The sequence below is a fragment of the Mesorhizobium yinganensis genome (genome assembly GCF_040081985.1).
In the GTDB taxonomy this organism is placed as follows: Bacteria; Pseudomonadota; Alphaproteobacteria; order Rhizobiales; family Rhizobiaceae; genus Kumtagia; species Kumtagia yinganensis.
The window spans coordinates 111489-221907 of record NZ_JBEBMH010000010.1; the positions used below are offsets into that span (position 1 = coordinate 111489).

Below are 110419 nucleotides of genomic sequence, written 5' to 3' on the forward strand. Positions count from 1 at the left end.
CACACGCATGGTCGGGTCGAGCACCATCCAGAAGCGGCGGATTGCCACCTGGCCGGAAACGCTGTCGACCGGAAGGCTGCCATAACGCTGGCCGATCTGCCCGTCGAAATCGAAAAAATGACGAACACCCGGCAGCGATTCCTTGATGCGGCCCTGAGCCTCGTCGTTGCGGTCATGGCTGACGCCGAAGAAGGCCAGTTTCCCGTCGTCGAAAAGCGAACGGCGCTCATCGACGATCTTGAGCATCGAGCGCCCCATCTCATCGGCAGCCGTGCCGAAGAAGCACAGCACGATGTAGCGGCCCGCGGCCGTGTCGAAATGGAACTTCTCGTTGGATGTCGACCGCTGCGTGAACCACGGGGCTGGGTCCCCCGTTTCGAGAATACGGTATTCCGGCATGATGTCTCCGAAGCCCTCCCAAGACAGAACAAGCAGCAGGCCCGCGCCTGCCGCTCGATGAACCCCAATCCCAGGAAACTACAGGAGAAAAACCGCCATGCAAACAGAAGCAGCGTTTTGAGGTGAACGCCTATCCATCCTGCATGCTGGTCTCGATGATGGCGGCAATCTTGTCGTATCCCTTGGAGCGCGCATGCTGGAGCGGCGTGACGCCGTCACGGTCCGGAACCTGCCTGGCCCCGGCGCCGATCAGTTGCCGCGCTATCTCCTGGTAGATGGGGCCGCCATTTCCAAGGATGACGGTCTCCATCAGCGCGGTCCAGCCGAGGCCGTTGACGTGGTTCACGTCGATTCCGGTTTCCAGCAGGATACGGACAGTCTCGGGATGGCCATGATGGGCGGCAGGGATCAGTGCGACCCCGCCATACCGGTTGGTGTCCTTGAGATTGGCCTTGCCGGTTGCAAGGATTAGCCGAAGAATCTCGTTTCGTCCCTCCGCGCCGGCATAGAGGAACGGCGTATCCTGGATCGCATCCTTGGCATTGACGTCCGCGCCCGCCTCGATGAGCAGGCGCGCCACCTCGACATGATTGGCGTGGGTGGCGAGCAGTAACGGCGTCCGCCGCGCCGAATCGAGCATGTCGACCTTCGCCCCGCTCTCCAGGAGGCGTTTCACCTGGCGGACGTCACCCGCCGCGGCTGCCTCGTAGAGCAACGATTCGTCTCCACCTTCGGCCGGCGCCAGCGAAGCCGCCGACACCAGCGCAACCAGAACCATGGTAACGACGCGCGTCAAGATCAACATCGGCCCGACTCCCGATTCCCACGGACACCACTCCAGCCCGTCCGGCACCGAAGCGGGCGTTGGTGTCCCAGCAAATTGCGACACCAATGGGACGGGGAGGAACGATCCAACGCGGCATTGACGACAAGCGCCGATCCTGCTGTTCAAAATGCCGTGCGGTCGATGTCTGACTGCTTCTGGCCGGGGAAATTGTCCGCCCGCCAAAGCATCAGCGCGGCGAAACAGACCACCAAGTCCAGCAAGAAGGTCCAGTATCCGACCGCGCTCAAAATCCAGTGACCGTAGTTGGCGGGGATGCGCACCAGTTCGTATGCCGTGGTGCTGAAAGGGGCGAACCAGCGGACGGGTCCCTGCACGGTGTCCGACGCCAGATGCGAGGCCACGCCGAGATAGAAACCAACCGCCGGCAGGACCCATGACCGGCGCAGCCTGTGGATCAGCGGCAATGTCGCCGCAGCCGTGACCAGCCAGAAGGACGGCCAATGCGTGAAATAATAGCGGTGATTGTATCTGCCGAAATCGATCAGATAGAAGCGGAGCATGTCGATGTCGGGCGCTATGCTGCCGAGAAGCGAAGCGGCAATAATGCCCCTCGCCACCCCATACCGGCGCCGCAGCGTCGATCCGATGATGTATCCAAGCGGCAGATGACCGATCAGCATGAAATCCCCTTGCGTCGGAGGCGCCGCGCAAAGAGATAGATCGCGATCTGGTCGTTCGTCGGTCCGACCGGTGCAGGGATTCTGCAGCAATCACGGCGACCGGGATAAGTTCCTTGAGGATACGACAAAACCGGCGAGCCTTTCGGCCCGCCGGTCCAAACGTTTCGGTCGCTGAAGAAGGGGCTTACGCCGCTTCGGCGGTCTCGGCTTCAGCCTCGACGCGGGCGCGATCGGCGGCACCCTTGGCCGACGTGTCGCGGTCGACGAATTCGATCACGGCCATCGCGGCATTGTCACCGTGGCGGAAGCCCGCCTTCATGATGCGCAGGTAGCCGCCGTTGCGGGTGGCATAACGCGGCGCGATCGTGTCGAACAGGCGCTTGACCACATTGTCGTTGCCGATCTGGGCAATCACCTGACGGCGTGCGTGCAGGTCGCCGCGCTTGCCGAGCGTCACCAGCTTCTCGACGATCGGACGCAGGTCCTTCGCCTTCGGCAGGGTGGTGACGATCTGCTCGTGCTCGATCAGCGAGACGGCGAGATTGGCCAACATGGCACTGCGGTGGCTTGCACTGCGGGCGAAGCGACGGCCTTTGAAACCGTGGCGCATGGCTGTCTTCCTTCTATCTTTTCAAGAGGCCACGGCCTCTGATGGTTTTCCGCATGGCCGTCGGACCGTAAGTCCTCGGAACCATGCTCTATTCAGGTTCAGTATTGGTCTTCGTAACGCTTGGCGAGGTCTTCGATGTTCTCCGGCGGCCAGTCGGCCACCTCCATGCCGAGATGGAGACCCATCGCGGCCAGAACTTCCTTGATCTCGTTGAGCGACTTGCGGCCGAAATTCGGCGTGCGCAGCATCTCGGCTTCCGTCTTCTGGATCAGATCGCCGATATAGACGATGTTGTCGTTCTTCAGGCAGTTGGCCGAACGCACCGAAAGCTCGAGCTCGTCGACCTTCTTGAGCAGCGCCGGGTTGAAGGCCAGTTCGGTGACTGCTTCTTCCGGTGCTGCCTTCTGCGGCTCGTCGAAATTGACGAACAGGCCAAGCTGGTCCTGCAGGATGCGCGCCGCGAAAGCGACGGCGTCCTCGCCGGAGATCGAGCCGTTGGTCTCGATCGACATGGTCAGCTTGTCGTAGTCGAGGACCTGGCCCTCGCGGGTGTTCTCGACCTTGTAGGACACTTTCTTGACCGGCGAGTACAGGCTGTCGACCGGGATAAGGCCGATCGGCGCGTCCTCGGCGCGGTTGCGCTCGGCCGGCACGTAGCCCTTGCCGGTGTCGACGGTGAACTCCATGCGGATCTCGGCGCCCTCGTCGAGCGTGCAGATCACATGGTCGGGATTGAGGATCTCGACGTCGCCCACCGTCTGGATGTCGCCAGCGAGAACGGCGCCCGGCCCCTGCTTGCGCACGACCATGCGCTTCGGGCCGTCGCCTTCCATCTTGATGGCGATTTCCTTGATGTTCAGCACGATGTCGGTAACGTCCTCGCGAACGCCCGCGATCGACGAGAACTCATGCAGAACGCCGTCGATCTGCACCGAGGTAACGGCGGCGCCACGCAGCGAAGACAAAAGTACGCGGCGCAGCGCGTTGCCGAGCGTCAGGCCGAAGCCGCGCTCAAGCGGTTCGGCGACGAGGCTCGTCAGCGTCTTGCCCTTCGACGAGAACTCGATCTTGTTCGGCTTGATCAGTTCCTGCCAATTTTTCTGGATCATTTTTCTTCCTTCCGCTGGCCCGCACCATCCAATCGTGACGGGCTCGTGTGGAAGCCGTGGAGGAGCGCATCACAAGAAGCGCTCGCGCGGCAGTTCTAAATCTTGCTTAGACGCGGCGCTTCTTGCGCGGACGGCAGCCATTGTGCGGGATCGGCGTGACGTCGCGGATCGACGTGATCGTGAAACCGCCGGCCTGCAGCGCGCGCAGCGCCGACTCGCGGCCGGAGCCGGGTCCGCACACCTCGACCTCGAGGGTGCGCATGCCGTGTTCCTGCGCCTTCTTGGCGACGTCCTCGGCGGCCATCTGCGCGGCGAACGGCGTCGACTTGCGCGAACCCTTGAAACCCTGGGCGCCGGCCGACGACCAGGCAATCGCATTGCCCTGCGCGTCGGTGATGGTGATCATCGTGTTGTTGAAGGTCGAATTCACGTGGGCGACGCCCGACGAGATATTCTTGCGCTCGCGACGGCGAACGCGTGTGGCTTCCTTGGCCATTTCAGTCCTTTCGTTCGATCTCAACGCCGCCGTAGTGCCAGCGGCTACACCAGAAGGCAGTAGGGCTTAGGCAGTAGGCAGTCGGTACATTTTCCCTACTGCCGACTGCCCATTGCCGACTGCCTTATTTCTTCTTCCCAGCAATCGCCTTCGCCGGGCCCTTGCGGGTGCGGGCGTTGGTATGCGTGCGCTGGCCACGGACAGGCAGGTTGCGGCGGTGACGCAGGCCGCGGTAGCAGCCGAGGTCCATGAGCCGCTTGATGTTCATCGACACTTCGCGGCGCAGGTCGCCCTCGACCTGGTAGTCGCGGTCGATGGCCTCGCGGATCTGCAGCACTTCGGCGTCGGTGAGCTGGCTGACGCGGCGATCCGCCGGGATGCCGACCTTGTCGACGATCTCCTGGGCGAACTTCTTGCCAATGCCGTGAATGTACTGAAGCGCGATCACCACGCGCTTGTTGGTCGGTATGTTGACGCCGGCTATACGGGCCATGTTTTCTCACTCCATGTAAGCCGGCAAAGCCGGCGCATCAATTGACCCGCGTCCGGTGGAGGCCGGCCCTTGCGGGTGTTCCTGTTAAGCAACGAAAGGGTCCGGAATGGACCCGAACACGCCGTTCCTTGAGGGGAGACGGCGGGCCATAATCTAAAACCGGCTGCTAGTCAAGTGCCCTCAGGCGGTTTCGGCGACCTTGCCGAGAATGCCTTCGATCGCCGCGGTGACCGCATCCATGTCGGCCATGCCGTCCACCGTCTTCAGCATCCCCTTGGCATAGTAGTAGCCGATCAGCGGCGCCGTCTTCTTGTAATACTCGCGCAGGCGCTCGGGCACCACGGCTGGCTCGTCGTCCTTGCGGACCGGCTGACCGGCGGCCTTCGCCTTTTCGGCACGCTGGGCGATTCGGTTGATCAGTTCCTTGTCGTCGACGACGAATTCGATCACCGCATCCAGGCGCTGCTTGCGTTCGGACAGCATCATCTGAACCGCATCGGCCTGAGCCAAGGTGCGCGGATAGCCGTCGAGGATGAAGCCGTCACGGCAGTCGTCCTGATCGATTCGCTCCGCGACGATCGCATTGACGATGGCGTCGGACACTAGTTCACCGGCATCCATCACCGCCTTGGCCTTCAGTCCAACGGGCGTCCCGGCCTTTACCGCGGCACGCAGCATGTCGCCCGTCGACAATTGCGGGATGCCGTATTTCTCGACCAGCCTCTGGGCCTGCGTGCCTTTTCCGGCCCCCGGCGGGCCAAGCAGAATGAGCCTCATCTTCCCCTCTTCCCCCCGCGGAGCTTCGACTTCTTGATAAGCCCCTCATACTGGTGGGCGATCAGGTGGCCCTGGATCTGAGCGACCGTATCGAGGGTTACACTGACGACAATCAAAAGCGAAGTGCCACCAAGGTAGAAAGGTACGCCAGTGGCCGAGATCAGGAATTCGGGCATGAGACAGATGACGACGAGGTAGAGCGCACCGATCACCGTGATGCGGGTCAGCACGTAGTCGATATATTCGGCGGTCCGCTCGCCCGGCCGATAGCCGGGGATGAAGCCGGAGTGCTTCTTCAACTGGTCGGCCGTGTCCTTCGGATTGAACACGATCGCCGTGTAGAAGAAGGCGAAAAACACGATCATCGCGGCATAGAGGAACATGTAGAGCGGCTGGCCGTGCCCGAGCGTCGCCAGCACGGTGCTGGCCCAGCCCGGCAGGTTCTGCGTGTTGGAGAAGCCCGCAACGGTCGCCGGCAGCAGCAGCAGCGACGAGGCGAAGATCGGCGGGATGACGCCCGACGTGTTGAGCTTGAGCGGCAGGTGCGACGTATCGCCCTGGAACATGCGGTTGCCGACCTGGCGCTTCGGATACTGGATCAGCAGGCGGCGCTGGGCGCGCTCGAAGAACACGATCACGGCGATGACCACGATCGCCAGCACGATGATCGCCAGGATGAGGCCGGTCGACAGCGCGCCGGTCCGGCCGAGTTCCAGCGTACCGCCAATCGCCTGCGGCAGGCCGGCGACGATGCCGGCGAAGATGATCAGCGAAATGCCGTTGCCGATACCGCGCGCGGTGATCTGCTCACCCAGCCACATCAGGAACATGGTGCCGCCGACCAGGGTGATGACCGTGGAGAGGCGGAAGAACCAACCTGGATCGCTGACGATGCCGGCGCCGCCTTCGAGGCCCACCGAGATACCGTAGGCTTGAACGAGAGCCAGCAGCACGGTGCCGTAACGCGTGTACTGGTTGATGATCTTGCGGCCCTGCTCGCCTTCCTTCTTCAGCGCCTCGAGCGACGGCACGACCGACGTCATGAGCTGCATGATGATGGAGGCGGATATGTAGGGCATGATGCCCAGCGCGAAGATCGCCATGCGCTGCACGGCGCCGCCGGCGAACATGTTGAATATGCCGAGGACGCCGCGGCTCTGCTGCGTGAAAGCCTGCGCGAATGCGTCGGGGTTGATGCCGGGAAGCGGAATGTAGGTGCCGAGGCGATAGACCAAAAGCGCACCCAGCGTGAACCAGATGCGCTTCTTCAGGTCTTCGGCCTTGGCGAAGGCCGCGAAATTCAGATTGGAAGCAAGTTGCTCGGCGGCCGATGCCATGGGGTATTCTCCGCTTCGTCACGCTGAGAGGGCCGCAGCGGCGGCACGAGTCGACGAAGCCACGAGATAGGCTCCGGGCCTCGAAGTTGCAAGCGGCGGACGTTGCCGTCACGCCGCCTGCGACGAAGGATCACTTGGCCTTCTTGGCCATCTTCTTGACGGGCTCGACCGGCTCCGGAAGCTTCACCGAGCCGCCGGCCTTCTCGATCTTCTCGACCGCCGCCTTGGAGGCGCCGGCGATATCGAATGAGAGCTTGGCCTTGAGGTCGCCGTCCGAAAGCACCCGCACGCCGTCGAGCGGACGGCGGATCACGCCGGCCTTGATCAGGGCCTCGGCCGTGACCGTCTCGTTGACGTCGAGCTTGCCGGCATCGACCGCCACCTGGATGCGGGCGAGCGAAACGGCATTGTAGCTCTTTGTGAACGGGTTCTTGAAACCGCGCTTCGGCAGGCGCCGGTAGAGCGGCATCTGGCCGCCCTCAAAGCCGTTGATGGCCACGCCGGAGCGCGCCTTCTGGCCCTTGACGCCCCGGCCCGCGGTCTTGCCCGAGCCCGAGCCGATGCCGCGACCGAGCCGCTTGCGCGAATGGGTCGCGCCTTCGTTGTCTCGCAGATCGTTGAGTTTCATCGTCTTTCTCCTGCCCGCCGGTTACTTCTCGTCGACGACGCGAACGAGATGCTGCACGGCCGCGATCATCCCGCGCACCGACGGGGTGTCTTCGAGAGTGCGCTGCTTGTGCATCTTGTTGAGGCCGAGGCCGACAAGCGTTGCGCGCTGTTCCTTCGGACGGCGGATCGGGCTGCCGATCTGCTCGACCGTAACGGTCTTGGTGGCTTCTTTTGCCATGATCGAACTCCTTCCAGCCCGCGACTATTCTTCCGCGGCGACCGCGTTGCCGCGGCGAGCCTGGAGGGTCGAATACTTGATGCCGCGCTGCGCCGCCACATCCTTCGGATGCAACTGGCTCTTGAGCGCATCGAACGTGGCGCGAACCATGTTGTAAGGGTTCGACGAACCCATCGACTTGGCGACCACGTCGTGCATGCCGAGCGTCTCGAAGACGGCGCGCATCGGGCCGCCGGCGATGATGCCAGTACCCGGCTTGGCGGCGCGCAGCAGAACCTTGCCGGCGCCCCAGCGGCCTTCGACGTCGTGATGCAGCGTACGGCCGGAGCGCAGCGGCACGAAGATCAGGTCACGCTTGGCGGACTCGGTCGCCTTGCGGATCGCCTCCGGCACTTCGCGCGCCTTGCCATGGCCGAAGCCGACGCGGCCCTTCTGGTCCCCGACGACGACGAGCGCGGCGAAGCCGAAGCGACGTCCGCCCTTCACCACCTTGGCGACGCGATTGATATGGACGAGCTTGTCGACGAATTCGCTGTCGCGCTCTTCGCGGTCCCGCTCGCGGTCGCGGCCGCGACCTTCCCTACGTTCCTGTGCCATATCCTGTCCTTGTTCTTTTCCGGAAGCACGGTTGAAGTTTGTGGCCGCGTTTAAGGCGGTCCACGGTGGAATTCAACAGGCGTTTGGCAAACCGGAAAACGATCGATGGTCAGACCGAGCGTGTCCGGCCTGACCAGATCAGTTCGCCATTCGCCATCGACCCTTTAGAAGCTCAGACCACCCTCGCGGGCGGCTTCGGCCAGCGCCTTGACGCGGCCGTGATAGATGTAGGGCCCGCGGTCGAACACGACTTCCTTGACGCCCGCCTTCACGGCCCGCTCGGCGATCAGCTTGCCGATCGCGGCGGCGGCAGCGGTATCCGCGCCGGTCTTCAGGCTGCCCTTCAAGTCCTTTTCCAGGGTCGAGGCAGCGGCCAGCGTCTGACCTTTCGCGTCGTCGATAACCTGCACATAGATGTTCTTCGATGTACGATGAACCGAAAGGCGCGGACGCTCACCGGCAACCTTTTTGATCTGACGACGAATGCGCGCGGCGCGCTTCTGCAATGCTGCCTTGTCGGCCATGGTCCAATTCCCTGCCTTGTAAGACGGCGGCGGCCCGGTCCGAAAACCTTGCGGTCAGAAAAACCCTGCCCGCGACCGCCCTCCGTGGCGTTGTACGACTTACTTCTTCTTGCCTTCCTTGCGCACGATGCGCTCGCCGGCATACTTCACGCCCTTGCCTTTGTAGGGCTCGGGGCCGCGATATTCGCGGATCTCGGCAGCCGTCTGGCCGACCACCTGCTTGTCGACGCCAGATACCGTGATCTCGGTTGGCTTCGGCACAGTGATCGTAATGCCCTGCGGCGTCTCATAGACCACGTCATGGCTGAAGCCCAGCGCCAGTTGCAGGTTCTTGCCCTGCATGGCCGCACGATAGCCGACGCCGTTGATCTCAAGCTTCTTCTCAAAGCCCTTGGTGACGCCTTCGAGGATGTTGACGATCTGCGTCCGCGACATGCCCCACTTCGAGCGGGCGGTCTTGGTCTGGTCGCGCGGCTCAACGGCGATCTCGCCATTGTCGAGCTTGACCAGAACCTCGTCGTTGACGACGAACTTCAACTCGCCCTTCGGGCCCTTTGCCGTCACGGTCTGGCCGTTCACCGAAGCGGTAACGCCGGCCGGCACCTTGACGGGTTTCTTGCCAATACGAGACATTTTTGTCTCCTCTTTCCCAAACTGCTGTGAATGATGAATGGCAAAATGCTGACTGGCGAAGCCGCCGGATCACCATTCACTATTCACCATCGACCATTCACCCCTAGAATACCTGGCAGAGAATCTCTCCGCCGACATTCTGCTCGCGCGCTTCGTGGTCCGCCATCACGCCCTTCGGCGTCGACAGGATCGAAATCCCCAGCCCGTTAGCGACCGACGGGATCGACTTCACCGACACGTAGACGCGGCGGCCCGGCTTGGAGACGCGGGCGATCTCGCGGATCACCGGTGCGCCGTCGAAATACTTCAGCTCGATCTCGATTTCCGACTTGCCGTTGTCGAAGTCGGTCTGGCTGAAGTCGCGGATATAACCTTCCGCCTTCAGGACTTCGAGGACACGGCTGCGCAGACGCGAGGCCGGCGTCGAGACCTTGTTCTTCTTGCGTCCGTAGGCGTTACGGATGCGGGTCAGCATATCGCCGAGAGGATCATTCAAAGACATATTCTATCCTCCTTACCAGCTCGACTTGACCAGGCCCGGCACGGCGCCGAGCGAGCCCAGTTCGCGCAACGCGATACGCGACATCTTCAGCTTGCGATAATAGGCGCGCGGACGGCCGGTGATCTCGCAGCGGTTGCGGATACGCACCTTGGCGGAATTGCGCGGCATCGCGGCGAGCTTGAGCTGCGCACGGAAACGCTCTTCCATCGTAACGCCCTTGTCCATGATGACCGCCTTCAGCGCCTTGCGCTTGGCGGCCTTCTGCGCGACGAGTGCCCGGCGATGGTTGTTCTTCTCGACTGAGCTGGTCTTTGCCATTTCAGATTTTCCTTTGCTCGCTGCCGTTACTGCCGGAACGGGAAGTTGAAAGCCTTGAGCAGAGCCCTGGCCTCGTCATCCGTCTTGGCGGTCGTACAAACGATGATGTCCATTCCCCAGATCTGGTCGACCTTGTCGTAGTTGATCTCGGGGAACACGATGTGCTCCTTGATGCCCATGGCATAGTTGCCACGCCCGTCGAAGCTCTTCGGGTTCAGGCCGCGAAAGTCGCGGACGCGCGGCAAAGCGATGTTCACGAGGCGGTCGAGGAACTCGTACATGCGTTCCTTGCGCAAGGTGACCTTCGCGCCGATCGGCATGTTCTCGCGCACCTTGAACTGCGCGACCGACTTGCGCGCATGGGTGACGACCGGCTTCTGGCCGGCGATCAGCGCCAGATCGGCGGCTGCGACCGACGGCTTCTTGGAATCGCCCGTCGCTTCGCCGACGCCCATGTTCAGCACGATCTTGTCGAGACGCGGAACTTCCATCTCGTTGTCGTACTTGAACTGCTCGAGCAGCGCCTTGCGGATGGTCTCTTCGTAGACCTTCTTAAGGCGTGGCTGGATTGCTGCCTTAGCCATTGATCACTTCTCCCGAGCGCTTCGCGACGCGCACCTTCTTGTTGCCTTCGATCTTGAAGCCGACGCGGGTAGGCTTGCCGTCCTTGGGATCGGCCAGCGCGATATTGGACAGATGGATGGGGGCTTCCTTGCGGATCAGCCCGCCCTCCTGCGCCTGCGTCTGACGCTGATGGCGCACGATGATGTTGATCCCGCGCACAATCGCGGTGTCTTCCTTCGGCTGAACCGAAAGCACCTCGCCGGAACGGCCCTTGTCCTTGCCGGTGAGCACGACGACTTTGTCGCCCTTGCGGATCTTCTGCATTTTCCGGCTCCTTACAGCACTTCAGGCGCGAGCGAGATGATCTTCATGTGGTTCTTGGCGCGAAGCTCGCGCGGAACCGGCCCGAAGATACGCGTGCCGATCGGCTCTTTCTTGTTGTCGACGAGAACAGCCGCGTTCTTGTCGAAACGGATCACGCTGCCGTCCGGGCGGCGGATGTCCTTGGCCGTGCGAACCACGACCGCCTTCATCACGTCGCCCTTCTTCACGCGGCCGCGCGGAATGGCTTCCTTGATCGAGACGACGATGATGTCGCCGACCGAGGCATACTTCCGCTTCGAACCGCCCAGCACCTTGATGCACATGACACGACGGGCGCCGGAATTATCCGCGACGTCGAGGTTTGTTTGCATCTGAATCATGACTGGCCGCCTTTTTCTTCTCTAATCGGGACGAGCAAGCGCCCTTCCCCGGTCTGTCCAAAATTCGTTGTTATTGCGAGGCCTGCGCCTCGGTCACCACGACCCAGCGCTTGTCCTTGGAGATCGGCTTCGACTCCTGGATGAACACGGTGTCGCCGACCTTGTGGCTGTTGTTCTCGTCGTGCGCCTTATACTTCTTCGACAGACGCACGGTCTTCTTCATCACCGGATGGGTGAAGCGGCGCTCGACCTTGACCACCACGGTCTTCTCGTTCTTGTCGCTGACGACGACGCCCTGCAGGATGCGCTTCGGCATTTTATTCGTCCTTAAGCCTTCTTGGCCGCGTTTTCAGCGGCGACGGTCTTGATGCGGGCAATGTCCCGGCGGACCTCTCTCACGCGAGCGGTCTTTTCGAGCTGGCCGGTCGCCTTCTGAAACCGCAGGTTGAACTGCTCCTTCTTCAGCGCGGCCAGGTCATCGTCGAGCTGGTCGGGGGTCTTCGCCCTGACGTCGGATATCTTCATGTCGGACCCCTTTCCTATTCCGCGATGCGCTGCACGAAGCGCGTCTTCACCGAGAGCTTGGCGGCGCCGAGAGCCAGAGCGGCACGCGCCGTCTCTTCCGGAACGCCGTCGATCTCGAACATGATGCGGCCCGGCTTGACGCGCGCCGCCCAGTAGTCGACCGCGCCCTTGCCCTTGCCCATGCGCACCTCGGTCGGCTTCGAGGTGACCGGCAGATCCGGGAACACCCGGATCCAGACACGGCCGGCGCGCTTCATCTCGCGGGTGATCGCACGGCGGGCCGCCTCGATCTCACGCGCGGTGACGCGGTTCGGCTCCAGCGCCTTCAGCCCGAAGCCGCCGAAATCCAAATTGGTGCCGCCCTTGGCAGCGCCGTGGATGCGGCCCTTGAACTGCTTGCGGAACTTTGTGCGCTTTGGCTGCAGCATCGTTCTTACTCCAAATTCCTATGCTCTCAGGCGTTCTCGCGGCGGCGGCTACGCTCGCCACGGTCACCGCGCTCGCCCGAATGGCTGTGATCGCCTTCGCTGGCGCGGCGCTCGGACGCCATCGGATCGTGCTCGAGGATCTCGCCCTTGAACACCCAAACCTTGACACCGCAGATGCCGTAAGCGGTCTGCGCCTCGGCCGTGCCGTAGTCGACATCGGCGCGCAGCGTATGCAGCGGCACGCGGCCCTCGCGGTACCATTCCATCCGCGCGATCTCGGCGCCGCCGAGACGGCCGGCGCAGTTGATGCGGATGCCCTCGGCACCGAGGCGCATCGCAGACTGCACGGCGCGCTTCATGGCGCGGCGGAACGCGATACGGCGCTCGAGCTGCTGGGCGATCGACTGGGCGACCAGCGTCGCGTCGATCTCCGGCTTGCGCACCTCGACGATGTTCAGGTGTGTCTCCGACTTCGTCATCTCGGTCAGCTTCTTGCGAAGCTTCTCGATGTCGGCGCCCTTCTTGCCGATGACCAGACCGGGCCGCGCGGCGTGGATCGTGACGCGGCACTTCTTGTGAGGGCGCTCGATCACCACCTTCGACACGGCAGCCTGCTTGAGTTCCTTCATCAGGTACTCACGGATCTTGATGTCCTCGTGCAGCAGCTTGCCGTACTCGCCAGTGTTCGCGTACCAGCGCGAATCCCAGGTGCGGTTGATGCCGAGGCGAAGGCCGATCGGATTGATTTTCTGACCCATCAGGCGGCTTCCTTCTCTTCCACTTCGCGCACCACGATGGTCAGGTGCGAAAACGGCTTCTCGACCCGGCTGGCGCGGCCACGGCCACGTGCGTGGAAACGCTTCATGACGATCGACTTGCCGACATAGGCCTCGGCGACGACAAGCGCGTCGACATCGAGATCATGATTGTTCTCGGCATTGGCGATCGCCGATTCCAGCGTCTTCCTGACGGTGCCGGCGATGCGCTTGCGCGAAAATTCGAGATCCGAAAGCGCGGTCTGCACCTTCTTGCCGCGGATCAGCGCGGCAACGAGGTTCAGCTTTTGCGGGCTGATACGGATGGTGCGGAGAACCGCACGCGCCTCGTTGTCAGCAAGCCTGCGCGGAGCTTTGGCCTTGCCCATGTTACTTCCTCTTTGCCTTCTTGTCCGCGCCGTGACCGTAATAGGTCCGGGTCGGAGCGAACTCGCCGAACTTGTGGCCGACCATGTCCTCGTTCACGGAGACCGGGACGTGCTTCTGGCCGTTGTAGACGCCAAAGGTCAGGCCCACGAACTGCGGCAGGATGGTGGACCGGCGGGTCCACATCTTGATCACTTCGTTGCGGCCACCGTCGCGCACCTTGTCGGCCTTCTTGAGAAGAAAGCCGTCGACGAACGGACCTTTCCAAACTGAACGGGTCACTTCGCGTTACCTCTTCTTAGCTCTTGCGCTGATGGCGCGAACGCACGATGAACTTGTCGGTCGCCTTGTTGGACCGGGTCTTCTTGCCCTTGGTGGGCTTGCCCCACGGGCTGACCGGGTGACGACCGCCAGAGGTGCGGCCTTCGCCGCCGCCGTGCGGGTGATCGACGGGGTTCATGGTGACGCCGCGGTTGTGCGGGCGCTTGCCCTTCCAAACGGTGCGTCCGGCCTTGCCGTCGTTGATGTTGCCGTGGTCCGGATTGGAGACCGCGCCGACGGTCGCGAAGCAGGAGCCGTGCACGATGCGCTGCTCACCCGAATTCAGGCGCAGGATCGCCATGCCCTGGTCGCGGCCGACCAACTGGGCGTAGGAACCCGCGGACCGCGCGACCTGGCCACCCTTGCCGGGCTTCAGCTCGACATTGTGGATGATCGTGCCGACCGGCATCGCCGAAAGCGGCATCGCATTGCCCGGCTTAACGTCGACGGCCTCACCGGCGACGATCTTGTCGCCGACCGCCAGGCGCTGCGGCGCCAGGACATAGTTCAGCTCGCCGTCCTCATACTTCACCAGCGCGATGAAGGCGGTGCGGTTCGGATCGTATTCGATCCGCTCGACGGTCGCCTGCATGTCCAGCTTGCGGCGCTTGAAATCGATGATGCGGTACGACTGCTTGTGGCCGCCGCCGATGAAACGCGCGGTAACGCGGCCGGTATTGTTGCGTCCGCCGGACTTCCTCAGCCCTTCGGTAAGGCCCTTGACGGGCTTGCCCTTGTAGAGCGCCGAACGGTCGACGATGACCAGCTGGCGCAGGCTCGGCGTTACGGGCTTATAATTCTTCAATGCCATCTTACTGTCCTCGCGCCTCTCAGAGACCCGTGGCGACGTCGATCGACTGACCGTCGGCCAGCGTAACCACCGCCTTCTTCACGTCACTCTGCCGGCCGACCGTGCCGCGGAACCGCTTCACCTTGCCCTTGCGGACGAGCGTGTTGACCGCGGTGACCTTGACGCTGAACAGCGCCTCGACGGCCGCCTTGATTTCCGGCTTCGTCGCCTTCTTGGCGACGTTGAAGACGACCTGATTGCGTTCCGACGCCGTCGTCGTCTTTTCGGTGATCGCCGGGCTGACGATCACGTCGTAGTGGCGAAGATCCGTCATTTAAAGCGCTCCTCGAGGGCGTCGACGGCTGCCTTGGAAAGGACCAGCGTGCCGCGGCGCAGAATGTCGTAGACGTTGATGCCCTGGACCGGCAGCACGTCGATGTTCGGAATGTTGGCGGCCGCCAGCTTGAAATTCGCGTCAAGCTCGGCGCCGCCGATCAGCAGCGCGTTGGACAGGCCGAGCGCGGCGAAATTCGCCACCAGCGCCTTGGTCTTGGCCTCGGCCAGCTTCAGGTCGTCGACGATGATGATCGAGGACGCCTTGGCCTTTGCCGAAAGCGCATGCTTCAGACCGAGCGCGCGCACTTTCTTCGGCAGCTCGTGCTCATGGCTGCGGGCAACCGGGCCATGGGCCTTGCCGCCGCCGCGGAACTGCGGAGCGCGGGCCGAATGGTGACGGGCGCGGCCCGTACCCTTCTGCTTGTACATCTTGGCGCCGGTGCGGGCGATGTCCGCGCGGCCCTTCGCCTGATGCGTGCCCTGCTGCTTCTTGGCAAGCTGCCAGCGCACGACGCGCTGCAGGATGTCCTCGCGCGGATCGAGTCCGAAAATCGCGTCGGAAAGCTCGACCTTGCCGGCGTCTTCGCCGCCGAGTGTTGAAATCTTGATGTCCATTATTCCGCACCCTCAGTGGCCGGAGCTTCGGTCTTGGCCACGGCGCGCAGGCCGGCCGGCTTCGGCGCGTTGTCGGGCAGCGCCACCTTGACGGCGTCGCGCACCAGGATCCATGCACCCTTGGTGCCCGGAACCGCGCCGCGGATCAGGATCAGGCCGCGATCCGCATCGGTCGAGACGACCTCGACGTTCTGCGTGGTCACGCGGGTCGCGCCCATGTGGCCGGCCATCTTCTTGCCCTTGAACACCTTGCCGGGGTCCTGGCGCTGGCCGGTCGAACCGTGCGTGCGGTGCGACACCGAGTTACCGTGGGTCGCACGGCCACCACCGAAGTGGTGACGCTTGATGACGCCCTGGAAACCCTTGCCGGTCGAAGTACCGGTCACGTCGACCTTCTGGCCCGCGACGAAGTGATCGACGGTGATCTCGGCGCCGACATCGAGCAGATTGTCGTCGGAAACGCGGAACTCCGCGAGCTTCGTCTTCGGCTCGACGGACGCGCCGGCGAAATGGCCGCGCATCGCCTTCGAGGTGTTCTTGACCTTGGCAAGGCCAACGCCGAGCTGAACGGCGGTGTAGCCGTTCTTTTCCTTCGTGCGCTGCGCCACGACCTGGCAGCTCTCCATGCGGAGAACGGTGACGGGAACATGCTCGCCGGCGTCGTTGTAGACGCGCGTCATTCCCAACTTCTGTGCAATAACACCTGAACGCATCGGTTCATCTTCCTTCAGAGTTACCGGCCGGGGCATAACCCCTTCCCGCCTCTTGTTTCTTCAGAGGAGCCTTTCGAACGTCCGTCCGTCCGGCTCGTGATCCCCGCCCCTTAGAGCTTGATTTCGACGTCGACACCCGCCGCCAGATCGAGCTTCATCAAAGCATCGACCGTCTGCGGCGTCGGATCAACGATGTCGAGCAGCCGCTTGTGGGTACGCATTTCGAACTGCTCGCGGCTCTTCTTGTCGATGTGCGGCGAGCGGTTGACCGTGAACTTCTCGATGCGCGTCGGCAGCGGAATAGGCCCGCGGACATTGGCGCCAGTGCGCTTTGCCGTCGACACGATTTCCCGCGTCGAGGCGTCGAGCACGCGATGATCGAACGCTTTGAGGCGGATGCGGATATTTTGACCGTTCATCTCGTCGAATTCCTTGTTCTGGCGCGGCGCGGGCGAATTCCCGCCCGCGACAGATCGGTTGCTTCTTATTCTTTGATGCTGACGACGACGCCGGCGCCGACGGTTCGGCCGCCTTCGCGGATGGCGAAGCGCAGCTTCTCCTCCATGGCGATCGGCACGATCAGTTCGACGTCGACCGTCACATTGTCGCCCGGCATCACCATCTCGGTGCCCTCGGCCAGCGTCACGATGCCGGTCACGTCGGTCGTGCGGAAGTAGAACTGCGGACGGTAGTTGGTGAAGAACGGCGTGTGACGGCCACCCTCCTCCTTCGTCAGGATGTAGGCTTCCGCCTTGAACTTCTTGTGCGGCTTCACCGAACCGGGCTTGGCCAGAACCTGGCCGCGCTCCACGCCCTCGCGGTCGATGCCGCGCAGCAGCGCGCCGATGTTGTCGCCCGCCTGGCCCTGGTCGAGCAGCTTGCGGAACATCTCGACGCCCGTGCAGGTCGTCTTCTGGGTCGGACGGATGCCGACGATCTCAAGCTCCTCGCCGACCTTGACGATGCCGCGCTCGACGCGCCCCGTCACCACCGTGCCGCGGCCCGAGATCGAGAACACGTCCTCGATCGGCATCAGGAACGGCTGGTCGATCGGACGCTCCGGCGTCGGGATGTAGGCGTCGACCGCTTCCATCAGCTTGCGGATCGCGTTCTCGCCGATCTCCTTGTTGGAGTCTTCGAGGGCTGCCAGCGCCGAGCCCGGAACGATCGGAATGTCGTCGCCCGGAAACTCGTTCTTCGACAGAAGCTCGCGAACCTCGAGCTCGACCAGCTCAAGCAGCTCGGCGTCGTCGACCTGGTCGACCTTGTTGAGAAACACGACGATCGACGGCACGCCGACCTGACGGGCCAGAAGAATGTGCTCGCGGGTCTGCGGCATCGGGCCATCGGCGGCCGAAACCACCAGGATCGCGCCGTCCATCTGCGCCGCACCGGTGATCATGTTCTTCACATAGTCGGCGTGGCCGGGGCAGTCGACGTGGGCATAGTGGCGCTTGGCCGTCTCGTATTCGACGTGGGCGGTCGAGATCGTGATGCCGCGCGCCTTCTCCTCGGGTGCGGCGTCGATCTGGTCATAGGCCTTGTATTCACCGAAATACTTGGTGATCGCCGCCGTCAGCGACGTCTTGCCATGGTCGACATGGCCGATCGTGCCAATGTTCACATGCGGCTTCGTCCGCTCGAATTTGCTCTTGGCCATGTGAGGTCTCCGTCTTACTTCGCCCGTTAGGACAATGGATCAGGTTTCGCGTGGAAGTCCTTGGACTTACGCGTATTTCTTCTGGACTTCCTGCGCGACGGCAGTCGGCACCGGCTCGTAGTGGTCGAACTGCATCGTGTACTGGGCGCGGCCCTGCGACATCGAACGCAGATTGTCGACGTATTTGAACATGTTGGCGAGCGGCACCATCGCGTTGATGACGACGGCGACGCCGCGCGCCTCCTGGCCCTGGATCTGGCCGCGGCGGCCGTTCAGGTCGCCGATGACCGAACCGACATAGTCCTCCGGCGTGACGACCTCGACCTTCATGATCGGCTCGAGCAACTGCACGCCGAGCTTCGGCGCAGCCTCGCGGAAACAGGCGCGGCCGGCGATTTCGAAGGCCAGAACCGACGAGTCGACGTCGTGGTAGGCGCCGTCGATGAGCGTCGCCTTGACGCCGATCATCGGGAAGCCGGCGAACGGACCGGAAGACAGCACGCTGTTGATGCCCTTCTCGACGCCCGGAATGTATTCCTTCGGCACGGCGCCACCGACGATCTTCGATTCGAACACGAAATCGCTGCCTTCGGTGTTCGGCTCGAACAGCAGCTTGATGCGGGCGAACTGGCCCGTGCCGCCGGTCTGCTTCTTGTGCGTGTAGTCCTGCTCGTGGCTGCGGGTGATGGTCTCGCGATAGGCCACCTGCGGCGCACCGACATTCGCCTCGACCTTGAACTCGCGGCGCATGCGGTCGACGATAATGTCGAGATGCAGTTCGCCCATGCCGGCGATGATGGTCTGGCCGCTTTCCTCGTCGGTCTTGACGCGGAAGGACGGGTCCTCGGCGGCGAGGCGATGCAGGGCCAGGCCCATCTTCTCCTGGTCGCCCTTGGTCTTCGGCTCGATCGCGATCTGGATGACCGGATCGGGGAATTCCATGCGCTCAAGAATGACCGGCTTGGCCGGATCGCAGAGCGTGTCGCCCGTGGTCGTGTCCTTGAGGCCGGCCAGCGCGACGATATCGCCGGCGAAAGCCTCGTCGATGTCGGCGCGCGAATTCGCATGCATCTGCAGCATGCGGCCGATGCGCTCCTTCTTGCCCTTCACGGTGTTGTCGAGCGAGACGCCCTTGGAGAGCTTGCCCGAATAGATGCGGGCGAAGGTCAGCGAACCGACGAACGGATCGTTCATGATCTTGAACGCCAGCATCGACAGCGGCTCGTTGTCGTCGGCATGACGCTCGATCTCGGCCTCGGTCTTGGCGTCGATGCCCTTGATCGCCGGCACGTCGATCGGCGAAGGCAGGTATTCGACGACGGCGTCGAGCAGCGGCTGCACGCCCTTGTTCTTGAAGGCCGAGCCGCAGAACATCGGGAAGAACTTCACCGCGATCGTGCCCTTGCGGATCAGGGCGCGAATCTGGTCGTTGTCAGGCATGTTGCCTTCGAGGTAGTTTTCAAGAGCCGTCTCGTCCATCTCGACGGCGGCCTCGATCATCTTCTCGCGGTACTCTTCCGCCTTGGCCTTGAGGTCGGCCGGGATCTCCACGACGTCCCAGGCGGCGCCCAGCGATTCATCGCGCCACACCAGCGCATTCATCTCGACCAGGTCGACGACGCCCTTGAACTCGGCCTCGGCGCCGATCGGCAACTGCATGACCACGGCCTGCGCACCGAGGCGCGAGCCGATCATCTCGACCGAGCGGTAGAAGTCGGCGCCGATCTTGTCCATCTTGTTGCAGAAGATCATGCGCGGCACGTGATACTTGTCGGCCTGGCGCCACACCGTCTCGGTCTGCGGCTCCACGCCGGCATTGGCGTCGAGCAGCGCGATGGCGCCGTCGAGCACGCGCAGCGAACGCTCCACCTCGATGGTGAAGTCGACGTGCCCGGGGGTGTCGATGATGTTGAAGCGGCGCAGCTTGCCGTCGCGGCCCTTCCAGAAGGTCGTGGTGGCAGCGGACGTGATGGTGATGCCGCGCTCCTGCTCCTGCTCCATCCAGTCCATAGTGGCGGCGCCGTCATGGACTTCGCCGATCTTGTGGGACTTGCCGGTATAGTAGAGGACACGTTCCGTGGTCGTGGTCTTGCCGGCGTCGATATGCGCCATGATACCAAAGTTGCGGTAGTCTTCGATTTTGTATTCGCGAGCCATGGGAGTGCCTCTTTATTTCCTGTCCGCGCCGTTACCAGCGGTAGTGCGCGAAGGCGCGGTTGGCTTCGGCCATCTTGTGGGTGTCTTCACGCTTCTTGACCGCCGTGCCGCGATTGTTGGCGGCATCCATGAGTTCGCCCGAGAGGCGATCGACCATGGTGGTCTCGTTGCGGTTGCGGGCGGCCGTGATCAGCCAGCGGATGGCGAGCGCCTGGCGACGCTCGGGACGGACGTCGACCGGCACCTGGTAGGTGGCGCCGCCGACGCGGCGGGAACGGACTTCGACATGCGGCGCGACATTGTCGAGCGCCTGCTTGAAGACCACCACCGGCTCCTGCTTGGCCTTCGAGCGGACCTGCTCGAACGCGCTGTAGACGATCGTCTCGGCGACCGACTTCTTGCCGTCATACATGATGGCGTTCATGAACTTGGTGACAACCAGATCGCCGAACTTGGGATCCGGGTTGATTTCGCGCTTGTCTGCACTGTGACGACGGGACATCTTTTTGATCTCTCACTCTCGACGGCCCGGCGCTCTAAAAAGAAAGCGCCGAAGCCGGGGAAAAAGCCCTTACTTCGGACGCTTGGCGCCGTACTTCGAACGGCGCTGCTTGCGGTTCTTGACGCCCTGGGTGTCGAGCACGCCACGGATGATGTGATAGCGCACGCCCGGAAGGTCCTTCACGCGGCCGCCGCGGATCATGACGACCGAGTGCTCCTGAAGGTTATGGCCCTCGCCCGGAATGTAGCCGATCACCTCGAAGCCATTGGTCAGGCGGATCTTCGCGACCTTGCGCAGCGCCGAGTTCGGCTTCTTCGGCGTCGTCGTGTAGACGCGCGTGCAGACGCCCCGCTTCTGCGGGTTCTGCTGCATCGCCGGAACCTTGTTGCGCGTCGCCGGCGCTTGGCGCGGCTTGCGGATCAGCTGGTTGACGGTAGGCATTAAATCCTCTTGTCTTTCTTAGTCCGTATCCAGGGCCCGTCCAGGGCGGTTTCGAACGCCATTTCCATACGCAAATTCGGGCATGAAACCGCGTCTTGCGGTTTTGCCCGAACAAAAAGCAGAGGAAGCGCCAAGCGCTTCATGCATGCCGGAAATGTGTTTTCGCTCGTAGAACGAACCCTGTTTGAGGCGAACTCCAGGTCGCGACGACCCGAAACGTCAGACCTCACATCGGTTCAGACGGGCGGTTTCTACTCGCTGAGTCCTTATCCGTCAACCCCGAAACGCGAAATGCGGCGCGGAGATAGGTGCTATGCGCGGCGCGCGCAACCTGCGCTAATTTTCTTTCGCCGCGCGTCATCCGGACAAACGAACATGTCGCAACCCCGCCGGATGACCCTCTCCCTTGCGCCAATTCGCCGATCAGCTTGACCGCCTTCACTGCGGATAGCTCGCTGAACACGATTCGGAATCGGGGACTGTTGCTCAGGTCCGGTTTCGGACCGCGTATATTCGGCAGGACTTGCCCCGTATTGAGTAAGCTCTTGCCCCGGCATTGAGTAAGCGTCCCCCGACATTCCGCCGCCAAAAAGGGGAAGGCGTTTTCGTCCCGCCGTAAAATTTTTCCGCATGTGGGGATACAAAACCTGCCAAGCCCCTGTTTTTTCTGGCTGCGCCCATTTGGAAACCGGCGCCCTGCGCACCGTCGAAAGCGATTCCATCCCCCTCTTCAAAACCCGCCTCATACTTGCCACCGGTTTACGAGCGATTCCGCCGGCACATCGGTCACGGCGCCGGACGGGATCTTGATGAAGGCAGCCATGGACGGGACCTGGGCAATCGAGAAGAATCGGGTGGCGCTGACGCGGATCGTCGCCATGCTCGTCGCCATGGCCGGGATGGGCGCCGGGAGGCCGGGCGCTGGGGGCGTTGGCGCTGGGGGACAGTTTACTTTCTTTCCGCAGAAAGGCGCGGCAGTTCAGAACGAAGCGCGGGCGGAAAAAAGTAAATTGTCCCCGGCACTTACGCTCCCTCGCCACCTCTATCTTGCCATCCTCCGGCTGCTGCGTCCGGCCGAAGCCGCGGCGCGGCGCCTCATCATCGCGGCGGCGGTCGGGATCGTGGTAACCCTTCCGCCGCCGCGCCCGCGCAAGCCCAAGCCGGCGATGTTGCGAGGCGCCCGCGCCTTCCTGCCAAAGGGACCGAAGAAGCGTGCAAAGGTCATCCCACGCAATTGGAGCCTGTCGCTGCTCGATCCGCCGCGGCGTCCGTTCCGCGTCTCGCGTCGCGCTGTGCCCGCCCACGCCGCCCCGCGCATCTTGAGCCTCGATTTCAACGCGAGCTACCGCCCGCTCCCGCCACCGTCTTCACCGAATGACCCGATCGACGCCCGGCGGATTGGCTTGCGGCTGGAGGCGCTCACCGCCGCGCTCGACGACCTGCCGGGCCAGGCAATACGCTTCGCCCGCTGGAAGGCGCGACGCGACGCCGCGATCGCGCGGGGCGGCCCCGTCTCCGGCCGGCGCCGCTCGCCGCTGCGGCGCGGGCGCCCGCCCGGCGGCCGGCTGTCGCGCTACGACCCGACCGCCACCCATTCCGGCAGAATCCGCGAGGTCGACGAAATCCTGGCCCATGCCCACGCGCTGGCTGTGTACGCTCTGGACCCTCCCGACACATCGTGACGTCGATAGCGGACCTGAAAAGTTGGGAATTGGGCCAGCGCGTGTTTTCCCCAGCCTGGCGACGATCGCTGCTGCCGGAAAATACGGCGGCTGTTGCGTTGGCGAAACGTGCCAAACCTGTTTAGGTCGACACTCGGGCAACTCCAAACCCATCCTTCGCCAGGGAATCACCATGAACGACAACGAACCCAGGCCCGTCACCATCATCACCGGCCGGGTCTTCCGCACCAAGGGCGGCAAGTCGGAAGGCGTCCACATCTTCCTCGTCGCGCCGGACGACGATTCCGCCGTCCGCACCGCCCTGGATGCACTCGCCAAGGAAGGCTATGCCGAGGCCGAACTCGACCAGATCGGCGAACTGGACGGCGCCCCCGACGAGGAACCCCACGCCTCCGCCTATCAAGGCGCGCTGGAGGGCGAAGTGTCGATCGTGACGTTCGAGGAGGACATCTGATAGGCTGCCTCCAGGGAGGAAAGATGGACACATCGCAAAGAGCCTCGTCGCGCGGCTGGGCCGACGAAGCGGTCGCCCGGATCGAGGCCGATCAGCGCCGTTCGGCCGACACCCATCTGTGGAAGCTCGACATCCCCGCCCTTTCCGGCATCGACCTTTATCTCAAGGACGAGTCGACCCATCCGACCGGCAGCCTGAAGCATCGGCTGGCGCGTTCGCTCTTCCTCTACGCTCTGTGCAACGGCCATATCCGCGAGAATGCGCCGGTGGTCGAAGCCTCCTCCGGATCGACCGCCGTGTCCGAAGCCTATTTCGCCCGCATGATCGGCGTGCCGTTCTATGCCGTGATGCCGCGCACCACGTCGCCGGAAAAGATCGCGGCGATCGAGCACTATGGCGGCACCTGTCATTTCATCGACGACGGCCGGCGCATCTATGTCGAGTCGGCCGAGCTCGCGGCCAAACTCGGCGGGCATTTCATGGATCAGTTCACCTATGCCGAGCGCGCCACCGACTGGCGCGGCAACAACAACATCGCCGAATCGATCTTCGGCCAGATGCGCGACGAACGGCATCCCGTCCCCACCTGGATCGTCATGAGCCCCGGCACCGGCGGCACAACGGCGACGATCGGGCGCTACATCCGCTACAAGCGCCATCCCACCCTGCTCTCGGTTGCCGATGTCGAGCGCTCGGCGTTCTTCGACGGCTTTGCGACGAAGGATCCCGACTGCCGCTGCGAGCAGCCGTCACGCATCGAAGGCATCGGCAGGCCGAGGGTCGAACCGTCCTTCGTACCCGGCGTCATCGACCACATGGTGCGCATTCCCGACGCGGTATCGCTTGCCGCGATGCGCGTGCTGTCGAAGCGGCTCGGACGTCGCGTCGGCGGTTCGACCGGCACGAATTTCGTCGGCATGTGCCTTGCCGCGTCGCGGATGATGGCAGCCGGCCAGTCCGGCTCGATCGTGACGCTGATCTGCGATTCCGGCGAGCGCTACGCCGACACCTATTATTCCGACGGCTGGCTGGCCGACAGGCAGCTCGACCTTGCCCCGCACATCCCGACAATCGAGACGTTCCTGGCGGGTGGGCCGCTCGAGCTGACGTGCAGGGAGGCCTGGGGTTCATCCTCCGCTTCCCTTCGGCCTGCCCGCGATCCTTGAAACAACGGTTCGCCTCGGGTGCCTAAGAGAGCATGGAAATGTGCATCAATTGATGCTATTTTCCATGCAGAGGATATTCCATGCGCACGACTTTGACGATAGACGACGAACTCCTGGCCAAGGCCGAGCAATTCACCGGCATCAAGGAGCGCTCGGTACTTGTGCGTGAGGCTTTGAACGCGCTGGTTCAGCGCGAGGCCGCCAGGCGGCTTGCGCTGCTCGGCGGAAGCGACCCTGAAGCCGAGGCCCCGCCCCGGCGCCGGCTACCTTGATGATCCTGGTCGACACGTCGATCTGGATAGATCATCTGCGGGAGGCGTTTCCGCCCTTGATCAAGCTGCTTCTGGACAAGCGCGTCGCCACCCATCCTTTCGTCGTCGGCGAAATCGCACTGGGATCGCTGAAAGACAGAGGGAGGGTTCTTCGCAATTTGTCCGAACTGCCTCGAACCTGCATGGCGGAAGACCATGAGGTGCTGTCCTTCGTCGAACGGTTCGCCCTTCATGGTCGCGGCATCGGCTATGTCGATGCGCATCTTCTGGCGTCCGTCAAATTGACCCCGGAGACATTGCTTTTGACCCGCGACAAGCGGTTGCGGTCGGTCGCTGAAGAGTTGGGCCTCGCAATGGCGCCGACGGGACTGGCGCCCCAATAGGCGGCAAGCCCGCTCAAGCGACCCTCTCCCCGCCCCTGATCCGGTAGCTCGGCTGGTACATGGTGACCAGTTCCTCCGCCGCCGTCGGATGCACGGCCATGGTGCGGTCGAACACATCCTTGGTCAGCCTTCCCTTGACGGCGATGCCGAGAAGCTGCGCCATCTCGCCGGCGTCCGGCCCCAGAATATGCGCGCCGACGACCCGGTTCGATCCGGCCTCGACGACCAGCTTCATGATCGTCCGCTCCTCGCGGCCGGGCAGGATGTTGCGCATCGGCCGGAACGCCGCCCGGTAGATGTCGAGGTCGCCAAGCTTCTTCGCCGCCGCTTCCTCCGACAGGCCGACCGTGCCGATCTCCGGCTGCGAGAACACCGCCGTCGGCACATCGTCGAGATCGGGTTTGGTCGGATTGCCCTTGAAGACGGTCTCGACGAAACACATCGCCTCGTGGATCGCCACCGGCGTCAGTTGCAGCCGGTTGGTCACGTCGCCAAGCGCAAAGATGTTGTCGACATTGGTCCGCGAATAATCGTCGACGAGGATGTCGCCGACCGGCCCGAGCGCCACGCCGGCATTTTCCAGCCCGAGGCTTTCGGTGTTCGGCGTGCGGCCCAGCGCAAGCATCATCTGGTCGGCGACCAGTTCCCGTCCCTTGGCGGTGCGCGCAAGCAGCCCGCCGTCGCCGCACTTCTCGATGCCGGCGAACACATCGTGGCACAGGATTTTTATCCCCTTGCGCTCCATCGCCTCGTGCAGGCCGCGGCGCAGGTCGTTGTCGAAGCGCGACAGGATCTCGGCGCCGCGATAGATCAGCGTCGTGTCGACGCCCAGCCCATGGAAGATGTTGGCGAACTCGACTGCGATGTAGCCCCCGCCGGCAATCACGATCGCCTTCGGCAGTTCGTCCAGATGGAAAGCGTCGTTGGAGGTGATCGTGAGTTCGTGGCCTGGCAGGGCCATGTGCGGGCTCGGCCGTCCGCCTGTGGCGACCAGGATCGTCCCGGCCGTCACCTTCCGCGCTCCGGAGAGAAGACGGATCGTGTGGCGGTCGACAAGCTCGGCGCGGCTGTGGAAGGCCGTGCCGCCCGCCTTCTCGACGCCAGACCGGTAAATATTCTCCAGCCGCGCGATCTCGCGGTCCTTGTTGGCGATTAGCGTCGGCCAGTCGAACGACGTTTCGCCGACGCTCCAGCCGTAGCCCGCCGCATCCTCGAACTGTTCGGAGAACTGCGAGGCATAGACCAGGAGCTTTTTCGGAACGCAGCCGCGGATGACACAGGTGCCGCCGAACCGGTACTCCTCCGCGATGGCTACACGCTTGCCGAGCCCGGCCGCGACCCGCGCCGCCCGCACACCACCGGAGCCGCCGCCAATCACGAACAGATCATAGTCGTATTGGGACATGCGTCGTCTCCAAATCGCTTCCGGATAGCGAGGTCACACTTATGCAGCGTGCGCCAAAATGAAAAGCCCGGCACGTGGCCGGGCTTGAGCATGGCAACGGTCGCGACGCGATCAGTTGGCCTTCGGCTGGCCGTCCGCCGGCGCCGCTGCTTCCGCCGGCTTGGCCGGGACCGCCGCGTTGATGGCCTTGCCGACATTGTCGGCCAAATCGCGCGCGACGCCGCGCTGCCATATCTCGGCGGCCTGGGCGATGCTGCGTATCAGGACCGGACCATCGGAAAGCAGCTTCTTTCCGGCCGGCGACTCATAGAAGCTGGTGATGGCATTCAGCTCTTCGACCGAAAAGGTCTTGGCATAGATAAGGGCCGCTTCCTTCTCGAGGTCGGCGCGGCGCGGCGCCAGCGATATGGTCGTCTCGTCGACCGTCTTGACGATCAGTTCCTGAAGATCAGGGTTCTTCTGGATAAGCGACTGCTTCAGCGCCGCCGCGGCATCGGGAAGGATGCCGTCATAAACCTCGGTAGCACCGATCGCCGCGATCGCCGTGCGCGCGGCCTTCAAATGATCTTCGGAAATGTCCTGCGCGAAAACCGGCAGCGCCGAGAAGACGACCGCCGAGGCGAAAGCTACGGAAGCGAGGCGGCGGATCGAATTCAGCCAGATCATGATAGAGGCAACTCCTATTTTATCGTCGCGCGAGGATCGTCCTCGCGCCGCTTGCGCCGGCCAGCACCACCATCTGCGCAAGGCCGAGAAACAGTCCGTGCTCGACAACCCCTGGCACGGAATGAAGGCCGTTTGACAGCGCTCTTGGATCGGGAATGCGGCCAAAAGATGCGTCGAGGATGAAATGACCCCCGTCTGTAACAAATGGCTGATCCTTCGTCATCCGCAATGTGATCGGCCCCGCAAGACCGAGTTCCCCGGCGACCCGGCGGATCGCGATCTCGGTGGCGCGCAGCCCGAACCGGTTGACTTCGATGGGCAGCGGGAAGCGGCCGAGCACGTCGACCGCCTTGCTTTCATCGACAATGACGATCATGCGCTTCGACGCCGCCGCGACGATCTTCTCGCGCAGCAGCGCGCCGCCGCCGCCCTTGATCAGGACGAGATCGGGGTTGAACTCATCGGCGCCGTCAATCGTGAGATCGAGTTCCGGGGTCTCGTCGAGTGTCGTCAGCGGCACGCCGGTTTCGTCGCAGAGTTTCGCGGTTCGCTCGGAGGTCGGCACGCCGATGATCGACAGCCCTTCCCCGACCCTTTTGGCAAGCAGCCGCACGAACTCTTCCGCCGTGGACCCGCTGCCGATGCCGAGCCGCATGCCGTCCTCGACATGCGCCAGCGCGGCTTTCGCCGCTTCGATCTTCAGTGTCCGCGCATCCATGGGCTGTCCGCCGTGTCTTCGGAAGCCGCGCTTAGCATCTTTGCCGCGCCGGGCAAACCCGGCCCGCGCAGCTATTTCCGTCAGGTTGCGCCAAGCCGTTGCACGCGGTACTCGGCACGGTCACGTTCTCCACAATGCGAGCCCGCTTCATGAGCCACCCGATTGTCGTCTTCGATCTCGACGGAACTCTCGTCGACACCGCACCGGACTTGCTGGAGAGCCTGAACCACAGCCTGCTGGCCGGCGGCGCGGCGCTCACGGACACGCGGGGGTTCCACCAGTTCGTCGGCCATGGCGGCCGGGTGATGATCGAGCGCGCCTACGCCGCGCAGAAGCGCATGCTGGAGCCCGCGGAACACGACCGGCTGTTCAACCTTTTCCTCGACCACTACGGCCAGAACATCCCGGGCAACTCGCAGCCCTATCCCGGCGTTCCGGCCGCTCTCACACGGCTCGCCGCCGCGGGTTACCTGCTCGCCGTCTGCACCAACAAGACCGAAGGCTTTTCGAAGCGCCTGCTGGAAGGGCTGGGCCTTGCCGGACGCTTCGCGGCGATCTGCGGCTCGGACAGCTTTGCATTCCGCAAGCCGGATCCCCGCCACCTGACCGAGACCATCGCGCTCGCCGGCGGCAACGCCGGCCGCGCCGTCATGGTGGGCGATTCGCAGACCGACATCGACACGGCCAAGGCCGCGGGCATTCCGGTCGTCGCGGTGGATTTCGGCTACACGGACCGGCATGTGCGCGAGTTCGGCCCGTCGCGCATCATCTCGCACTTCGATGAGTTGACGGTAGAACTGTGCGGCAATCTGGTGGAAGCGGCCCAGGCCTGAACGGCGAGCGGAATGGTGGGCGATGTAGGGATTGAACCTACGACCCCACCCGTGTGAAGGGTGTGCTCTCCCGCTGAGCTAATCGCCCGCCTGCAAGCCCGAAGGCTCAAAGCGCGCCGCGATATAGGATGCGGCGGCGGGCCAAGTCAAGGACGGTCGGCCCGCTTTGTGGATAGTTGGCCGGCAAGCCGGCTGTCACTCCCGAACGCAGGCGGCGACCGCATGGCGGCCGCCTGCAAACATCAGGCCAGCGTATAGGCCGTCTTGACCGTGGTGTAGAATTCGGCGGCGTAGCGACCCTGTTCGCGCGGGCCGTGGCTGGAGCCTTTCCGGCCGCCGAAAGGCACATGGAAATCGACACCGGCCGTCGGCAGATTGACCATCACCATGCCGGCCTCGGCATTGCGCTTGTAATGCGTGGCGTATTTCAGGCTGGTCGTGCAGATGCCCGACGACAGGCCGAACGGCGTGTCGTTGGCGACATGCAGCGCCTCCTCATAGTCCTTGACGCGGATGACCGAGGCGACCGGCCCAAAGATCTCTTCCTGGCTGATGCGCATCGCATTCGTGGCCTCCGTGAACAGTGCCGGCTGAAGATAGAAGCCGGGCGTCTCGCGGTTGAGCCGCTCGCCGCCGAAGGCGAGTTTCGCGCCCTCGTCGCGGCCGATGGCGATGTATTTCTCGTCCTGGTCGAGCTGGTTCTGGTCGACCACCGGGCCGACCTGCGTGCCGGCCTTCAGCGCATTGTCGACGACGAGGTTTTTCAGCTTCTCGGTCACCGCGGCGACGAACTTGTCGTGGATGCCGTCCTGCACGATGAGACGCGAGGACGCGGTACAGCGCTGACCGGTCGAGAAGAAGGCCCCGTTGACCGCGCAGTCGACGGCGATCGCGACATCGGCGTCGTCGAGCACCACCAGCGGGTTCTTGCCGCCCATCTCGAGCTGGAATTTCCGGTTGTGCTCGATGCTCGCCGCCGCCACGCGCTTGCCGGTGCCGACCGAGCCGGTGAAGGTGACAGCATTGATGTCGGCACTGTCGAGCATCGCCTGACCCACGACCGAGCCCTTGCCCATCACCAGATTGAGCACGCCTTTCGGCAGGCCGGCGCGGTGCAGGATATCGACGATCGCCCACGAGCAGCCCGGCACGAGGTCCGCCGGCTTGAACACGACAGTGTTGCCGTAGCAGATCGCCGGGGCGAGCTTCCAGGCCGGAATGGCGATCGGGAAATTCCACGGCGTGATGATGCCGACGACGCCGACCGCCTCGCGGGTGATCTCGACACCGACGCCGGGCCGCACCGACGGAACCGTCTCGCCGGTCAGCCGCAGCGCCTCGCCGGCGAAGAAGTCGAAAATCTGCGCGGCGCGGATAGTCTCGCCAATGCCTTCGGCGAGCGTCTTGCCCTCTTCGCGCGACAGGAGTTTTCCGAGTTCGTCCTTCCGCGCCAATATTTCGTCGGAGGCTTTGCGCAGCACCGCGTGGCGCTCGAGCGGACCTGAGCGCGACCATTTCGGGAAGGCGGCCTTGGCCGCCGCGATCGCGGCAAGGGCGTCGGCCTTGGTCGCCCGGGCATAGTCGCCAACCACGTCGCCGGTGTCGGAGGGATTGATGTTGGGGACCGCGTCGCCCTTCACCCATTCGCCGTCGATCAGATTGCCATGCAGTTCGCTCATTGCAAAAATCCATAAGAGCCGGGGGTCAATTTCCCGTCTTCATAGGGAGATGGCGACAAGACGGCAAGGCAGTGCTCATGCTATTTGCCCTGAGCCCTGGTTGTGACAGCAACCGACTCAGCGCCTGATACGGACAAAGCATTTGCGGAGATCGATGCGACGGCCAAATGGCAGCCGCCATGGGCTTGATGGCAGGTCGCACCGCGATGCCGGGCGACCTCGTTCCCACCGATGCGGGCGGACAGCCTCCGACAGGCCTTCCCTAATTTCCAAAGTGTCAGAACTTGACCTTCAGGCTGGCGGACAAAGCGCTCACCAAGTCGTTGCCGAAATCGTAGGTCACGTTGTTGCCGTAGTCTTGGCCGTTCGCATCCAGAATGGTCTTTTGCGACCCACTCGTCAGGATCCCCAGCGCGCCGCCAAGCCGTATCTCGACATTCTGGTTCGGCGTGTATGACCCGCCCGCACTGAAGGTCCAGGTGTCCGTCTGCGTTCCAAGACCGGTGGAGGTTCCGCGGTCCCAGGTGATCGAGGCCGCTCCGCTGATCTGATCCGAGAACCTGTGGCCGACGCCGCCCTGTACGGTCCAGCCGTCGCGATAGAGCAGGTCGAGAGAGGTCACGGCGAAAGGGCTGTAATACGAGCAGCTATTTATGAGACCGGCATTCTTGGCCGCGGTGGGACAGAAAGCGACGCTTTGAAGCACACTCCAGTCGACCCACTTGATCGACCCGAACGCAAGCCATCCCGGCGCTATGCCCGACTGAACCTTCAGTTCAACCGATTGCGGCATGTTGGCTTCGCCAAACACATCGGTAACCCTGCCCAGCAACGGGTTTGCGGGATTGAGGAAGCCCGGAATCTGGGTAAGATCCAGCGTGCCGGTTATCTCACCAAGCTTCACTTCAGAGTTGTAGACCAGGCTCGCCCTGAACGCTATTTCCTCGATTTCATAGGCAACGCCTGCACGCCAACCCCAACCGTCCGCGCTGAGATCAAGCCGGCCAATGCCGCTTCCAAACGCCGGAGGCAGTTGCTGGACAAGCCGTTCCTGAAACCCGTCGAGTTCCTGATAGAACGCACCGCCTATCAGCCGCAGCTCGCCCTTGCCTGCCTGGAATTTGTACGAGCAGGTGCCGGCGTAGTTGTCGCTGTTGACCTTTGTTTCGATGTCGTAATTCGCGCCGGCCCAGTTGAGCCCGGGATTGGTATGAGCCCCCCACGGCTGCGAATAGTCGAGCATGCAGTCAACCGCGTCGTAGGCGCCGAATTTAACACCCACGCGCGGCACCCAGTAATCTGCCGTGTCCCGAACGCCGTCGGATTTACCGCCCGGGCTTCCGTCAAACGGGTTGGAATCAACGACATTGTCGAGCTTACGGTCCGGCATGACATATGTGCCGGTAGCTTCGGCCGCGAAACGCGATGGATCAAACAGCAGGTCGATATTGTAGCCGCCGCGCTCAAGACCGCCCGCCGCCGCCGAGCCGACGATCACCATCGACATGCAGCCCGCTCCGATCAAAGGCGACAGCAGCTTGCGGCTCATGAAGGTTCCTCTCCCAGTCCTCATCACGCAACCTTGATCGAATTCGTTGCGGCGGCGCAACTCGCAATTCGCGCCGGTCCGACCACAGTACCCTCGGGTTCGCCGGCTTGACCCCTCAAAGCGTGGCGAACGGGTCAATGGTCGCAGGAATTTGGTAAAAAAAGATAAGAAAATCGGGATATATGCAGCGAATTCCCGCCATTTCCGCCGAATTGGGCGGACTTGTCACTTTGCGGCAACAATGCGGCCGAAAATCCTTGGCCGACACAGCCCTTACCCGGCGGAACCGCCGGATCTCGTGTCCCTGACGCCGGCACGGTGCAAAGCACCACCCGACGCGACTCACGGATTATGGCTTACGGCTTGATCTCCCGCACCCGGGACAGCGCCACCACCAGCCGCTGCTGCGTGGCCTGATATTCGGCAAGCTTCTCGCGCTCGGCCTCGACGACCTCGGGCGCGGCGTTAGCGACGAAGCGATCGTTCGAAAGCTTCTTATGGATGCGCGCGACCTCTTCCGTGACCTTGGCAAGTTCCTTCTGCAGTCGAGCAGCCTCGACGGCCAGGTCGATGATCCCGCCGAGCGGCAGGCAGATCGTCGCCTCGCCGAGAACGATCTGGGCCGAAGCCGATGGCGGCGCGGCTTCGTGCGTGATGGTGTCGACACGCGCCAGACGCTTGATGGCCGCATCCTGGCGCTCGAGCCGGCTGATGGTGGTGGCATCCGCGCCGACCACGACGAGCGGCGCAATCGCACCTGCCGGCACGTTCATCTCCGAGCGCACGGAACGGATGCCCGAAACCAGATCGATCAGCCAGTTGATCTCGGCCGCCGCATCCACATCGTCGAAGTCCGGCTGCGGCCAGCGCGCGTGGCAAAGCAAAGTCTGCCTCTCCTGGCCCTCGCCGGCCGTATGCGCCCAGAGTTCCTCGGTCATGAACGGCATCATCGGGTGCAGCAGCTTGTAGATCTCGTCGAGCACGAAGGCCATGCAGGCGCGGCTCTCGGCCTTCGCCTTCTCGTCATCGCCCATGAACACCGGCTTCAGCAGTTCGACGTACCAGTCGCAGACGAGGTTCCAGACGAAGCGGTACGCCGCGGCCGCCGCCTCGTTGAAGCGATAGCTGGTGATCCCATCGGTGATGGCATTGGCGGCGCGCGTCAGTTCGGTCAGGATCCAGCGGTTGACGGTGAGCTTGGCATCGTTCAGCCAGAAATCGTCGTTGCGCGCCACGCCGTTCATCTCGGCGAAGCGCGTGGCGTTCCAGAGTTTTGTGCCGAAGTTGCGATACCCAGCCACACGCGCCGGATCGAGCTTCACGTCCCTGCCCTGCGCGGCCATGATGGTCAGCGTGAAGCGCAGCGCATCGGCGCCGTATTCGCTGATCAGGTCGAGCGGGTCGATGACATTGCCCTTCGACTTCGACATTTTCGCGCCGGTCTTGTCGCGCACCAGGGCGTGGACATAGACCGTGTGGAACGGTTCCTCGTCCATGAAATGCAGGCCCATCATCATCATGCGGGCGACCCAGAAGAAGATGATGTCGAAGCCGGTCACCAGCACGTCGGTCTGGTAATAGGTCTTCAACTCGGGCGTGTTCTGAGGCCAGCCAAGCGTCGAGAACGGCCACAGCGCCGACGAGAACCAGGTGTCGAGCACATCCTCGTCGCGGACAAGGATCTCGCCCGGCTTGAAGTTTTCGAGCTTGTCCTCAACCCAGGCCTTCCACGGCCCGTCAAGCGCTAGATAGTGCTGAATCGCCGCCTCGAGTGCGGTTTCCTCGTCCTTCTCGACAAAGACCTGACCGTCCGGCCCGTACCAGGCCGGAATTTGGTGACCCCACCAGAGCTGGCGCGACACGCACCACGGCTCGATGTTCGCCATCCAGTCGAAATAGGTCTTTTCCCAGTTCTTCGGCACGAAGTTGGTACGGCCCTCGCGCACCGAAGCGATCGCGGGCTTGGCCAGCACCTTTGCGTCGAGGAACCACTGGTCGGTCAGCATCGGCTCGATGACGACGCCGGAACGGTCGCCGAAGGGCTGCATGATCTTTTTCGCTTCGACGAAGGGAACGTCGTTGCCCTCCGCGTCCTTGACGCTGACGGCGAGCCCCTCGGCGGTGATCGCCTCGACGATGAGTTTTCGCGCGGCATAGCGGTCGAGGCCGCGATACTCGTCCGGCACCAGGTTGATGGCGTCGACATCGGCTTCGCCGGGCACGTCACCTGTCCGGGCGATCTCAAGCGCCTGCGCCGCGTAGTCGGCATAGGGTTCGCCGTCGGCGCGCATCACGGCGCGCGTGTCCATCAGCCGGTAGAGCGGAATGTTGTTGCGGCGGGCGACCTGATAGTCGTTGAAGTCGTGCGCGCCGGTGATCTTGACGGCGCCCGAGCCGAAGGTGGGATCGGGATATTCGTCGGTGACGATCGGGATCAGGCGCCGGTGCTCCTTCGGGCCGACCGGGATCTCGCAGAGCTTGCCGACGATCGGCTGATAGCGTTCGTCGGAAGGGTGCACAGCGACCGCGCCGTCGCCCAGCATGGTCTCCGGCCGCGTCGTCGCGATGGAAATGTAGTCGCGGTCTTCCTCCAGCACGACATTGCCGTCGGCGTCCTTCTCGACATAGGTGTAGGTCTCGCCGCCGGCCAGCGGATATTTGAAGTGCCACATATGGCCGTCGGCTTCCTTGTTCTCCACTTCGAGGTCGGAGATCGCCGTCTCGAAAGACGGGTCCCAATTGACCAGCCGCTTGCCGCGATAGATCAGCCCTTCCTTGTAGAGCCGCACGAAGACTTCGAGCACCGCTTCGGACAGGCCCTCATCCATGGTGAAGCGTTCGCGCGACCAGTCGCAGGACGCGCCGAGACGCTTCAACTGGTGGATGATCGAACCGCCGGACTGCTCCTTCCACGTCCAGACGCGGCTGATGAACTCGTCGCGTCCGATGTCGCGGCGCGAGATGCCGCTGGCGGCAAGCTGGCGCTCGACCACCATCTGCGTGGCGATGCCGGCATGGTCCATGCCGGGCTGCCAGAGCACATTCTTGCCGCGCATGCGCTCGAAGCGGACGAGAATGTCCTGCAGCGTGTTGTTGAGCGCATGCCCCATATGGAGCGATCCGGTGACATTGGGCGGCGGGATGACGATGGTGAAGGGTTCGGCGCCCGGCTCCGCACCCGCGCCGGCACGAAATGCGTCCTCAGCCTCCCAGCGTTCGGCGATCCGTGGTTCGACGGCTTTCGCATCATAGGTCTTGTCAAGCATGAAGAACCGCCCGCGACTGTCCGGAAATCGAAGGCCGGTGTAAATCGAATGGCGGCTGCCAAGTCAACCGCGGATGGCACACGCAGCACCGCGAAGTCGTTTCCATCGAAGGCGTTGCAGGCGCTCTGATTCACCGCCGCAGAATTGCCGGCGAGAAATCGATGCTGGACAAAAGCGGGACAGTTGGGGCCTGGACGCTCTTTGCCGGCTGCCGAAACATCGCAGATATGTCTTAGTTTATAGCTGGCGTCGCGGCATTGGATTATGCAACTGGCGACCTACGTCGCGGGGGCACGTCGGTCGAATCTCAGGCCGGCATCGCCGCTCCGGGGTGCCGGCCTCTTCTGCCCCTCTCAGTCGCCGATCGGCGGCAGTTGACGGGCATCCGCAACAACCGGATAGCAAACCCATTGCAACGGTGGTGCGGACTTGCCGCACCAGATGCACGCCGCGTCGCGGCTGTCGGCTTTTGGGAACGAGGTAGGCCCAAGATACGGTGATCCGCATGTCGGGCACTCGGGATCGTCTTCCAGGATCGCAGGCATCGATAGCTCCCACAATTTAGTCCTGGCAGCATCCCATCAACACCTTATTGATTGCAATTCAGGCAATAGAGCGAAGTCGCAATCAAAAAGCCTGACCCGGTTTACTATCCGTTCGGTGAGTGAATAGCTGAGGAGGTAGCCCGGCGGCCGAAAGGTGGCCGGGCTTCATTGCCGGCTATGCGACAGCTAAATCACTGTAAAGTCGGCGGCGCTGATAGCCGGCGCCCCGACGAGCGTCGCGAAATGGATGCTCCCGGAAGTAGCCCCACTGCCATCGGCATCATAGTAAAGCTTGCCGGTGTCGGTTTCGTAGATGATGTGGTCGTTGGAATCCTGGGCGAGGCCGGTGTCATTTGCCCGAAACAACCCCGAGGCCAGCGCGCCGCCCGCGCCAACTCCGGCGAAAGTGGCATGGTCTATTCGGATCGTGTCGTCGGCAACCAGGAAATCTGTGATCTTGTCAGCATCAACTCCTCCGACAAAGTGAAAATCGAAAAAGTCCTTGCCGCTTCCGCCCGTCAACGTATCGTTGGCCTTGCCACCATCGAGCGTATCGTCGCCTGCACCGCCGACCAGGACGTTGTCGTGCCCGCCGCCAAAAAGTATGTCGTTGAACTTGGTGCCGATGGCATTCGGTATGGCAACGACCTGGTCGGTATTGCCGAACGTATCGATTGCCCTGTCCGCCTCCACGCCACCCTGCTTGCCTCCAGACCAGAGATTCACGATGACGCGCCCGGAACCGGTTTCCAAGCCGTAGTTCACCGTGTCCTTGCCCGCGCCGCCATTCAGGCTGTCGGCGCCTTCCCCTCCCACCAGCACATCATCGCCGTCGCCGCCGGCCAGGACGTCGTTTCCCGCGCCGCCTATGAAGGTGTTGGCAAAACTGTCGCCAGTGAGATTATCCGCACCGCTGCCACCCGTGACATTTTCGACGTTCCGCAGCCCATCCTCATTGGCGCCGCCAACTGCCAGGTAGGCGGTGGTTGCGCCGTTCAGCGAGACCGAAATCGCTTCACTCTTTTCCGTATAGAGCGCCGTATCGACACCGTTCCCGCCATCGATGATGTCCTTGCCGAGACCGCCAACGAATGTGTCGTCTCCGTCGAGGCCGTAGAGCCTGTCGTTCCCACCGCCCCCAACCAAAATATTCGCGAATCCGTCACCTGTCAGTTGATCGGCACCGCTGCCACCCGTGACGTTTTCAACGTTGCGGAGCCCATCCTCGGTGACTCCGTTGACGGTGACATAGGCGGTGGTCGCGCCGTTCAACGTAACAGAAACCGCTCCGCTCTTATCCGAGTACAACGCCGTATCGCTGCCTGTCCCGCCATCGATGATGTCCTTGCCATCGCCGCCCAGGAAAGTGTCGTTTCCGGCGAAACCCGACAGCCTGTCGTTCAAGACCGTTCCGGTCAGTGTGTCATCTCCGGCAAGGACAAGTCCGAGCATCCCCTTGGTGTCGCCGGCCGTCGCCAAGGCGGCAAGCGATGACGCGCTCACGCTGGGCATGCCCGTTATCTTAAACGTGGTTTCACCGCCGACGACCAAGGCGACGGTGGATATGGTACCTCCGTTTGGCAAATGTGACGAATCGTATGTAAGATTACTACCTTTAAATAGAGTGTAGTTTTGCGCATCGTCAAAGTATTTTGCCGCGGTCGTGGCCGTCGTCGCGTTGTCATAGTCAAACAGACCAGCGGCGTTCAGGCTGTCCATGTTCAGGGCGACGGATGTTCCACCGGTTACGATTGCCATCTATTCCTCCCTTGGCGGAAAAGGCGCTTTGGTTCGCCTTCTAAGACTTGTACAGTATATTCTCGCCGAGGAACGAAACGTCTCACCCGTTGGGCGGACAAGGCCTCTCCGTTTGGGGTAGTTCCGAAACGGCTCGAAGTCGGAGCCGCTTGGCGCTCTCCTTGGAGCCGCGCAAAAATGAAAGCTGTATTCGCTGCTGCCGCGCAGGACCGGTTCGACCTCAGGTCGGCACGGCGCCGGGCGCCGCCCTTAGGGAGTCTTTTATCGTGCCGTTGCTATTGTCTTGAGCGATCTCACGCCCGAGGAGGCCCTTGTCACGTTTCTGGCCGAGTGCGATTACGATGACGCTCTCCGGTCCATGGAAGCGAAACTTGACGACGAACGGTTGCCGCTCCGACCGGTTCGTCGGTGACGACGCAGGTGGCCTATGCCATCCCTACCATCCATGGCATGTTTGCCCTCATCGTCTTCCTGTTGCCTGTAAACGCATCGCGCAAATGACCCCAGACCAGCCAATCGTCCCGGACGAGCCGAGGGTAGCCGCGCTTCGTCGCGTGCTTGATCCCGCGGCCCGTGCAAGCGAGATTCTGTTTGGCCTGATCATGGTCCTGACCTTTACGCTTTCGCTCGGCGCCGCCGGTGTGGGCAAGGTCGACGTGCAGACCGTGTTGCTTGGCGCCCTCGGCTGCAACCTGGCCTGGGGCTTGATCGACGCCGTCATGTATTTGATGGGCGTTCGCGCCGAGCATGGGCTGGCCGCTTCCGCCGTCCGGGCCGTCCGTGCGGCCACCACTCCCGCCGCCGCCCGCCTGATCATCGCGGAGCGCCTTCCACCGGCCATTCTGCCCGCGCTGACGCAAAACGACCTCGAGCGGATACGGCTTCATCTCGGCACATTGCCGCCGGAGAGCCTGGCGCCACGGATCGGGCGGGACGACTGGCTTGCCGCGCTTGGCGTGTTCCTGCTCGTCTTTTTATCCGTGGTGCCGGTTGCCATTCCTTTCCTGCTTATCCCGGATATCGCTCTCGCATTGCGCGTCTCCAACGCCGTGGCGGTAAGTCTGCTCTTCCTGACCGGCTTCGCCTTCGGCCGCCATGTCGGAAGGCCGTGGCAGGTCGGCTTCTCCATGGTTGCCGTCGGCATTGCTCTCGTCGCCGTAGCGATGGCGCTGGGCGGTTGAGAGATTTTTCCGGCTAACCTGCCTCGGCTTGCTGGGGCGGGTTCATTCGGCCCAGGCGACATTTCCCGTGAAGGCGATGGTCAGCCAGCGGTCGTGCCCCTCCTCTCCGATCGCCCGGCCCACCTCGTCACGGATGCGATCCCACTCGTCGATGGCCTTGGGGTGCTGTCCCCGCGGAACGATGAAGTAGATCTCGATCTGGATCGCGCGCCCGACCCGCGCCACATAGGCCCGGTGCGAAAGGAAGCCGTGCCGCTCGATGGTTTCGGCCGCCACCTGGTCGACGTGGATCTTGAGTTCCGTGGGAGCGATCAGCAGGATATCGGAGAGTGCCTGCCGCACCGTACCGATCGGCAAGGGGATAATGACCACGCATACAAGCGCCAGGGCGACCGGGTCCACGTAGGGGGTGATCCAGTCCAGTGGCGTTCCCTTGACGGCATAACCGGTGACGAAGGCAATCAGCAGGGCGAGCGTGATGCCTCCCGACATGATCCAGGCCCTGACGTCCAGGGCGATGAAATCGGATTGCAGCCGACGGTTCGCCCGCGCCTCCAGCCATGCCATCGCAAGGCATATGACCACCGTGATCGCCGCGTAGATGATGGCGTAGTCGAACCGAAGCTCATGCCCTCCTTCCAATATATTGGAGACGGCATTGATCAGCGCGTAGACCGCGACGGCGATCAGCAAGGTGCCGTTGAGCAGAAGGACGATCGGCTCCAGATGCCAGAAGCCCATCGTAAAACGACCGTGAAGCTTTCCATATGGCTTCTCGTGCTGCGCCGACCTGACGATCAAGCTGGAAATCCAGAGGGCCAGCGCCGTCATGCCGGCATCGCCGAGCGAATAGACACCGTCGAAGGCGATGGAGAACGAGCCGGATAGCAACCCCAGCACAATGCCGAACGTGGCAACAACAACGGTCGCGGAGATCGAAATGCGAAGCAGGCGCTGTTCGTTGAGCATTTCATTTCTCGAATGTTTTCCCGGCGAAACTATACTATCATCAATCGACGGTTGGCAGGGGCAGCCACTGCGCGCAGGCAGGGACGGAGGGGACCATGGCTGCAGGAAACAATGCCAAGAGCCTGGGAATAGCGGCCTGCACGGCCATCGTGGTCGGCAACATGGTCGGCTCCGGCTTCTATCTGTCGCCGGCCGCGGTCGCCCCATACGGCAATCTCGCGATCCTGGTGTGGATCGTCATGGGAGCAGGCGCGATCTGCCTTGGCCTCACTTTCGCGAAACTGGCGCGGCTCGCGCCGGCGACTGGCGGTCCTTATGCCTATACACGCCTCGCCTATGGCGATTTCCCCGGCTTTCTCATCGCCTGGGGGTATTGGATATCGATCTGGGCTTCATTGCCGGTCATCGCGGTCGCGTTTGCCGGCGTGGTCATCGATCTGTTCCCGGCGCTTCGGGGACGCGGCATGGCCGTGATGCTTACGCTTGGCGCAATATGGCTGGTCGTGCTCGTCAACCTCAGGGGTGTCGGAACGGCCGGCCATTTCGCGCAGGTGACGACCTACGCCAAGTTGGTGCCCTTCGGCGCCATAGCGATCCTTGGGTTGTTTTATATCGACACCTCGCACTTCGCCGATTTCAACCCCAGCGGCGTGCCGCTCTGGCAGGCATGCGCCACGCTCGCTCCGCTGACCATGTTCGCCTATCTCGGCCTGGAATCGGCCACTGTGCCGGCCGGCGACGTCAGCGACCCGGAACGGACCATTCCCCGCTCCACCGTGCTGGGAATCGGCATCGCGGCGGGCCTTTATGTGCTCGGAACCATCGTTGTGATGGGACTTCTGCCGCGCGAGCAACTCATCGGGTCCGTTGCGCCGTTCTCAGACGCCGCCAATGTGATGTGGGGCCGCGGCGGCGAGATCGCAGTTTCCATCGCCGTCGTCCTGTCCTCGATCGGGGCACTCAACGGCTGGACGCTGCTCATGGGGCAGGTGCCGATGGCGGCGGCGCGCGACGGACTGTTTCCGCCTTTGTTCGGCACACTTTCTTCCAGAGGTGTTCCCGCCACGGGGATTGTCGTTTCGGCGATATTGGCAACCGTGCTGGTTCTCCTTCAGGCTTCGGGCTCGGGAGGTTTTTCGGCATTCTACAGCCTCGTCGTCGGGCTGAGCACCATGGCGGCGGTTATCCCTTATGCCTTCTGCGCACTGGCGAGCGGTCTCGTCTCGGCGCGGGTCGGCAACGCAGCGCGGGTACCCCGGGTGACAGTGGTGGAAATCATCGCCTTCGTCTTCGCGATGTTCACGCTTTACGGATGCGGCGCCGAACCGGTGCTCTATGGGCTGGTGTTGCTGCTGCTCGGCATTCCAGTGTTCGTCTGGCAGCGGAGGCATTCGGGCGTTCCACCTGACCAGTTGTAATTGGACCTTGCCGTAGGTCCGATACCAATCAGGACGTTCCAAAAATCCTGATGGCTATTCGATCGGAGATTGGTGCGGGTCGACCCGAGACCGACGTTTCCTGCTGCGACGACAGGTAGCCGGCAACACCGGCGCAAGCGATAATTAGCCGGCGCATCATTTCCGGACTGAATTTGCCGATAACTGCTTCCACGGCCGTGTTTCCTTGGCCAATCAAGTATTTCCGGCCCGTCTCTAGACCGACCATTAACTGTAACTAACACGCTATCGGCTTGATGCCTGCCGCAACCGGCGCGACCTTAGGCGCTAAACTATTCGCGCCTTGCCCAGCGGCATGCGACAGGCGCGACAACAAGATGAAGCCTGGCCACACGAGCCGGGCACAAAGCGGAGGAATGGATGCGGGAAGTCCAGGCATTCCCAATCGCCATCATCGACGAGGACTATGAGGGAAAGAACGCCGCAGGGCGCGGCATGCAGCAGCTCGCCGCCGCGATAGAAAAAGAGGGATTTCGCGTGGTGGGCGGCGTCACCTACAAGGACGCACAGCGCCTCGCCAAGATATTCAACAACGAATCCTGCTGGCTGGTGTCCGTCGACGGTTCCGAGGACACGGCGACGAAATGGCAGGTCCTCGAGGAGGTGCTTGCGGCAAAGAGAAGCCGCAACGACCGCCTGCCCATCTTCCTGTTCGGCGACGAGATGACTGCCGAGATGGTGCCGGCGAGCGTGCTGAAACACGCCAACGCCTTCATGCGCCTGTTCGAGGATTCCTCGGAGTTCATGGCGCGCGTCATCGTGCGCGCTGCCGAACTCTATCTGGACCGGCTGCCGCCGCCGATGTTCAAGGCGCTGATGGAGTACACGCTCCAGGCGAGCTACTCCTGGCATACACCGGGCCATGGCGGCGGCGTGGCGTTCCGCAAGAGCCCGGTGGGCCAGCTTTTCTACGAATTCTTCGGCGAGAACACGCTGCGTTCCGACATATCCGTGTCGGTGGGTTCGCTGGGTTCGCTGCTCGACCATACCGGGCCGATCGCCGAGGGAGAACGCAACGCCGCGCGTATCTTCGGCGCCGACGAGACGCTGTTCGTGGTCGGCGGCACCTCGACCGCCAACAAGATCGTCTGGCACGGAACGGTGGCGCGCGGCGATCTCGTGCTCTGCGATCGCAACTGCCACAAGTCGATCCTGCATTCGCTGATCATGACCGGCGCGACGCCGATCTACCTGATCCCTTCGCGCAACGGCCTCGGCATCATCGGCCCGATCTCGCGGGACCAGTTCACGCGCGAGTCGATCGAAAAGAAGATCGCTCAAAGCAAATTCGCCAAGGAGACGAACGGAAAAGTCCGCCTCATGGTGATGACCAACTCGACCTATGATGGCCTCTGCTACAACATCGATGCCATAAAACAGTCGATCGGCGATGCGGTCGAAATCCTGCACTTCGACGAAGCCTGGTACGCCTACGCCAACTTCCATGAATTCTACGACGGTTATCACGGCATTTCGTCCGGCAATCCGGCCCGTTCGGAGAAGGCGATAACCTTCACCACGCATTCGACGCACAAGCTGCTGGCGGCCCTGTCGCAGGCGTCGATGATCCATGTGCAGCATGGCGAGACCAAGCGGCTGGACATGGCACGCTTCAACGACGCCTTCATGATGCATACGTCGACCTCGCCGCAATACGGCATCATCGCTTCCTGCGACGTGGCGGCCGCGATGATGGAGCAGCCGGCCGGCCGCGCCCTGGTGCAGGAGACGATCGAGGAGGCGCTGAGCTTCCGCCGCGCCATGTCGGCCGTCAAAAAGCAGATCAAGGATTCGTGGTGGTTTGACGTCTGGCAGCCCGATGCGATCGCTGAGCGGCCCGCCGAAATCAAATCCGAATGGATCCTGAAGCCCGGCGAACGGTGGCACGGCTTCGAGGGGCTGGCCGAAAACCATGTTCTGGTCGATCCCATCAAGGTGACGATCCTCAGCCCCGGCCTCTCCGCCAATGGCGACATGCAGGATTTCGGGATTCCCGCGGCGGTCGTGGTGAAATTCCTGTCTTCGCGGCGGATCGAGATCGAGAAGACCGGGCTTTATTCGTTCCTCGTCCTGTTCTCGATGGGCATCACAAAGGGCAAATGGAGCACGCTCGTCACCGAACTGCTGAACTTCAAGGACCTCTATGACGCCAATGCCCCGCTGAAGAACGTGCTGCCATCCCTGGCGGAGGCTCATCCCGATGCCTATGCGAGGATGGGCCTCAAGGATCTGTGCGACCTGGTGCATCGCACCTATCGCGAGGACAATCTGCCCAAGGCGCAGCGGGACATGTACACGACCCTGCCCGAGATGGCGATGCGGCCGGCCGACGCCTACGAGTGCCTGGTGCGTGGCAACGTCGAGAGCGTCGAGATCGACCACCTGATGGGCCGCACGCTGGGCGTGATGGTCGTCCCCTACCCGCCCGGCATCCCGCTGATCATGCCCGGCGAGCGGATCACGGCGGCGACGAAATCCATCCACGACTACCTGATCTACGCGCGGGACTTCGACAAGAAATTCCCGGGTTTCGAGACGGACATCCATGGCCTGCGCTTCGAGCATACGCCGAACGGACGCCGCTACCTGATCGACTGCGTTAAAGAGGGCGCGCGGCGATGATCCCTCGCGACGTGAAAGCTCCGACGGTCGCCATACCGTTCAACCATCTGTTGAAGATCGTCGCCATCGTCGACGAGAAGAACCCGCAGACGCGGGAACTGCTGGACCACATCGCCGCCGAAAATTTTGAGATCGAGATCAGCGATAATTTCGAGCGTGACGTTTCCGAGGATTCGGAGGTCGGCGCTTACATCGCCCTGGTCGATGGGGACCGCCTGCAGAGTGCGCGCGACCTGGCGCTCGCCGTGCGCGGCATCGGGTTCCAGACACCGCTGTGGGCGCTGGCGGATTCGCGAAAACTTTCAGACATGGCTGTCCTCGACCTTACCGGCCAGGTCGACGGCTACATCTATCTCGGCCAGCAGACGCCGGCCTTCTACGCCAAGAAGGTGATCGCCAGCCTGATGATGTACGGGCGGACCCTGCTGCCGCCGTTCTTCGGCGGGCTGATGGCGTATGACGGCGAAGCCAACATCGCCTTCGACTGTCCCGGTCACCAGGGCGGGCAGTTCTACCGGAAATCTCCATCCGGCCAGCTCTTCTTCAAGCATTTTGGCGAGAGCATTTTCCGCAACGACCTGTGCAACGCCGATGTCGACCTCGGCGATCTGCTCATCCACGAGGGTCCGGCGGTCGAGGCGCAGCGCTACGCGGCAAAAGTGTTCGGCGCCGACAAGACCTACTTCGTGCTCAACGGCACGAGCACCTCCAACAAGATCGTGGCGAACGCCGTACTGAAGCGCGGCGACCTGGTCCTGTTCGACCGCAACAACCACAAATCCCTGCACCAGGGCGCTCTGGTCCAGGCCGGCGCCATACCGGTCTTCCTGCCGACGGCGCGCAACGCCTTCGGCATGATCGGCGCGGTCGACTGGGATGCCTGGGACGAGACCTATCTGCGCGACCAGATTCGCGCCAATCCCCTGCTCAAGGACAAGGCGCGTGCCGACGCGGAGCGGCCGTTCCGGCTGGCCTGCATCCAGCTCGCGACCTATGACGGCACCGTCTACAACGTCCGCAAGGTCTTGGAGAAGATCGGCCACCTCTGCGACTACGTGCTCTGGGACGAGGCGTGGATCGGCTACAACGCTTTCCATCCGCTGTTCGAAGACCACAGCCCGATGCGGCTGGAAGCGCCCGGTCCGCAGATGGCCGGACTGTTCTCCACCCAATCCGTACACAAGCAGGGCGCCGGTTTCTCGCAGGCGTCGCAAATCCACAAGCGGGACGACCACATCCGAGGCCAGCGCCGCTATGTTGAGCACAAGCGGTTCAACGAGTCGTTCCTGATGAACGCCTCGACATCGCCGTTCTATCCGCTGTTCGCCTCCATCGAGGTCAACGCCAAAATCCACGAAGGCAAGGCCGGCGAGATGCTCTGGGACCGGTGCATCGCGCTGGGCATCGAATGCCGCAAGAAGTTCCGCGAATTCGGCCAGTACTATCGCGAGAACGGCCGGGACGAACAGGAGAAGTGGTTCTTCGACCCGTTCGTGCCCGACAAGGTCACGATCCGCAATTCCGAGTTTACGCAAGACGTCACCGACGCTCCCTGGGAAAGCCTGCCCACCGACGTTCTCAAGCGCGAGCAGCAATGCTGGAATTTCCATCCGCAGGCGCGCTGGCATGGCTATGCGGGTTACGTCGACGGTTACGCGATGGTCGACCCCAACAAGCTGGCCTTGCTGACACCGGGCATCGACCGCGAAACCGGCGACTATCTGGGCTTCGGCGTGCCCGCGACCGTAGTCGCCAACTACCTGCGTGAGCAGCGGGTGGTGGCCGAGAAATGCGACCTCAACAGCGTGCTGTTCCTGATGACGCCCGCGGAAGACGAGAGCAAGCTCAACACGCTGATCGCAAAGCTCGTCCGTTTCAAGAATCTCTGGGATCGCGACGCCCCACTGGCGGACGTGCTGCCAACCGTCTGCGCGGCCAATAGCGCACGCTATGCAGGGTACACGATCCGCCAGATCTGCAACGAGATGCACGACTTCTACCGCTCCGCCAACATCAAGGACCTGCAGCGGCGATGCTTCCGCGCATCGAGTTTCCCGGAACTCGCCATGTCGCCCGAGGATGCCTACGCGGCGCTGGTGGCCAACGACGTGGACTATGTCTCCCTGGATGACATCAGGGAGCGCGTGTCGGCCACGCTTGCGCTGATATACCCGCCCGGCATCGGCGTGATCGTGCCCGGCGAGCGCTGGGACGAACGCGCCCAGCCGATGCTGGATTATTTCCATGCCTTCGAGGAATCGTTCAACCGGTTCCCGGGCTTCAACTACGAGGTGCAGGGCGTCTTCCAGGAGAAGATCGACGGCCGCATCAAGTTCCACACCTACGTGGTCCGAGAGTGACCGGCCGGGGCGAGACACTGGGGAGGACTGGCTATGGCTGAACAGCCCAAACGCATGAACCTGATCCAGCTGACCTTCATCGTCGCGGTCAACATGATGGGATCGGGCATCATCATGCTGCCGACCAACATGGCCAAGGTCGGCGCGATATCGCTTTTGTCCTGGATCGTCACCGCGCTCGGATCGATGGCGATCGCCTACGGCTTCGCCCAGGCCGGTCTCTTCAACCAGCGGCCGGGCGGCATGTCGGCCTATGCGGAAGATGCCTACGGAAAGCCGGGCTACTTCCTCGTCTTCCTGCTGTATTTCCTGTCGCTGGCGATAGGCAACGTGGCAATCGGCATCTCGGCCGTCGGCTATCTTGCCGGCTTCTTCCCCTGGCTGTCGTCCACGCCCATGGCGACCTGCATCGGACTGATTGCCCTGCTCTGGCTGACAACCTTCGCGAACTTCGGCGGCCCGAGCATCACGGGTCGCATCGGCGCCATCACTGTCTGGGGCGTGATCATCCCGGTTGCCGGCATCTCCATCATCGGTTGGTTCTGGTTCAGCTCGGCGACATTCGCTCAAGCTTGGAATCCGAACGGGCTGTCGATCGCAGAGGGCATGGGATCCAGCATCGCGCTGACGCTCTGGGCTTTTCTTGGGATGGAATCCGCCGCTCAGAATTCCGCGGCGGTCGAGAATCCGAAACGCGACGTGCCTCTTGCATGTCTGTTCGGCACGCTCGGCGCCGCGGTCATCTACATTCTGTCGACGACCGTCATTCAGGGGATAGTGCCGAATGCCGACCTGGCCAAATCGACAGGGCCGTTTGCGCTGGCCTATGCGCAGATGTTCAGCCCGTTCGTTGGATCGATCATCATGGCGCTCGCCATCCTCGCCTGCCTCGGTTCGCTGCTCGGTTGGCAGTTTACGATCGCCATGACCGGCAAGGCGGCAGCGGATGAGCGCATGTTTCCCGCCTTCTTTACCAAGGTGAACAGCATGGGCGCGCCGGTGACAGGAATGATCGTGCTCGGCGTCGTCCAGACAGCTTTGGCGCTGATGACGATATCGCCCACCCTGAGCGAGCAATTTTCCGCCCTGGTCAATCTCGCGGTCGTGACCAACGTGATACCTTACATCATCTCTCTGTCGGCACTGATCATCATGATGAAGTCGGCTGGCGTGAGCGGCGCAAAATATAGTTTCAACGTGGCCATCACCCTGGTGGCGATGCTCTACAGCACCTACGCGCTCTATGCTTCCGGCCACTCGGCCGTCATGGGCGGCATGCTGGTGACAGCCATCACCTTCATCATCTGGGGTTTCATCGCTCCCCGTTTCTCGGCCAAGACCCAGGCTGCGGGCAGGTTCGCGCCCGCAGCGTCCGGACTTGCCGCAGAGTAGGCGTCGAGAGGAGATCGGTCATGTCCAACGAATGGAACATTCCCCGCCGGTATCGGGTCCTGGCCTCCCTCGCCGCCGGGCTGGCGCTCGCATCGACGCTTCTCGGAGCCACGTCCGCGCAAGCGGCGGCCCTCGACAGGATCCGCCAGGCAGGCAAAGTGACCTTTGGCTACTGGGCGGACGCACGCCCATTTTCTTTCGCGGAAGGAAGCAGCGAGCCGGCCGGTTATTCGGTTGCCCTGTGCGGCAAGGTGGCCGAACAGATCAAGGCTGCACTGGGCATGGCCGAGTTAGGCGTCGAGTGGGCGCCGATAGCACTCGGTGAGCACTTCACGGCGCTCGAACAGGGCAAGATCGACCTGCTGTGCGCAAGCTCTTCCGTGACGCTGGACAGCCGGAAGCAGGCTTCTTTCTCCATTCCCATCTATCCCGGCGGCATCGCGGCAATGCTGCGGGCCGACTCGTCGAAGGCGTTGCAGGATGTGCTTGCCGGGCGACCGGCTTCAGGCCCTATCTGGCGCGGCTCGCCGGCCCAGATCGTGACCGGCAAGACATTCTCGGTGGTCAAGGACACCGCGGGAGAGACCTGGCTTTCGGAGCGGCTCCAGCATTTCCAACTCACAGCCACCGTTGTTCCCGTTGCCGACTACAAGGCAGGGGTGTCGAGCGTGCTGGATGGCACGTCGAACGTCTTCTTCGGAGAACGTCCTACTCTGATCGAAGCCGCCGCGGGCAGCCCGTCGCCTGACGACCTGATCATCCTCGACCGGCTGTTCACGTCCGAGCCTGTCGCCCTGGCGATGGCGCGGAACGACGACGATTTCAGGCTGGTGGTGGATCGCGCGTTGAGCGAGTTCTTTCCGTCCACGGACTTTCGGGAACTCTACACCAAGTGGTTCGGCGCGCCCGACGACAGGATCGTCACCTTTATCCGCCAGAGCGCCCTGCCGGAGTAGGAACTTGAAGCTTTGCTCGGCATTGAATCACCTTTGCGGCAATCACGGTCGGATCTTTGGTATTGTAGTTGCGTCAACATGATTCGAAGGGGACGATTCATGACACAGATTTTGTTCCATCTGTCGCCTGGCGTGTATAAGACAGCCGTCTTTCTCGCTATACTTGCACTCTTCGGAAGCCAGGGGGCGACGTCCGCCTCGGCCGCGGAGCAGGATATCGCGCCCGGCGAGGAATACGCCCCGCTCGCGACCACGCCCGGTGTTCCCTTCGACATCGCCTTTGGAATCTCGCTGACGACCGACTATGTCTCGCGCGGCATAACCAACAACAACAGCTCGCCGGCAGTCCAAGGCTATGTCGAGCCGTATATCGAACTGCCCAATCTCGGCACCGCCTATGTGAACGTCTGGGCTTCCAATGTCGACTACGGCGAAGGATTCGAGGGCGCGGAGATCGACGTCGCGGCAGGCATCAGGCCCCAGTTCGGCCAGCTTTCCCTGGACGTCGGCTATGTCCATTATTTCTATTCGCCCGAACACGTCAGTCCGGACTACGGCGAAATCTTCGCCAAGGCCGACTATAATTTTGATGACAAGCTCACGGTCGGCGGCCGCGTGTTCTTCGCACCGGACTACAACCAGAGCGGAAACACAGCCACATGGGTCGCAGCCGGCGTCAGAGTGCCGTTGCCCCACGACTTCTCGATCTATGGCGGCATCGGATACCAGTTCTTCGAAGACCCCGACGCTTTCGAGCAGTTCGCCTGGACAGCGGGCCTCTCCTACAACTGGAAGGCCGTCACTTTGGATCTGCGCTACTGGGGCACGGATCTGTCGGACAACGAATGCGTCGCCCGCAGCGGCTTCGCGGACGGTTGCGACTCCCGCGTCGTCGCGACGATTTCCTTCGACACGAGCTTCTCGGAGGTCCGGGACTGGATGACGGGCAAATAGGCCGCGGATAATGTCTTGCGGGCCTGCTCCGTATGGAGCCCGCGAGACGCGATAGAGCGTGACGACATGATCGGCGGTCATTGTAAATCCGTGGCTGCAAACCCGGCGCACTTCATCGTCGCCACGCCCTGCCTTTGCAGTCTGGCCATTGGTCGAGGGTGGGAAGCGGGGCGCGAAGCCGAGCCTCTCAAAGTTTATAGACGTGGCGCGAACCTCGCGCCCCGCCGGCGTGCTTGCCCGACCGCTGATACCGCCCACTCGATCCGGGGCGCGTCGTCGCGATCTGGGGCCCGGGCGTAAAGGCTCTCGCCAGGCCGCGCACCGTTACGCGGCCATCCCGGCGCCGTCGCTCTCCCCTGATACCCGGTGCGCACCAGGTTTCCCGCGAGAGTGATGGCGGAAAGCATAAGCGAGCCGGAAGAGGCGGGGACGGGAAACGATCGGAAAAATCTCCGGCATTAATGATATCAAAGGCTTGTACGAAATCTGCAAAAAATCGGCCGATTCGATTCCCCGCTTTGTGGCTTATGACGCAAATAACGAGAGCGGCGATGCCCGCCGCGAGGCTCAATCGACACGTCCGAAATTTGGGATCGCCATGCCCTTTTTGGTGTCCTTCAACCTCCGCATCGCGCCAGCCGCTTCCCAGAGACATTCCCTGATGACGCTCGTCGCCGGCTCATTCCCTTTGAAGTCGTGAATATCGCCACTTGATCGCGACATGGACGGGGACGCCGGCAAGGATGAGCAGGAATCCGAGGAAGACTGTTTCGGCACCCGCTCCATAGACCGCCCAGACCGCGTAGACAAAGCCGACGAACCCAAGAACGGCGACCTTTAGCGTGCCGGGACGGGGGCTGAATCGACCCGTCCGCAGCGCTATCATCAATTCAGCGAGCGAACAGAGCGCGTAAGGCAACAGGCTCGACATGACCGCGAGCAGGATGATCGTATTGAAGGCGCCGACGAGGCCATGCGCGAAGTTCATGATGACAAGCAACGAGGCCAGCGCATTCGAGAAGATCAGCGCATTCGCCGGTGTGCCGAAGCGGCAGAGATGCCCCATGCGTTCCGGAAAGACGCGGTCGAGAGCCGCGCCGTAAGGCACCTGCCCGGTCAGCAGGGTAAATCCGTTGAGCGTGCCGAAAGTGGAGACGATGGCGCCGACGGCGACCAATACGCCTCCGATCTCTCCCCACATCTGGCGCGAAACTTCGGCCAGCGGCGCGGACGAGGTGGCCAGTCTCGCGGAAGGCACCACGCCAATGGCGACGGTCGTGACCGCGATGTAGAGCGCCGCCGCGATCAGCACGCCTCCGATTGTCGCCCGGGGAATGGTCTTGTCGGGATCGATGACCGACCCAGAAGGGACCGTTGCGGACTCAAGGCCGAGATAAGCCCACAGGGTCAGCGCCGCGGCTGCCGAGATGGCCGCAAGATTGGATTGTCCGCTGGTGTTGAGCGGTGAAAAGTTCGCCGGATCGACCCAGAAGAAACCCACCGTCCCGATCAACCCCAGCGGAACCAGCTTCAATACGGTTGTGGCAATCTGGACAAGACCAGCGCCGGCCACGCCGCGGACATTAACCAGTGTGAGTATCCAGATGGCCGCCAGCGCAACCAGCAGACTGGAGGTGTTCGAGTCCCTGATCGCCGGAACCAGATATCCAACATATCCGGCCAGCGCGACCGCGACCGCTGCATTGCCGGTCCAGAGCGCGATCCAATAACCCCAGGCGATGATGAACCCGGCGAATTCACCGTAACCCGCTTCGGTATAGGCGTAGGGGCCGCCGGTCTTGGTCACGATCCGCGACAGCCTGCCGAAAATGATCGCGAGCACCAGCGCGCCGAGCGATGTCACCACCCATCCGGCCAGCGATATAGGCCCGAAGGCCGCCAGCGATGCGGGAAGCAGGAATATGCCCGATCCGATCATGTTGCCGACGACGAGGGCCGTGCATGCGGCAAGTCCAAGTCCGCCGGATGCATCCTGAGCCGTTTCCGTGGTCGCGCTGCCTCGTCGCGACATCAAAACGGCTCTATGGCCCGTGCCAGGAAGTTTGTGATCGGAAGCATCGTCTCGGCGCCACGGTTGAATGGTTTGGCCTTCTGCACACTATCGCAACATGGCGTTGGACAGAGGTAACTTACAGTCAACCCGGCGCCCGCCATATCCGGCAACGATGCGGCGTCAGTGAGCGCGTTCGGCAAAAACGCCAATGAGGCTCAGATTGTGGAGGATGATCTGTAGGCCGAGCGCTACCTGCGTCACGCCGAGAACAACCCCGAAAATCTGCAGGGTCGTGCCCGCCCATTTCAGGATCTTAGCGGCGAACAGCATCGAAACCCAATCCAGGACGAGGATGAGCAGTACGATACCGATTACCAATATACTGTCCTGCAATTGGCCGTCGGCGAGCGTTGCGAAGACGATCACAGCCGCGACGCCTTGAGGCGTGACGATGATAGGGTACGCAACCGGCATCAGCGCAAGGCCGATGTTCTGCTCGAACGCGTCATCCCGATATATGCGGGACGGCGTCCCGCCCTGCATCACCGTCTGCAAGGCTACCAGGAACAGGATCGTGCCTCCGGTCAGGGCGAGCACGGGCAGGGAAATCCCGAAATTCTCGAGCATGGTGCGCCCAAGGAGCCCTGCGACGAGCAGGGCCGCCGCCGAGAACAGGATGGCTCGGCGGGCAATCCGCCGGCGCATTGTGCCATCAAGGCGCTGCGTCAGATCCCGGAAGGGGACCAATATCTTGATCGGACCCAGCACAAGGAAAAGCATCAGAAAAATCTTGAAGGGGCCGAATTCCATCTAACCGCCTTGCTTCGTCCGAGGCCCGTGCAGCGCGAAATCGAGGCAATTGTGTTTGAAGAGCCCGCTGCCATCTGCGAATGCGTCGGGAGGCGCCGCCGCTTCGCAGCTGGCGGATCTTAGTCCTGTCACAACGATTGCCGCGATTTCCGCAGGAATTGTTCAATCTCGACCTCGAGGCTTGGGATGAGAGCGCGAAAGTCCGCGACCTCCATCCTGTTCGCGCCATTCGGAAGCGCTTCGAACCACGACAGGCTGGCGCGCGCGAGCATGTATTCCTCGCAGATCCCGCGAAATGTCTCGTCCTTGAGTATCAGGCGGCGAATCAGCGCGCCATCGCCGGGGAAGCGGGCGATGATTTGCGTAAGATCAAGGCGTGCCGCATTCCGGCCAGCCATATTGCCGCCTCCCGCGCTCCTGCCCTTACGTTAGCGCACTCCGAGCCGTCACAGATGTTAATCACTGTTTCGAATAGGTTATTGAAGCTGTTTCAAGATCCGAATCGTTCCGCTATAGTGTCGAACAAAACCAGAATGGCGGCACGCTTGAATCGCCGCCCGCTTGCTTGCGAGACCGAACATGACCGATAGGGAGGTCGGTTGGGGGGATAGGAAGCACGAGCCTTCGCCGCAAATGGTGCGCGAAGCTCTCGCGAGGATATTGGCGTCTCCGGATTTTGACGCCACCGACAGGCTGCGCAATTTTCTGACCTACGTCGTCGAAGAGACGCTGCAGGGGCGGCCCTCGCGCATCAAGGGCTACAACATCGCGACCTCGGTATTCGGACGCGACGACAGCTTCGATTCGCAGGTCGACTCCATCGTACGTATCGTCGCGGGCCGGTTGCGCCGGTCGTTGGAACACTACTATCTGACAAGCGGGCGAGGCGAGAACATACAAATCCACGTACCCAAGGGTTCCTACGTTCCCATTTTCGTGGAGATGAACGAAGACCTCTCGGTCGCTGCGCTGCCTCAGGAAGACAGGCGGCCGATCGTGGACAGCTGGCCTTCGATATTCGTGGAGGCTTTCACGGAGGAAGGCGATCATTCAGCATTCCCGCACTTCGTAACCGGATTGACCAGATTGCTGGTGGTCGGACTGAGCCGTTTTACGGGGCTGCGGATATTTGGCCCTGAGGCGGGAACCCAAACCGAAGGATCCGAAGCGCTGAAGGCCGCCTATGTGCTGCGGGGCGGCGCGGCGATCACTCGTGAGCGGTTCTGGGTGGATATCGTCCTCGCCGAACAGCGCAGCGGTCGAACGATCTGGGCCGACAGCTTCGAGCGATCCATGAACCCGAGCGAGATATTCTCGCTGCGCAACGACGTGGCGAACCGTATCGTTCAAATACTGGCCCAGCCCTACGGGATAATAAGCAGCGACCGCGCCAAGGACAGCGAGGGCTCGCCGCCTGAGCAGCTCGGCAGCTATGGCTGCGTTCTCCATTTTCACCAGTATTGGCGAACATTCGATCCCAAGCTGTTGGCCGAGGTCCGCAGGTGCCTGGAACTCACGATCAGGCGGGAACCCACCTACGCCGATGCGTTCGCCTGCCTGTCGCTGGTCTATTCTAACACGTACCGTTTCCACGGCGATACGGTTCCGCCGGATTCCGATCTGCTGGACCGTGCCCTCGCCCTGGCCGACCGCGCGGTCGAACTGGCTCCGAACTCAAGCTGGAGCCACTATGCGCGGTCGCTGGCTTATTGGTTCATCTACGATCTCGACTCGAGCATAGCCTCCCTTGAAGCTGCTCGGGCAATCAATCCCAACGATACGGCGATAACCGCCGATCTTGGACAGAGATACGCGATGCTGGGAAAGTGGGACAAGGCGGTCCCGCTTCTCGAAGATTCCTATGCACGCAACCCCGCCCAGCCCGGCGGGTACAGGATCGGCCTCTTCCTCTTCCACTACGCGCATGGCCGGTTCGAGGAAGCTCTGATGCAAGCCAGGAAGATGGGCAGCTTTGTGGTCTACGGCCCGGTCGCAGTGGCCATGGCTGCCGCCAAACTCGGATACGAGGAGGAAGCGGCCCGCGCCGTCAGGCGCATCTTGGCCATCGATCCGGAATATGGTGACCACGTCCTGCTGGATCTGGAAAAGCGCAGTCTGCATCCGGATCTTGCCCGGATGGTGGTCGATGGCTTGCGCAAGGCCGGGCTGCCGGGGCGCGATATGTCGAAAACCGTGGTCACCAAGACCTTTGGCGAGCAGCGCCGCCGGGGTCCCTACGGTGAAGGCCAATAGCGGGCACAATTCAAGGCTTACAGTAATTTACGCGGCCACACTCGATTCCGCCGTCGCCTTCCGTCTATAGGGTACGTTCGGGGATTCCGGCGGGGAAAACGGGTAGCAGTGCCATGGACAATCAGATTCACCCGGTGGCTATCGAGCACCTCCCTCCTTTTGTGACTGCGCCGGGCCAACCCGACATCCTTTTCAACGTCATGGTCGTTATCCTGATCGTGATGGTCGTGCTTCTCGGCGCCTTCTATTTCCGGCTTCACGCATTGCCCGAGCGCATGGCGCACCGGGCGAACCGGACGCAGATCGAGATCATCGGCGTGCTCGCCCTGATTTCCCTGTTCACCCACAACCATCTGTTCTGGATCGCCGGATTGCTCCTGGCGATGGTTCAGTTCCCGGACTTTAGAACTCCAATGGTTTCGATAGCGGATTCCCTGAACCGCATTGCCAGCCGCTACGATCAACCGGAACAATCGCCTGATTTGGCGGCGCAGGCTGATGTCGCTGTTCCTCCAACCGGCGAGCAGACTGCCACACCGATTGTTTCCGACGGAAAGGCGTGAAACATGGTTGAGTTGTTTCTGTGCTCGCTGCTGACGATCTTTCCGGACTTCCTTTTCCGCCGACTCGTTCAGGGCAAACGGATTGGCCGAGAAATTACGATCTACACCGTCTGGTACGAATTGCGGTACGGGATCACCGCTTGCCTCGTCCTCACCATCTCGCTGATCACCCTCATCTTCTATTTTCATCCGGCAAGCAGCAACGTCACGGCGGCCTTTCGCACGGTCACGATCCTGACGGAGAAGCCGGGTCGCGTCGCCGAGGTCTATGTCAAGCTCAACCAAGAGGTGAAGGCTGGAGAGCCGCTGTTCCGTCTCGACAGCACCCAAGAGGAAGCGGCGGTAGAGACTGCGCGTCGTCGGGTCGCCGAGATAGAGGCGCAGCTTGAAGTGTCGAAGATGCAGCTCATTGCCGCCGATGCCCAGATAACACAGGCCGAGGCGGCCTATAGGCAAGCAGTCGACGAGCTCGATACAAAGACAGAGCTGATGAAGCGAAACGCCAATGTTGTAACCCAGCGCGAGTTGGAACGGCTTCAGGTGGCTGTCAACGGACGTGAAGGCGGACTCGGAGAAGCGAGGGCTAACAAGGAGGTCCTGCAAACCGAGATCGTAACACTCTTGCCGGCGCAAAAGGCCAGTGCCGAGGCCGCGCTCGCGCAAGCCCAGGTCGAGTTGGACAAGACCGTCGTGCGCGCCGGCGTAACCGGGATCGTTCAGCAGTTCGCCCTGCGGGCTGGTGACATCGTCAGCCCGGTGCTCCGCTCCGCCGGCATTCTTGTGCCGACCTCAGATAGACGGATGGGATTCATCGGAGGATTTTTGCAGATCGAAGCACAGGTCATGAAGGTTGGGATGATTGCCGAGGCTACTTGCGCAGCAAAGCCATTTACAATCATTCCGATGGTCGTAACCGAAATCCAGGACGTGATCGCATCCGGCCAGGTTAGACCAACCGATCAACTGGTCGATATATCGCAGATTAGCCAGCCAGGGACACTTACGGTCTATCTCGAACCTCTCTATCCCGGCTTGGTTGACGACATTCCGCTGGGCAGCAGTTGTGTTGCCAATGCCTACACGAACAATCACGATGCCCTCGCAGACCCGAACATCAGCACCGGGCGCTGGCTCTATCTGCACCTGGTCGACGCCGTCGGGCTCGTCCATGCCCTGTTGCTTCGGCTCCAGGCAATCCTGCTCCCGATACAGACGCTCGTTCTCAGCGGTCACTGACAAGGCAGCGTGCCGGAGATGACGCTTAATCTCCAGTCTTTGCCATTCGCCCAGGGGCTTCGGGGTTATCAAATGTCATGGCTGCGCCATGACATCTCGGCCGGGCTGGCGATAGCCGCCGTCGGCCTACCGAGCGCGATAGCGTACCCGGCGATTGCGGGGCTGCCTCCGGAAACAGGGCTCTATGCCAGCATCACACCGCTTGTCGCCTACGCGCTGTTCGGGCCTTCCCGGCAACTCATCGTCGGACCCGATGCCGCGACGATGACGGTGCTGGCGGCAGCCATGGCGGCGGTTCTGGCAGCCGCTCCGGAGGCCGACCGCGTCGCCGTCGCGGCAACCATGGCGCTGTGCGTCGGTGCCTTCTGCCTGCTGGCCCGAGCACTCCACCTCGGCATCATCGCAAGCTTTCTCTCGCGGCCCATCCTGATCGGCTTCTTCGCCGGCATCTCGCTGTCGATCATGATCGGACAGATCAAGAGAGTAACCGGCGTGCCTATCGATGCCGATGGGCTGATCTCGCCCCTGGTCGAACTTGCCCGGAAGGCAAACCTGATCCACTGGCCTTCCCTGTTGCTTGCAGCGGCCATGTTCGCCCTATTGCAGGCCTCTTCGGCCTTGCGCTCACCCATTCCGGGCCCGGTGATCGTCGTTGTAATCTCCGTGCTGCTGTCGCTCTTGTTCGACTTTCAAGGGCATGGAATTGATGTCGTCGGCGACGTCCCCTCCGCCCTTCCCTCGCTGCATCTTCCGGCGCTTAACGGACTTCCGTTCGATCTGATCCTTTCCGGATCGGCCGCCATCTTCCTGGTGAGCTTCGGCGCTGGCATCGTCACGGCGCGCAGCTTCGGCGCGCGCGGCGGCTACCGGGTCGACGCCGACGGCGAGCTTGTCGGTTTCGGCGCCGCCAATGTTGCGGCCGGTCTGTTCGGCACGTTCCCGGTCACGGCATCGGATTCCAGAACCGCCATCAATGCCAATGTGGGCGGACGCTCGCAAATGGCGAGCATCGTCGCGGCCGCGGCGCTGGTCGCCACCCTGCTCTTCCTCAGCGACGCCTTGAGGATCCTGCCCGTGCCGGCGCTTGGCGCAATTCTCGTCTCCGCTGCCATCAGCCTGATCGATCTCAGTGCGCTCCGGCAGATCTGGCGCATCAGTCCGATTGAGTTCGTGTTCGCGCTGTTTGCGCTGTTCGGGCCGATTGGCCTTGGCGTGCTCTATGGAGTTATGATCGCCATCGGCGCGACGCTGCTCTACATCCTGCGCCAGATGATGTTTCCGCGCGAAGCCATGCTCGGCCGGATACCGGGCCGCGACGGCTTCTACAAGCTGCATCGCAGTCCTTCGGCCCGCGCCGTTCCGGGCCTTGCCATCACCATCGTTCAAGGCAGCCTGCTTTTCTTCAATTCGGACTACGTGGAGAAGCGGCTGCGCGAAATCGCCGAGACGCTGGCCGCCGACACCAAATGGTTCGTGCTCGATGCCAGCGCAATCGCGCAAATCGACAGCACGGGCGCCACCATGCTCGGCGACTTCGCCGCCGATCTCGCCAAGCGGGGCATAGCCGTTGGCTTGGCGGAGTTGCACGCCGACGCCCGGGCATTGCTGGGACGCGCCGGCGTCCTGGCCAGCATCGGCCCCGAAATGATCTTCGACGACCTCGACGATGCCTTTCGTGCCTTCGAGGCGCGAGGCAGTGGCACATCGGGATCACCAATGCCGTCGTAGCACGGCTTCACAGCGAGGGAGCAGAAATGAGCAAGAAAAAGAACAAGAAGCCCGACCAGGAACTGGCGGACAAAAACGCCGAACCGGCGGATGCACAGGCTGCCGCCGTCAGCGACGACGCACCGGCAAAGGAAAAGTCCAGCGGCAAATACGCCAAGGAACTTGCCCGCCTGCAGGTCGAACTCGCCCATCTGCAGGCATGGGTCAAGTCAACCGGCGCGCGCGTGGTGATCATCTTCGAGGGGCGGGACGCCGCCGGCAAGGGTGGCCTTATCCGGCGCATCACGGAGCGCCTCAGCCCTCGCATATTCCGGATCGTCGCACTGCCGGCCCCGTCCGACCGCGAGAAATCGCAAATCTATATGCAGCGTTACATCCGCCACCTGCCGGCTGCCGGCGAGGTCGTGATCTTCGACCGGAGCTGGTACAACCGGCCTGGCGTGGAACGTGTGATGGGCTTTTGTTCCGACAAACAGGCGCAACGGTTTCTGGAACTATGCCCCGCATTCGAGGCTGCGATCGTCGAGTCGGGCATCACGCTGCTGAAATATTTCCTGACCGTCAGCGAAGACGAGCAGGAGAAACGTTTCCGCCGGCGCATAGAAGACCCGTTGCGCCAGTGGAAGCTGAGCCCGATGGATCTCGAATCCTATCGACGCTGGTGGGATTACTCGAAGGCCTATGACGAAATGATCCGCCTCACCAACACGCCTCACGCGCCGTGGTGGATCGTGCAATCTGACGACAAGAAGAAGGCGCGGATCAACTGCATCACGCACCTTTTGAAGGCCCTGCCCTACGAGCCGCCGAAATTCGAGGAGCCGAAGCTCGGCAAGCGGCAGAAGCGGCCTGACGACTACGTCGAGGATACGTCCCCACGCAACTTCGTGCCGGATGTTTTGGCGTAATTTTGGTGCAGGAATGAGCCCGCCCTGAGCGGGCTCATTCGTCTGTCACTTCGTTTCGGGAGCCCAGCTCAGGAAGAAGCCGACATCGCCGGGCATGCCTCCCGGGAAATTGATGATCATTGCCTTGAGTTTGTATCCCTGCGGCTTGCCGAAGGTTTGATAGCGGTCGAAGAACTCCTTGGCTTTGCCCTGCAACGTCTGCGGCCAGGCAGGATCGTTGCTGTTGATCGCGCGGCCGCTGTCCGTGCAGAGTTCCGACGGGAAGCTGTAGACCATCGCCTCGAGCTTGCCTGCCTCGACCGCGTTCATGACGAGGCGCCGCACGGTGGCGATCTCCTCCTCGGTCACCTGGTGGCTCAGGAACTCGTCCGTGAACTTGGTGAGTTCCTTCTGCTTGGCGTCTTGTTCCTTTCGGTACTGCGATACCTTTTCCATCTCCTTTTCGAGCAGCTTCTGGCGAAGCTGCGCGGCGGATACTGGAGGAGCGCTCGGGTCGGTCGATTTGTCTGAAGCCATGTCGATAGGTCCGGTCAGGGTTTCCGATGTTACAGATTACCACGGCAACTGCGGTATTTTGCAACAGTCCTGCGAAGCCAAATCGAAGATACGGTAATATACGCACCGGCCGTGCCACCAGATGCCTGGCAGGAGGAGCCGGACGGGGTCGATAGACGGCCGCAGCGCTTAAGATCAACTTCAAGTTGAGCGCGTGATCGGGCCGGACCCGGCTGACGGTTGCACACCGTAAAGTACGTTCGACTGGATCGGTACAGGTAAAGCCTAGTAATTAACCCTGCGCGGCCTATGAATAGGCCGCTCTCCGTACAATTGTAGCGACCGGCGTTGCCGACCCACACGGTTCGGCAATGTCCATTGCGTCCGGGCTTGAGGAGGCTGGTCTGACAGCGAGAGAAATCTGCTGCGACGGAGGTGCAATCGGAACAGTCTTCTCGCGAGCAACGCAAGGGCCTGGGGCTGGATGAAGGTTGCCACGACGCCGGCAGGTCTCGGGAGGTCTGCTGCTGGGTTCGATCAAGCTCGACACTGTTCGTCCCGGCATCTCGGACTCGTTGCGACGATCCGGTGATCCAATGTTCGTAGACGGCAAGTCAGGAGGAGACTGATGCGAGAGTTCGGCGTGCACTCGGAAGTCGGCAAGCTGCGCACCGTCATGGTCTGCAAGCCTTCGCTTGCACATCAGCGGCTTACTCCCGGAAATTGCCACTCCCTGCTCTTCGACGATGTCATCTGGGTGCATGAGGCGCAGAAGGACCATTACGACTTCACGCTGAAGATGCAGGAGCGCGGCGTCGAGGTGCTCGAACTTCACGATCTGCTGGCCGAAACTTTTCACGTCGGGGAAGGCCGCAGCTTTGTACTCGACCGGCTGATAACGCCCGATTCCGTGGGCTTCCAGAATGCCGCCTTCATGCGGCCGTGGCTGGACGAACTAAATGCGAAACACCTCTCCGATCTGATGATCGGCGGCATAACCGTCGCCGATCTTCCCGAGAGCATCGGCAAGGGGATGATGTCCGAGGCGTTCGGCGACGCCGAATTCATCCTGCCTCCGATCCCGAACACACTTTTCCAACGCGACCCGTCCTGCTGGATTTACGGCGGCGTGACCTGCAATCCCATGTATTGGCCGGCCCGCAAGCCCGAAACGCTGTTGCAGCGCGCCGTCTACAAGTTCCACCCTTCCTTCAGCGGCGGAAACTTCAAGATCTGGTGGGGAGATTCCGACGAGGGATTTGCGCACGCCTCGTTGGAAGGCGGCGACGTTATGCCGATCGGAAAGGGCGTCGTCCTCGTCGGTCTCGGCGAGCGGACGACACATCAAGCCGTCGGCCAAGTTGCACGCGAGCTTTTCAAGCAGGGTGGCGCCACCCGCGTCATCGGCTGCCTGATGCCAAAGAGCCGGGCCGCGATGCACCTCGACACGGTGTTCACCTTCTGCGACCGCGATCTGGTGACCGTGTTCCGGGACGTGGTCGACCAGGTCCGATGCTACAGCATCTACCCCCTTGACCAGAGCGGAGCTTTCGAGGTGCGCCGCGAGGAAAAGCACCTGCTGCAGGTGGTGGAGGAAGCGCTCGGCATCGGCAAGCTGCGGACGGTATCAACCGGCGGCAACGTCTACGAGGCCGAACGGGAACAGTGGGACGACGGCAACAACGTCGTCGCGATCGAACCGGGCGTCGTCGTCGCCTACGATCGCAACACCCATACGAACACGCTGCTCCGCAAAGCGGGCGTCGAGGTCATAACGATACGGGGCGCCGAACTCGGACGCGGGCGCGGCGGCGGACACTGCATGACCTGCCCAATCCTACGCGACCCGGCCTACTGAACACGCGACCTTGTTCATTGGAGTGGACTGATGAGCCTCAACCTTCGCAATCGCTCGCTTCTGACCGTGCAGGACTATACGCCGAGGGAATTCCGCTATCTGCTCGACCTGGCACGCGACCTCAAGCGCGCGAAATATGCACGAACCGAGCAGGAGCATCTGAAGGGCAAGGAGATTTGCCTGATCTTCGAAAAGACATCGACACGCACACGCTGCGCCTTCGAGGTCGCCTGCCACGACCAGGGCGCTCACGTGACCTATCTCGATCCTGCCGGGTCGCAGATCGGCCACAAGGAATCCTTCAAGGACACCGCGCGCGTTCTCGGCCGGATGTTCGATGCCATAGAATATCGCGGATCGGCTCAAAAAGGCGTCGAGGAACTCGCCCGCTATGCCGGCGTGCCCGTCTACAACGGGCTTACCGACGAATACCACCCGACGCAGATGCTGGCCGATGTCATGACGATGCGGGAGTACAGCGACAAGCCTGTCTCCCAGATCAAATATGCCTATGTCGGCGACACGCGATCCAACATGGGGCACTCACTCCTCATCGTCGGTTGCCTGATGGGGATGGACGTTCGGATTTCCGGGCCGAAGTCGCTCTGGCCGTCCGAGGAATACATGACCATCGCCAACGATTTGAAGGAAAAGTCTGGTGCTCGCCTCACCGTGACGGAGGACGTCAAGGCGGCGGTCAAGGACGTGGACTTCATCCACACGGACGTCTGGGTCTCCATGGGCGAGCCGAAGGAAGTGTGGAAGGAGCGCATCAAGCTGCTCACTCCGTACCAGGTGAACGCCGCCCTCATGAAGGCCAGCGGAAATTCCCAGGTAAAGTTCATGCATTGCCTGCCCGCATTCCACGATACGGAGACGACGCTCGGAAAACAGATCGCCCAGGACTACGGGATGAGCAACGGGCTCGAAGTCACCGACGACGTGTTCGAATCCGAGGCGAATGTCGCGTTCGAACAGGCCGAGAACCGGCTGCACACGATCAAGGCGCTGCTGGTCGCCACGCTCGGAGATTGAGATGCGCATCGTCATCGCACTGGGCGGCAATGCGCTGCTGCGGCGCGGCGAACCGATGACGGCGGAGGTCCAGCGGCGCAACATCCGCACCGCCGCCGAAGCGATTGCGCCGATCGCCGCCGACCATCAACTCGTCATCAGCCATGGTAACGGCCCTCAAGTGGGCCTGCTGGCACTTCAGGGCGCTTCGTACAAGCCGGACGAAGCCTATCCGCTCGACGTGCTCGGCGCCGAGACCGAGGGCATGATCGGCTACATGATCGAGCAGGAACTCGGCAATCTTCTACCTTTCGAGGTGCCTTTCGCCACCTTGCTGACCATGGTCGAGGTGGATGGCGACGATCCAGGCTTCAAGAACCCGACGAAGTTCGTCGGGCCTGTCTATGACGAGGGCGAAGCAAAAAGGATCGAGACGGAAAAGGGCTGGGTCTTCAAGCTCGACGGCCCGAAATGGCGGCGCGTCGTTCCTTCGCCGGCGCCGAAGCGGATTTTCGAGATAAGGCCCATCCGATGGCTGCTGGATCACGGCACGGTGGTGATCTGCGCCGGCGGCGGCGGTATCCCGACCATGTACGCGCCCGGCAAGGATCGACAGTTGATGGGTGTGGAGGCAGTCATCGACAAGGATTTCTGTTCCGAGCTGTTGGCGCGGGAACTCGACGCGGACCTGTTCGTCATGGCGACCGACGCGGAGGCGGTTTTCACCGGCTGGGGAACACCGGAGCAAAAGGCAATCCATCGCGCCAGTCCCGAAGCGATCTCCGCCTACAAATTCCCCGCAGGCTCGATGGGCCCGAAAGTCGAGGCGGCCTGCCATTTCGCTGAGGCAACCGGGCGGACGGCGGCCATCGGCGCGCTGGCGGACATCGCGGCAATCGCTCGGGGCGAGAAAGGAACGCTGGTCAGCAAGGAGTTTCACGGCGTAAGCTGGCATTCCTGACCAGAGCAGCCCCTTTGATGCGAGGCTTTTTTGCAATTGCCGGTCCTGATCGAAAGCGAGGTGGCGACGCGCGAAAGCCGGTGGCTCGAATCGGGCACCGCTCGCTTTTCGAAGCCGCGCTTGCTGGCGATAGCTCTTGCCTCTGTGGTCCTCACCGGAGCAGCCAGCGAAAATGCCAGCCGAAAGGATATCGACGAATGCACGAAGGAAGCCAGCCGAACGGCCTCCGCCAATCCGGATGCCGCTCCGGTGACCCAGGCAGAGGTTTCGCCAAACGATCCTCATCTGTTCGATGCGGTTGCCGCATGTTTGAGATCGAAAGGCTATATGAGAGTGCAGGACATCGGAGGCGTCTGCGATGATTTCATTCTGCCCCAATGCTTCGAGCGAAACTGAACACGGGTTGCAGCACTGACACAGGGGAGTTGAAACATGACCTTCAACACCGTTTTAAGGGCAGCCGGCGCTGCGGCGTGTATAGGCTTGATGATATTCGCGGCATACCCGACGGCTGCGCAGACGCAAACGGCGGCGGCGGCTCCGGCCGCGCCGGTGGCCGAGGCGCCGGAGCCGCTCAGTGCCGACGAGCTCGAGGTGCTGGTGGCGCGCATCGCGCTCTATCCGGACGAGCTTATCGCGGTGATAACCGCCGCGTCGCTCTATCCGCTGCAGATCATCGAGGCGCAGCGCTATCTCGACGCCTACGCCAAGGACAAGAAGCTGAAACCGAAGGAAAGCTGGGACGGCAGCGTGATCTCGCTGCTCAACTATCCCGAGGTCGTGAAGATGATGAGCGACGATCTCGAATGGACGCAGCAGCTCGGCGACGCCATCGCCTACCAGCAGAAGGACGTTCTGATCGCCATCCAGCAGTTGCGCGAGGAGGCGGTCGCCAAGGACATCGTCAAGACCGATGACAAGATGAAGGTCGAGACGCAGGGCGACAACATCATCATCCAGTCGGTCAACACCGAAAAGATCTACGTGCCGCAATACGAGCCGCAGATGCTCTACGTGGAGAACTATCCGCCTGAGCCGATCAGCTATTATCCGGAACCCTATCCGAGCTATTGGTATCCGGGCGCGACCTTCTTCGCGGCGGCGGCCACCGGGGCGATCTGGGCGGCGGCGGTCGACTGGGACGACTGGGGTGTCTGGGGCGGCAACTGGGACGGCGGCGACATCGATATCGACTGCAACAAATGCTTCAACGACATCGACTTCGACGGCAAGCTCAACCTGAAGGACGTCGACTGGAAGAACATCGACCGATCCAAGATCAATTTCGACCGGGATCAGCTTGCAAAATTCGACCGGACCAACATCAAGAACAGGGTCGAAGCGAACGGCAAGAACAACATCGGCAACAGGGCGGCCAACATCCGCCGCGACATGCCTAAGAACAATCCGGCCCGCGCGGCCAAGGCCCAGGACATTCGCAAGTCCACGCTTGAAGGCCTCAAGAACAATCCGGGGGACCGGGCACGCGCCGGCGCTGACGGGCAGAGACCGGCCGCGCGGCCCGATGGAGGCAAGCGCGACGCCGCCGCTCGGTCTGGCGGCCAGCGGCCGGCCAACGCCAACCGCCCCGCGGGCAAGCCGAAAGCCGGCGGCAAGGTGAACAACCGGCCAAGCAAACCTTCCGGGCTTGGCAATGTCGACCGTGGCAAGGTCGCCAAAGTGCAGTCGAACCGCGGCCAGAAATCGATGGGCGGAGGTCAGCGCGGCGGCGGACGGGCCGTCCAGCATGGAGGCGGCGGTGGACGTAAAATGCACAGTGGAGGCGGCGGGCGGTCGATGAGCGGCGGCGGCAGATCGCGTGGCGGCGGTGGCGGCGGCGGCCGTGGTGGCGGCGGCGGGCGCAGGCGTTGAGCACGGGCAAAGGAGCAGGACCATGAACGCGATTCTCCGTCACATGATGCGTACCGTCTGCCTGTCCGCTCTCGCAGCGGGACTTGCGGCCATGTCGCCGGCCTCATGGGCGCAGGCCCAATCCGACCAGCCGGCACAGGCCGCGGACGCGGACGAGGCCGGCGACGATCCCGGCATCTTCGCACTCGAGTCGGACGAGGACCCGCCCCTGTTCGACAATGCCGACGCCGCCGTCGACGCCTTCAAGAAGGCGTTGGCCGCCGACGATTTCGACGGCCTGGCGAAACTGCTTGGCCTGGATGCCAAAAAACTCAGGCAAGCCGACGGCGTGATGGACACCTATGCGAAAATCCGCGAGGGGGCGGCCAAGGAACTGGTGGTTGCCGACATCGAAAACGGCAAGGTCCTGCAGATCGGCGAGAAGCTCTGGCCATTCCCCTTCCCGCTGTTGAAGGGCGAGGACGGCAAGTGGGCCTTCGACAGCGAGGCGGGGCTTGAGGAGATCATCAACCGGCGCGTCGGCGAGAACGAGCTGGAGGCTATCGCCACGGTGCGTGCCTATGTCGACGCGCAGGAGGAATATGCCGAGGACGACCATGACGGCGACGGCGTGGAAGAGTTCGCGCAGAAACTGATCAGCAGCGAAGGCGCGACCGACGGACTCTACTGGCCTACCGACGCCGAGCATGGCGAAAGCCCGGCGGGCGACCTCAACCAGGCCGAGCTGGAGGACGCCCGCAAAGGCGAAGGTTACTTCGGCTATCGCTTCAAAATCCTGACCGGCCAAGGCGACAATGTCGCGGGCGACGCCTATGACTACATCATCAACGGCAACATGATCGGCGGTTTCGGATTGCTGGCCTGGCCGGTGAAATATGGCGAGACCGGCGTGAAGACGTTTGCTGTCAATCAGCAGGGCATCGTCTACGAGACCGATCTCGGCGAGGCCACCGGGCAGATCGTCAAATACATCGACCGCTTCAACCCGGACGATACGTGGGACGTCGTGAACGACTGAGCGTTATCTGTCTTAGGTGACGGCTCCGCGCCTCACCCAGGTGCCAGCGGAGCCGGCGAGCGTACCACGACGCGCTGCTGTGCGAACGCGGCGCCATGCAGGCTCCCCCGCTACGGTGATATACAGTGACATACTTCTTATCCGTCGTGATCGATCGTACCGTCTAAATCCGAACCCATGAAGCGAGGGACCGCGGTCCGTCTTGGAACGGGACAGATCAAAATGGTTTCGGGAATCTGACTTACCGTGCCAGTTGCCAAGCCAAAGACCGAGGAGTCTGGGTGACCGAGCAGGAGTGAACAGTTGGGCCCCCTTCTCAAAGAAATTCGCCACAGCCCTATGCTGTGGTTGCTGGTCACAGTGCCAGTGGTGTTCGTTGCCGCGAAAATTGCTCCCGAAGCTCACACGACGCTCTTTGTGCTGTCAGTGCTTGCCATCGTGCCACTGGCGGGATTGCTCAGTCACGCTACCGAATCTGTTGCCGCCAAGACGGGCGACGCCGCCGGCGGGCTGCTCAATGCCACCCTGGGAAATCTGACCGAGCTGGTCATCGCACTGGCTGCTCTGCGCGCAGGAGAGTACACATTGGTGAAGGCATCCATCGCCGGCGCGATTGTCACCAACACCTTGTTCATGCTGGGGGCCTCGTTTCTCGTCGGTGGACTCAAATACCACCTTCAGGAATTCAACCGATCCAGCGCGCGTCTCCAGTCGGGTCTGCTTTTCTTGGCTACAATTGCGTTGCTGATGCCCTCGGCGGTGGCGGAAGTCGACTCAACATCGGCGGCGGCGGTGACCCAACAGCTTAGTCTCGGCTTGGCCGTTCTGTTGATCGTCGGATACGGATTAGGACTGTTGTTCTCGCTCGGTACGCACCGTGAGGTCTTTTCCGGGGCGGAGCACGCCGAGCCGGACGAAGCACCGTGGCCGATCGGACTTGCCTTGGCCACTTTGGCAGGCGTTACGGTGCTCGTGGCGCTGGTAAGCGAGGTTTTCGTCGAGTCGGTGCAGAAGGCTGCCGAAGCATTTGGGATGACCCCTGCTTTTGTCGGTTTCATCGTCGTCGCACTGGTCGGCGGCGCCGCCGAAATGGCCTCGGCGTTTTCGGGCGCACGCAAGAACCGGCTCGACCTGAGCGTGGGTATTGCGCTGGGGAGCGCCTCCCAAATCGCGTTGTTCGTTGCGCCCGTGCTCGTTCTGCTGAGTTACGTGGTTGGCCCATTACCGATGGACCTGCAATTCTGGCCGGGTGCCGTGGTGATGGTGCTGATCGCGACCCTTACCGCGATGTTTGTCACGAACAGCGGGCGGTCGGCGTGGTTCGTCGGCGTCCTGGTATTGATGGTGTACGCAATCTTCGCCATGACGCTATACATCCTGCCGCCGGCACTACAGTGAGGTCGATCTGACGTTGGGCGTTTATTGCCCCGCGAGCGACTGAAAGGCCAGAGATCATGTCGGCAGAAAACGGCAAGAAATCACCGTCAAAGCAAATGAGGCGCATATTCTTTGCCGCACTCGTCCAGCAACTCCGTGTAGTCTGGCCAATCCTATCAGGAATCGTATTTGTCATGACTGGATCAGGGCTGGTAATATGGCGCATAGCGAACTGGCGGATCGACGAGGCCCTCTACTTCACCTTCGTGACAGGCCTCACCATCGGCTATGGCGACTTTACACCAAAACATGTTTCGGCCCGATTGCTGGCGTTGGTGATCGGTTTCGCAGGAATTGTGTTAACCGGTCTCGTTGCGGCTATCAGCGTGCAGGTTCTGAACGCGACGAACCGTGAAACGGCAGAATAAGAGGTTCAGCCCAGCCGCAACAGACTGCCGGCGTCGGCTTGGGAAGATTCATATGCGGAGTGTGCAACGATCGCTTGGGTCGGGTCATGACGATGCCCCAGCCCCGCGAAGGTCCGCTCTTTGCAGGTTCGCAGCCTGAAGCTGCCGGTCCAGATGTGATCACGTCGAGAGACTGGCTGCCGCCGCAACACATCCTGTCCCTGCTCGGCATGTTTCTTGTAAGTGGTCGGCGCCACACATCCGCTCTCGGGCGGCAACGAGATCTCGGAAGGTGGGGCGCGAAGGCGTGCTGAGGGCCATGGAACGGGCGAACGAACGTCCTTGAGCGAGCGAGTCGACAGCCCAGCCGAGGCGCGCCGCTTACCTCAAGCATACCCAACGAAATTTTTTGCGGGAAAGGCCGCTTGCTAAGTCTTTGAGATTGTTTGGCTCCCCGGGCCGGATTCGAACCAGCGACCAACCGGTTAACAGAGGCTTTCCATCGCGCCACAGTGCGACAAGCCGCGACTGCCTGAGACGCTTAAATCCTTGCTACACAATGGTTTAACTGTGCATGGTGTTGCACTGCGTCGCAATGGGTATCGACAAAGCGCATGTTCTGGCGTACCTATTTCCGTACCTAAGCGGAACCGGTTGGTTGCTGGACAATGCCGACGATCGAACTCACCGACAGATTTTGCGCCGCTGCCAAGCCCATCGAAGGGAAACAGACGGACTATTTTGACACTGTCATCAAGGGGCTTTCGCTGCGGACATCCCCCGCCGGCACGAAAGCATTTTATCTGAACTACACCCGCCCTTTGGACGGCAAGAGGGCCAGGATGAAGCTCGGGCGATATCCCGAGATCAAGCTCGGTAAGGCTCGGGAGAAAGCCAGAGAAGCGCGCGGCGGTATCGGCGACGGTCAAGACCCGCTGGTCGAGAAACGCGCCCTCGCCGCCTCCCAGAGTGTGCGCGACCTCGTCGACAACTACATTGCGCGCCACGCATCGACAAAGCGCTCGGGCGACGAGATAGCGCGTCGGCTCCGTAAGAATGTCAGTGACGAGGTCGGCGACATCAAACTGTCCGAACTGCACCGGCGCGACATCACCCAATGCATTGACGCCGTGAAAGATCGTGGCGCCCACGTCGAAGCCAATCGCATCTTTGAGGACATCCGGGCGATGGTGCGATGGGCGCGAGGCCGTGGCGATCTCGACCATAATCTGACTGAGGGGATGAAGAAGCCTACGGAGACGACCGAACGCGACCGCGTGCTCGACGCCGACGAGATCAAAACCATGTGGGCCTCTCTCCCCGACGCCGACATGCGCGAGTCGACCCGCCGGGTGATCCGGCTCTGCCTGATAACAGGCCAGCGTGTCGGCGAAGTTTCTGGCATGTCTCGGAAAGAGCTTGATCTGGCAAAAGGCATTTGGACGATCCCGCCCGAGAGGTCGAAGAACAAGCACGAACATGTCGTTCCCCTGCCCTCAATGGCTATCGAAATCATCAAAAGCCAACTGGGCGACGCCGAGGCTCTCGCCGAGCGTAAGGAACGAGCGGTCTCGGATTTCGTGTTCCCTGGCCCTGGCGCCCGCGCTGCCGTTACCGGTGCAGCTATAGCCAAGGCCATCAAGCGTGAAGAGACGACCAAACGCGGCACAGCGAAGATTATGGGCGTGGCACCTTGGACATGCCACGATCTGCGCCGCACCGCCGCGACGCATATGGAAGAATTGGGCATCTCGCCCTTCGTGATCGGCCACGTCCTGAACCACGTCAGTTCGACCAGGGCGAGCATCACCAGCCGCGTCTATGCGCGGTACACCTACGACCGGGAAAAGCGGGAGGCGCTGGAGACTTGGGCCGACCGACTCGCCGGCATCCTCGAAGGTACGAGTGCTGACATCCTTCATCTTGCCTCAAGGAGATAGGAATGGCCGCCGGCGATCCCGTCCACGAGTTTCTTGCCGACCATCCGTGGCTGAAGGAAGCCGGAGCTTCGGAGCGGTCGCTTCGATTCAATCTGATGTGCGACACGGGCTTGGAGATCGACACCGCGCTTCAGGACGACGATCCTAAACGTTACCGCTTCACCGGCGAGCACCCTGAGAGGGTTGTTGAACGAGCACAAAACGGAGATCGCGTCGCGCATCAGGCCTTATGCGACGGGCCGCCAGACTGACAGAAATGCGTGAGCGTCTGCCCCTGGCTTTGCAGCAGTACATCGTAGCTTCAGCATCAACACCGCAAAAGTTTCGGCGCGGTCGCCATCCAATCAGCCACGTGCATCGCGATGACGCAATTTTCCATGCTGTTGAACTGGCGGTAGATCAAGGGCTGGCGCCGACCAGAAACGAGGCGTCCGTGGAACGTTGCTCTGCCTGTTCACATGTAAGCGCTTCGTTGTCATCACTCGGACTGTCGATGTCCGAGCGCACCATAGAGACTATATGGTCTAAGGTGCGCGAAGTTCGGCGGAAGGCCGGCTTCCGCATTTATAGCGACGGCTTGTCCTGAACTAATACGGTTTTTGTTCAGTACGACATCCGAGTGCAGCAGTCCGAAATTCCATGCGTCAACACGAACGCAAAGGAGCGGACATGCGCCAAGACGCATTTTCCGAGCTGGTCGACGAGACCACCGCCTGCCGGATTATTGGCGGCGAAGATACCCCTATCCATCGCTCTACCCTTTGGCGCGGCATCAATGCCGGCCGCTTCCCCAAGCCGCTTAAAGTAGGACCCGGCACCAATCGTTGGCCGGTCTCTGAACTTGTAGCCGTTCTGGAAAAGGCCGCGGCCGAGCGGAAGGCCGCCTAAGACGATGAGCCTCGCAAATGCGAACGGCCTGGCTGGTGACCAGGCCGTCGCGGTTTCCTTCGTAGCGTGGCAGCATGAAGAAGAAGCCGAAATTACCGAAAACATCCTTGATCTGCAAGCCGCCGCCATTCGCCGGCGGTTCAGCGTTTCCTCCGAACTTGCACTCGCCGTCGCCTCCCTCGCCTTCCACTCCAGGAGGGTCGGCCAATGAACGGCAAGCTCTCCGCCCGCATACGCGAATTTAAGAACGGCCACTCGACCACACTGAACGACCTGACGGTCCTGGCCGCGCAAAACGATCCCTACCGCGTCGACACGCCAGCCGGCCACCGCGACGCGCAATGGTTTCTGGAGCAATTCGAGAAAGCTATCGGCGCCCGCGAATCTATCCACCTTCGCGGGCTGCACTACGCAATCGTCGCCCGAGGCGATGTCAAAAAACCTAATGGCCAACTGTACAGAAATACCGACGCCGACTGGTCGTGGTTGCAAGTCTTCCCTGCCAAGGCCGCACGCTGGCTCGGATATATCGACTTCGAGAAGGTCCGAGACCAGCGTAACGACCCGCCGGTGGTCCATAGGGCGGATGCAAGTTCGCCGGAAGCCTGCATCATCCCCGGCGAACTTAGCTTCACGCTGCCCGATGTCGACGACATAGATCCGATTGTCTACGCCAGAAATTTCGAGGGCCGGCAGCCGTACCACCTTGTGATCTTCGGCGAGAAATCCTCGCTCGCCGAGGTCGCGCTGCCGATCGCAAAGCGCTACGGCGCCGATGTCTATCTGCCGGCCGGCGAGTTGACCGACAGCCTGGTCCACAAGATGGCCAGCGACGCGGCTTCCGATGGTCGGCCGATGCGGGTCTTCACCTTGGCCGACTGTGACCCGGCTGGCCATCAGATGCCGGTCAGCATCGGCCGCAAGTTGCAAGCGTTCCGCGACTTGAAGTTCCACGACCTTGATTTCGAGGTCCGCCAGATCGGGCTGACTGTCGAACAAGTCAAGGAACTCGAATTGCCGTCGACACCGCTGAAGGAATCGGAACGGCGGGCGGATCGGTGGAGATCAGCATTCGGTGTCGAGCAGACCGAGATCGACGCTCTTGCCCAACTGCGCCCCGACGTTCTTCGGCAGATCGTCGATGATGCGTTGAAGCCCTTCCACGACAACACCCTGTCGTGGCGAGTCCTGGCGGCTAAAAATGATTGGCAGGAAGAAGCCCAAGGCGTTCTCGACGATAACGTCGACCAGCGAATGCTGGACCACTTGCGCCGCATGGCTGAACACCGGCTTGGCGAGCTTCAGAAGCAGATCGACCATATCAAGGACGAGCTGCACGTCGGTATCCCGGACGGAATCGAACTCCCGGACATTGTGATCCCGGAAGCGGTGATCGACGAAAATTTCCATAGCAAGCCATTGGTTTCTTCGCGCTGGTCATGGCGTGAGCAGACCGCCGCGCTGAAGGCGCACAAGAGCTACGGAGGTGAGGAATGACCCGTCACGCCTCCCTCCCCACGACCGAGCAAATCTTTATCGAGCGGGCTGTCCGCCACGTACACCGGGCGCGCGGCCATCTCCTGGCGGCTTCTATCGCCGTCGAAGTCGCGGGCTTTGAATGCGTGGCCATCGACAACCTGCACGCCGATACCACCGACCTGCTCGACGATTGGCGCGGCCGGCGCCGGCCGCCGGCTGTCGAGAATCTTCCCAGCCATATCACAGACGCCGCCGCCGACTGGCGCCGCCAGAACCGGAGGACATACTGATGAACTTCATCCACAAGGATCCGGTGGCGGAGCGCATGTCGGCCACCGACCCCGCCGAAATTCTTGAAGACGTGTTCGCCTTTCTGGGCCGGTTTGTTTCCTATCCCGATGAAGCGTCGCACGTCGCGCATACCCTCTGGATCGCTCATGCGCACTCGATGGACGCATGGGAGGCGACGCCCCGGATTGCCTTCCTGTCGCCAGAACCCGCATCGGGGAAAACGCGGGCGCTGGAAATCTCGGAGTTGCTCGTGCCGCGGCCAGTCGAGGCCGTGAACGTCACGCCGGCCTACTTGTTTCGCAAGGTTGCCGATCCCCAGGGCCGCCCGACCATCTTGTTCGACGAGGTCGACACGGTGTTCGGCCCGAAGGCCAAGGATAACGAGGAAATCCGGGGATTGCTGAACGCCGGTCACCGTCAAGGCGCAGTTGCCGGCCGCTGCGTCGTGCGCGGAAAGATCGTCGAGACGGAGGAAATCCCCGCCTATTGCGCGGTGGCGCTCGCCGGCTTGGGCGATTTGCCGGATACGATTTTGACCCGCAGCGTCATCGTTCAAATGCGCCGCCGCGCGCCGGACGAACACGTCGAACCTTACCGCCGTCGCGTCCATGCACACCAAGGCCGTGAGATACGTGACCGGCTCGCCGCCTGGTGCGTGTCTGTCGTAGACACCTTGGCCGACAGCTTTCCCGAGATGCCGGCGGGTGTGGAGGACAGGGCGGCGGATGTCTGGGAACCTCTTCTTGCAGTTGCCGACGAAGTCGGAGGTGAGTGGCCGGCGCGAGCGCGTGTGGCCTGTGTGACGCTTGTGACGGCTTCTAAGGAGGGCACACCCAGCCTTGGAATCCGACTCCTTGCCGACCTTAAAGCCGTTTTCGGAGATTCGGAGGTTCTCTCGACGAAGACCATCCTGGACATGCTGGTCACCATGCCGGAGTCGCCGTGGGCCGACATCAGGGGAAAACCGCTTAACGACACCGGACTCGCCAAGCGCCTGAAGGGGTACAGCGTCAATTCCAAGACGATCCGGATCGGCGAGTGGACTGGCAAAGGCTACTCGGCTTCTGACTTCTACGACGCATGGCGCCGATATGTGTCTGTGTCCCCCCATGAAGCCGTCACACCCGTCACAAGCGGCACATTTGGCCACGAGGAAGTCTATTGAGCCCGGCCGATCGTCAGCGGGCGTATCGGAAACGCATCCGGCGGCATCAGGGCGTGCTGCGTGTCGTCATCGACCTGTTCGGCTTCGCCGACGCGCTGATCGAGGCGGGCGAACTCTCTGAGGCCGAGACACAGAGCCGGAACCATCTCGAAGCCAAGGCGGCGCAAATCATCGAGCGGTGGCAGAAATCCGTTATGCGTAACGCCGAACCGCCTTCGGCACGCGGTAAATTGTCATCAACGTCAACCCGAGAGACCAAAGCCGATGCTGGCTAGACTTGATCAACCGCCTCGCCCCGAGATCGTCCTGCCGACGAAGCTTGTCCGGGCAGAACAGGAACTCGCCGCCGCCCGAGCCGAGCGCGAACGCCTTCGCACCGAAAGCGCACCGATGCGCGCCTACGTCGCGTCGACACAGGATCGGGAAGTCACAAAGCAGCTTGCCAAGATCGATGTGCAGATCGCGGCGGTAGAGGAAACCATCGTCAGGGCGCGCGTCGCCCGCGCAAAGCTGGTCCGCGACTTCTCGCCGGAAGTCGACAGGCAGTTGCACCCATGGGCCGCACGGCAGGCTCGCCGCCTTCTGTCCGCGCTCAATGAGGCAACCGCCGCGCTGGCCGAACTGCAGAGTTGCCAGCCGTATTGCGTTGCGCCTCACTTCGCCAACGCCGCCTCGCAGCCGCACAAGGACGTGTCGCGCATCATGGCGAAGATCGGCCAAGTTGATTCGAAGCCGCTGGCGTCTTTGAGCGCGTGGGCAGCCGAGTTCCTTCCGGAGCAGGAGCGCGGCTGACATGAAGGTCAACGGGTACGCGCTGCCTTGGAACAAGGCCATCCAGATCGACGGCCTTCGGGAAATGGTTCGGCCCAACGCCGTACGTATCGACGCGCGGAATGTCCGATTGTGTTTCATGCATGAGGGGCATGACTATCCCCTAGCGCAAACGGCGAACGGCACACTGCAACTCTGGAACGATGCGTTCGGCCTGGCTTGGGCGGCAGACGTTGACGATGCAGTTGGCTGGAAGCGAGCGGCGCTGCGCACCATCGGTGACGGCAGCACATCCGATTGCAGCGTGAACTTCACCTTTCTGCAATGCAATGAACGCGACGGCCTCAGAGTCATAGAAGCCGCCGACATCGATCATGTTGCCATTTGCGCGCGCCTTAACGGAGCGTACGGCGACGAAGGGGCCAACTGCTGGCTCGAAGATAGGCCGAGCGATGCTTTCACTCGGCGACTAGCGCAGCGATGGGCGGCAGGTGCATCGAACAGGGTGAATTCTCCGCGCCCTGCACCTTCTGCCCGTCCTGCATGGGCGGCGAGGTCAGTAGCGTCATCGACAGCGCGTCTGGCCTCGCCTGCCTCCTCATACCGAGGCCAAGCGCCAGCGAGCGTCGACCGCGTCCTGGCCATGTGGGGCAAGATATGACCGGGGCGGGGCAAATCCCTACAGCGCCAATGGGCCTAGACCGGTCCGGGCCAACGTTTTCAGTTTCGATGCCCCGGTTCATTCCGCGCGTGCGAGGAGGTGAATAATGGGTGCCCGAGGGCCACAAAGCGCCGCATCACTGACCGTCGTCGCCGACAATCCGCAGCCGACCCCGCGTCGATTGGCTGCGAAGGAACGCGCACCTGCGCCGAAGCACCTGTCGAAAGCAACCCGTGCGTGGTGGGACGAGGTGACGGCTGAATACGCTCTCGAAAGCCATCATTTGCGGCTGCTCCAGGCGGCTGGTGAGGCATGGGACCGTTGCCAGCAAGCGCGTGAGGCGATCGGCAAGCACGGGCTCACATTCACCGACGAGCGCGGCGCCGTCAAAGCGCGGCCGGAAGTCGCAATCGAGCGCGATAGCAGGATCTCATTCATGCGGGCGATCCGCGAACTTGATCTCGATGGCGAAGGCCCTGGCGGCGAGCCAACGCGTCCGCCTGCCATCGGCAGCAATCGGAGATAGCCATGCCTGTGAAACGCAAGAAGGCGATACGCCGCGAGAACGGGCTACCTGAGGAGGTGGAGGGCCATTTCCTCGGCGATCCCGAGCACCAGTTCGTATTCTGGTGGACTGACAAGGAGGTGCGAGAGCTTTGGGAGCGGTGGCGCGACGAACTGCTGGCGCAGTGGGTGCTCGATAATCCCGGCACGCGTCCGCGCGGCTGGTGGATGTTCGATGCGCCAGAGAACCGAATTCGGACCGGGGGCAAAGGAACGCCAAAGTTCGAGGTGCTCGGCTACGTCCCTCACTTCGAATACGGGATGCCGACCAGCTACGTCGATCAGTGGGAGTTCGAATACTACAACGGCATCCATCGCGATGTTGATGGCCACCTGATCGATGAGAAGCGCAAGCCAGGCGACTTCGTTGCAGATGTCTACGATCCCGACGACCCGCCTACATTCGAGAGCGAGACGGCATACCTGGCTCGGCTGGGCCTGTTCTTCGACGGGGAGGCGAAACGATGCCATTGAAACGCCGCGCAGGAAAACGCCGAAGCCTTGTCACTGCCGCCGCAATCGAGGCATTCCGGGCTGGGGATAGAATGGCGCTGTTCTTCGCCATTGGACAAAAGCCTTGGGAACCGTCTCCGTTGGAGGTTTGGCAACCTGAGCCGCCGGAATGGGCATCGAAGAACGCATGGACCGAAGCGTGGCCAAAAATGTACGCGCTACGCCTGGAACTCATGGAGGCCATCGGCCAATGACCGCAGCCGAGAAACTCGCCGAGGCGCACAAGTCTATGCCGCCCGAGGACATCGCCGAGCACGCGCTGGCGCTCGCCATGGTGGTGGAGAGTCAGGACAATCTCATCCGCTCGCTGGTCGAGGACATTGACGGATGCCGGACCGGCGTCACCAACACCGTGTCCGCCTTCCGCAGCATGCAAATAGCGGTTCGCACGGTCGCCAGTGCGAACGCCAGCCGGCGGTTTTCCGACGCTCGGAAGATGATCGCCGAACTGGCGGATATCCCAGTGATGGACGAGCCGGTCATCCCCGCGCCGCTCTATATCCCGGCGGAAGAGTCCTGGCCGGAAATCTACAGCCCGAAGCCGAGGTGATCAAATGGAAGCTGTCCAACTTAAGCGACTTCGCGTTGCCGCCGACATGGACTCGTCCGGGTTCGTTGCCGGATCGCGTGAAATGGAGGCCGCGCAGGCTCGACTGTCCGCGGGCAACAAGCTTGTATCAGTCACCCTGGCGGATACGACTGGAAAGGTGTCCGCGGCGACCGGCGATATTGGCAAGTTGTCCCGCGCTTACATCGACGGCTATGGGACGGCCTACAAGCTTGAGACCGGTCTGCGGTCGATCAACAGGGCGCTGGAACAGGGCAAGATCGACGTTGCACAGGCCAGTGCGATTTATCAGGGCATGACGACCCGGCTCGGCGCAATGGCCGATGGCACGTCGATCGCGCGGCAAGGGTATGTCCAGCTTGGTTCCGTGATCGATGACGTGAATATGAAGATGTCGCGCGCCGCCCAGCAGGCGCACGCCACCCGCCTCGCTACGGCCCAAAGTTTCACGCCCGTCAATGACAACATGAGCGGACGGATGGGCGGGGCTGATGGCTTCCGGCGCCAGAACCTCGGGTTCCAACTGCAGGACATAGGGGTGGGGCTTTATGGCGGCATGCCGGTCACCACGGTGCTCGTTCAGCAGGGATCGCAGCTTCTCGGACTGTATGGTGGCAACGGCGGTGTTTCTGCAGCCTTCAAAGACTTCGCTGGCATTCTGGGAACTGTGGCTCGGGCAGCAGGGCCGTGGATTGCTGCCGCAGCCGCCGGATACGGGGCTTACAAACTGCTCGCAAGCTATTCGGTCGAAGCAGGGCTTGGCGTCGACAGTGCAACACAGGCACTCGCGGATCAGGCCGCGCCGCTCAGTACGGTCAAGGGTCAGATTGACGAATTGGGTGGTTTGCAAAAAACCTATCGTGACGCCATCGCGTCGACCGGTGACATAAGCACGACAGCGACGAACACCATCGTGGCCAACGTCGAGAGGGAGTTCGCGGCGAAGAAAGCTTTGCTGGAACTGGAAACGCTTCGGCAGGAGGCAGCGCTGAAGGTTAATGCCAGCCAGCAAGGATTGGCAGGGCTCTCACTGCGGCAGGAACTTGGCGCCGGCATCAACACCCGTATGGATCTGGAGCGGCAGGGCTTTGCCGATCCGCGCATCGGCAGTGTGCCATTTGTCCGCCTGCCCGACGAGATCACCGGACTGGAGAAGACTCAGGCGATGATCGACGCCAGCCCGGTGGCGCAGGAGCTTAAGCGGCTCCGCGCCGAGGGTGAGTTGACGAAGATCGTCTTCGAGAAATTGCAGGACGCCATCAACGCCACGGTCAACGGCACGGACCTCATCACCGGGGCAGGGAAAGCAGGCACTGAGTCAGGGCAGCGCATTCCGATCCCGCAGTTCCGAGGTCTCGACGACCAGCCCGGCAGCGTGGATTTCATGCAGGACGCGCAGCGCCAGCACGAACTCAGGATGCGCGGCCTTCAGGACGAGGCACGTCTGCTCGGGCTCACCGGCGCAGCAGCGGCGTCGCTCCGAGCCGAGCAGGAGATGCTCGCCGCAGCCTATGCCAAGAACGTCGAACTGACCCCGGGACAACTCCGGTCGATCCGCGATCAGGCAGCGGCCTACGGCCAGGAGAAGGACGCGCTGGCCCGCCGCGAAGGACAGTTCAACGAAATCCGCGATGGCGTGAAAGGCTTCGCCACGGACTTCAAGGATGCGCTTCTTGATAACGGAGGCGATCTTGGTGACGCCTTCGGCCAAGCCTTCCTGAATGGCTTCTCCAACGCAATGGACAAGCAACTCGAGCGGATATTCGAGCAGATGGCCAACGGCATCGCAGGGCCGGTTTGCGGGCCAGCCTTCAGCATCAACTTCGAACAAGGAATAGTCGAATGAGCGCCTTCATTTCTGCTTCGAGCCCGGAGGGCATCGCGGTGCTGACGGATGGCGCGATCTACGACGCCACCGGCACTATTCGCGGCATCGAGCGCAAAATCACCGCGGCGAAAAACAAGCCCTTTGCGGTGACATCGCGCGGTCATCACAACATCGGAAAGCAGTTTGCAGATATCCTCTGCACGGCTGTCGATTTCTCGGGGAGCGTCGACATGCTGCTCGAACACCTGCCCGAGGTGCTGGAAGGGTTGAAGGCCAAGGCCGCCAGCTACGGCCGGGAATTGCAGGAGCACGAAGTCAACCAATTCTTGATCGCGTGCTGGTCGGAGACGCGCGGGCCGCTGCACATGGCATTCGAGACCGCGCAAACGCCATACAACATCACCGACGCGCCTTTCACGATCAAGGAGCTTGGGCCGGTCCAGATCGCCGGCACGGGCATCAGCACCGACGATATCCGGGCGCATGGACTCCGCGTCAAAAGGCCGGACGAAACCGTCTTCGCCTACCTTCGGGAGACTGGTGCGGAATACATGGAGATCATGCGCAACGTGGCCGGCGTCATCAACTGGCGGGGCGATGGCCAGCGGCTTCGGCACTGCATCGGCGGCAGGTGCGACCTTACGCTCGTCTCGGCCGCAGGCGTTACGACCGAGACCCTGCGGGTATGGGACGACAAGATCGGCCGGGACATCAAGCCGAAGGCGGCGCCGAAAACCGTTGTCACTTTCCCCGGCATGAACCGACAGCAGCGCCGCGCGGCCGAGCGGGAGAATAAGATGGCTTTGGCGCAATAGCGTTCGCTATCTCAGAACCATTTCGCTATAAGCGGGGATGACAGAGTCAAAATTTGAACCGCCGGTGACCGTTCTCGTTGACCCGGCGGGCGGGCAAACAATCATCCGCAACACCCGCGAATGCTCCGATTTCCTACTTAAGCAGTGGCGGGGAAAGCGTGGCGATAAGCACCGTGCGGCTTTACAGGCTTGCGTGGATGCAGATGACAATCGGCGTCCGGTAGCAAGTGCTCGACGGGCATTCGTGGCGGCGGCGCGCGAGGCCGGCACTCTCATCACTACATGATCTCGGCGATGGCGGTGTGATTCATCACAAGACGCCAATGACGGAGATTTGACGTTGAAGAATATCCCGCAAGGCCCAAGCCTGCAGAAATCTACGCCTGCCGAGACCAAAAGTGCGATAACTACGAAAGTAGCGCGACAGATAATTGATCGGGAGACGGCTGCGAGAGCTACAAAAACGAACCGGTTGCGGGCAGCCAGGCTAGCCGAGGAAGCCTCGAAGCCTGCGCCTAAGTCAAAAGCACGCTCAAAACTCTAGTGAAGGTCACGTTTCTATGCTGACTTCCACATACACAGCGCTGAGATGCCAAGGAATTTCATCACTTGGCCTCCGTCACGCTGTTTCACGAAACTTTACAAACCGGCGCCATCCCGTGCTGTCTGCCGACGGCATCCCCGACGCCGTCACCCAGGCGTTCTGGACGGAGGTCTTATCCGCGCGCCTGTCCTACCGAGTCAAGACCGGGCACAACATTGAAGAGGTGCTAGGCATCGGCTAGAGCCTCGTCATCAGTTTGTCCGAGTGAAAGAAAATCCGGTTCTCCAGGCTGATCACTGATCCGCAGCGTTGGCATTCCAACTTGCAGTTTTGGCGTATGCAGCCGACTTCGGCTCGATTTTCGTATGAGCAATGCGCACAGTGAACGCCAATCTCATCTTCGTCGGAAAGGCTACCCGTAGCGCTTGCTTGGACCGACCTGAGATATCTCGCTTGGGACATCCGTCAGCGGCACCAGCGTTCCGATCAACCGAAGCAAACTGTCGTTCTGAGGCGAGCCCCGGTCGTGGGTGAGGAAGGCACCAGGATCGATCCGGCTGGGTGTACCTCCCGAACTGATGTTCGGAACATGCCGGACGAAAGCCCTGCCGTCTTGGGCTCGTTCCAGATGCCACTGATCTCCATTGGAACTCGCATAGATCAATAGAGTGGGTGTGCTCATCTGAACTTCTCCCAATTCCTACCGCACCGGGCTAGTGGGTGGAGCAATTCTGTTGGCCTACAAGATCCGGTGGCGAGTAGCAGTCTCATTGGCGCGCCTCCGCGTCCCGCTGGTATCGTTGTCCATTTGGCGCTGGGTTTGTTCGTGAGCGGATACCTCCCGAACCGTTTGCACATTCGGACACTGGCTTTCCGGCTCATCTGGCATCGTCGAGGCAGGCTCAACTTCAAAACCGGCATCGGCGGCTTCTCTGATGATCGCATCGACTAGCTGCCCATCCGAAATATCGAGATCAACAAAAATGCGCTTGATTGCACGTATCGCTTCGGAAGCCGCGAACGGTCGAGCCTCCTTTTGACACATTTCGAGAAATGTGCCGATTGCAGTCCGTACCTCCGCCGAGAGTTGTTCAGGGCGGGAACTCATGATGCACATTTCAACTTTGCGGGACTGGCGCGACTTCGGCACGAAACGTAGCAAAAGGCGCATCGAAGTGGTCGGGCAGGGTTCAATACGTGATACTCCCTAGTGCCAGATACAGGATGCCGCCTATGACACATACTGCAAGTGTAAACAGCAACCACGCCGCCGGCTCGGCAATCACCCTCCCGAGGTGTTTCACAATGTGCCGGCGGACGTCGGATGTGGGTGTAGTGTGACGGAAGACAAGCATGTCCTCCTTTCGTTGGGGCTAGGGCACGATGGCCGCCCTCAACCGATGGCGCCCTGAAAACAGCCACCGACATTCACGATGTATCAGCACCGCAATCCAATTGCGAGGTTATTCGGCGGAACATGCGCGATTTGTCCCCCTGTGCCTTGGGTTGCGTGATAAAGGGCGTTGACGCCACAACAAAGGCGTGCCTCCAATCAAAGATCGGGCACTCAGATGTACGTCCCCACATGGACTGCTCCCATCCTTTTTGGCGCGGGGCTGGGCGCCTTATCCCTTGCCGTTGTCGGCTTCACTTGGGGCGGTTGGGTTACTGAGCGTTCCGCGAAAATAATGATGAGAGATGGCGCTGCCGCCGCTGTAGCTTCGAGTCTAACGCCCTATTGCATCGAGCGGTCTAGAACCGATCCTCGATCGATTGAAATCCTTGCCGATATGAAAATTGCTAGAGCGTTTGAACGCCCAGGCATGGTGCAAAAAGCTGGTTGGGCCACGCCGCTTGGGCAAGATAAGCCCAATCGTGAACTTGCTGTCAGTTGCAGCCTATCTATTCAAGAATACTTGCGTGCTACGGGCTGAGTGCCAGGCTTGCCACGTCTTCCGGCTGCCCGACTTTTAGATCACGCTCTCATGACGATTGGCGTGGCTTTGGCTAGAGCCGGCTGTGCCCAGTCAGTCGTGTCGCTGTTTTTGGCGGCGATGCGCCCGTCCAGGCGGACGACCCATTTCACCGAGCAGTCGCCCCGCTGGCCTCCCCGGAGAGTTCACATGTTTGAAGTTTGGCCCGGTGGGCCGTCACTCATGAGAGCTGTTTCTTTGCGATGGAGTTTCTAGTTTTTCAATGGCCCGGTCGATCGCGATAAGCTGCGCTCCCAGACGGACCGATGCTTCTGCATCATTGCTCGTCTGGGCATTGCGTTCAACCACGCGAGACCTCACCCGTCCTAGGGCTCGAAGTGAAGCAAGTACTTCACTCGCAATATCGTTGGAGAAGATTCGCCGTACCATTGCCAATTTTGAAAGGCGCTTGGTCAACGCACAAGTGAGAACTGGCGGGGTCAGCCCTTCCTTAGCCTCACCCCAGCGCCGCCACCGTTCTCGGGTATGAACTCCACGCCGGCCGCTTCTAGGGCGGCGCGGATGGCTTCCAAGGCTTCAGGGCGCCCGGCGTACTTGCCCGTTTCAAAGTTGCTGATGGTGTTGCGGTGAACGCCCGCCGAGTCAGCTAGCCGTTGCAGAGACCAGTTCAGCGCGGCTCTCGCCATTCTAACTTGTGCAGGCTTCACAAGTCCATTTCCTTGTGCTAATTTCACAAGTGCAAATATCACAATCCGAGAGGAACTTCCATGCCGAACACCTACGTTCCGGCTGCGGGCGGAGCTTTGCCCACAGCCCAGCCAACCATCTTCCTCACCGTGACGCCCGACCTACGGCTAAAGCTGGCCACCACGATCGAGAACCTGATCGCGTTGCTCGATACGATCGACGGCGACGAGGACTTGGAGCCAGCCCTAGACGACGAGCCGGGCACCTGGACGGAATTCCACCAGTCGCGGGGCCACACGCCTGTCGAGGATGAGAACCTTGAGGACAACGCCGACGCCGAGGACGGCGGCGACAGCGAATTGTCGCTTGGCTCGCCGGGGCGCTACCCGAACGCCTACAGTTCAAACTGGATACGACCCGGCGACCTTGCCTATTCGACCGGCGGCAACAACTCGCAAGAGACTTGGGCCAGCGGTAGCAACACGGTCCGCAGCGACGAGTGCGAGATTGAGAACGAGCACGGCGGCGATGTTCTCGACGTGGACCATGACGCCAGCACATGGGGCGATGGTATTGACCAGTCCTACATCGACGAAGGCGCCTACGATGACGCCGAGCCAGACTGCGACGCCGAGCACGAGAACGAGGGCTTCCGCAATCCGCAGGGACCGTGCTGCGAGATAGCCTTTCGCAAGCCGGACGGCATCATCGTTCGGGAGGTGGTGTCATGCTGAACCGCCGCAAACTGCTCGCGACCACTCCGGCCGTGCTCGCCGCCGTCGTCACGCCGGCCGCTGCGTGTTTTGGCACGTCAGATCCCGATGCCGAACTGATAAGGCTCGGCGCCATATTCGACCGCCTGTACGAGGACTGGAAGCCGCTGTGGCGGGAGATGGATCGCGCGCACAACCGATGGGCGGCAGCGATGCACGAGCGCGGCACCTGTTTCGGCGAAGACATGGACGCGCTGTTCGCGTCGCAGGCTGAGTTTGGCGTCGACATCGCCGGTGATCGCAACAACGCCCATCTGGACAAGGTGGAAGCAGCAGCGGCACCTATCCGCGTTATGCAGCCTAAGACCCTCGCCGGGCTTGCCGTCCGCGCCAGGGTTTGCCGTTTTGACTCGGCTTCGCTTCCTGAGATTGATCGGCCGCGAGGGGATTGGGATTGGGCGACGGAGTGTCTGGAATGCTTCATCGCTGACATAGAGCGCATGGCGGCAACGTCGTGACTTACGCCCTGTTCACCGCCGGCATCGTTATCGCCTTCTGCTTCGGTTTCCTGCTCGGCGACAGGCGAGGCGTGATGCAGGCGAACATCATTCTCGACCAGAACAACAAGCTGCTGCTGGAGGCGATGCACGACGCCGTAAGGGCGCCTGTCGACGGCGAGGACGAGCAGTGGGCGACGCTGCACTAGAACATTCCCAACCGTTGGAAATTTACGTCCGGCTGCGGAGACGTGGCTGGGCTTTTGTTCTACAAGCGGCGGAACCCGAACCGCATCGCCTCGTTGCGGCTTCGAGGGAACAAGGAACTTCCCCATGTCATCCGATACCGAAGACCGAAGGCTCGCCGAAGCGCGAACCATCGCTATGCGTCTTGCAAAGGAAACGGGTATCACCAGAGGGCAGGCTACTGAATTGGTCGAGTTCCTTGGACCAAACTGGACCTCGCTAGTGCGCGAGGCCCGAATGCTTCGAAAGCAGCGTTAGGCGGCCAGTCGCAATCGGTTCAACGACGATGCTTCCATGCCGGCCATCAGACCGTCAAAGGTGTCGACACCACGGGCAAAGACTGACATCACCGTTTCGGCGGCATCGTATCTATCATCGTCGGTGGTAATTTCGTGCCGCTCGCAGTACGCCGCCAGCGCTTCACAGAGTGTATCGATCTGATCGGGGTTTGCACATCCGAGGAATGTCATAGCTTCCATCCATCATAAGAGGGGGCGAAAGCATGATGTTCTCTTCCAAGCGCCTTGTGCCGGGAGGACAGGCGACAAAAGCACCTTACGCCTTATCAGTGCTAGCCGCGATAACATTTGACGTACCAGCCATATTTCTCGCGAACCGGAACAACGCTCACTTAATGATGTTCGGAGGTAGGCCAAGGCGGGCTAATCCACACCGCCAATGTCTAGGCGCGTCGCGAACTAACCCTGATCTCGCGGCGGGCCGCTGTCGAAATTCTCTCCATCCTCGCACAGCACCGTACGATGTCATTTTTCATAGCCAGCCGCCTGACATTCCAATACGTTGATTCGTCGCCCGTACCGGCAAGGCAAGCGGGCGATTGAAAGAGGATTGCGCTTTCGCCCACTCTGGATGAAAGCGATGTGCGACAACGAGCCAGGCAGTGAGATGTCCGCGTTCGAATTCGACATTGTGCGAAGAGCCTATCGGAGAATGGTTGGCAACCGCCAGATCGATGACGCCTTGGCTCGCCGGCAGGCCCGAGATCTAATAGACGCGCTCACAGAGCACGTCGAAATAGATGACGATTTGCTCGCTCGAATCATTCGGCGATGACCGACCAGGAAGCGGCCGGCGTCCGCGTCGAACATATTGACGGCAAGTGGGCAGTCCAGGTCGCGGAGGCTGGCGAAGTCACCCAACAGCTATTCGAGACCGAGGAATTCGCTCGGAACTTCGCGGAAGGCCAGCGGATACGCCTCGGACTGCCTTCGGTCCAAGCGCCGCAAGACAGATAGTGTGCTGATAATGTGGCCCGCGTTCTCTATGTCCGAACCCGGTGCTCACGCTTCAGGGACACTTCGTTCAGTTTGGCCCGCCTACCTCCGCTATGCCCAAAGTTGGCGGGCCTTTTTCTTCCGCTGGAACATGTGGCCTGCCAGGCGGTTCGATTACGGACTGCGGCGAGGCCGACGCCCTGCCACGGTTAGGCCCGCCGCGAGCCCGTCCCTCAAGCGCGCGGCGGGCTGTCTTTGGTGGGGAGTCCAAATGAGTCCGGGTGATTGGGTCAGCGGTGAAGTGCGGCGCCTGCTCATGAAGCGTATGGCGAAGGAAACCGGCATCACCCAAGCGCAGGCGGGATCACTCATCGACCTGCATGGCCCGGATTGGTCGACCCTTATCCGAGAGGCCAGGAGCATACAGTCGAACCGCGAGATAGGCGGGCATCCTGATTGAGTGAGGCGAGTCGAGTGCCTAGCAAAGGCACTATGCGTACCTATAGCGTACCTATCGAGATTTGTTGCAGATTTGGAGGCTTGCTATGTGCTTGATTTGTTTGGCTCCCCGGGCCGGATTCGAACCAGCGACCAACCGGTTAACAGCCGGTTGCTCTACCACTGAGCTACCGGGGAACGGATGCTCGTTTCAGCATTGCGCGTGCCTATAGCAAACCCGTTTCGGCTTTGCAAAGCACCGCCGGTCATTTTTTTGACCGGGCGCACCGTTATGTGGCGCGCGGCATGCATCCGCATCATATGACGAGGCACGAACACTCAATCAAGACGGGCAAATTCTGGTCCGGCTGGAGACGTTACGGATGGGCAGAAGCACGAGGCGGGACACCGAACCGGACCGACAGGAGGCAGTGAACGGCAATGACCCGGCCCCCACGATCAAGATGTTCGGCCGCGCGTTCCGGATGCCGCGGTCGCGCGCCCTGCGTGTCGCCATCGGCGTGCTGCTTACCTTCCTGGGGTTGCTCGGATTCCTGCCGGTACTGGGTTTCTGGATGATCCCGCTGGGGCTGCTCGTCCTGTCCTACGAATTCGCCACGGTACGGCGGCTGCGGCGGCGCTCCGTGGTGTGGTGGGAACGGCGCCGACGCCCGCCGCCACGATAGCCGCGCGCGCCGAGGAGAGAAAGAAACAGACAGGCTTCGGAAAAAGGCGACCGGCGCTTGTCGCCTCCCGAACCCTCTGTTAACAGAGCGCGCATAGAACGACGGGGCGGCGAGGCCTCGTGGCGGAGTGGTTACGCAGAGGACTGCAAATCCTTGCACCCCGGTTCGATTCCGGGCGAGGCCTCCATCCTGTCGTTTCGTCGCACGGTCGACGGTTTTTGATTCGCTCCGTCGCCCGGCATTGTCGACGTCCTCACTTTCAACGTCTGAGTGCCGTTCACGACTGTCCGTGACAAAAAATGCCGTATTCGCTGCCTGTGGATGAAGCACGAAGCGCCGCGGTGAGGCACGAGCGCCACGCATCCGAAAAATCGTGGCCACGGTCTGGACATTGGAAAGTCCATGACCGACATAGGCTGCGAATACGGGTTACGCATCGTTAACGATAGAGGCTCATCCTAGGTGTCGCGTTGCACCGAAAGCTTTGAGTTTTGCGATTTGCGGAAGTCTGGGCGAGGCCTCGATCCTGTCCTAGCCGGTTTGCTACCGGAGCCCGTGTTCCGTTTGAAATATGCGTAGAGTAGCGCAGGAAACGGATCGGTTTTGACATGGAAGCAGACTATGCACAGCGGCGCATTCGCATGGTCGACGGTCAGGTGCGCACGACCGATGTGACCAGCACGGCACTGCTCGACGCCATGCTGGCGGTTCCGCGCGAGGCGTTCGTCGGCGCCAGCCGCCGCGACCTTGCCTATATCGATGAGGATATCGAGATCGCCCCGGCCCAAGCCGGCGGTTCACCGCGATACCTGATGGAGCCGTCCCCCTTCGCCAAATTGGTGCAGCTCGCCGAGATCCTGCCCTCCGATTTCGTTCTCGATGTCGGGTGCGGAACCGGCTATTCGGCCGCGGTTCTTTCGCGTCTGGCGAGTTCGGTCGTAGCCCTCGAATCGGACCAGGCGCTGGCCGACCTGGCGAGTGAGAATCTTGCCGGACTTGGCTGCGACAATGTCGCCGTCGTGCGCGGCCCGCTGCCCGGGGGCTATGCGGACGAATCCCCTTACGATGTGATTTTCGTCGGCGGCGCGGTCGAGGTGCAGCCGGATTCTTTGCTGTCGCAACTCAAGGATGGGGGGCGGCTGGTCGTGGTCGAGGGCAGCGGAAACGCCGGCAAGGCGCGACTCTATTCGAAATGGAATGGCGTGGTCACCGGCCGCAGCGCGTTCAACGCGGCAATTAAGCCATTGCCGGGTTTCGAGCGCGCTTATACATTTCAGTTCTGAGTGGATGGGACCGGTCTGAGAAGGTTGTGGGAATTTCTGCTGACTCTCGGAATTCGACGGGAGTGGGTGACGGGTACGTGGCGGTTGGGTTGACGGATCGCGCCGGATGATCCGGGCGGAGCGGGGCTTTGCTGCGACGATAGAGGGATACGCTGTGCAATTTGTTCGCAAGTCTTTGTTCGCTGCCGTCTTGTTGTCCGCGACAGCGCTGTCGACCGCCATGGTTTCGGCCGAAACCATCAGCGGCGCGTTGACCAAGGCCTACCAGTTCAATTCGAGCTTCAATTCGGCACGCGCCGGCGCGCGGGCGACCGACGAGAATGTTGCGATCGCGAAGTCGGGGTACAGGCCGACGATAACGGGCACCGGACAGATCGGATACAGCTCGAATCACAACGATCCTCGCATCAGGAGCATATTGTCTTCGCCCGATAGCACGCGCCTGACCGCCGGGTCGTTCGGGGTGGAAATCCAGCAAACGCTGTTTGACGGGTTTCAGACCAGGAACAATGTTTTGGCAGCGGAGGCCCAGGTGCAGGCCTCCTTCGAGAACCTGCGCAACACCGAAATGGACACGCTGTTCAATGCGGCGGCTTCCTACATGGACGTCATCCGCGACCGCCGGATCGCGGTGCTGACCGAGCAGAACCTGGAATTTCTCAACGAACAGGCACGCGCGGCGCGGTCGCGTCTCGAAGTGGGCGAAGGCACGCGCACGGACGTCGCCCAGGCCGACGCCAGCCGGTCCGCCGCCGTGGCCCAGCTCGCGGCTGCGCGCGCGCAGGCGCTCAACAGTGCCGCATCCTATCGGCAGGTCGTCGGCGAGGACCCTGGCAACCTCAAGCCTGCTTCGCCGCTGGCAAAGCTTTTGCCCAAATCCGCCGACGCTGCCTATGCCCTTGCCGAATCGCAACATCCGGCCATTCTTTCCTCTCAACATCTGGTCGATGTTGCCGGATTCACCGTCAAATCGGCGGAAGGCACGCTGCTGCCATCGATTGTCGGCTCCGCGAGCGTGGACCGCAGCTACACTTCGACCTCTCCCGGGCCGGCCAGCGGGGACGGCTACGGCACCTCTGCCAGCATAGGCGCGCAGATCAATATTCCCATCTATCAGGGCGGGCGCGCCTCGGCGCAGGTCCGGCAGTCCAAGGAACAACTGGGCCAGGCACGCATCAATGTCGACGTGACGCGCGACCAGGTGCGGCAGGCGGTGACGTCGGCGTGGACGAGTTACACGGCGGCGCGCGAAAATGTGACCGCCATCCGGGAAACCGTCGCCGCGACGCAACTCGCGCTCAACGGTGTCATCGAGGAGCGTAATGTCGGCCAGCGGACGACGCTCGACGTTTTGAACGCGCAGCAGGACGTCATCAACGCCCAGATCAGCCTTGCCAACAGCGAGCGCGACGTAGTGGTCGGCAGCTATGCCATCCTGTCCGCGATCGGGGCGCTCGGCGTCAAGCGGCTCGGTCTCCAAGTGGTGGAATACAGACCGCAGGAACACTACAACGCCGTCAAGGACAAGTGGTTCGGGCTGCGCACGCCGGACGGCCGATAGTTCCTCGTCGCGCGCCTCTATCCTTTGGAAATCGCTTGCGGCGGGATCTTTTGGGATTCTCGCTGGCTTTTGCCTCCGCTACGCTAACGTCATGATTCGTAGGCGGCTTTCTCCGAAGGCCGTTTTCAGCAACGGTCACAAAGGCGGCGGATGTGACGATGGCACAACTCGGCAGCGCACAGCGCGAACCCTCGATGGAAGAGATTCTGGCTTCCATCCGAAGGATCATAGAAGACAGCGACACGATTCGCCGTCCCGAGGAGAGTGGCCAGCCGGTGCGGCCCGACAACGACGTATCCCCTCCCCCCGCCGTGCCGGCTGCCTCGCAGGAAAGCTCGGTGATAGAGGTGGGCACGTTCCGTACATCTGCTCGCGCCGACACACCCTTGGCCGAACCGCGCAAACCCGTCACCATGGCGGAAGTTCAGGCGCAGGTCGTCGCTGAAAGGGCCGCGGCGCGTGAAGCTGCCGAACAGGATTATCAGCAGGCGACTTCTCTCGCGGCGGCGGATGCAGGTCTGGCGGCGCCCCGTCCGGGTCCGGTTCTGGAGCAGGCGGAGGCGTCGATGACGGCCGTTTCCATCGCGCCGGAAATACCGGCGGCCGAGGAATGGCAGCTCGGCGTATCCGAAGCGGAAACTCTTGCACCGGTCGAGCATGACGACTTCGATCTCGACGAAGTGGCGAACGCCGTCATGGAGGACATAGCCGCATCGCAGTCAGCTTATTCGCCGCCTCAGGATACCGCGCCCGACGAGGCCGTGGCGCCCAGCGAACCCGCTCGCCCGGCCATCATTTCCGACCATACCGGCCGGCAAGTGGCTGCGGCCTTCAACGAACTGTCCGAAGCGCTGGCCGCGCGCAACCGAAAAAGCCTGGACGAAATGGCCGAGGAAATGCTGCGGCCGATGCTTCAGGACTGGCTGGACAACAATCTGCCGACCCTGGTCGAGCGGTTGGTGCGCGAGGAAATCGAGCGTGTCGCCCGCGGCGTGAACTAACAGCCGCACTCTGTGCCGGGCAGGCGCTTCGCCTGAAGAGGGAGCGGCCGGCAAAAGCACCTGCACCGCGTCTGGACGCGACGACCGGCGTCGTTGCCGGTCCCGCAAAGTTGCCGGCCCCATAACCCGACGGTCACATCCGGCGGGGGTCTTTCCGACTGGAACGAAATGAATTCAGGTCAAGCCTGGCCGTCAGCGGCGCGCGCCCGCGGTCTTCGTCTTCACCTGCGGGACACTTCTGACCGCTTCCAGCAGATTGACCGCCGCCTCTTCGCTCACCGTGATTTCCCGCCGCTCGACGCACGCGGCAAAGACGGTCAGGAAATCGTCGCCACGGCCCTCGAAGAAGGCGCGGTTCAACATCAGACCGATTTCAGATTTGGGGATCATCACGATGCCTTCAGGTCGAGGCCGACCGTGACTGTTGTATAGACAAATTGTTGCTTTGTCGATGAAATTGACACGGAGCTCAGTTTTCAGTTGCGCTCGTTGGACCAAGTCCTGGCACGGTGCAGGACGTCGATGCACTCGACATAAGCCATCTCCAGCAGATGGGCCAAAAAAGCACATTGCTCCGCGTCGCAGATGGCCTTGAGATCCAGAAGCGCAGCCCGGACATAGTCGAGCTTGTCTATCGCGCTCTTGCGGACGTTGTCTGTCATTGGATTCTCAGCACATTAGCAATCGGTCGCACCGCAGCACGACGGCATTGGAATGTGAATAGATATCCGCGCCGCGGTCGTGCGGCCAGTGTCGGTACTGTAAATTACGTGGCGTGAAGCGCTGGCGGCGCCAGTGTCACGGCAACGAAGCCGGAGGCCGGGATTGCATCGGCCCTGACGATATTCCCGCAGGCCGGAGACTCGCCGTCCGTGGATTTGGCTGGAAACCGGCGCGCGAGGCGCCGGCTTCCGTTGTCGTTGCCGGCTTACACGACGACGAAGTCCGCCGCCGTCAGATGGGGCGTTCCGGACAGGCTGGCGATCTTGATGTTGTCGAACGCGCCGCCCGAACCATCGGCATCGTAATAGAGATTGCCGGTGGCCGAATTGTAGATGACGCGGTCGTTGGCATCCTTGGCGCCGTCGGCGGTGTCCTTGAACGCCGCCGCCGCAAGGTTGCCCAGCGCGGTCAGCGCCGTATAGACCGCGTCGTCCAGCCAGATCGCATCGTCGGCGACGTCGAAATCGAGGATGCGGTCGACATTGCCGGGATCGGCCGGAACGGTGTCGAAGAGGAACGCATCCGCTCCGGCGCCGCCATGCAGCGTGTCCTGGCCGAGCCCGCCGGCCAGCGTATCGTTGCCGCCATTGCCCTTGATCGCATCGTCGCCGGCGCCGCCGACGATGATGTTGCGGCCGTCGTTGCCGTGCAGGACGTCGCCGAAGCTCGATCCCGTCAGATGCTCGACCGAGACGTAGCTGTCCCCCGCCGCATCGCCGGTGTTGATCGCGGCGTTGAACAGGCTCGCTGTGACGCCGGCCAACGAGCCGGCATAGGACGCGGTGTCGGCTCCGTTGCCGCCGTTCAGCACGTCGGCGCCGGCGCGGCCCAGCAGCGTGTCGTTACCGTCGCCGCCGAACAGCGTGTCATCGCCGGACGAACCGACATTCGGCATTCCGACATCGGCGGGCGCCACCGAGACGTTGACCTCGTAGGTCGATCCCACCGGCACCGTCGGCGAGAAGCCGCTCGGCGAGGAGCCGTCGACCCAGGCGCCGACCTGGATGTAGTAGGTGCCGGCCTGCGTGACCGTGTAGGTCAGGCCGGAATCACGTCCCGAGGTCGAGCCCGGATCGCCGCCATTGTCGTCATTGTTGGCGACGAGCACGCCGCCCGCCCCGTTGTCGCGGATGAGCAGGATCCAGCTATCGTGGACATCGGGATCGGCGATGTGGTCGATGTCGACCGACAGCGTCGCGCCTTTCTCCAGCGTCAGCTTGTAGAAGCCCGACTGCCCGTTTCCGGTGGCGTTCACCGTGGTGTGCGGCACCGTGTCGGAATCGAAGATGTCGGCGTCGGCGACCGTGGTGAAGTTGTTGGTGATGTCATAGGCGGTGGCCAGCGAGTTGTTTTTCGCTGTCGCGTCGAGCGTGGCGTAGCCTGTACCCATGCCGATGCCGGTCGGCGGAATCGGCGTGAAGTCGCCGTCGAGCACGTCGTCGCCGGCGCCCCCCTTCAGCACGTCGTTGCCGCCCTGTCCGACCAGCACGTTTGCGCTGGCGTCGCCTGTAAGCTTGTCGTCGAAGGCCGAGCCTGCGAATCCTTCGATCGACACCAATGTGTCTTCGCCAGGCTGGGTCAGATCGGCGGTGACGCCAACCGTGCTGTCGTAGAAGGCGACCATGTCCATGCCGTCGCCGCCGTCGAGCAGATCCTTGCCGCCACCGCCGGAGAGCGAATCGTTACCGCCGGCGCCGCGGATGATGTTGACGCCGTCATCGCCGGTCAGCACGTCCGCGAATTTCGAACCGGTCAGGTTCTCGATCGAGACAAGGATATCGCCCTGGACGCCCTTCGTCGTGTTACCCTCGGCGTCACCGCCGCTGGCCACGCCGGTGGCGAGGTTCACCGTCACGCCGGAGATGGCCTTGGAGTCCGGGCCGGTCGTGTAGTCGGCCGTATCCCTGCCGGCGCCGCCGTTGATGTAGTCCTGGCCTGCTCCGCCGATGATCCGGTCATTACCCGCGTCGCCGTAAAGCACGTCGCCGTCGCGCGCACCGTCGAGGATGTCGTTGCCGTCGCCGCCGTTGAAGACGTCGCCGCCGCCGAGACCCCAGAAATGGTTGTCGTCCTTGGTGCCGATGAAGCGGTCGATGCGGTCGTCCGAGCCGATCAGGTTCTCGATGCTGTAAAATGTGTCGCCGGAGGCCGTGCCGCCTCTGGCGATGTTGAGTTCGAGGTTGACCAGCAACTGGAACGGGCTCTCGCGGCTGAAATCGACCGTGTCGACACCGGCGCCGCCCTTGAACACGTCGACGCCGGCCATGCCGCGCAGGATGTCGTTGCCGTCGCCGCCGTCGAGAATATCGTCGCCGGCTCCGGCGTCGATCGTGTCGTTGCCTTCCTCGCCGTAGAGACGGTCGTTGCCATCCTTGCTCTCGGGACCGGTGACGGGCGGCAGCGTGTTGTTGCGGTCGCGGCTGTCCAGCGTGTCGAGGCCGCCGATGAGATAGTCGTCGCCGGTGCCGCCGTAGATCACGTCGGTCTGGTTGCCGCCATTGATCTTGTCGTCGCCGCCGAGCCCCGCGATCTTGTCGGCGCCGTCGCCGCCGACCAAGGCGTTGTCGCCGTCGTTGCCGATGATGATATCGGCGAAGGCGCTGCCGATGCCTTTTTCAATGTAGTATTCAGTCGCGTCGGCGTTATGGCCGTCGAAGATGGCGACGTTGTATTCATGGCCGTTGACGCTCGACCAGCGCCCTGCCCTGAGATCGAGCAGCGTGCCCGCGGTCGAACCGGAAAAGTCGATCGTATCCGTGCCGCCGGTGTCGTGGATGACGAAGCCGATATCGTGCCCAGGTCCGTCCGCAGTCAGCTCGTAGCCCAGCTTGTTGCTGCCGAAACCGTAGCGGTCATTGCCGGTGTTGAGCTGGATGTCCTGGTAGGTTCGGTCGCCGTTCGCGTCGACGGTGGCGAAGTAATGGCGGATGACCGCCTCGATGTCGCCGACCGACGGGGTGGTCGATGTCCAGCGCGTGGTGCCGCCGACGTCGATGCCGTCGAAATACGACATGATGCTGTAGCGCTGCTGGTCGTAGATCCAGGTCGCGCCGTTCAAGAAGTTGATCTGGTCGCCGCCGGGGCCGCCATAATTGTAGACGCCCGGATGGTTGAGGCCCCATTCATGGCCGAATTCGTGGACGAAGGTGTTGAAGAGATAACCGCCGGGTTCGCTGCTGTTCGGCTCGGTATCGTGAAAGCGCTGTCCGACGCTGACATAGCGGCCGGCCGAAAAGGCGCTGCCGTCGTCCTCCTCGCCGAGTTCCGGGCTCACCACTTCCAAATAGTCCAGATCAGGGTCGAACGGCCGGTCGTCGACGATCTCGAACTGAAGCGGCGTCGTCGCCGACCACTGCTGCAGCGCTCCGATGGCGGCTGCCTTGTAGTCCGGATGGTCGTTCAGTTCCGACACGTTTACCCGGATCGGGCTCTGGGCCATTTCGGGCGTCAGATCGCGGTTGAGAGCACCGAGATAATCGAGGAAGGCCTCGTAGTCGGTGCTCTTGCCGAACGGATTGTCCGGCGTCTGGTCAATGTTCATCCACTCGAGATTTTCTACTGGCATCAGGGTGTCCCATTCTTTTGGTTGGACGTTTTTTTTCGGCCACACCGAAGCCCGACACCCCATCGGAGTGGCAACCATTCAACTTCCGCGAGCCGGAAGCCGAATGTCCCTCTGATGAAATTTGTATAGACGACAGGTTTGCATGACAAGCAAATTAGATATGCAATTTCGCCGATATCGGCCTATGTTACAACATGGACTTAATCTAATGATTCCTGTAACTTATATAATCTTGCTAAGCGAGAAGTCGAAGCCGCATTTTTCGAACTCATGCGCATGACGGCCCACCTTTCTCGGCTTCCCTAAGGGCATGTCGAGCGCCGCGAAAGGCCTGCCAGGTGCCGTTTTGGAAAGATTCGAAGGCCGCAAGCAGTGCCTGGTTACCAACTGGAACGCGAATGGCGCGGCACGCGATTTGTCCCATCTGAACATCTTGGCTTGGCACCCGACCCCTACCACGACCCAATGCCGAGAGTCGTGTCTCAAACTGGCGTGGCGACCTTCTGCCTTTGATGGCCATTCCCGAACCGCGCACCTATTCTACGCGGAATCACCAGCATCACCTTAGCCGCACCGCCGGTGGATAATGAAGGCAACATGAAACCGGAAACCGGATGGAGCCTGCCGGATGCGCACAACATTCCTCGCGATGCTGGCCATCGTCCCGGTACTCTCCGGCTGCGTCACCGGGCAAAGCAGAGAAGCCTATTCGCCGCCATGCGGCGACAGGGCCTATGATGCCGGCTTCTGCCCGTATCCCGGGTATCGCACGCCGGTCCCGGGGTAGCGCACCCTTGCGAACCACCGCGGCGGACAGGCGCTATTGTTTGACGGTTTCGCCGGTCGAGGGAGCCGCTACGACGTCGGCCGAGAACCGCAACTCGCGCAGCGGCCTGACCTCGCGGGTCGTTTCGGAATAAAGCGGATGCGCTTTGTAGGCTGCGAGCGCCGCCTCGTTTTCGAACTCGGCATAGACGACGACATCGACATCGTCGCCAATCGGGTCCACCTTCATGTTCCGGGACACCTCGAACAGTCTCGAATGCGGAATGCGGCCAAGTTTGCGCAACCCGCTCTCGACCGCACCGATGTTCTCCGGACTCCCGGCGCTGAAAAATACGATGTGTCGGATCAACCCAGCCTCCGCGCTCGACATGTCGGGGCCTTCTGCTGCCCTGCACGATCCGCGTCAATGCAGCGGATGGTCGCGATCCCGCGAGGCGGCGTGGCCCTCGGGTCAGCCGACGACGGAGCGGATCGTCGAACTCACCGCGCGAAGCACCAGGTCGAGATAGTGGCCGTCATTGCGGAACCCGTCCCAGATGATGAGACCGGTCAGTATGCAAACCCCGATCACGTAACGCATATCCGTTCTCGCCGAAATCACAGGGCCGAAGCGTAGGCAACAAGATCATGCCATCGAAGGGTAAAGCGTCCGTCATCATTTGGCTTAGGCGCATCTGCCCCCTGCGCCTTGACCGGCCGGATTCCGGCGCGGTCCCTGGCCGCCCGACCCTACCAGTTTCCGCGAAATAAGTTCCGACGAAGCCGACCAATAAATCCGACGCAAGACGAGGTTGCAGGAATCCCTCGCTCATATCATTGTGCGCGCCGGGGAACTTCAGCAGCGAAAAGGTCGGCACAAGGACGGACAATGGGCGGGGACGGCAATTTGAGGGAACGTGTCGGCGACGCGATCGCACTGACGGAACGCAACTTTGCAGAGATTGCCCGGAGCCTGCCGGGCAAGGCGCGCCGCGTGCTGTCGACCGCCCTGCATCTGCCGCAGGGAACGCTGGTCATCAATACACCGGAGGGCCGGCGCTTCAAGATCGAAGGCAAGGCGCAAGGGCCGTCGGCCGAAGTGACCCTGCACAATTGGCGCCTTCCCGGCCGTGCTTTCACCGGCGGCACGATCGGCGTCGCCGAATCCTATTTCGACGGCGACTGGGACAGCCCGGACGTGACGAGTTTCCTGGAACTGTTCGTCGTCAACATGGAAATGGGCGAAGAGGTCGCCGGCGGCGCCAGCAGGATCATTTCGGCACTGCAACGTTTCCGTCACTGGCTGAACGCCAACACGAAGAAAGGCTCCCGCAGGAATATTTCGGCCCACTACGATCTCGGCAACGCCTTCTATGGCGAGTGGCTCGACCCGACCATGACTTACTCGTCGGCGATCTACTCCGAGGGCGCGAACGATCTGGAAAGCGCGCAACGCGCCAAATACCGGGCACTGGCAACCGACATCGGCATAACCTCCAAGGACCACGTGCTGGAGATCGGCTGCGGCTGGGGCGGTTTCGCCGAGTTTGTCGCCCGCGAGATCGGGGCGCGCGTGACCGGCCTGACCATCAGCCGCGAGCAGCATGATTTCGCCAGCAAACGGATCGCCGATGCCGGGCTCTCCGACAAGGTGACCATCAAGCTGCAGGACTACCGCGACGAGACGGGAATCTACGACCGCATCGCCTCGATCGAGATGTTCGAGGCGGTGGGTGAAAAATACTGGCCGGTGTTCTTCCAGAAGGTCAAACAATGCCTGAGAGCGGGGGGCACCGCCGGGATGCAGATCATCACCATCAACGAGGCCGCCTACCCCCTCTACCGCAGCCGCACGGACTTCATCCAGCGCTACGTTTTTCCCGGCGGCATGCTGCCGACCCCGAAAATACTCCAGTCGCTCGGCGCGGAACAGGGGATGAAGCTCGCGCGCGAGCGCATCTTCGCGCAGGACTACGCGCGCACGCTCGCCGAGTGGCGCGACCGGTTCCTGTCCTCCTGGGAGCGCATTGTTCCGCTCGGTTTCGACGAGCGTTTTCGTCGCCTGTGGGAATTCTACCTGCATTATTGCGAAGCCGGATTCCGGGCCGAATACATCGATGTCAGACAAGTGATCTACCGGACCTGAGCCGCGCTGAAACCAAGCCAGTCCTGACACGTTGCCTCCGCAAGCGGCCTTAATGGCCCCCAAAGAGCATCAGGAGGCTCCGATGAAAACACTTGTCATGGCAACCCTTGTCCTGTTCGCCGGCGCCGGCGGGAGTTGGGCGCAGGCGACCAACGACAGTTGCGGCGACGTCATCAGCAATCCGAACGCATCGTGCCCGTCGGTCATGGATCCCAGCGCCGGTGGATCGGTGAACTCGCAAGCCGCGCCTGGTTCCAGCAATGGCCTGATCGACAACCAGACGACCGGATCGATCCAGAATCCGCCGATCGACACGGGCTTCGGCATCACTTCACCCAACACCATGCCGCCGGTGCCCGTGCAGAATGATCCGCTCGGCCAGAATATCGGCCAAAACCCCTTTGGCGGCGGCAACCAGATCGGGATTCCGAGACCCAGATCCTTGGGCACCAACGGCGTGAGCGTTCCAAGCATCCGCTGAAGCCATCGCACCGCTGTTGGGGACCGTGGCGCACGAGAACAAGTTCCCTATCTCCTAGATCGCGTCGTGTTCGCGACGCATCGGGAAGCGGCTTCACCAGCCGACAACACGCCAAAATAGCTTTGCGGCATGTTCGCGAGGGGTAAGCGTCAGCGCATAGTTCCTTCTTCACAGCGGTTTACGCATCAACCCGTTGAAATCGCACCCGATTCCGGACTTGACGCGGCTTCGACGTGGCAAACGCCGAAGCCTTTTTTGCGGCACACCACAATGTCCCGCCGTCCGGCGGCAGGACACTGAATGGCAGCCGAATCAAAGCGTTATGCGATATTTCGCAAAGCCGTTCTCACCATCGCCGGCAGGCTCTATCTTCACCGCCTTGACCTCACCGATAAAATCCTTCGCCTTCGGCCCGGTCTCGAACAGGACAGATGTATTCGCCAGCGGCGCAAACGCCCAATTGGCATCCGCCGAGGGGTTGATCGTGCCTTCCGCGATGATGTAGCGCACGATCACGTCGCGGTTGGTGTCCGGCGCCTCGAAGATGATCTTGGAGGCATTGATATCCGGGAAATTGCCGCCGCCGCCAGCCCGGTAATTGTTGGTCGCAACGATGAATTTCTGTGCGGGATCAATGGGTTTTCCGTCAAACATCAGATCCTTGATGCGACCTGATGCGGCGTTGAGGACCCCGCCTTTCGGATCGTACTTGGCCGGCTGCGACAGGTCTATCTTGTAGGTCACGCCGTCGATCACGTCGAAATTATAGGACGGGAAGTCGAGGTTGATCAGCGGCTGGTCGGCCTTGCCGGCCTCGACCGTGTTGAAGATGCCGGCCGACATTTCCAGCCAGTCCTTGACCTGCGCTCCCGTGATCTCCACTGCGCGAACCGTGTTCGGATAGAGGTAGAGGTCGGCGACATTCTTGATCGCGATATCGCCGGCCGGAACGTCGGTGTAGTAGTCCGGACCGCCCCGTCCGCCCGACTTGAAGGGCGCCGCGGCTGAAAGCACCGGCAGATCCTTCCACTGAGTATCCTTCAGCAAGTCCTTGATATACCAGGTCTGCGCCTGGCTGACGATCTGCACCGACGGGTCGTCGGCAACCAGAGCGAAATAGGAATAGAGCGGCGCCGAGGTCTTGCCGACCGGCCGCCTGACATAGGCGAGCGTCGCCTCATGGTCCTCCTTCAGCGCGTCGACGATGCGCTGGTCGTCACCCACGGTCGCCTTGTTCTTGTTGTCGACGCGCTCATAAATCGGTCGCGCCTCCGAGGTGGCCGAGACGACCCGCCATTTCGAGCCATCACGCTCCAGCAAGAGGTCGATAAGGCCCATATGCGAACCCCAGAATCCGCCCATGACAGCCGGCTTGCCCTGCAGCGTGCCCGCCTTTGTGTCGACGCCGGCAAGCTCCTGGAAATCCTTTTTTCCGGGGAAAACCAGATGTTGGTGGCCGGTGAAGACCGCATCGATGCCCTCGACGCCGGCGACGAAGAACGAGGCATTCTCCATCATGTCGCCCTGCTTCACGTCGATGCCGGAGTGCGAAAGCGCGATCACGATGTCGGCGCCCTCCTCCTTGATCTGCGGGACCCAGGCCTTCGCCGCTTCGACGATGTCGCGGGTGATAACATTGCCGGTCAGGTTCTTGGCGTCCCACAGCATGATCTGCGGCGGCACGAAACCGATCACCCCGATCTTGACCGGATGCTCGGCGCCTGAACCGTCCTTGATCGTCTTTTCGAGGATTGTGTAGGGCTTGAGATAAAGCTTGTCGTCGCGCGGGTTGGCGGCAAGCTCGGTGCCACGCACCAGATTGGCGCAGACAAAAGGGAAATTCGCACCAGCCAAAACCTTGTCGAGGAACGACAGGCCGTAGTTGAACTCGTGGTTGCCGAGCGTCGAGCATTCGTAGCCGAGAAGGTTCATGCCCTTCATCACGGGATGTACGTCGCCCTCCTTCATGCCCTTCTCATAGGCGATGTAGTCACCCATCGGATTGCCCTGCAGCAGATCGCCATTGTCGATCAGCATGGCGTTCGTGGCTTCCTTGCGCACGGCGTCGATCAGCGATGCGGTCCGCGAGAGGCCCATCGTGTCATTTGGTTTGTCGGCGTAGTAATCGTAGGGCAGCACATTCACATGGATGTCGGTGGTTTCCATGATCCTGAGATGCGCCTGATTGGCCTGGGCGCGGGCGGAAAACGGATGCAGCACGATCAGTGCGCCGGCAGCCGCGCCACCGGCCAGGAAGGAGCGTCGCGAAACGGGAAATGAAGCGGGCATGTTTTCTCCTCGATGATGCACCAAAAACGCCACGGTCGATCAAAGTTTCGCGCCGTTGGATATCGGAGTCCAGCCGATATGCATGACCATCGCGTAGCGCCGCGTCGGACCGCCGCCGTATTTCCCCCGGCCGGATATCGCGCTTCCCCGTAGTTGACAGGCGGCGAGGCTTGACCCAGTCTTGCCGGCCTCAAGGTGAACGGGCAGCGCAGCCGTGACCCAGCTTTCCAGTCAGATCAAGCCTGTTCTCGTGCCGCGGCCGGTGCAGTCTTCCCGGCCGCCTGGACCGCGCGGCATGGTATTGCTGGGAAACACCCTGCAATTCGGGCGCGATGAGCTCGGCTTCCTGACGCAGACGCAGCGCATGTTCGGCGATCTCGTCAGCTACGACTTCGCCGGCTGGCCGTCGCTGCTCGTCAACAGTTCCGACGACATCGAGCAGATCCTCGTCAAGGACCACCGCAATTTCATCAAGAACCGCATTGTCTGGCGGCATGTCACCGCGCTGTTCGGCCAGGGCCTGCTGACGGCGGAAGGCGACCTCTGGCAGCGCAACAGGCGGCTTGCGGCACCGGCATTCGCAGGCCAGCAGCTTCAGGGATACGGGCCCGATATCGTCGCGCTGGCGAACGAGACCGTGAGGGCATGGAGGGCCGGCGACATCCGCGACGTCCACAGCGACATGATGGCGCTGACGCTGCGGATTGCGGCGAAGGCGTTCATGGACTGCGAGGTTGAACGCGACATCGCCGACATGGACCACGCCGTCCAGGACCTTGTGGTGGAGATGGCCGCGCGGTTCAAGCGCCCTGTGAAAATCCCCGACTGGGTGCCGCTGCCCGGCCATTTCCGCTATCGGCGCGCAATCGCGACCGTCGAACGCATCATCGCGCAGATGATCGCCAAGCGGCGCGCCGACGGTTACCAGGGCCGGCAGGATTTTTTGTCGCGGCTGATGGCGGCGAAGGACGAATCCGAGGAGCGGCTGTCGGACAGCCAGTTGCGCGACGAGACCGTCACCCTGCTCTTGGCCGGCCACGAGACGACGGCGCTGACGCTGTCCTGGAGCCTCTACCTGCTCGGCCAGAACCCGGCGGCGGCGCGCCGGCTCACGGCCGAAGTCGGGGAGACGCTCGGCACGAACGACGCCACCGTGGAAAGCCTGCCGCGCCTCAAATTCGCGGAAAGCGTGATCCTGGAATCGATGCGGCTCTATCCGCCCGCCTGGGCGATCGGACGCGAGTCGATCGGGCCGTTCAAGCTCGGCGGTTATGATTTCGCCGCCGCCACCACCGTCCTGATCTCGCCCTGGGTGCTGCACCGCGACCCGCGCAATTTCGATGATCCGGAGACCTTCCGGCCCGAGCGCTGGATGGACGGGCTTGCGCGAAGGCTGCCCCGGTTCGCCTATATGCCGTTCGGGGGCGGGCCGCGCATCTGCATCGGCCAGCGTTTCGCCATGATCGAGGCGGTCCTGATCCTCGCCACGATTTTCCGGCATTTTTCAGTGGAATGGCAGCGCGAGCGGCCAATCACGCTGTTCCCGTCCATCACACTGAGGCCACGCGAGGGCGTCTGGGTGCGCCTGCTGCCAAAAACGTCGGCCAGTCTGCACTAAGGATGCGCAGTCTCCGTACCGGCGCGGGCAGCCATGCCGGCGTCGCAAATACGAGCGGATGTTCGAGACGCCGGGCATAGGCTCGCTGCTTCCGGTATCGGAATGCCGCCCATGCAAGACAAGATCGATACGACGCAGACATTCTCGCTGACGCCCGAATTGGCGTGCTGGCGCAAGGCCGAGCGCGAGCGGCTGATCGCAGAGCGTCTCGCAATACCGGCCGACACGCGCAACGCCATGGCGCAACGCATCGCCGCCGGCCTCAATGCGTGCATCGGCAGCTTCGCGGGCCATACCATCAGCCTCTACTGGCCTTTTCGCGGCGAGCCCGACCTGCGCCCGTGGATGAACGCCGTCATCGCCGGCGGCGGACAGGTCGCACTGCCGGTGGTCGTCGAGAAGGCGCATCCGCTCGTTTTCCGCCCCTACAGGCCCGGCGATCCGCTGGAGAAGGGCGTCTGGAACATTCCGGTCCCCGCCTCCGGCCAGCCGGTCGTCCCCGATGTGGTCATCGCACCGCTGGTGGGCTTCGACCCACAAAACTACCGGCTGGGTTATGGCGGCGGCTTCTTCGACCGCACGCTTGCCTCCCTCCCCGGCAAGCCGCTGGTCATCGGCGTCGGCTACGCGACGCAGGCTATCCCGACGATTTACGCGCAGCCGCACGACATTCCGATGGATCGGATCGTGACGGACCAAAGCGCAAGCTGATTGCGCTTAGCTGCTCCCGGTTTCCCTGCCGACCGGCCGGGCCACCCAGCACGCCAGCGCCCCAGCGGCCATCAACACGCTGGTGCCCAGGAACACCGCCGGCATGCCGATATGCCCGCCGACAAAACCGCCGAGCAGCGGCCCGACCACCTGACCTACATATTGCGAGGAGGTCGCGTAGCCCAAGGTCGTGCCGGCAACGCGGTCTGGGACATTATGGCGGATCACGCTGGTGATGCACGGCAGAAGGCCGCCCAGCGCCAGCCCCATCAGGAAGCGCAGGGCGACAAGCTGCCATGCGCTTTCGACGAAAGCCTGCGGGATGAGCAGCAGCGCCGAAACGCCGAGCGCGCCGACGATGACCGGCCAGTGGCCGATGCGGTCGGCGAGTTTTCCCAGGCGCGAGGCCGACAGGATGCTGCCCAGCGCGGCAGCGGCCATGACGACGCCGGCAACGATGGTGATATCAGCCGGATCGTCCACCAACTGGCCGACATAGACGGCGATGATCGGCTCGATCGACATGTTCGCGACCATCAGCAGCGCGCCGGTTGCCAGCATGGCAACAACGGGCCGCGGGTCTGGAATGGCTGACCACCCACTCCTCTGCCGTTCTGCCTTGGGCACGCGCCTGCGCGGCCCCTCCTTGATGAGGAAACAAGTCGCCAGGAAAGTGATGAAAATCACGCCGCCGGATGCCAGGAACGTGCCGCGAATACCGATGACGGCCGGCAGCACGCCGCCGATCAGCGGCCCGACGAGACTGCCTGCCATGATGCCGGAGGAAAGCACGCCCAGCGCCCAGCCCGAACGGGCTTTTGGCGTGTGGGTCGCCACCAGAATGGTCGAACCGGAAGCGTAGCCGCCCGCCAGGCCGACGAACAGCCTGAGCGCCACAAGCTGATAGACGTCCTGCGCCATACCCATCAGCGAGATCGCCACGAACATGCCGAGGCTTGCGCGGATCAGCATCAGCTTGCGGCCGTAGAGGTCGGCAAGCCGGCCCCACAACGGCGCGACGATCGCAGCACTGAAAAACGTCGCGCCATAGGCGACGCCGGACCACTGCACGATCGCCGCGTGTCCGGTCACGCCGAGTTGCTCGACATAAAGCGGCAGGAATGGAAGCAGCACCGTCATCGCCACGATGGTGGTGAACGACCCGCCGGCGCAGACGGCGAGGTTGCGACGCCAGTGGATTTCTCCGGCGCCTTCGTCTTCGATCGCGACAGCAGCCATCTCATGTTCCGGATAGGCAGGATCGCGATGCTTGATCGCGATACCATTTTGGGATACCAAGCTGGGATGCATTGCTAGGCGCACGAACGACCGGCGTCAACCTCTGGGAAACAAATGATGTCGCAGACGCAAAGCGTCGAAACGCAGCTTCGCGAAATGATCCTCGGCCTCGACATCGGGCCGGGCGAAAAGCTGACCGAGCGCGGAGTCGAGGCACGATTCGCGGCGTCGCGCACGCCGGTGCGCGCCGCCCTGCTGCGGCTGGAAACGGAAGGGCTGGTCGGCCGCGAGGGACGCGGCTGGACCGTGGCGCCGATCCATCTCGGCGAGATCGAACAACTTTCCGTCTACCGCGAGGCGGTGGAAGTCGCGGCCGTCAAGCTGACCTGCCAACGCAATGACCAAACCGGGCTCGACGGGCTGGAAGCCCTGCTCGTTTCCTGCGACGCGCGCTCCGCGCGTGAGGAAGTGCATCGCGCCGGCATGGATTTCCACATCGAGCTGGCACGGCTGTCGGGCAACGACTTCCTGTTTCGGGGCGTGCGCGATGCGATGACGCGGCTGTCGCGCGCCCGCTGGCTGGAAGTGCGCAGGGAAGGCGCCCGCGAGCGCGCCTGGGCCGAACATCGCGCTATCCTCGCGGCGGTCCGGACGGGTGACGCGGAGACGGCGGCGAGGCTGCTGGCCGCGCATATCAGCGGCGGGCGCGAGCGCTTGCTTGCTTCGCTCGCCGCCGACCGGCGTGGGCTCAAGGCGCGCGGTTTCGCAGTGGTGGCCGCGTAGGATCGCCAGAGCCGCGCGGAAAATGACAGATCAGTCCTGTGAGGCTCGTCCGCTGAAGGCAGGCACTTGAATACAACATCATCACGGCCATGATAAACTGGCCTGTCAGACAGCAAGGATGCCTACATGAATGTCGTCGCCACGCGCGCCGCAGAAGGTTTCCCCCGCCGATTGTTCACCGTGGCGGAGATCCGACGCATGGTCGAAGCGGGCATCATCGCCGAGGACGAGAATTTCGAGTTGATCGAGGGGGAACTCGTTCCGAAGGCGCCCAAGGGAAACCAGCACGAGGTGATCAAAGCGGCGCTGCTGCGCGTCTTCGCCAAACAAGCGCCCGAAGACCTGCGATTGGCCGTCGAAACCTCGCTCTATCTTGACGAGCGTACCTTCGTCGAGCCGGACCTCTGCCTGTACCCCAAGCGAATCCTTCCCGAAGATGTCGCAGGCCGCGATGTGCTGCTCGCGGTCGACGTGGCATCGTCGATGTCTTACGACCGTGGACTGAAAGCCCGCAACTATGCCCGTCACGGCGTTGTCGAACTCTGGGTAATCGATGCGGCGTCGCGCGATACCTGGGTGCACAGGCGGCCTGACACCGACGGACACTGGGGCATCGTCGAAAAAATGCCGGCCGAGGCGCGGCTTTCGCCGGCATCCTTGCCAGACGTCACCGTCCGGCTGGCCGATCTCGACTGACCCGACCGCTCACGCCATCTCGGGCTTGAGCCCGAGCGCGGTGCGGTCGACGATCTCGCGCAGCGCGAAGGACGAGTTGATCTTGGTGACATGCGGCATGGCAGACAGCCATTCCTTGTGGATACGTTCGTAGTCCACGAGATCCCTGGCGGCAATGCGCAGAATATAGTCGTATTCGCCCGACATCAGGTGGCAGGACAGCACGTTCGGGCAGCGCTTGATGGCCGCCTCGAAATCGGACAGCGTCTTCTCGAACTGACCCGATAGCGAGATGTGGACGATCGCCGTCATCTGGTGACCGAGCGCGGCGTTCGACAGGCGGGCGTGATATCCCCGGATGACGCCGCTCTTCTCCAGATTGTCCAGCCGCCGCGAACAGGCCGATTGAGACAGCCCGACCTTCTCGGCAAGCGACGCGTTGGGGATTCGTCCATCCTTCTGCAGCGCGTCCAATATGGCGATATCGATCCTGTCGAGCGGCATCTTTCGAACTTTCTTCGATAATGGGCGGCTTTGGCGCAACGAATAGCGACGCGACCGAGTTGAGGCAATGCAATTCGCAAACTCTTTCGGCCGCAGGGCGCGTATCCTTGCACGTGACAGGGAATAAGCCGTCAAGGCGTCAAGCGAGGAACATAACAATGCGCGTCGGTTGTCCGAAGGAAATCAAGAATCACGAATATCGCGTCGGCCTTACTCCGGGGTCGGTTCGAGAATATGCCGCGCACGGCCACGAGGTGCTGGTCGAGACCGGCGCCGGCGCCGGTATCGGTGCTGACGACAACGCCTATCGTGCCGCCGGCGCAAGGATCGCGAAAACGGCCGAAGAGGTGTTCGCCAAGTCGGACATGATCGTGAAGGTCAAGGAGCCGCAGCCGGCCGAATGGGTGCAGTTGCGCGACGACCAGATTCTTTACACCTATCTTCATCTTGCGCCCGATCCGGAGCAGACCAAGGGCCTGCTCGCCTCTGGAGTTACCGCCGTGGCCTACGAGACCGTAACCGACGAGCGCGGCGGGCTTCCCTTGCTTGCGCCGATGTCGGAAGTCGCCGGCCGCCTGTCGATCCAGGCCGGCGCGACGGCGCTGCAGAAGGCCAATGGCGGCCGTGGTGTGCTGCTCGGCGGCGTGCCGGGCGTTCTGCCGGGCAAGGTCACCGTGCTCGGCGGCGGGGTCGTCGGCCTGCATGCGGCCAAGATGGCTGCCGGCCTCGGCGCCGACGTCACCATCATCGACCGTTCGATCCCACGGTTGCGCCAGCTCGACGACATTTTCAACGGCCGCGTTCACACCCGCTATTCAACGGTGGAAGCGCTGGAGGAAGAGTGTTTTTCCGCCGACATCGTCGTCGGCGCCGTGCTGATCCCTGGTGCCGCGGCGCCCAAGCTGGTGACGCGCGAGATGCTGTCCGGCATGAAGAAGGGCGCGGTTCTGGTCGACGTCGCCATCGACCAGGGCGGCTGCTTCGAGACCTCGCACGCCACCACCCATGCCGAGCCGACCTATGAGGTTGACGGCATCATCCACTACTGCGTCGCCAACATGCCAGGCGCCGTGCCTGTCACCTCGGCCCATGCGCTGAACAACGCCACGCTGCATTATGGCTTGCAGCTTGCCGACAAGGGCCTGAAGGCGCTGGTCGACGACCATCATCTGCGCAACGGCCTCAACGTCCACAAGGGCCGCATCACCAACCGCGCCGTCGCCGATGCGCTCGGCTACGAGATGGCCGAGCCGAAGCAGGTCCTCGCGGCCTGACTTGGCGGCTCCCTCCTGAACGCAAAAATTCCGCCTTCGAGGCGGGATTTTTTTGTTTGCAGAGATAAAAAAGCGGGGCTGTCCCCGCTTTTTTGCAATCTGCTTTCCGCCAGTCCATCCGTGGTCGGAAGCCGATTGGTAAGCAAAAGCTAAGCCATTGATCGTTAACAAAAGGTTAACGACAAGAGTCCGTCGCACTCACGCGCGCTCGATCCGGCACTGGTAACAGTTGTTCCTGGCCGAACGCACATGCACATAGGCAACATCGTCGCGCTCGAACAGTTCGTGCGCCCGCCCGCAGATATTTTGCGTCGGCGTGACCGCGCCGGTGCCGTAGACGATGCGGTCGTCATGGCCGTAGCCGCGCACGATGTAGTCGGGCGTAGGGCGGAAGATATCGGGAAGCACATCGGTCTCGGGCGCCCGGTCGCATTCCTCGGCGCAAAGGAAGATCGGCCCGGTCTCGGCATAGGGCTGGAGCGCCGGAAACGGCCGGTAGGCGAGGATCAGGTACGCTTTGCCGGCCGCGACGGTGCGCAGGCAGTGGCGGCACGGTACGCCGTCGCCGTCGGAAATCTTGCGCTCCGGCGTGAAACCATAGGCGTCGACACCTCCGTGCTGGAGCGCACGCACGGCGTCGGTCGGCAGGGCTTGAAAGCGGATAAGCATCGGCTGGCTCCTCGATCGGATGATGAGCCGAAATTATCGCGCCGCCGCGCTGCCCTCCACCCGAAACCTGCGCTCTCCGGACGGGACGACCGCGAACCGTCAGCGCCAGCCTATTGCAGGAAATCGTCGATGCGGCGCAGCGTCACCCGGCGGTTCTGCCAGTTCTCGTTCTGTGTCGGCACGAGCAAAAACTCCTCGCCGTAGCCGACCGTCTCCAGCGCGCGGCGTGGAATGCCGAACTCGCGTACCAAGACGCGGCGCAGAGATTCGGCGCGGTCCTCGGACAGGACTTGATTGGAGGCCGCCGAACCGACCGCATCGGTATGGCCCTCGATCAGGACCTTGGTGCCGGGCCGGCGGCGCAACAGGCGTTCCAGCGCGGTGGCGATCGTCTCGACCTTGCGATATTGCGACGACGGGATTTCAGCCGAACCGAAGGCGAAATTGATCGACTGGATGTCGATCGATGGCGCCGCGCGGCGCAGGTCCGGCCTGCGCTTGAATTCGCGGACGGTCACACGCTTGTCGGGGCGTACACTGCGTTGCGCCGGGGCCTCGAGCTTGCGCTCGATCTGCGCCGCCGAGGGCATTGCCGCTTCCTGCGCGAAGCCGATTTGCGGGAAGGCGAGCAGGGCGAGTGCGAAAGCAACGAACTGGCGGCGAGTCGGCATGAAGATCTCCTTCGATCGGATCGAACGATTGAGGTTCCATCCTGGCCTTGCCAAGCTGAACTGCCGCTGAACGCGGCATTCAGCGAGGATTTCAAGAACCGTCGTCAGGCCCGCATGACCACGGCCGCCCGCTCTTCCATTGTCAGCGGATGGACGATCTCCTTGACCTGGCCTACCGGCGAAAAGCCGATCTTCTGGTAGAGCGGCAACGCTGCCGGATGATCGAGCGTGCAGGTCTGCACGATCACCTTTTCCGGCTTGTAGGACCAGGCGGTTTCGACCGCCGCGCCCAAAAACCAGCGGCCTAGCCCCTGCCCCGTCGCATGATCCATCATTCCGAAATAGGCGAGTTCGATCTCGCCCGGCGCATGCGGCTTGATGTCGAAGAAACCGGCAGGCGCGCCGTCGAGATAGAGCACGCGGATGTCGCGGTCGGGTTTGGCAAGCGCGGTGGTCATCTCCTCGTCGGAGAGCCTCAGCGCGTTGACCCAATGCCATTTGCGGCCGACGCGATCGATCAGGTAGCGGTAGTAGTGGACCGGAATATCGCGCGTGCGCAGCAACGCGATCTGCCGGTTGTAGGGCAGCGGCGCATAACGTCCCGGCGGCTGCGTCATTTCAAGGAAGGTCACGGTTACCGGGATGGTCTCCGGCTTTATTTTCTTCGCCACTTTTATCAGTCCTTGCCGGTTACCACGGGCGTGTCGCCGCGGCTGCCCCATTCCGTCCACGACCCGTCATAGAGCCGGCTATCGCCGTGGCCAACACTCTGCAAGGCCAGCGTGATGACGGCGGCGGTGATGCCCGAGCCGCAGGAGGTGATGACGGGCTGGTCGAGATCCAGCCCTGCGTGTTCAAGCTTGCGGCGAAGGTCCTCGACCGAGAGCAGGTAGCCGTTCTCGGAAAGCGACAGCGCCGGCACGCTTTTCGCGCCCGGCATGTGGCCGCCACGCACACCCTTGCGCGGTTCGGGATCCTCCCCCGAAAAGCGGCGGGGCGGCCGGGCGTCGGCGATCTGGCCCTCTCCCGTGGCGATCACCCTGCGGACATCGTCGATGCCGGCGACCCGCCTGGCGTCGAAATCGGTGTGAAAGACATTCGGCGCCGTCCTGGTCGGCTCCGAGGTAACCGGACGGCCAGCGGCCTTCCAATTGTCGAAACCGCCGTCGAGCACGAAGACTTCCGGCGCACCCATGGTGCGGAACATCCACCAGACGCGCGGCGCCGTGAACATGCCGGGGCCGTCATATACGACGATGGTATCGTCGGCCGAAATACCCATGGAGCCCACATATTGGGCGAACAGCGACGGTTTTGGCAGCGTGTGAGGCAGATCGGAATCGGGATCGACGATAAGGTCCTGGTCGAAGAAGATGGCCCCGTGGATATGCGCCGCGTCATATTCGACCTTGGGATCGCGCCTCTGCGCCGGCAGATACCAGGAAGCATCGACGATCGACAAGCCGGGCCGACCCAACTGACCTTGCAGCCAGTCGGCATCGACGACGAACGGGCTCTTTTCCGGCATGTGGTGCACTCCCTGTCGAATTGGGTTTCAAGCTTGTTACATATCGGTGCTGCGCGAAAAAGGGGCCAGCCCCCGCAAACAAGAACGTCCCTGGAGCAATGCCATGATCAAGAGAATCTGGAACGGCTACACAACCCGAGAGAATGCCGACGCCTACGAGCGGCTGCTCGACACATTCGTTTTTCCGGGCATCGAGGCGAAGAAAATCCACGGCTACCGCTCGATCGAACTGTTGCGTCGAGAGGCAGACGACGAGGTCCAGTTCACGACGGTGATGAGCTTCGATTCCCTCGACAATGTCATCGCCTTCCAGGGCGCCGACTATGAGGCCGCCTATGTGCCGGAACAAGCGCGCAAGATTCTGAAGCGCTGGGACCAGCGCTCGACGCATCACGAGGTGCTGCAGACGCGAATCTACGGATAGGCTATTGCGCCGGCGGCCGCCCGAAGCGGATGCGGAAACGGCGGTTCTCGCGGCCTTTCTTCTCGATCTTGCCGATGTGGATCTCGCCGACCTCGCCGGTCGCCGCCACATGCGTGCCGCCGCAGGGCTGGCTGTCGACCGAAGCGTTGTCGCCGATGCAGACGAGACGGATGCGGCCGGTGCCGGACGGAGGGCGGACGTTCTTCGACTTCACCAGCGTCGGATTGGCGGCAAGCTCCTCGTCGGTGATCCAGCGGA

The 110419-nt window shown here is 62.2% G+C and carries 120 protein-coding genes, 3 tRNA genes and 1 pseudogene (2 of these 124 only partly in view); 60 read left to right on the top strand and 64 right to left on the bottom strand.

Annotated features, from left to right (window positions below; genetic code table 11):
* The 34 genes from ABMA59_RS19115 to rpsL all read right to left on the bottom strand — a co-directional run.
* Positions 1 to 399 carry the beginning of a 2OG-Fe(II) oxygenase gene (locus tag ABMA59_RS19115; protein ID WP_349006972.1) on the bottom strand. 720 nt of this gene lie to the left of the window's left edge, so 399 of the gene's 1119 nt are visible here — the first part of the coding sequence; its start codon is at positions 397 to 399; its stop codon lies off the left edge, out of view.
* A gap of 130 nt (positions 400 to 529) precedes the next feature.
* Positions 530 to 1204, bottom strand: coding sequence for an ankyrin repeat domain-containing protein (locus ABMA59_RS19120; protein ID WP_349006973.1), 675 nt, complete (start codon positions 1202 to 1204; stop codon positions 530 to 532).
* Between the two features lie 143 nt (positions 1205 to 1347).
* Positions 1348 to 1866, bottom strand: coding sequence for a metal-dependent hydrolase (locus ABMA59_RS19125; protein WP_349006974.1), 519 nt, complete (start codon positions 1864 to 1866; stop codon positions 1348 to 1350).
* A gap of 184 nt (positions 1867 to 2050) precedes the next feature.
* Positions 2051 to 2476, bottom strand: coding sequence for a 50S ribosomal protein L17 (gene rplQ / locus ABMA59_RS19130; RefSeq protein WP_349006975.1), 426 nt, complete (start codon positions 2474 to 2476; stop codon positions 2051 to 2053).
* 98 nt (positions 2477 to 2574) lie between these two features.
* Positions 2575 to 3585 (bottom strand): DNA-directed RNA polymerase subunit alpha, encoded by a 1011-nt coding sequence (locus tag ABMA59_RS19135; protein ID WP_349006976.1) that lies wholly within the window; start codon positions 3583 to 3585, stop codon positions 2575 to 2577.
* Positions 3586 to 3691: 106 nt separating this feature from the next.
* Positions 3692 to 4081: a 30S ribosomal protein S11 gene (gene rpsK / locus ABMA59_RS19140; RefSeq protein ID WP_349006977.1), complete on the bottom strand. Its 390-nt coding sequence runs from the start codon at positions 4079 to 4081 to the stop codon at positions 3692 to 3694.
* 124 nt (positions 4082 to 4205) lie between these two features.
* Positions 4206 to 4574 (bottom strand): 30S ribosomal protein S13, encoded by a 369-nt coding sequence (gene rpsM, locus ABMA59_RS19145; RefSeq protein ID WP_349006978.1) that lies wholly within the window; start codon positions 4572 to 4574, stop codon positions 4206 to 4208.
* A gap of 180 nt (positions 4575 to 4754) precedes the next feature.
* Complete coding sequence (locus tag ABMA59_RS19150) at positions 4755 to 5351, bottom strand: adenylate kinase (RefSeq protein WP_349006979.1); 597 nt, start codon at positions 5349 to 5351, stop codon at positions 4755 to 4757.
* Positions 5348 to 6688, bottom strand: coding sequence for a preprotein translocase subunit SecY (gene secY, locus ABMA59_RS19155; protein WP_349006980.1), 1341 nt, complete (start codon positions 6686 to 6688; stop codon positions 5348 to 5350). The genes ABMA59_RS19150 and secY overlap by 4 nt, the downstream gene beginning before the upstream one ends.
* A gap of 130 nt (positions 6689 to 6818) precedes the next feature.
* Positions 6819 to 7316 carry a 50S ribosomal protein L15 gene (gene rplO, locus ABMA59_RS19160; RefSeq protein WP_349006981.1) on the bottom strand — a complete coding sequence of 166 codons (498 nt, stop codon included), beginning with the start codon at positions 7314 to 7316 and terminating at the stop codon, positions 6819 to 6821.
* Between the two features lie 21 nt (positions 7317 to 7337).
* Positions 7338 to 7535, bottom strand: coding sequence for a 50S ribosomal protein L30 (gene rpmD, locus ABMA59_RS19165; protein WP_349006982.1), 198 nt, complete (start codon positions 7533 to 7535; stop codon positions 7338 to 7340).
* Positions 7536 to 7559: 24 nt separating this feature from the next.
* Entirely contained in the window at positions 7560 to 8132 is a 573-nt protein-coding gene (gene rpsE, locus ABMA59_RS19170) for a 30S ribosomal protein S5 (RefSeq protein WP_349006983.1), read from the bottom strand.
* Between the two features lie 164 nt (positions 8133 to 8296).
* On the bottom strand, positions 8297 to 8656 hold the full coding sequence (gene rplR / locus ABMA59_RS19175; RefSeq protein ID WP_349006984.1) for a 50S ribosomal protein L18: 360 nt from the start codon (positions 8654 to 8656) through the stop codon (positions 8297 to 8299).
* A 99-nt stretch (positions 8657 to 8755) separates the two neighbouring features.
* Positions 8756 to 9289, bottom strand: coding sequence for a 50S ribosomal protein L6 (gene rplF / locus ABMA59_RS19180; RefSeq protein WP_349006985.1), 534 nt, complete (start codon positions 9287 to 9289; stop codon positions 8756 to 8758).
* 103 nt (positions 9290 to 9392) lie between these two features.
* Entirely contained in the window at positions 9393 to 9791 is a 399-nt protein-coding gene (rpsH, locus tag ABMA59_RS19185) for a 30S ribosomal protein S8 (RefSeq protein WP_349006986.1), read from the bottom strand.
* Positions 9792 to 9803: 12 nt separating this feature from the next.
* Positions 9804 to 10109, bottom strand: a complete 306-nt coding sequence (rpsN, locus tag ABMA59_RS19190; protein WP_349006987.1) for a 30S ribosomal protein S14 — start codon at positions 10107 to 10109, stop codon at positions 9804 to 9806.
* Positions 10110 to 10135: 26 nt separating this feature from the next.
* Complete coding sequence (gene rplE, locus ABMA59_RS19195) at positions 10136 to 10693, bottom strand: 50S ribosomal protein L5 (RefSeq protein ID WP_349006988.1); 558 nt, start codon at positions 10691 to 10693, stop codon at positions 10136 to 10138.
* On the bottom strand, positions 10686 to 10997 hold the full coding sequence (gene rplX, locus ABMA59_RS19200; RefSeq protein ID WP_349006989.1) for a 50S ribosomal protein L24: 312 nt from the start codon (positions 10995 to 10997) through the stop codon (positions 10686 to 10688). Before rplX ends, rplE begins: the two co-directional genes overlap by 8 nt.
* Before the next feature lie 11 nt (positions 10998 to 11008).
* On the bottom strand, positions 11009 to 11377 hold the full coding sequence (gene rplN, locus ABMA59_RS19205; protein ID WP_006205457.1) for a 50S ribosomal protein L14: 369 nt from the start codon (positions 11375 to 11377) through the stop codon (positions 11009 to 11011).
* A gap of 70 nt (positions 11378 to 11447) precedes the next feature.
* Positions 11448 to 11693 carry a 30S ribosomal protein S17 gene (gene rpsQ, locus ABMA59_RS19210; protein WP_349006990.1) on the bottom strand — a complete coding sequence of 82 codons (246 nt, stop codon included), beginning with the start codon at positions 11691 to 11693 and terminating at the stop codon, positions 11448 to 11450.
* Positions 11694 to 11704: 11 nt separating this feature from the next.
* A complete protein-coding gene (gene rpmC, locus ABMA59_RS19215; RefSeq protein WP_349006991.1) occupies positions 11705 to 11902 on the bottom strand; it encodes a 50S ribosomal protein L29 in 198 nt (65 codons plus the stop codon).
* Positions 11903 to 11916: 14 nt separating this feature from the next.
* Positions 11917 to 12330 carry a 50S ribosomal protein L16 gene (gene rplP / locus ABMA59_RS19220; RefSeq protein WP_349006992.1) on the bottom strand — a complete coding sequence of 138 codons (414 nt, stop codon included), beginning with the start codon at positions 12328 to 12330 and terminating at the stop codon, positions 11917 to 11919.
* A 26-nt stretch (positions 12331 to 12356) separates the two neighbouring features.
* Complete coding sequence (gene rpsC / locus ABMA59_RS19225) at positions 12357 to 13088, bottom strand: 30S ribosomal protein S3 (protein WP_349006993.1); 732 nt, start codon at positions 13086 to 13088, stop codon at positions 12357 to 12359.
* Positions 13088 to 13474: a 50S ribosomal protein L22 gene (rplV, locus tag ABMA59_RS19230; protein ID WP_349006994.1), complete on the bottom strand. Its 387-nt coding sequence runs from the start codon at positions 13472 to 13474 to the stop codon at positions 13088 to 13090. Before rplV ends, rpsC begins: the two co-directional genes overlap by 1 nt.
* A gap of 1 nt (position 13475) precedes the next feature.
* Positions 13476 to 13754, bottom strand: coding sequence for a 30S ribosomal protein S19 (gene rpsS, locus ABMA59_RS19235; protein ID WP_349006995.1), 279 nt, complete (start codon positions 13752 to 13754; stop codon positions 13476 to 13478).
* A gap of 16 nt (positions 13755 to 13770) precedes the next feature.
* A complete protein-coding gene (rplB, locus tag ABMA59_RS19240) occupies positions 13771 to 14604 on the bottom strand; it encodes a 50S ribosomal protein L2 (protein ID WP_349006996.1) in 834 nt (277 codons plus the stop codon).
* Between the two features lie 19 nt (positions 14605 to 14623).
* On the bottom strand, positions 14624 to 14917 hold the full coding sequence (locus ABMA59_RS19245) for a 50S ribosomal protein L23 (protein WP_349006997.1): 294 nt from the start codon (positions 14915 to 14917) through the stop codon (positions 14624 to 14626).
* Entirely contained in the window at positions 14914 to 15534 is a 621-nt protein-coding gene (gene rplD / locus ABMA59_RS19250) for a 50S ribosomal protein L4 (protein WP_349006998.1), read from the bottom strand. Before rplD ends, ABMA59_RS19245 begins: the two co-directional genes overlap by 4 nt.
* On the bottom strand, positions 15534 to 16247 hold the full coding sequence (rplC, locus tag ABMA59_RS19255; RefSeq protein ID WP_349006999.1) for a 50S ribosomal protein L3: 714 nt from the start codon (positions 16245 to 16247) through the stop codon (positions 15534 to 15536). The genes rplD and rplC overlap by 1 nt, the downstream gene beginning before the upstream one ends.
* A 110-nt stretch (positions 16248 to 16357) precedes the next feature.
* Complete coding sequence (gene rpsJ / locus ABMA59_RS19260; RefSeq protein WP_007066362.1) at positions 16358 to 16666, bottom strand: 30S ribosomal protein S10; 309 nt, start codon at positions 16664 to 16666, stop codon at positions 16358 to 16360.
* A 65-nt stretch (positions 16667 to 16731) separates the two neighbouring features.
* Entirely contained in the window at positions 16732 to 17907 is a 1176-nt protein-coding gene (gene tuf / locus ABMA59_RS19265; RefSeq protein WP_349005886.1) for an elongation factor Tu, read from the bottom strand.
* Between the two features lie 66 nt (positions 17908 to 17973).
* Entirely contained in the window at positions 17974 to 20064 is a 2091-nt protein-coding gene (fusA, locus tag ABMA59_RS19270) for an elongation factor G (protein WP_349007000.1), read from the bottom strand.
* Positions 20065 to 20095: 31 nt separating this feature from the next.
* Positions 20096 to 20566: a 30S ribosomal protein S7 gene (gene rpsG, locus ABMA59_RS19275; RefSeq protein ID WP_349007001.1), complete on the bottom strand. Its 471-nt coding sequence runs from the start codon at positions 20564 to 20566 to the stop codon at positions 20096 to 20098.
* Positions 20567 to 20635: 69 nt separating this feature from the next.
* Entirely contained in the window at positions 20636 to 21007 is a 372-nt protein-coding gene (gene rpsL, locus ABMA59_RS19280; RefSeq protein ID WP_106775706.1) for a 30S ribosomal protein S12, read from the bottom strand.
* A gap of 809 nt (positions 21008 to 21816) precedes the next feature.
* On the opposite strand from rpsL, the gene ABMA59_RS19285 reads away from it, so the two are divergent.
* The 5 genes from ABMA59_RS19285 (at position 21817) to ABMA59_RS19305 (ending at position 24964) form a co-directional block, all read left to right on the top strand.
* Positions 21817 to 22689, top strand: coding sequence for a hypothetical protein (locus ABMA59_RS19285; RefSeq protein WP_349007002.1), 873 nt, complete (start codon positions 21817 to 21819; stop codon positions 22687 to 22689).
* Positions 22690 to 22861: 172 nt separating this feature from the next.
* Positions 22862 to 23143 carry a transcriptional regulator gene (locus ABMA59_RS19290; protein WP_349007003.1) on the top strand — a complete coding sequence of 94 codons (282 nt, stop codon included), beginning with the start codon at positions 22862 to 22864 and terminating at the stop codon, positions 23141 to 23143.
* 23 nt (positions 23144 to 23166) lie between these two features.
* A complete protein-coding gene (locus tag ABMA59_RS19295) occupies positions 23167 to 24309 on the top strand; it encodes a PLP-dependent cysteine synthase family protein (protein ID WP_349007004.1) in 1143 nt (380 codons plus the stop codon).
* Between the two features lie 80 nt (positions 24310 to 24389).
* Positions 24390 to 24581 (top strand): type II toxin-antitoxin system VapB family antitoxin, encoded by a 192-nt coding sequence (locus ABMA59_RS19300; protein ID WP_349007005.1) that lies wholly within the window; start codon positions 24390 to 24392, stop codon positions 24579 to 24581.
* Positions 24581 to 24964 (top strand): type II toxin-antitoxin system VapC family toxin, encoded by a 384-nt coding sequence (locus tag ABMA59_RS19305; protein WP_349007006.1) that lies wholly within the window; start codon positions 24581 to 24583, stop codon positions 24962 to 24964. The genes ABMA59_RS19300 and ABMA59_RS19305 overlap by 1 nt, the downstream gene beginning before the upstream one ends.
* A 13-nt stretch (positions 24965 to 24977) precedes the next feature.
* Here ABMA59_RS19305 and gor read toward each other — a convergent pair whose 3' ends face one another.
* From gor to rpiA, 3 genes are all read right to left on the bottom strand, one after another.
* Complete coding sequence (gor, locus tag ABMA59_RS19310; protein WP_349007007.1) at positions 24978 to 26369, bottom strand: glutathione-disulfide reductase; 1392 nt, start codon at positions 26367 to 26369, stop codon at positions 24978 to 24980.
* Positions 26370 to 26480: 111 nt separating this feature from the next.
* Positions 26481 to 27035 carry a DUF2059 domain-containing protein gene (locus ABMA59_RS19315; protein WP_349007008.1) on the bottom strand — a complete coding sequence of 185 codons (555 nt, stop codon included), beginning with the start codon at positions 27033 to 27035 and terminating at the stop codon, positions 26481 to 26483.
* Between the two features lie 19 nt (positions 27036 to 27054).
* Positions 27055 to 27753, bottom strand: a complete 699-nt coding sequence (gene rpiA, locus ABMA59_RS19320; RefSeq protein WP_349007009.1) for a ribose-5-phosphate isomerase RpiA — start codon at positions 27751 to 27753, stop codon at positions 27055 to 27057.
* A 149-nt stretch (positions 27754 to 27902) separates the two neighbouring features.
* On the opposite strand from rpiA, the gene ABMA59_RS19325 reads away from it, so the two are divergent.
* Positions 27903 to 28586, top strand: coding sequence for an HAD family hydrolase (locus tag ABMA59_RS19325; protein ID WP_349007010.1), 684 nt, complete (start codon positions 27903 to 27905; stop codon positions 28584 to 28586).
* Between the two features lie 13 nt (positions 28587 to 28599).
* On the opposite strand, the gene ABMA59_RS19330 is transcribed toward ABMA59_RS19325, so the two are convergent.
* From ABMA59_RS19330 to ABMA59_RS19350, 5 genes are all read right to left on the bottom strand, one after another.
* A tRNA-Val gene (locus ABMA59_RS19330) sits at positions 28600 to 28674 on the bottom strand.
* Positions 28675 to 28828: 154 nt separating this feature from the next.
* Positions 28829 to 30265, bottom strand: a complete 1437-nt coding sequence (locus tag ABMA59_RS19335) for an aldehyde dehydrogenase family protein (protein WP_349007011.1) — start codon at positions 30263 to 30265, stop codon at positions 28829 to 28831.
* A 277-nt stretch (positions 30266 to 30542) separates the two neighbouring features.
* Positions 30543 to 31766, bottom strand: coding sequence for an OmpP1/FadL family transporter (locus ABMA59_RS19340; protein ID WP_349007012.1), 1224 nt, complete (start codon positions 31764 to 31766; stop codon positions 30543 to 30545).
* Positions 31767 to 32170: 404 nt separating this feature from the next.
* Positions 32171 to 35080 (bottom strand): valine--tRNA ligase, encoded by a 2910-nt coding sequence (locus tag ABMA59_RS19345; RefSeq protein WP_349007013.1) that lies wholly within the window; start codon positions 35078 to 35080, stop codon positions 32171 to 32173.
* 731 nt (positions 35081 to 35811) lie between these two features.
* On the bottom strand, positions 35812 to 37383 hold the full coding sequence (locus ABMA59_RS19350; protein ID WP_349007014.1) for a calcium-binding protein: 1572 nt from the start codon (positions 37381 to 37383) through the stop codon (positions 35812 to 35814).
* 497 nt (positions 37384 to 37880) lie between these two features.
* On the opposite strand from ABMA59_RS19350, the gene ABMA59_RS19355 reads away from it, so the two are divergent.
* Complete coding sequence (locus tag ABMA59_RS19355; protein ID WP_349007015.1) at positions 37881 to 38564, top strand: VIT family protein; 684 nt, start codon at positions 37881 to 37883, stop codon at positions 38562 to 38564.
* 42 nt (positions 38565 to 38606) lie between these two features.
* Here ABMA59_RS19355 and ABMA59_RS19360 read toward each other — a convergent pair whose 3' ends face one another.
* Entirely contained in the window at positions 38607 to 39533 is a 927-nt protein-coding gene (locus ABMA59_RS19360) for a cation diffusion facilitator family transporter (RefSeq protein WP_349007016.1), read from the bottom strand.
* Between the two features lie 95 nt (positions 39534 to 39628).
* Between ABMA59_RS19360 and ABMA59_RS19365 the strand changes: the two genes are divergently transcribed.
* The 6 genes from ABMA59_RS19365 to ABMA59_RS19390 all read left to right on the top strand — a co-directional run bounded on the left by ABMA59_RS19365 (position 39629) and on the right by ABMA59_RS19390 (position 49274).
* Positions 39629 to 40951 (top strand): amino acid permease, encoded by a 1323-nt coding sequence (locus tag ABMA59_RS19365; RefSeq protein WP_349007017.1) that lies wholly within the window; start codon positions 39629 to 39631, stop codon positions 40949 to 40951.
* A 399-nt stretch (positions 40952 to 41350) separates the two neighbouring features.
* A complete protein-coding gene (locus ABMA59_RS19370) occupies positions 41351 to 43612 on the top strand; it encodes an Orn/Lys/Arg family decarboxylase (RefSeq protein WP_349007018.1) in 2262 nt (753 codons plus the stop codon).
* Positions 43609 to 45972, top strand: a complete 2364-nt coding sequence (gene speC, locus ABMA59_RS19375; RefSeq protein ID WP_349007019.1) for an ornithine decarboxylase — start codon at positions 43609 to 43611, stop codon at positions 45970 to 45972. The genes ABMA59_RS19370 and speC overlap by 4 nt, the downstream gene beginning before the upstream one ends.
* A 33-nt stretch (positions 45973 to 46005) precedes the next feature.
* Positions 46006 to 47364, top strand: coding sequence for a putrescine-ornithine antiporter (gene potE / locus ABMA59_RS19380; protein WP_349007020.1), 1359 nt, complete (start codon positions 46006 to 46008; stop codon positions 47362 to 47364).
* 20 nt (positions 47365 to 47384) lie between these two features.
* Positions 47385 to 48320 carry an amino acid ABC transporter substrate-binding protein gene (locus ABMA59_RS19385; protein ID WP_349007021.1) on the top strand — a complete coding sequence of 312 codons (936 nt, stop codon included), beginning with the start codon at positions 47385 to 47387 and terminating at the stop codon, positions 48318 to 48320.
* 99 nt (positions 48321 to 48419) lie between these two features.
* On the top strand, positions 48420 to 49274 hold the full coding sequence (locus tag ABMA59_RS19390) for a TorF family putative porin (RefSeq protein WP_349007022.1): 855 nt from the start codon (positions 48420 to 48422) through the stop codon (positions 49272 to 49274).
* Positions 49275 to 49953: 679 nt separating this feature from the next.
* Here the strand turns inward: ABMA59_RS19390 and ABMA59_RS19395 are convergent.
* From ABMA59_RS19395 to ABMA59_RS19405, 3 genes are all read right to left on the bottom strand, one after another.
* Positions 49954 to 51306, bottom strand: a complete 1353-nt coding sequence (locus ABMA59_RS19395) for an amino acid permease (protein ID WP_349007023.1) — start codon at positions 51304 to 51306, stop codon at positions 49954 to 49956.
* A gap of 162 nt (positions 51307 to 51468) precedes the next feature.
* On the bottom strand, positions 51469 to 52098 hold the full coding sequence (locus ABMA59_RS19400; protein ID WP_349007024.1) for a MarC family protein: 630 nt from the start codon (positions 52096 to 52098) through the stop codon (positions 51469 to 51471).
* A gap of 128 nt (positions 52099 to 52226) precedes the next feature.
* A complete protein-coding gene (locus ABMA59_RS19405) occupies positions 52227 to 52496 on the bottom strand; it encodes a hypothetical protein (protein WP_349007025.1) in 270 nt (89 codons plus the stop codon).
* 181 nt (positions 52497 to 52677) lie between these two features.
* Between ABMA59_RS19405 and ABMA59_RS19410 the strand changes: the two genes are divergently transcribed.
* From ABMA59_RS19410 to ppk2, 5 genes are all read left to right on the top strand, one after another.
* Positions 52678 to 54351 carry a tetratricopeptide repeat protein gene (locus tag ABMA59_RS19410; RefSeq protein ID WP_349007026.1) on the top strand — a complete coding sequence of 558 codons (1674 nt, stop codon included), beginning with the start codon at positions 52678 to 52680 and terminating at the stop codon, positions 54349 to 54351.
* A gap of 113 nt (positions 54352 to 54464) precedes the next feature.
* On the top strand, positions 54465 to 54914 hold the full coding sequence (locus ABMA59_RS19415) for a hypothetical protein (protein ID WP_349007027.1): 450 nt from the start codon (positions 54465 to 54467) through the stop codon (positions 54912 to 54914).
* Positions 54915 to 54917: 3 nt separating this feature from the next.
* A complete protein-coding gene (locus ABMA59_RS19420) occupies positions 54918 to 56150 on the top strand; it encodes an HlyD family secretion protein (RefSeq protein ID WP_349007028.1) in 1233 nt (410 codons plus the stop codon).
* An 18-nt stretch (positions 56151 to 56168) separates the two neighbouring features.
* Positions 56169 to 57878, top strand: coding sequence for a SulP family inorganic anion transporter (locus ABMA59_RS19425; RefSeq protein WP_425475947.1), 1710 nt, complete (start codon positions 56169 to 56171; stop codon positions 57876 to 57878).
* 26 nt (positions 57879 to 57904) lie between these two features.
* Positions 57905 to 58786, top strand: coding sequence for a polyphosphate kinase 2 (ppk2, locus tag ABMA59_RS19430; RefSeq protein ID WP_349007030.1), 882 nt, complete (start codon positions 57905 to 57907; stop codon positions 58784 to 58786).
* 45 nt (positions 58787 to 58831) lie between these two features.
* Here the strand turns inward: ppk2 and ABMA59_RS19435 are convergent, their stop codons facing one another.
* Positions 58832 to 59302: a histidine kinase gene (locus tag ABMA59_RS19435; protein WP_349007031.1), complete on the bottom strand. Its 471-nt coding sequence runs from the start codon at positions 59300 to 59302 to the stop codon at positions 58832 to 58834.
* A gap of 607 nt (positions 59303 to 59909) precedes the next feature.
* On the opposite strand from ABMA59_RS19435, the gene ABMA59_RS19440 reads away from it, so the two are divergent.
* From ABMA59_RS19440 to ABMA59_RS19560, 25 genes and pseudogenes are all read left to right on the top strand, one after another.
* The gene (locus tag ABMA59_RS19440; protein WP_349007032.1) at positions 59910 to 61139 is read left to right on the top strand and encodes an arginine deiminase; all 1230 of its coding nucleotides are present in this window, start codon (positions 59910 to 59912) and stop codon (positions 61137 to 61139) included.
* A gap of 30 nt (positions 61140 to 61169) precedes the next feature.
* Positions 61170 to 62174, top strand: a complete 1005-nt coding sequence (locus ABMA59_RS19445) for an ornithine carbamoyltransferase (protein ID WP_349007033.1) — start codon at positions 61170 to 61172, stop codon at positions 62172 to 62174.
* A 1-nt stretch (position 62175) separates the two neighbouring features.
* Positions 62176 to 63114: a carbamate kinase gene (gene arcC / locus ABMA59_RS19450; RefSeq protein ID WP_349007034.1), complete on the top strand. Its 939-nt coding sequence runs from the start codon at positions 62176 to 62178 to the stop codon at positions 63112 to 63114.
* A gap of 60 nt (positions 63115 to 63174) precedes the next feature.
* Complete coding sequence (locus ABMA59_RS19455; RefSeq protein WP_349007035.1) at positions 63175 to 63510, top strand: hypothetical protein; 336 nt, start codon at positions 63175 to 63177, stop codon at positions 63508 to 63510.
* 36 nt (positions 63511 to 63546) lie between these two features.
* Positions 63547 to 64986 (top strand): DUF3300 domain-containing protein, encoded by a 1440-nt coding sequence (locus ABMA59_RS19460; protein ID WP_349007036.1) that lies wholly within the window; start codon positions 63547 to 63549, stop codon positions 64984 to 64986.
* Positions 64987 to 65008: 22 nt separating this feature from the next.
* Positions 65009 to 66004 carry a DUF2950 domain-containing protein gene (locus ABMA59_RS19465; RefSeq protein WP_349007037.1) on the top strand — a complete coding sequence of 332 codons (996 nt, stop codon included), beginning with the start codon at positions 65009 to 65011 and terminating at the stop codon, positions 66002 to 66004.
* Positions 66005 to 66307: 303 nt separating this feature from the next.
* On the top strand, positions 66308 to 67402 hold the full coding sequence (gene cax, locus ABMA59_RS19470) for a calcium/proton exchanger (RefSeq protein ID WP_349007038.1): 1095 nt from the start codon (positions 66308 to 66310) through the stop codon (positions 67400 to 67402).
* A 95-nt stretch (positions 67403 to 67497) separates the two neighbouring features.
* On the top strand, positions 67498 to 67809 hold the full coding sequence (locus ABMA59_RS19475; RefSeq protein ID WP_425475952.1) for a potassium channel family protein: 312 nt from the start codon (positions 67498 to 67500) through the stop codon (positions 67807 to 67809).
* Between the two features lie 647 nt (positions 67810 to 68456).
* A complete protein-coding gene (locus ABMA59_RS19480; RefSeq protein WP_349007040.1) occupies positions 68457 to 69728 on the top strand; it encodes a tyrosine-type recombinase/integrase in 1272 nt (423 codons plus the stop codon).
* A 2-nt stretch (positions 69729 to 69730) separates the two neighbouring features.
* Complete coding sequence (locus tag ABMA59_RS19485) at positions 69731 to 69979, top strand: hypothetical protein (RefSeq protein ID WP_349007041.1); 249 nt, start codon at positions 69731 to 69733, stop codon at positions 69977 to 69979.
* A 418-nt stretch (positions 69980 to 70397) separates the two neighbouring features.
* Positions 70398 to 70616 carry a helix-turn-helix transcriptional regulator gene (locus ABMA59_RS19490; protein ID WP_349007042.1) on the top strand — a complete coding sequence of 73 codons (219 nt, stop codon included), beginning with the start codon at positions 70398 to 70400 and terminating at the stop codon, positions 70614 to 70616.
* 4 nt (positions 70617 to 70620) lie between these two features.
* Positions 70621 to 70827 carry a hypothetical protein gene (locus tag ABMA59_RS19495; RefSeq protein WP_349007043.1) on the top strand — a complete coding sequence of 69 codons (207 nt, stop codon included), beginning with the start codon at positions 70621 to 70623 and terminating at the stop codon, positions 70825 to 70827.
* A complete protein-coding gene (locus ABMA59_RS19500) occupies positions 70824 to 72113 on the top strand; it encodes a hypothetical protein (protein ID WP_349007044.1) in 1290 nt (429 codons plus the stop codon). The genes ABMA59_RS19495 and ABMA59_RS19500 overlap by 4 nt, the downstream gene beginning before the upstream one ends.
* Entirely contained in the window at positions 72110 to 72385 is a 276-nt protein-coding gene (locus tag ABMA59_RS19505; RefSeq protein WP_349007045.1) for a death domain-containing protein, read from the top strand. Before ABMA59_RS19500 ends, ABMA59_RS19505 begins: the two co-directional genes overlap by 4 nt.
* On the top strand, positions 72385 to 73551 hold the full coding sequence (locus tag ABMA59_RS19510; protein ID WP_349007046.1) for a DUF3631 domain-containing protein: 1167 nt from the start codon (positions 72385 to 72387) through the stop codon (positions 73549 to 73551). The genes ABMA59_RS19505 and ABMA59_RS19510 overlap by 1 nt, the downstream gene beginning before the upstream one ends.
* A complete protein-coding gene (locus ABMA59_RS19515; protein ID WP_349007047.1) occupies positions 73548 to 73826 on the top strand; it encodes a hypothetical protein in 279 nt (92 codons plus the stop codon). Before ABMA59_RS19510 ends, ABMA59_RS19515 begins: the two co-directional genes overlap by 4 nt.
* Positions 73816 to 74343, top strand: coding sequence for a hypothetical protein (locus ABMA59_RS19520; protein WP_349007048.1), 528 nt, complete (start codon positions 73816 to 73818; stop codon positions 74341 to 74343). Before ABMA59_RS19515 ends, ABMA59_RS19520 begins: the two co-directional genes overlap by 11 nt.
* 1 nt (position 74344) lies before the next feature.
* Positions 74345 to 74671: pseudogene (locus ABMA59_RS37240) on the top strand (HK97 family phage prohead protease); the annotation flags it as partial.
* A 418-nt stretch (positions 74672 to 75089) separates the two neighbouring features.
* Positions 75090 to 75509, top strand: coding sequence for a P27 family phage terminase small subunit (locus ABMA59_RS19530; protein WP_349007050.1), 420 nt, complete (start codon positions 75090 to 75092; stop codon positions 75507 to 75509).
* 2 nt (positions 75510 to 75511) lie between these two features.
* Positions 75512 to 76021 (top strand): hypothetical protein, encoded by a 510-nt coding sequence (locus ABMA59_RS19535; RefSeq protein WP_349007051.1) that lies wholly within the window; start codon positions 75512 to 75514, stop codon positions 76019 to 76021.
* A complete protein-coding gene (locus ABMA59_RS19540) occupies positions 76012 to 76254 on the top strand; it encodes a hypothetical protein (protein ID WP_349007052.1) in 243 nt (80 codons plus the stop codon). The genes ABMA59_RS19535 and ABMA59_RS19540 overlap by 10 nt, the downstream gene beginning before the upstream one ends.
* Complete coding sequence (locus ABMA59_RS19545) at positions 76251 to 76610, top strand: hypothetical protein (protein WP_349007053.1); 360 nt, start codon at positions 76251 to 76253, stop codon at positions 76608 to 76610. The genes ABMA59_RS19540 and ABMA59_RS19545 overlap by 4 nt, the downstream gene beginning before the upstream one ends.
* A gap of 4 nt (positions 76611 to 76614) precedes the next feature.
* Positions 76615 to 78474: a phage tail length tape measure family protein gene (locus tag ABMA59_RS19550; protein WP_349007054.1), complete on the top strand. Its 1860-nt coding sequence runs from the start codon at positions 76615 to 76617 to the stop codon at positions 78472 to 78474.
* The gene (locus tag ABMA59_RS19555; RefSeq protein ID WP_349007055.1) at positions 78471 to 79271 is read left to right on the top strand and encodes a hypothetical protein; all 801 of its coding nucleotides are present in this window, start codon (positions 78471 to 78473) and stop codon (positions 79269 to 79271) included. Before ABMA59_RS19550 ends, ABMA59_RS19555 begins: the two co-directional genes overlap by 4 nt.
* 37 nt (positions 79272 to 79308) lie before the next feature.
* Entirely contained in the window at positions 79309 to 79557 is a 249-nt protein-coding gene (locus ABMA59_RS19560) for a DUF982 domain-containing protein (protein ID WP_349007056.1), read from the top strand.
* Positions 79558 to 80554: 997 nt separating this feature from the next.
* Here ABMA59_RS19560 and ABMA59_RS19565 read toward each other — a convergent pair.
* Both ABMA59_RS19565 and ABMA59_RS19570 read right to left on the bottom strand, forming a co-directional pair.
* Positions 80555 to 80986: a hypothetical protein gene (locus tag ABMA59_RS19565; RefSeq protein ID WP_425475948.1), complete on the bottom strand. Its 432-nt coding sequence runs from the start codon at positions 80984 to 80986 to the stop codon at positions 80555 to 80557.
* 1242 nt (positions 80987 to 82228) lie between these two features.
* The gene (locus ABMA59_RS19570; RefSeq protein WP_349007110.1) at positions 82229 to 82435 is read right to left on the bottom strand and encodes a helix-turn-helix transcriptional regulator; all 207 of its coding nucleotides are present in this window, start codon (positions 82433 to 82435) and stop codon (positions 82229 to 82231) included.
* 81 nt (positions 82436 to 82516) lie between these two features.
* On the opposite strand from ABMA59_RS19570, the gene ABMA59_RS19575 reads away from it, so the two are divergent.
* Genes ABMA59_RS19575 through ABMA59_RS19585 form a run of 3 tightly spaced genes read left to right on the top strand, consistent with a single transcriptional unit; the run spans position 82517 to position 83855 of the window.
* A complete protein-coding gene (locus ABMA59_RS19575) occupies positions 82517 to 83170 on the top strand; it encodes a hypothetical protein (protein WP_349007057.1) in 654 nt (217 codons plus the stop codon).
* Positions 83164 to 83667: a hypothetical protein gene (locus tag ABMA59_RS19580; protein ID WP_349007058.1), complete on the top strand. Its 504-nt coding sequence runs from the start codon at positions 83164 to 83166 to the stop codon at positions 83665 to 83667. Before ABMA59_RS19575 ends, ABMA59_RS19580 begins: the two co-directional genes overlap by 7 nt.
* Positions 83664 to 83855 (top strand): hypothetical protein, encoded by a 192-nt coding sequence (locus ABMA59_RS19585; RefSeq protein WP_349007059.1) that lies wholly within the window; start codon positions 83664 to 83666, stop codon positions 83853 to 83855. The genes ABMA59_RS19580 and ABMA59_RS19585 overlap by 4 nt, the downstream gene beginning before the upstream one ends.
* Positions 83856 to 84146: 291 nt before the next feature.
* Here the strand turns inward: ABMA59_RS19585 and ABMA59_RS19590 are convergent, their stop codons facing one another.
* Positions 84147 to 84362 (bottom strand): hypothetical protein, encoded by a 216-nt coding sequence (locus ABMA59_RS19590; protein ID WP_349007060.1) that lies wholly within the window; start codon positions 84360 to 84362, stop codon positions 84147 to 84149.
* 1326 nt (positions 84363 to 85688) lie between these two features.
* Positions 85689 to 85763: transfer RNA gene (locus tag ABMA59_RS19595), tRNA-Asn, on the bottom strand.
* 266 nt (positions 85764 to 86029) lie between these two features.
* On the opposite strand from ABMA59_RS19595, the gene ABMA59_RS19600 reads away from it, so the two are divergent.
* The 5 genes from ABMA59_RS19600 (at position 86030) to ABMA59_RS19620 (ending at position 90096) form a co-directional block, all read left to right on the top strand.
* On the top strand, positions 86030 to 86251 hold the full coding sequence (locus ABMA59_RS19600) for a hypothetical protein (protein WP_349007111.1): 222 nt from the start codon (positions 86030 to 86032) through the stop codon (positions 86249 to 86251).
* Positions 86252 to 86364: 113 nt separating this feature from the next.
* Positions 86365 to 86438: transfer RNA gene (locus ABMA59_RS19605), tRNA-Cys, on the top strand.
* A 421-nt stretch (positions 86439 to 86859) separates the two neighbouring features.
* On the top strand, positions 86860 to 87534 hold the full coding sequence (locus ABMA59_RS19610; RefSeq protein ID WP_349007061.1) for a protein-L-isoaspartate O-methyltransferase family protein: 675 nt from the start codon (positions 86860 to 86862) through the stop codon (positions 87532 to 87534).
* A gap of 154 nt (positions 87535 to 87688) precedes the next feature.
* On the top strand, positions 87689 to 89095 hold the full coding sequence (locus ABMA59_RS19615) for a TolC family outer membrane protein (protein WP_349007062.1): 1407 nt from the start codon (positions 87689 to 87691) through the stop codon (positions 89093 to 89095).
* A 158-nt stretch (positions 89096 to 89253) separates the two neighbouring features.
* A complete protein-coding gene (locus tag ABMA59_RS19620; protein ID WP_349007063.1) occupies positions 89254 to 90096 on the top strand; it encodes a PopZ family protein in 843 nt (280 codons plus the stop codon).
* A gap of 192 nt (positions 90097 to 90288) precedes the next feature.
* On the opposite strand, the gene ABMA59_RS19625 is transcribed toward ABMA59_RS19620, so the two are convergent.
* The 3 genes from ABMA59_RS19625 to ABMA59_RS19635 all read right to left on the bottom strand — a co-directional run bounded on the left by ABMA59_RS19625 (position 90289) and on the right by ABMA59_RS19635 (position 94384).
* Positions 90289 to 90459, bottom strand: a complete 171-nt coding sequence (locus ABMA59_RS19625) for a hypothetical protein (protein WP_349007064.1) — start codon at positions 90457 to 90459, stop codon at positions 90289 to 90291.
* A gap of 113 nt (positions 90460 to 90572) precedes the next feature.
* Positions 90573 to 90758, bottom strand: a complete 186-nt coding sequence (locus ABMA59_RS19630; RefSeq protein WP_349007065.1) for a hypothetical protein — start codon at positions 90756 to 90758, stop codon at positions 90573 to 90575.
* 266 nt (positions 90759 to 91024) lie between these two features.
* On the bottom strand, positions 91025 to 94384 hold the full coding sequence (locus ABMA59_RS19635; protein WP_349007066.1) for a M10 family metallopeptidase C-terminal domain-containing protein: 3360 nt from the start codon (positions 94382 to 94384) through the stop codon (positions 91025 to 91027).
* Positions 94385 to 95012: 628 nt separating this feature from the next.
* Between ABMA59_RS19635 and ABMA59_RS19640 the strand changes: the two genes are divergently transcribed.
* Entirely contained in the window at positions 95013 to 95171 is a 159-nt protein-coding gene (locus tag ABMA59_RS19640; protein WP_349007067.1) for a hypothetical protein, read from the top strand.
* 33 nt (positions 95172 to 95204) lie between these two features.
* Here the strand turns inward: ABMA59_RS19640 and ABMA59_RS19645 are convergent, their stop codons facing one another.
* Together ABMA59_RS19645 and ABMA59_RS19650 are read right to left on the bottom strand one after the other, a co-directional pair.
* Positions 95205 to 95519: a Dabb family protein gene (locus ABMA59_RS19645; protein WP_349007068.1), complete on the bottom strand. Its 315-nt coding sequence runs from the start codon at positions 95517 to 95519 to the stop codon at positions 95205 to 95207.
* A 102-nt stretch (positions 95520 to 95621) separates the two neighbouring features.
* On the bottom strand, positions 95622 to 95750 hold the full coding sequence (locus tag ABMA59_RS19650; protein WP_349007069.1) for a hypothetical protein: 129 nt from the start codon (positions 95748 to 95750) through the stop codon (positions 95622 to 95624).
* Positions 95751 to 96038: 288 nt separating this feature from the next.
* Between ABMA59_RS19650 and ABMA59_RS19655 the strand changes: the two genes are divergently transcribed.
* Together ABMA59_RS19655 and ABMA59_RS19660 are read left to right on the top strand one after the other, a co-directional pair.
* Positions 96039 to 97295 carry a class I SAM-dependent methyltransferase gene (locus ABMA59_RS19655; protein WP_349007070.1) on the top strand — a complete coding sequence of 419 codons (1257 nt, stop codon included), beginning with the start codon at positions 96039 to 96041 and terminating at the stop codon, positions 97293 to 97295.
* Between the two features lie 82 nt (positions 97296 to 97377).
* Positions 97378 to 97776, top strand: coding sequence for a hypothetical protein (locus ABMA59_RS19660; RefSeq protein WP_349007071.1), 399 nt, complete (start codon positions 97378 to 97380; stop codon positions 97774 to 97776).
* A 312-nt stretch (positions 97777 to 98088) separates the two neighbouring features.
* On the opposite strand, the gene ABMA59_RS19665 is transcribed toward ABMA59_RS19660, so the two are convergent.
* Positions 98089 to 100065: a bifunctional 2',3'-cyclic-nucleotide 2'-phosphodiesterase/3'-nucleotidase gene (locus ABMA59_RS19665; RefSeq protein ID WP_349007072.1), complete on the bottom strand. Its 1977-nt coding sequence runs from the start codon at positions 100063 to 100065 to the stop codon at positions 98089 to 98091.
* A 262-nt stretch (positions 100066 to 100327) separates the two neighbouring features.
* Between ABMA59_RS19665 and ABMA59_RS19670 the strand changes: the two genes are divergently transcribed.
* Both ABMA59_RS19670 and ABMA59_RS19675 read left to right on the top strand, forming a co-directional pair.
* Positions 100328 to 101683 (top strand): cytochrome P450, encoded by a 1356-nt coding sequence (locus ABMA59_RS19670; protein WP_349007112.1) that lies wholly within the window; start codon positions 100328 to 100330, stop codon positions 101681 to 101683.
* 111 nt (positions 101684 to 101794) lie between these two features.
* Positions 101795 to 102394, top strand: a complete 600-nt coding sequence (locus tag ABMA59_RS19675; protein ID WP_349007073.1) for a 5-formyltetrahydrofolate cyclo-ligase — start codon at positions 101795 to 101797, stop codon at positions 102392 to 102394.
* A 6-nt stretch (positions 102395 to 102400) separates the two neighbouring features.
* Here the strand turns inward: ABMA59_RS19675 and ABMA59_RS19680 are convergent, their stop codons facing one another.
* A complete protein-coding gene (locus ABMA59_RS19680; protein WP_349007074.1) occupies positions 102401 to 103633 on the bottom strand; it encodes an MFS transporter in 1233 nt (410 codons plus the stop codon).
* A 117-nt stretch (positions 103634 to 103750) separates the two neighbouring features.
* Between ABMA59_RS19680 and ABMA59_RS19685 the strand changes: the two genes are divergently transcribed.
* The gene (locus ABMA59_RS19685) at positions 103751 to 104416 is read left to right on the top strand and encodes a GntR family transcriptional regulator (protein WP_349007075.1); all 666 of its coding nucleotides are present in this window, start codon (positions 103751 to 103753) and stop codon (positions 104414 to 104416) included.
* A gap of 126 nt (positions 104417 to 104542) precedes the next feature.
* Positions 104543 to 105112, top strand: coding sequence for a Uma2 family endonuclease (locus tag ABMA59_RS19690; RefSeq protein ID WP_349007076.1), 570 nt, complete (start codon positions 104543 to 104545; stop codon positions 105110 to 105112).
* Positions 105113 to 105121: 9 nt separating this feature from the next.
* Here ABMA59_RS19690 and ABMA59_RS19695 read toward each other — a convergent pair whose 3' ends face one another.
* Complete coding sequence (locus ABMA59_RS19695; protein WP_349007077.1) at positions 105122 to 105595, bottom strand: Lrp/AsnC family transcriptional regulator; 474 nt, start codon at positions 105593 to 105595, stop codon at positions 105122 to 105124.
* A gap of 158 nt (positions 105596 to 105753) precedes the next feature.
* Between ABMA59_RS19695 and ald the strand changes: the two genes are divergently transcribed.
* Positions 105754 to 106869 (top strand): alanine dehydrogenase, encoded by a 1116-nt coding sequence (gene ald, locus ABMA59_RS19700; protein WP_349007078.1) that lies wholly within the window; start codon positions 105754 to 105756, stop codon positions 106867 to 106869.
* A 198-nt stretch (positions 106870 to 107067) separates the two neighbouring features.
* On the opposite strand, the gene ABMA59_RS19705 is transcribed toward ald, so the two are convergent.
* The 4 genes from ABMA59_RS19705 to sseA form a co-directional block, all read right to left on the bottom strand.
* On the bottom strand, positions 107068 to 107538 hold the full coding sequence (locus tag ABMA59_RS19705; RefSeq protein ID WP_349007079.1) for a DUF1203 domain-containing protein: 471 nt from the start codon (positions 107536 to 107538) through the stop codon (positions 107068 to 107070).
* A 110-nt stretch (positions 107539 to 107648) separates the two neighbouring features.
* On the bottom strand, positions 107649 to 108209 hold the full coding sequence (locus ABMA59_RS19710) for an OmpA family protein (protein WP_349007080.1): 561 nt from the start codon (positions 108207 to 108209) through the stop codon (positions 107649 to 107651).
* Between the two features lie 104 nt (positions 108210 to 108313).
* A complete protein-coding gene (locus ABMA59_RS19715; RefSeq protein ID WP_349007113.1) occupies positions 108314 to 108826 on the bottom strand; it encodes a GNAT family N-acetyltransferase in 513 nt (170 codons plus the stop codon).
* Between the two features lie 59 nt (positions 108827 to 108885).
* The gene (sseA, locus tag ABMA59_RS19720; protein WP_349007081.1) at positions 108886 to 109737 is read right to left on the bottom strand and encodes a 3-mercaptopyruvate sulfurtransferase; all 852 of its coding nucleotides are present in this window, start codon (positions 109735 to 109737) and stop codon (positions 108886 to 108888) included.
* Positions 109738 to 109840: 103 nt separating this feature from the next.
* Between sseA and ABMA59_RS19725 the strand changes: the two genes are divergently transcribed.
* The gene (locus tag ABMA59_RS19725; RefSeq protein WP_349007082.1) at positions 109841 to 110161 is read left to right on the top strand and encodes an antibiotic biosynthesis monooxygenase; all 321 of its coding nucleotides are present in this window, start codon (positions 109841 to 109843) and stop codon (positions 110159 to 110161) included.
* A gap of 1 nt (position 110162) precedes the next feature.
* Here ABMA59_RS19725 and ABMA59_RS19730 read toward each other — a convergent pair whose 3' ends face one another.
* A protein-coding gene (locus ABMA59_RS19730) for an alanyl-tRNA editing protein (protein WP_349007083.1) crosses the window boundary here: on the bottom strand, positions 110163 to 110419 show its 3' portion. Its footprint extends 487 nt past the window's final position; only the last 257 of its 744 coding nucleotides appear in the window; its start codon lies beyond the right edge, outside the window; its stop codon occupies positions 110163 to 110165.

What these genes read in the sequence shown, in the direction of transcription:
- rpsK (WP_349006977.1), bottom strand. Translation starts at nt 4,081, where the DNA reads ATGGCCAAGGAAGCCACACGCGTTCGCCGTCGCGAGCGCAAGAATATC.
- rpsE (WP_349006983.1), bottom strand. Translation starts at nt 8,132, where the DNA reads ATGGCACAGGAACGTAGGGAAGGTCGCGGCCGCGACCGCGAGCGGGAC.
- ABMA59_RS19400 (WP_349007024.1), bottom strand. Translation starts at nt 52,098, where the DNA reads ATGGAATTCGGCCCCTTCAAGATTTTTCTGATGCTTTTCCTTGTGCTG.
- ABMA59_RS19725 (WP_349007082.1), top strand. Translation starts at nt 109,841, where the DNA reads ATGATCAAGAGAATCTGGAACGGCTACACAACCCGAGAGAATGCCGAC.
- ABMA59_RS19710 (WP_349007080.1), bottom strand. Translation starts at nt 108,209, where the DNA reads ATGCCGACTCGCCGCCAGTTCGTTGCTTTCGCACTCGCCCTGCTCGCC.
- ABMA59_RS19295 (WP_349007004.1), top strand. Translation starts at nt 23,167, where the DNA reads ATGGACACATCGCAAAGAGCCTCGTCGCGCGGCTGGGCCGACGAAGCG.
- ABMA59_RS19325 (WP_349007010.1), top strand. Translation starts at nt 27,903, where the DNA reads ATGAGCCACCCGATTGTCGTCTTCGATCTCGACGGAACTCTCGTCGAC.
- sseA (WP_349007081.1), bottom strand. Translation starts at nt 109,737, where the DNA reads ATGCCGGAAAAGAGCCCGTTCGTCGTCGATGCCGACTGGCTGCAAGGT.
- ABMA59_RS19650 (WP_349007069.1), bottom strand. Translation starts at nt 95,750, where the DNA reads ATGCGTTACGTGATCGGGGTTTGCATACTGACCGGTCTCATCATCTGG.
- ABMA59_RS19415 (WP_349007027.1), top strand. Translation starts at nt 54,465, where the DNA reads ATGGACAATCAGATTCACCCGGTGGCTATCGAGCACCTCCCTCCTTTT.
- ABMA59_RS19350 (WP_349007014.1), bottom strand. Translation starts at nt 37,383, where the DNA reads ATGGCAATCGTAACCGGTGGAACATCCGTCGCCCTGAACATGGACAGC.
- arcC (WP_349007034.1), top strand. Translation starts at nt 62,176, where the DNA reads ATGCGCATCGTCATCGCACTGGGCGGCAATGCGCTGCTGCGGCGCGGC.
- ABMA59_RS19505 (WP_349007045.1), top strand. Translation starts at nt 72,110, where the DNA reads ATGACCCGTCACGCCTCCCTCCCCACGACCGAGCAAATCTTTATCGAG.
- ABMA59_RS19705 (WP_349007079.1), bottom strand. Translation starts at nt 107,538, where the DNA reads ATGCTTATCCGCTTTCAAGCCCTGCCGACCGACGCCGTGCGTGCGCTC.
- ABMA59_RS19315 (WP_349007008.1), bottom strand. Translation starts at nt 27,035, where the DNA reads ATGATCTGGCTGAATTCGATCCGCCGCCTCGCTTCCGTAGCTTTCGCC.
- ABMA59_RS19370 (WP_349007018.1), top strand. Translation starts at nt 41,351, where the DNA reads ATGCGGGAAGTCCAGGCATTCCCAATCGCCATCATCGACGAGGACTAT.
- rpsJ (WP_007066362.1), bottom strand. Translation starts at nt 16,666, where the DNA reads ATGAACGGTCAAAATATCCGCATCCGCCTCAAAGCGTTCGATCATCGC.
- ABMA59_RS19590 (WP_349007060.1), bottom strand. Translation starts at nt 84,362, where the DNA reads ATGACATTCCTCGGATGTGCAAACCCCGATCAGATCGATACACTCTGT.
- ABMA59_RS19520 (WP_349007048.1), top strand. Translation starts at nt 73,816, where the DNA reads ATGCTGGCTAGACTTGATCAACCGCCTCGCCCCGAGATCGTCCTGCCG.
- ABMA59_RS19245 (WP_349006997.1), bottom strand. Translation starts at nt 14,917, where the DNA reads ATGACGGATCTTCGCCACTACGACGTGATCGTCAGCCCGGCGATCACC.
- ABMA59_RS19485 (WP_349007041.1), top strand. Translation starts at nt 69,731, where the DNA reads ATGGCCGCCGGCGATCCCGTCCACGAGTTTCTTGCCGACCATCCGTGG.
- ABMA59_RS19530 (WP_349007050.1), top strand. Translation starts at nt 75,090, where the DNA reads ATGGGTGCCCGAGGGCCACAAAGCGCCGCATCACTGACCGTCGTCGCC.
- ABMA59_RS19540 (WP_349007052.1), top strand. Translation starts at nt 76,012, where the DNA reads ATGCCATTGAAACGCCGCGCAGGAAAACGCCGAAGCCTTGTCACTGCC.
- rpsQ (WP_349006990.1), bottom strand. Translation starts at nt 11,693, where the DNA reads ATGCCGAAGCGCATCCTGCAGGGCGTCGTCGTCAGCGACAAGAACGAG.
- ABMA59_RS19125 (WP_349006974.1), bottom strand. Translation starts at nt 1,866, where the DNA reads ATGCTGATCGGTCATCTGCCGCTTGGATACATCATCGGATCGACGCTG.
- ABMA59_RS19410 (WP_349007026.1), top strand. Translation starts at nt 52,678, where the DNA reads ATGACCGATAGGGAGGTCGGTTGGGGGGATAGGAAGCACGAGCCTTCG.
- ABMA59_RS19500 (WP_349007044.1), top strand. Translation starts at nt 70,824, where the DNA reads ATGAACGGCAAGCTCTCCGCCCGCATACGCGAATTTAAGAACGGCCAC.
- rplR (WP_349006984.1), bottom strand. Translation starts at nt 8,656, where the DNA reads ATGGCCGACAAGGCAGCATTGCAGAAGCGCGCCGCGCGCATTCGTCGT.
- ABMA59_RS19340 (WP_349007012.1), bottom strand. Translation starts at nt 31,766, where the DNA reads ATGGTGATCGTCGGCTCGGCGGCGGCGGGCGGTCTTGAGCGCGGCGGC.
- rplP (WP_349006992.1), bottom strand. Translation starts at nt 12,330, where the DNA reads ATGCTGCAGCCAAAGCGCACAAAGTTCCGCAAGCAGTTCAAGGGCCGC.
- ABMA59_RS19570 (WP_349007110.1), bottom strand. Translation starts at nt 82,435, where the DNA reads ATGGCGAGAGCCGCGCTGAACTGGTCTCTGCAACGGCTAGCTGACTCG.
- ABMA59_RS19610 (WP_349007061.1), top strand. Translation starts at nt 86,860, where the DNA reads ATGGAAGCAGACTATGCACAGCGGCGCATTCGCATGGTCGACGGTCAG.
- ABMA59_RS19535 (WP_349007051.1), top strand. Translation starts at nt 75,512, where the DNA reads ATGCCTGTGAAACGCAAGAAGGCGATACGCCGCGAGAACGGGCTACCT.
- rplQ (WP_349006975.1), bottom strand. Translation starts at nt 2,476, where the DNA reads ATGCGCCACGGTTTCAAAGGCCGTCGCTTCGCCCGCAGTGCAAGCCAC.
- ABMA59_RS19690 (WP_349007076.1), top strand. Translation starts at nt 104,543, where the DNA reads ATGAATGTCGTCGCCACGCGCGCCGCAGAAGGTTTCCCCCGCCGATTG.
- ABMA59_RS19135 (WP_349006976.1), bottom strand. Translation starts at nt 3,585, where the DNA reads ATGATCCAGAAAAATTGGCAGGAACTGATCAAGCCGAACAAGATCGAG.
- ABMA59_RS19685 (WP_349007075.1), top strand. Translation starts at nt 103,751, where the DNA reads ATGTCGCAGACGCAAAGCGTCGAAACGCAGCTTCGCGAAATGATCCTC.
- ABMA59_RS19150 (WP_349006979.1), bottom strand. Translation starts at nt 5,351, where the DNA reads ATGAGGCTCATTCTGCTTGGCCCGCCGGGGGCCGGAAAAGGCACGCAG.
- ABMA59_RS19640 (WP_349007067.1), top strand. Translation starts at nt 95,013, where the DNA reads ATGCGCACAACATTCCTCGCGATGCTGGCCATCGTCCCGGTACTCTCC.
- ABMA59_RS19600 (WP_349007111.1), top strand. Translation starts at nt 86,030, where the DNA reads ATGTTCGGCCGCGCGTTCCGGATGCCGCGGTCGCGCGCCCTGCGTGTC.
- ABMA59_RS19545 (WP_349007053.1), top strand. Translation starts at nt 76,251, where the DNA reads ATGACCGCAGCCGAGAAACTCGCCGAGGCGCACAAGTCTATGCCGCCC.
- ABMA59_RS19435 (WP_349007031.1), bottom strand. Translation starts at nt 59,302, where the DNA reads ATGGCTTCAGACAAATCGACCGACCCGAGCGCTCCTCCAGTATCCGCC.
- ABMA59_RS19390 (WP_349007022.1), top strand. Translation starts at nt 48,420, where the DNA reads ATGACACAGATTTTGTTCCATCTGTCGCCTGGCGTGTATAAGACAGCC.
- ABMA59_RS19565 (WP_425475948.1), bottom strand. Translation starts at nt 80,986, where the DNA reads ATGCGCCTTTTGCTACGTTTCGTGCCGAAGTCGCGCCAGTCCCGCAAA.
- rpsG (WP_349007001.1), bottom strand. Translation starts at nt 20,566, where the DNA reads ATGTCCCGTCGTCACAGTGCAGACAAGCGCGAAATCAACCCGGATCCC.
- rpiA (WP_349007009.1), bottom strand. Translation starts at nt 27,753, where the DNA reads ATGGATGCGCGGACACTGAAGATCGAAGCGGCGAAAGCCGCGCTGGCG.
- fusA (WP_349007000.1), bottom strand. Translation starts at nt 20,064, where the DNA reads ATGGCTCGCGAATACAAAATCGAAGACTACCGCAACTTTGGTATCATG.
- rplD (WP_349006998.1), bottom strand. Translation starts at nt 15,534, where the DNA reads ATGGACATCAAGATTTCAACACTCGGCGGCGAAGACGCCGGCAAGGTC.
- ABMA59_RS19385 (WP_349007021.1), top strand. Translation starts at nt 47,385, where the DNA reads ATGTCCAACGAATGGAACATTCCCCGCCGGTATCGGGTCCTGGCCTCC.
- rpsL (WP_106775706.1), bottom strand. Translation starts at nt 21,007, where the DNA reads ATGCCTACCGTCAACCAGCTGATCCGCAAGCCGCGCCAAGCGCCGGCG.
- rpsC (WP_349006993.1), bottom strand. Translation starts at nt 13,088, where the DNA reads ATGGGTCAGAAAATCAATCCGATCGGCCTTCGCCTCGGCATCAACCGC.
- ABMA59_RS19300 (WP_349007005.1), top strand. Translation starts at nt 24,390, where the DNA reads ATGCGCACGACTTTGACGATAGACGACGAACTCCTGGCCAAGGCCGAG.
- rpsM (WP_349006978.1), bottom strand. Translation starts at nt 4,574, where the DNA reads ATGGCCCGTATAGCCGGCGTCAACATACCGACCAACAAGCGCGTGGTG.
- secY (WP_349006980.1), bottom strand. Translation starts at nt 6,688, where the DNA reads ATGGCATCGGCCGCCGAGCAACTTGCTTCCAATCTGAATTTCGCGGCC.
- ABMA59_RS19665 (WP_349007072.1), bottom strand. Translation starts at nt 100,065, where the DNA reads ATGCCCGCTTCATTTCCCGTTTCGCGACGCTCCTTCCTGGCCGGTGGC.
- ald (WP_349007078.1), top strand. Translation starts at nt 105,754, where the DNA reads ATGCGCGTCGGTTGTCCGAAGGAAATCAAGAATCACGAATATCGCGTC.
- potE (WP_349007020.1), top strand. Translation starts at nt 46,006, where the DNA reads ATGGCTGAACAGCCCAAACGCATGAACCTGATCCAGCTGACCTTCATC.
- speC (WP_349007019.1), top strand. Translation starts at nt 43,609, where the DNA reads ATGATCCCTCGCGACGTGAAAGCTCCGACGGTCGCCATACCGTTCAAC.
- ABMA59_RS19580 (WP_349007058.1), top strand. Translation starts at nt 83,164, where the DNA reads ATGCTGAACCGCCGCAAACTGCTCGCGACCACTCCGGCCGTGCTCGCC.
- rpmD (WP_349006982.1), bottom strand. Translation starts at nt 7,535, where the DNA reads ATGGCAAAAGAAGCCACCAAGACCGTTACGGTCGAGCAGATCGGCAGC.
- ABMA59_RS19560 (WP_349007056.1), top strand. Translation starts at nt 79,309, where the DNA reads ATGACAGAGTCAAAATTTGAACCGCCGGTGACCGTTCTCGTTGACCCG.
- ABMA59_RS19345 (WP_349007013.1), bottom strand. Translation starts at nt 35,080, where the DNA reads ATGCTTGACAAGACCTATGATGCGAAAGCCGTCGAACCACGGATCGCC.
- ABMA59_RS19420 (WP_349007028.1), top strand. Translation starts at nt 54,918, where the DNA reads ATGGTTGAGTTGTTTCTGTGCTCGCTGCTGACGATCTTTCCGGACTTC.
- ABMA59_RS19445 (WP_349007033.1), top strand. Translation starts at nt 61,170, where the DNA reads ATGAGCCTCAACCTTCGCAATCGCTCGCTTCTGACCGTGCAGGACTAT.
- ABMA59_RS19555 (WP_349007055.1), top strand. Translation starts at nt 78,471, where the DNA reads ATGAGCGCCTTCATTTCTGCTTCGAGCCCGGAGGGCATCGCGGTGCTG.
- ABMA59_RS19285 (WP_349007002.1), top strand. Translation starts at nt 21,817, where the DNA reads ATGAAGGCAGCCATGGACGGGACCTGGGCAATCGAGAAGAATCGGGTG.
- ABMA59_RS19655 (WP_349007070.1), top strand. Translation starts at nt 96,039, where the DNA reads ATGGGCGGGGACGGCAATTTGAGGGAACGTGTCGGCGACGCGATCGCA.
- ABMA59_RS19620 (WP_349007063.1), top strand. Translation starts at nt 89,254, where the DNA reads ATGGCACAACTCGGCAGCGCACAGCGCGAACCCTCGATGGAAGAGATT.
- ABMA59_RS19360 (WP_349007016.1), bottom strand. Translation starts at nt 39,533, where the DNA reads ATGCTCAACGAACAGCGCCTGCTTCGCATTTCGATCTCCGCGACCGTT.
- ABMA59_RS19475 (WP_425475952.1), top strand. Translation starts at nt 67,498, where the DNA reads ATGAGGCGCATATTCTTTGCCGCACTCGTCCAGCAACTCCGTGTAGTC.
- ABMA59_RS19290 (WP_349007003.1), top strand. Translation starts at nt 22,862, where the DNA reads ATGAACGACAACGAACCCAGGCCCGTCACCATCATCACCGGCCGGGTC.
- ABMA59_RS19575 (WP_349007057.1), top strand. Translation starts at nt 82,517, where the DNA reads ATGCCGAACACCTACGTTCCGGCTGCGGGCGGAGCTTTGCCCACAGCC.
- rpmC (WP_349006991.1), bottom strand. Translation starts at nt 11,902, where the DNA reads ATGAAGATATCCGACGTCAGGGCGAAGACCCCCGACCAGCTCGACGAT.
- ABMA59_RS19625 (WP_349007064.1), bottom strand. Translation starts at nt 90,459, where the DNA reads ATGTTGAACCGCGCCTTCTTCGAGGGCCGTGGCGACGATTTCCTGACC.
- gor (WP_349007007.1), bottom strand. Translation starts at nt 26,369, where the DNA reads ATGTCCCAATACGACTATGATCTGTTCGTGATTGGCGGCGGCTCCGGT.
- ABMA59_RS19440 (WP_349007032.1), top strand. Translation starts at nt 59,910, where the DNA reads ATGCGAGAGTTCGGCGTGCACTCGGAAGTCGGCAAGCTGCGCACCGTC.
- rplN (WP_006205457.1), bottom strand. Translation starts at nt 11,377, where the DNA reads ATGATTCAGATGCAAACAAACCTCGACGTCGCGGATAATTCCGGCGCC.
- ABMA59_RS19365 (WP_349007017.1), top strand. Translation starts at nt 39,629, where the DNA reads ATGGCTGCAGGAAACAATGCCAAGAGCCTGGGAATAGCGGCCTGCACG.
- ABMA59_RS19460 (WP_349007036.1), top strand. Translation starts at nt 63,547, where the DNA reads ATGACCTTCAACACCGTTTTAAGGGCAGCCGGCGCTGCGGCGTGTATA.
- ABMA59_RS19510 (WP_349007046.1), top strand. Translation starts at nt 72,385, where the DNA reads ATGAACTTCATCCACAAGGATCCGGTGGCGGAGCGCATGTCGGCCACC.
- rplE (WP_349006988.1), bottom strand. Translation starts at nt 10,693, where the DNA reads ATGGCTAAGGCAGCAATCCAGCCACGCCTTAAGAAGGTCTACGAAGAG.
- ABMA59_RS19465 (WP_349007037.1), top strand. Translation starts at nt 65,009, where the DNA reads ATGAACGCGATTCTCCGTCACATGATGCGTACCGTCTGCCTGTCCGCT.
- ABMA59_RS19635 (WP_349007066.1), bottom strand. Translation starts at nt 94,384, where the DNA reads ATGCCAGTAGAAAATCTCGAGTGGATGAACATTGACCAGACGCCGGAC.
- ABMA59_RS19630 (WP_349007065.1), bottom strand. Translation starts at nt 90,758, where the DNA reads ATGACAGACAACGTCCGCAAGAGCGCGATAGACAAGCTCGACTATGTC.
- ABMA59_RS19305 (WP_349007006.1), top strand. Translation starts at nt 24,581, where the DNA reads ATGATCCTGGTCGACACGTCGATCTGGATAGATCATCTGCGGGAGGCG.
- ABMA59_RS19355 (WP_349007015.1), top strand. Translation starts at nt 37,881, where the DNA reads ATGACCCCAGACCAGCCAATCGTCCCGGACGAGCCGAGGGTAGCCGCG.
- tuf (WP_349005886.1), bottom strand. Translation starts at nt 17,907, where the DNA reads ATGGCCAAGAGCAAATTCGAGCGGACGAAGCCGCATGTGAACATTGGC.
- rpsH (WP_349006986.1), bottom strand. Translation starts at nt 9,791, where the DNA reads ATGTCTTTGAATGATCCTCTCGGCGATATGCTGACCCGCATCCGTAAC.
- ABMA59_RS19695 (WP_349007077.1), bottom strand. Translation starts at nt 105,595, where the DNA reads ATGCCGCTCGACAGGATCGATATCGCCATATTGGACGCGCTGCAGAAG.
- rplC (WP_349006999.1), bottom strand. Translation starts at nt 16,247, where the DNA reads ATGCGTTCAGGTGTTATTGCACAGAAGTTGGGAATGACGCGCGTCTAC.
- ABMA59_RS19335 (WP_349007011.1), bottom strand. Translation starts at nt 30,265, where the DNA reads ATGAGCGAACTGCATGGCAATCTGATCGACGGCGAATGGGTGAAGGGC.
- rplX (WP_349006989.1), bottom strand. Translation starts at nt 10,997, where the DNA reads ATGCAGAAGATCCGCAAGGGCGACAAAGTCGTCGTGCTCACCGGCAAG.
- ABMA59_RS19120 (WP_349006973.1), bottom strand. Translation starts at nt 1,204, where the DNA reads ATGTTGATCTTGACGCGCGTCGTTACCATGGTTCTGGTTGCGCTGGTG.
- ABMA59_RS19395 (WP_349007023.1), bottom strand. Translation starts at nt 51,306, where the DNA reads ATGTCGCGACGAGGCAGCGCGACCACGGAAACGGCTCAGGATGCATCC.
- ABMA59_RS19660 (WP_349007071.1), top strand. Translation starts at nt 97,378, where the DNA reads ATGAAAACACTTGTCATGGCAACCCTTGTCCTGTTCGCCGGCGCCGGC.
- rplB (WP_349006996.1), bottom strand. Translation starts at nt 14,604, where the DNA reads ATGGCATTGAAGAATTATAAGCCCGTAACGCCGAGCCTGCGCCAGCTG.
- rpsN (WP_349006987.1), bottom strand. Translation starts at nt 10,109, where the DNA reads ATGGCAAAGACCAGCTCAGTCGAGAAGAACAACCATCGCCGGGCACTC.
- ABMA59_RS19675 (WP_349007073.1), top strand. Translation starts at nt 101,795, where the DNA reads ATGCAAGACAAGATCGATACGACGCAGACATTCTCGCTGACGCCCGAA.
- ABMA59_RS19480 (WP_349007040.1), top strand. Translation starts at nt 68,457, where the DNA reads ATGCCGACGATCGAACTCACCGACAGATTTTGCGCCGCTGCCAAGCCC.
- ABMA59_RS19680 (WP_349007074.1), bottom strand. Translation starts at nt 103,633, where the DNA reads ATGGCTGCTGTCGCGATCGAAGACGAAGGCGCCGGAGAAATCCACTGG.
- ABMA59_RS19425 (WP_425475947.1), top strand. Translation starts at nt 56,169, where the DNA reads ATGACGCTTAATCTCCAGTCTTTGCCATTCGCCCAGGGGCTTCGGGGT.
- ABMA59_RS19550 (WP_349007054.1), top strand. Translation starts at nt 76,615, where the DNA reads ATGGAAGCTGTCCAACTTAAGCGACTTCGCGTTGCCGCCGACATGGAC.
- ABMA59_RS19715 (WP_349007113.1), bottom strand. Translation starts at nt 108,826, where the DNA reads ATGACGCAGCCGCCGGGACGTTATGCGCCGCTGCCCTACAACCGGCAG.
- rplV (WP_349006994.1), bottom strand. Translation starts at nt 13,474, where the DNA reads ATGGGCAAGGCCAAAGCTCCGCGCAGGCTTGCTGACAACGAGGCGCGT.
- ppk2 (WP_349007030.1), top strand. Translation starts at nt 57,905, where the DNA reads ATGAGCAAGAAAAAGAACAAGAAGCCCGACCAGGAACTGGCGGACAAA.
- ABMA59_RS19405 (WP_349007025.1), bottom strand. Translation starts at nt 52,496, where the DNA reads ATGGCTGGCCGGAATGCGGCACGCCTTGATCTTACGCAAATCATCGCC.
- rplF (WP_349006985.1), bottom strand. Translation starts at nt 9,289, where the DNA reads ATGTCTCGTATTGGCAAGAAACCCGTCAAGGTGCCGGCCGGCGTTACC.
- ABMA59_RS19490 (WP_349007042.1), top strand. Translation starts at nt 70,398, where the DNA reads ATGCGCCAAGACGCATTTTCCGAGCTGGTCGACGAGACCACCGCCTGC.
- rplO (WP_349006981.1), bottom strand. Translation starts at nt 7,316, where the DNA reads ATGAAACTCAACGATCTGCGAGACAACGAAGGCGCGACCCATTCGCGC.
- ABMA59_RS19495 (WP_349007043.1), top strand. Translation starts at nt 70,621, where the DNA reads ATGAGCCTCGCAAATGCGAACGGCCTGGCTGGTGACCAGGCCGTCGCG.